Raw genomic sequence first — 81,694 nt, 5'->3', positions numbered from 1 at the left:
CAAGAGTTCCAAGAAAGCAATCGTGGCAACCGCGCGGAAGCTACTGGTATCGATTTACCACATGCTTGACCGGGAGGAAGTCTACGACCCACCGGGGGTGAGCGCCTGAGGAAGGGAACCTGAGGGACGCCGGTCCGGCGTCCCTCAGTGGCCGGGTGGAGCCAGCGTGAGCGACAGCTATCGCAGAGCTCGTACCGACCGCCTACCGGGTGTGGAGGTCTCAATCACCACGTCGTCTAGTGGTTTCTCGCCATTGAAGAACGAGAGAAGCGAGATCGTCCGAACAACTTTATCGCCAGCGGTGGTTAGTTGAGCCAGCAGAATTTCCATAGGTGAACTTAGAGGGTGTATTCATCAGATGGTCTCGTCTATTCATCCTGTCCCAAACCATTCGATTTCGCCCCTGAGAGGTCTTGGTGCCATTGGAGGCGAATTATTAATCGGTAGAGTTCGATCCGAAAAACAAACGATAGGTGATTGCACGTGCGCTTCAAAGTGTATAAACTATGGACACGTATTCCATTAGACCCTCACCCTTACCGAAATTGAGCGGACGGACACGGCTGTTGTGAAACTGATGATATGCTCCGAATTTTCTCGATGACACCATCAAGCCGCAGTAGTCCTATGTGAATCAGACAAATACTTCAATACAAACCCAAACATTTTCGGAGACAGTTTATACTGTTGACGGCCTCTAACACGGTATGAGCGAAGCGGAGAGCGAGGAGGGCAGCAAGATCACGCCGGAAGCGGCGTTCGCGGCCATCGGCAACGAGACTCGCCTCCGTATCCTCCACGAACTCTGGGACGCGGCCGAGGGACCGGTGCCGTTTACAGATCTCAGAAAACGCGTTGGGATGCGCGACAGTTCACAGTTCAACTATCACCTCGAACAGCTCATTGGACCCTTCGTCCGGAAAACCGAGGAGGGGTATCGCCTTCGGGTAGCGGGTGCAGAAATCATTTGGGCGGTCATGATGGAGACGTACGCCGCTCCAGTGCGTCTTGACCCGTTTGAGATCTCGGGAACGTGTGTCGTCTGTGGGTCGTCGCTTCGAGCTCGTTACGACGACGGAATGTTGTTCGTTGAGTGTTCGGCGTGCGGGCAAGCGCACGAGGGTGGTCTGTTCTCGGCTACCGGCCTCCTCGGCCGGACGAACGAAGAGATTGTCGCAGCGTTTCACTATCAGATCCGCAGGGTTCAGACTCTCTCAACAAAAGGTGTCTGCTGGGGGTGCGATGGAGCGGTAACTCCGGTTGTGATGAATGACCAAGAAGATGTACCAGAACGGGTACCCGACGACTATGGCACCACATTATATCAGTTCGGTGTTAAGTACGAGTGTGAGCACTGCACCCGATGGAGTAGCCATGCCATCGGATTGGTCCTCCTCTCTCACCCGACAGTCATTGGGTTCTATGACGAGCATGGAATCGATCTAATCAATACACCCTACTGGGAGTTCGCCTGGAGTGTCAGCGACGAGCGGACGACGCTCGTCTCCCAAGATCCGTGGTTGGCGCGTGTGACGATTCCGCTCGGCGACGAGGAGCTTCGGGCCACCATCGACGGCGAACTCACCATCACCGAGATCGAGCGGGTGGACGTCGAAGCCACCGCGGAAGCAGACGAGACAGCTTGAAAATTCTACCGAGAGAACGGGACCATCTCAGCTTGTCGTCGATGGCATCAATAGTTGTGGATGCATAGCAGGACAGTCAACGCAGATAAGTGAATTTCCGACACTATCGCGAATCATGAGTCGAGAAAATATCTCTATAACGTACATGATTTCGTACCTATGTATCCATAAGCAGGATTTATTAATGAACGAGACACCGGTAATCGGCTAGCAATATCTGTCGTGTGCAGCGACGGTGAGATTTAGATTTCGGTGGGAATTTATCCACAATATACAGGAGATACGTCCATCCACTCTCGGTACCTGTCCGAAACAGGATCGATAACAGTTGTCGATGAGCCCGCTCGGGTCACAGACACTGGTTCGGAATCGTCCCGGACGCGCCGCCACCGCTGTCGTACCGCACCTCGACCTCGGTGAGAACGAAATCAGTCTTCCCGAAGTTATCCTCGAACGTTCCTGTGAACGGTCCGATCAGCGCTTTCCCCTGCATCCCGGTGGTTGTATCGACGTAATGCACGACCAGATCGTACGACGTTCCAGCGTCAGGTGGAGACACCCGAACGTCGTTGCAGGTGAACTCAACTACCGACGTGGTGGCCGCGTTTTCGTCGCCAGCGGGAAATTCCTCCGCTAGCCCGGGACCGACGACCGCCCCCGAGAGCACCATCCCGATGAAGAGCGCCCCCACGATGGCGACCCGATGGATCCGGCGGAACCGTTTGCCACCGCAGTGAATGTTCGTGTGCCTTGCAGCCTTCTGGAGAAGGTGAAGTGATTTCATGGTTTGTCTCCATCCACAGAGAGGCGTACTCCGAGCATATATGTTAGCTGAAAAACATTAACGTAGATTTTCCTGCTTAAATTTCCTCCACTAACGTCGTTGTGGAGACGACCAGCACTTTTTACTTCTACCGACAGGGGCGGCTAGGCCGTCTCGTCGAACCCTGTAGCGGCTGTGGAACCTATCCGCCTCAGTGGATGACGAGTGGCTCAACTGCCCTCCGCCCTAACTCTCGTACCCGATACGTGCTGTGTAATCAGCACGACTTCAGAAACCTCCCCGGATGCTGTCAGTAGCGACGTGCAACACTCAGAGTGTGCATTCACCAATCCCCCAGGTCAGTTCTGTCAACAGGTGCCAGCACAGAGGAGGGATTCAACGATGGTGATCCAGGTCTACCGACGACGACTCCCGAGAGAGGTCGGTCGGTTCGACCCGTTCGGCGTTGTCCCGATAGTTTGCGAGTACTCCTTCGGCCCACGACCGAACGGCGTCGTTCGAACTCTCGATCACCCCGAGAGTTTCGAGCCGTCGATCACCAATAAAGACGGTCTCGTCGATGAGAATCAAGACACAGGGAATCTGGCCGTGATAACAGTAGACGTTAGCTCCCGCTTCAAGGTACGATTTCCACCGGGCCGCCCGCTCAGGATCCTGACGATAGATATCGAGTTCTTCCGGGGTGACGACGTTCTCCACGTCTAGTTGATCTTTGCCGAACTGTTCTATCATCTCTGTCTCCAGACCGACGGTTCCTGCGGTATTCGAGAGACAGGCAAACCTGTCGCCGTCCCGACTCAAATCAATAATTCGAGTATCCGCCGCGGCGACATCGTTCGGCTCGGGCTTCCAAACCACCGCATCCCTGAAATATCGAAGGTCGATCGTCAGTTCGTCGTTTGGGAGCCAATTCACAGCCTCCCCGAGGGTTTCGATGGCTTCCATCGCACCGACGTATCGGCTGGTTTCCTCGGCGATGCGTTCGCCCGTTTCTGTTAGGACGTACTCGCCATTGTTGTTTCTCTCGGCCCACCCTCGTTCCTCCAGTTCAGTGGTGATCCGTTCGAGCGTCGACCGCGAGGTCCCCGTCTGCTCCTCCACGTCGCGGGAGGTGTGCGATCCCGTCGTGAGCGTTTCGAGTATCTCGATTCGGTTCTGTGACCGGGCAAGGTACGCGATGTTTGCCATCGCGTCCGCGGATATCTCCCTTTCTGGTTCCACCATGCGAGGAAATATCGTGTGGTGTGCTATCAAGATTCGCACTCACCGTTCAGCACCACGCTGTGGGAAATTTCCCACGGAGTAAGGGAAAGTCACTCGCTCCCCAAATGGGCGGTGTGGATCCCCGAAACCGGTTGGGAGACGAGAAGGCGCAGCGACGGGAGGTCCATACACCAACAACCAACCCACAACGGAGTGAAACCATGTCCACAACACAACCGCTTGAGGAAACAACTATTCAAACGTTCAGCGATCAGATCCACGGTGAGGTCCTCCAACCGGACGACGAAGGGTACGACGAGGCGCGCACAATATGGAACGCGATGATCGACAAGGAACCAGCAGTTATCGCACGATGTACCGGCACTGCCGACGTGATGACTGCTGTCGATTTCGCCCGTGATCTTTCCCTGCGTCTCGCAGTCAAGGGCGGCGGACATAACGTCGCGGGCACGGCCCTGTGTGACGACGGCCTCGTGATCGACCTCTCGCCGATGGACAGCGTCCGCGTCGATCCCGATACACAGACGGCGCGGGTCCAGGCAGGCGCGACGATAGGGGACCTGGACCACGAAACCCAGGCGTTCGGCCTCGTCACGACGGGTGGCATCATGTCCGAAACCGGCATTGCGGGTCTCACCCTCGGAGGCGGACTCGGGTACCTCGCCCGGGAGTACGGACTCGCTCACGACAACCTCCGGTCAATAGATGTCGTCACCGCCGATGGCGAACTCGTCACCGCCAGCGCAGAGGAGAATCCGGAGCTGTTCTGGGGGCTTCGCGGGGGCGCCGGTAACTTCGGGGTCGTCACGTCGTTCGAATTTGAACTTCACGAGCTCGGCCCCGAGATACTCAACGTCCGCCTCATGTATCCGCCAGACCAGATTCCGGATACACTCCGGTTCTACGATGAGTTCATGCGTGAGGCACCGAACGAGGTGGGATGTTACGCGGCGATACTGGAAGGCAGTCCCGAGTACGGGCTTCCAGAGGAGTTACACGGTGTGACACTGCTGGCGTTCCGAGGGCTGTATGCGGGTGACGTCTCGGAGGGGAAGGAGGCGTTCCGGCCGCTCCGCGAGTTCGGTGATCCCATCACCGACATGACACAACCGATTCCGTACACCGACTACCAGCAACAGGCCGACGACCTCTACTGTGCGGGCCACCGGAACTACTGGAAGTCCAACTTCTACGACGGAATCTCCGATGGATTCATCGACACACTGATGGAGTACACGGAGTCCATCCCGTCGCCGTACTCAACTGTGTTCTTCGAGTGGATGGGGGGTGAGATTGCTGAACGTGCCGAAGACGCGACCGCCTTCCCGCACCGCGACAAGTCATTCGCCTTCACCGTCGCGCCGAAGTGGACCGACCCCGAGCGGGACGACGAACACATCCGCTGGGCACGTGAGTTCCATCAGTCGTTGGAACCGTACGCGGCTGACGGGGTCTACGTGAACTACCTCAGTGGGGACGAGTCCGAACGAGTTCCCGAAGCCTACGGGGAGCGGTACGAACGCCTCCACGCCCTCAAACGCGAGTGGGACCCCGACAATCTGTTCCAGACGAACCAGAACATCAAGCCCGCCGACTGAACGAGAGCTATTCGTAGGCCTTCAGTTAACTGGTTTCCAATCGGGATGCTGAATACGCGCCCTGTGCCTTGTTTAGACGCGGGAGAACACTAGTGTGAGGTCTTGACGGATTGCTCGATATTTCTGACAGCGGACTTTAGGACGAGCTCTCTGAACTGCCCAAACCACGTTCTAGCCCGCAACGTCTCACCAAACCGATGCTTCAACGCGAAGAAAATCGACACGACGAGTGACCGGCGGTGATAGGTTTCCTCGTCGTGCCGAGCGTTGTGCGCCATATCTAGTGGATAGAACTCGCGGTGTTTGATCACCGGACGAACGCCAGCGTCCCTGAGTTCGTGGCGCAGAGCGTCCCAGTCGTAGCCTTTGTCCGCGACGACTGTGTCGAGTCGCTGGAGATTTCTCGTTAGCACTTGCCTGCCGATCTGGGTGTCGTGTGGCTGTTTCATCGAGCAATGAACGTCGAGAATCGCCGTCGAATCGCAGTCAACGAGTGCCGTGGTTTTGATGTCGTCAAAGTTGTAGCCGACGCGAATCACGTAATGCCGACTGGCTTTGTGTCGCTGGAAGCCAGTCGCGTCGATTGCTTGGACTTCGCCGAACTCATGGAGAGAAGCGGACGACCGCAGCAGGACGCGCCAGATGCGCATCTCGAGGTCTTGTTTCCTCGTACACACGGTGGTGAAGTCGGGGAGCTCGTCCACCGTAAGTCCGAGTTTAGCTGTGATTCAAGGCATCTCGTGGAGGATATCGAGCAACCGCCGGTACGGTTGGTTGAGATACTCGCGAAGACAGTGAATCGCGACAATGACCCAGTCAGCGTAGCCACCGCGACCCTTCTGCAGCGGTGGCTGAGGCTCACCAGCGACAGCTTTTTGAGATAAATCGACGCAACTGTCGGTGAAGCGGGCGAGTTGAGTGGGCATACTCAACTCATTCCCGCTTCATTCACTCATAATTCTCGGCAACACCGCCTCTCGCTAGCGTTTAAACACGGCCCGCGCCCTGTATTCAGCACGCCCACAGAAACCTATCACAGATTGAGGGGTAAACGAGAGCGACAAACACAACCGAACTGGAGCGCACCGGAGAGCGTTTTTCTGCCCCCCAAGGGTGCGGGGCGTCACACACATCGCGTCCCAAGAACCACAATGCACCAACTCATCTACGCGCTCGTTGAAGCACCGAATAGAGACGATGCCCTCGCCAGCGGTAACGCAGCGTTCGACCGACTCGTCGGCGTCGGACCAGACACCGCCGCCGTCTTCGATTACTATGTGACGTTCGACGACGAGACAACGTCTGTCGCCGGAAAGGACCGATGGGGTGAATTACCCGTCGTGGCATCAGTCGACTCCGACGAGGGAGCAGAACTCCTCGAACGAGTGCGAACCGCCGTCGACGAGTTCAGCACTGAGGAACTCATGCGAGACAAGGAGCTTGCTCGACACGCCTGCTACAACCTCGAAGCCTACAGAGGGCCGTCGCTCTTCCTGTACGACGAGTACGGCGGGGCGATTCGCCATCGCGACCAGCTCGATCGGGTCCTCGAATCCGACGAACAGGTGTGGATCATCCCAGCCGACGTCCACTACTAAGTCGCAAATCGCCCGACGAAACGGTCACTATGGTCTTAACCAACAGAGCGCGGCCGTCGCCGTTTTTGTTGGTTAAGGAGATGACGACCTGGTGATGTTAGTCAGTATCGGTGGTGCTGAAGAGTTTATCTGCGACTCCCGGAACCATAGAATAGCGACCAGGAGGTATACCAGCCGATCCTCGACGACTATCACGGAGATGCCAAGCATAACCACCAGATTTCAACTGCCGGCTGGAGTTGTGTGTTCCCAGTCTCTGACGGAGGTACTATTTCATAGCCTGTTTGGAAATATCCAAATATAATTTAGTAGCTCCTGATTTGAGACAGAGATTAATGAGTGTTCTCGGGACAGACATCAGTGAACATGCCACAGGACATCATGATATCCTCCGATACTGAGGGTATCGAGACAGACAAGCTACAGGCTGCAGTCATCGGAACCGGAGCAATTTCCCAGCGATTACATATCCCAGCCTACCTCGACAGTGACTACGCGGACCTCGTCGCGGTCTGTGACGTCGAGGAGAAGAAAGCGACTGCAGTCGCAGACAGCTACGGTATTGAGTCCACCTACACAGACTATGAAGCGATGCTCGATTCGGGAGAAGTCGATGCAGTGAGTGTGTGTCTTCCAAATCATCTTCACAAAGACGTCGTCTGTGGAGCGTTGGAACGCGACATCCACGTTCTTTGTGAGAAACCGATATGCACCTCACTCAGCGAAGCGGATGCGATGATCGAGGCAGCGGATGCAAGTCAGGCACAGCTGATGATCGATCAGACAGAACGATTCAATCCTGTCTACGAGAAGACCAACGATCTCCTTGAGAAGGGTGTCGTCGGTGACGTGCTCTCGGTCAGAAGCCGATTCAGTCATCCCGGACCGGAGGGATGGTCGCCCCGTTCGGCGTGGTTTACAGATGCAGATGCATCCGGTGGTGGGGCACTCATCGATATCGGCATTCACAACGCGGATCTCATCAACTACCTCTTCGACGACGTCGCGTCACTGTCTGGTTACAGCGATACGCTCTCGATGGATACCGAAGTCGAGGATACCGCCGTTGCTGCGCTCCGGTTCAACGATGGAGCGCTCGGAACGTTCGAAACGGCATGGCGGACGGATCCCGAATCGATCGAGATGCAGATTGTCGGCGAAGAGGGCGTCATCTACGTCGACAAGGTCGAGCCCTCGATTCGACTCGAACTCGGTAACGACTGTGGAAGCGTCGACGTCCCAGTGCCCGAACAGTCGAAGCATGGCGGTCCCATTCAGCACTTTATCGAGTCTGCACGGTCGGGAAGCGAACCGACGGTCACCGGCCGTGATGGTAAACAAGCACTCGAAATCGTGTTGGCAGTCTATCAGTCGTCCGAGAGTAGCGAACGAGTTACGCTCCCACTCGAAACGGAGGCTCAAGAATGAAGCTTGCGTGTAGTTCCTACTCGTATCATGACGAACTCGAAGACGATATGACGCTCGAGGAGTTCTTCGAGATTTGCAGTACGGAACTCGAAATCGATGGTGTCGAACTGCTTGATGGCCACCTGCCTGGTGACGATATAGAGACCATCGACCACGTCGCGGATCTCCTCGATGAATACGATCTCGAGATTGCGTGTCTATCTGTCTTCTACAACGACTTTGCGAAGGCAAGCAACGACGAGCGGCAAGCAGACGTCGAGAAGGTAACAAAGTGGTTAGACCACGCTGATCGACTCGGTGCACCAGTTCTCCGCGGTTTCACCGGATTCCCCGGCCTCCACGACCGTGACCACGACGATCCGGAGGTCTGGAGTGATGTCGCCACATGTATGCAGGAGTGTGTTGACTACGGCCAGACGGTGGAGACGACGTTCGCAATCGAGAACCACAACCACGACGGTCTCATCCGCACGGCGGACGACATCTTCCGCGTTCGTGGGAGCGTCAACGGGGAACTCGGCCTCGTCCTCGACCTCTCAAATTACATCGATGGAGAGCCATCGGTGAACCGAACGCTCCACCTCGCCGATCACGTGCATGCAGCGTACGATGACCTGGCCGATGACGGCTCCGAACCGAACTACCCGTATTACAGCGAATCGCTCGCAGCGCTCCGAGACCTTGGATACGACGGGTTCGTCACGCTGGAGTACGAGGGCGATGAGAACGACTTCGAGGCTGTTCCGGCTGCCGTCGAGTATCTCAAATCCTGCCTATAGTGCGGTCAGATAGGTAATCAGGGCTCTGTTTTTCGCCCCGTCATCGAGGCTATAGTTCCGAATTCATTCGGTAGTCTATCAGGAGAGACATGTCAAGTCACCGCTCGTGCACCTTGGGAGTCTCCCTTTCGACGACGAGTAGTCGGATAGCGAGTTTACTCGAACCATATCGCCGCTGACCTGAGTCTGTACTCTGCAACTCGCGAGAGAGATTGATGTTCGAGATATCTTTGACAAACATATTTGGAAATCATCGAAGACAAGAGCGGGGTTTATCATTCACAATTGTTTGACTTCATGTGAGGACAACACATGACGGACATTGACAAACAGAGCAGGCGGCGGTTCATGCAGGCCACGACAGGGGTCAGTACGGCGGCACTGATCGGGCTGGCTGGCTGTACCGGTGGTAATGGGTCGGGCTCTGGCTCGACATCGTCGAGTTCGGGAGAACAGGGTAGTGGAAAAACCAAGTTTTGGTCTTCGCCGAACAAGAAGGAACTCGAATTCCACAAGAACGCGCGGAAATCGTTCATCGAAAACAACGACGTCTCGCTCGACGTCCGTCCAGTCCCAGAAGGCGATAGTTCGGAACAGGTAGTTCTCTCAGCACTTGCATCGGGGACTGAGCCAGCGGCGTTCGCAAACGTCTTCCCTGGATTTGCAGCGAAGCTTCAGGAGAACAACGCAGCAAAGAATCTCTACGACATTGACGGGGCAAAGAGTTTCCTGACCGAGCGCTGTGGTGAGACCATCCTGAAACGGTACGAAGCACCGGACGGCGGCTTATATCAAGCTCCGTGGAAAGCGAACCCTGTGCTCTTTCAGTACAACGATACCGTGTTCAAGGAGGCTGGGTTCAAGAACCCGGACGACTACCCTACGACGCTCTCCGGGGTACTTGATGCCGGCAAAAAAATTGTCGATCAGGGGGCAGCGAAGGTGCTGTGGGACCGGGCGCCACGGCCGACGTGGTACGAGCGGTGGTTCGACTTCCTGCCGCTGTACCTCGCGGCCTCCAAAGGCGAGGCGTCGATGTTCGAGCAGGGGTCCGAGAGTGTCAAACCGGCGTTCAATAACAAGACAGCAAAGACGGTCCTGCAGTTCTTCCAGGACATGTACAGTGCAAAGCTCGCCCCAACACAGGGCAGCGAGCAACCAAAGTTCCCGAACAATGAGGCAGCCATCAACACGGGCGGTCCATGGGTGATTCCGTACTTCACGGACGTGAATAAGGACCTCGAGATGTCGCACATGAATCCGCCAGTGCCTGATGGCGTGTCGCCCAACAGCCACACGTACGCAGACCCCAAGAACACCTCTATATTCGCGTCAGCGAAGAATGCGAAGGGGACATGGAACTTCGTTCAGTTCGAACAGCAGAAAGAGTGGGATACGAAATTCCTGGAGAAGACGCTCCAGTTGCCGCTTCGAAAAGGGCTCGTTGATGCTGCAAGCGGCTTCTTTGAAGAGAACCCCGGTATAAAGCCGTACGCGGAAGCACTCGAAACGTCACACCCACCTGCGTACACGCCGAACTACTCGAAGGTCATGAACATCTTTGGCGAAGAGTGCTTCGTACCGGTTGCCCTCGGGAACAAAGCGCCACAGAAAGGACTTGATGCCGCCGAGAAGGCAATCAAGCAAGAGCTCAACTGACCACTGGTAACTTTGGAAAATGGCTAACACAGTCAACGAATCGCGGGCAGCAGAACGGGAGGAGTCGTCGACCGGTGGACTCCGTCAGCGAATCGGTGGGCTTCCGGTCGTCAGTCAGGTGGTCGACCGCGTCGGCCAGCATGACGACAATCTCATGGGTTATGCCCTCATTGCCCCGTGGTTCCTCTGGGCATCTGTCTTTCTCATCTTCCCATTTCTGTTCGCGCTCTATCTGAGCTTCCACGAGTGGGCGATTATCAGTCCGACCAAGCCGTTCGTCGGGATTGAACACTACGTCAGTCTCTTCACTGGAGACCTCTTTTGGCAACTGCTCAAAAATACGCTGTACTTCTTCCTGGTGAACGTGCCGACCCAGATTGTTCTCGCACTCGGTGTTGCGGTTCTTCTGGATCGCATTATTCGCGGTCGTGCGCTCTATATGGCGGGGTACTTCGTCCCGTACGTCACGAGCGGCGTCGTCGTCGCTGTCGTCTTCAAGTGGCTCTACGCACCGGATGGATACCTCAATCAAGTCCTCGGTGTCGTTGGTACAGAGATCAACTTCCTCGGCAGTCAAACGTGGGCGATGCCAGCGATTGCGATGATGGTCTCCTGGAAATTCATCGGGTACTACGCAATCATTTTCTTGGCGAACCTCCAGTCGCTCCCCGAGAACATCTACGAGTCTGCGTCGCTCGACGGCGCGAGCGAGTGGCAACAGTTCCGGTACATTACGCTGCCACTTCTGAATCCGAGCATCCTCGTCGTCGTGATTCTCTCGACGATTACGGCGTTCCAGATTTTCACCGAACCGTTCATCATGACCAGCGGAGGTCCGAACGGAGCCACGAAGACGTTCGTCCTCGAGATCTACCGCAACGCGTTCTCGTACCTCGAGATGGGGTACGCGAGTGCCATGGGCGTGATACTTGCGGCGATGATCTTCGTCATCAGCTACGTTGAGCGCAACTACGTTGACCAGGAGGTGTCAGTCTAACATGAGCCTTGAATCTGAAGACACGGGCGTGTTCGCAAGTAGCCACCAACGATTGTCAGAGCTCTCTGGCATGCAGATACTCGCGTACGTCGTGTTGACGCTCGGGGTAGTGCTACCGGTGTTCCCGTTCGCGCTGATGGTGTCGATGTCGTTCAAGCCGACGAACGAAATCTACTCGTTGAACGTCATCCCGACGGACTTCACGCTCGCTCACTACCGGTTCCTGCTTGAGAACGTCCCGATCGCGAGGCAGTTCCTTAACAGCGTCATTGTCACCGGAGCAGTCGTCGTGTCGGTCGTCATTACGTCTTGTATCGTTGCGTACTCGCTGGCGAAACTGGACTGGTTCGGCCGTGACATCACGTACAACTTCATCCTCGCGACGATGATGATTCCCGGCGTCTTACTGCTCATCCCGCAGTTCGTTGTTATCGTCTGGCTCGGTTGGGTCAACAGCTACGAAGCGATGATTGCACCGTTTGCAATCAGTTCCTTTGGGATCTTCCTTTTGACACAGTTCTTCAAGCAGTTCCCGGATAGCCTCATCGACGCGGCACGGATGGACGGCTGTAACGAGTTGGATATCATCTTCCGAATCATCCTACCGAATTCAATGCCGGCCATCGCGACCGTCGCGATTTTCACGTTCATGAACCGGTGGAACCAGATGCTGTGGGACCTCATCGTCGTGAAAAATGAGAGCATGTATACCCTGCCAGTCAGCATCACGCTCTTCGCAAAGACTGGACTCTACGGGAACAGTATGGGACCACTGATGGCTGGTGCAACGTTACTTGCACTGCCAACCATTCTGTTGTTCCTCTTGCTCCGTCGGTACTTCATCAAAGGAGTCACGATGTCTGGACTCAAAGTGTAGCGCTTTTACACCTATTTCAGGAATTCCATCTCATCGAACATGGTCGTCGACTCTGACCGTAGCCGGCTCAACTTCATCGATCTCTCGAAGGAGGCTGTCGGAGCGGCATACTACTCGCTGCCACGGATTGCCTTGGTGAGTATCATCTGGTGTCTGCTGTCGGTAACAGTTGTACTTGCAGGCCCAGCGACAGCGGTTGTAGTTGCAACAGCTGCGTCTGCTCTCAACAGAGACCGGTTTCGATTCCATCAGCTCTGGCAACAGTTCAAACGATATTTCTGGCGGAGTCAACTCCCGGTAGTGCCGACGTTGGTGCTCGTTGATGCCGCTGGGTGGGCGTTAATTCAGTTTGAAACGACCGGTCGTTTCGTATTCGCACTCGCCGGGTTTCTCGCAATCGATGCGTTGCTTGTCGTCTCTGTCGTACTGCTGTACTACTATCCGCTACTCATCGACCACGACGAGAGTGCGCAAATGACTGCGCGTCGGTCAGTCGAATTCGCAGTGACGCACCTGAGGCCGACGTTCGCGCTGTGGCTCTTCTGCGTCTCACTCATCACACTACTCGGGTTCACCGTCGCCGGATTCGTTCTTGTCGGTCCTGGTCTCACGGCGACTGTTCTGACGTTGGGGACGCGCTATCTGAGTGGGCGACCACTACAGTAAGGTCGGGACTGGCTGCGGCTGATAGGGTTCTGTGGATAGAATAGTAGGTGATTCTCCTGCTTCGCCAATATGCTTACAACGAAAAGCGTTCAAATCTGACGGAAGTCGAGTGTGAGCTCGTCGACGGCCAGCGAGAGTTCCTTCTCGACGCCACCGTTGTCGCTGACGTTGAAGCGAGACGCGACGAGTCCCGCTTCTTCGAGTTGCTTCACGTGAGCCGAGATCGTCCCTTTCGTGAGCCCGATGATCTCGGTAAGTTCCTGAATTGTACGCGTCTCAGTCGCGAGTGTCTTGATTATTCTCCAGCGAGTTTCGGATCCAATTGCGCTGGTAACCTCAAGGATTTCTGATCTATCAAGCTCACGGGTACGTGAGGGCCGAACTTGAGAGCGCGCGTTTGGGACACGCCGAGTGAATTGTTGGTTGTTCATAAGTAGATGAGTTGGATGCGCTGTGTGAGTGCTAACTCACCCCATACTGGGCCAACGATGATTATGAAATTGTTGGTTGTGTTTGGTGACTTCCAAATATACATGGGTTCATCAAAATATGACGGACGAGAGCCGGTTCAACGCGAATAATTAATGGTTGTCGGCCGCTTCAAACGTGTATCATGTCGGGAGTAGGGGAAACAGATAGTTCGTGGTGGGAGTCAGAGCTGCTTCGAGCTATCACGTTGTATCCATGGGCGACGATGCAGCCAGAGAAGGAGATGAAACGGCTCGCGAACAATGGGGTCAACACCGTCTTTGTGATCACCAAAGAGAGCGATGGGCGTGTCTTCTACGACTCCGACGTCGCGCCGAACCAGGTTCCGAACCGCGATTTGCTCGGCGAACTCGTCGACGCAGCGGCGATCCACGATATTCGTCTCGTCCCGGTTCTCTTCGTCCTCTGTGACCAGTACCTCCTCGAACAACACCCAGGCACGGTTCAGATTGCCAAAGAAGGGACCGAGATTCGCTATCCCAATGTTTCTGCCGAGCACATGCACTGGGCGTGTCCGAACCACGAAGCTGTCCACAACCATCTGAACGCCATCGTTGACGAGATTCTCTCCTACGACGTGGACGGGCTCAAATTGACGCACTTTGAGTTCCAACCTATCGGAAATGGCAAGGCGAACTTCCTCTCGTGTTACTGCGACGCCTGTCAGACACGGTACCGCGAGAAGAATATTAGAGAGGATTCCAAAGAGTGGATTGCCAGTCGCTGCGAGACGACAGCAGGGTTCCTCGAAGAGTTGACGGAGCCAGTCCAAGATGACTCTGACTTCCTCGTCAACATCGAACTTGAAGCGTTCTCCGACCTCGAGACCGCAGTCGACGACAGCCGCGAAATCCTCGGCGTCGACCAGCGCGATCTCGCAGAACACGCCGACATCTTGACCCCACGAACGGCACACATTGACCTCGACGTTCATCCGCTGTGGATTCGTGAAGTCGTCCGCTCACTCATCGACCAGACGGATACTCTCGTCACCCCCTCTATCCGGACCGGGGAAGGCGAACGGCCATTGACCCGGCTCGACGACGACGAACTTGTCACTGCAATCCAGTTGGCGCTTCACGGTGGCGCACACGGTGTCTCATTATTCTCGGACGGAGCAAACATCGGCCGCATTACCTCCACCCAGTGGGAAACGGCAACGGAAGTTTTCGACGAACTCGCGACGTATGACCGTGAGTTCGGCCCAGCGAGCGACCACTAGCAGAGGGTATATTTTCGCACGAGTTAGTCAGCAGGCTGTACCATTGCGTCTGGGGTTTGGATTTTCCCAAAGATGTCTTGTCCGTGTCTGCTTCGAGGCGAACTATTTTGGGAGTTGTTCACAGACAACGCAACTAGTATGAGTACACTGCAGATAGATTCACTCGTCAAAACATTCACAGCAGCCGATAGCTCGAATGACATCGTTGCTGTCGATAATCTCGACATCACCGCCGAAGAAGGAGAGTTCCTGGTCCTGCTGGGGCCAAGTGGGTGTGGGAAGTCAACGACACTCCGCTGCATCGCTGGTCTCGAAACCCCCACGTCTGGATCGATCCGTCTCGGGAGCAGGGAGATCACTGATTTGACGCCACAAGACCGGGATATGGCGATGGTGTTTCAGGATTTCGCACTGTATCCCCACATGACCGCTGCTGAAAACATGAGCTTCGGGTTGAAGATGACGACTGATCTCTCGAAAGCAGAACGTGAAGAACGTGTCCAACACGCGGCCGAGATCATGGATATCGAAGAGATTCTCGATAATAAGCCGGGACAAGTCTCCGGCGGTCAGAAACAACGGATTGCACTCGGTCGCGCCATCGTCCGTGATCCCGATGTCTTCCTCATGGACGAACCACTGTCGAATTTGGACGCAAAACTCCGCGCCCAGATGCGAACGGAAATTCAACGACTCCATCGCCAAATCGACGTGACCACGATCTATGTGACACATGACCAGACGGAGGCGATGACGATGAGCGACCGTATCGTTGTGATGAACGATGGTGTCCTCCAACAGATCGGCACCCCTGATTACGTATACAAGCATCCCACAAACCAGTTCGTCGCCGGCTTCATCGGCGAGCCATCGATGAACTTCTTGCAGACGACCGTCTCTAGTGTCGATGGGACATACCGGCTTACCACCGATACCGACACGTCATTTTCGTATCCGCTTGAAGAGCAGGTTGTTGAGCGATGTGACCTTTCGGAAGGTGATTCAGTAACAATTGGAGTGCGTCCAGAATCGATTCGCGTCGTTCCCACCGACTCCGACCAGCCGGCCTACACACAGACTGCCGTCGTCGACGTTGTCGAACCGATGGGGAGCGACAATTTCCTGTATCTCCTCATTGGCGACACCTCATGGACTGCTCGAGTCGACGGCGATGTTGACCCTGACGACGGCGAGACGATTTCGTACGCGTTCGATCCAGCAGACCTCCACTTGTTCCTGCCTGATGGAACGACAGTCAAATCGTCTGGTGTCGACGACGACGCGTATCACAGCTCATCTGATGACCAAACCACTGAGCCCTCACAGCCGCTCAACACCGAGGCCTGACTATGCGGGCTGCAGCGCTTACCGGCACTGAGGTGATTACACTCATAGAACGAGAGCAACCATCATTAACGGCGGTGCTGGGAACACCATCTCAGACGGCGCATTTGCAGAGGTCGATGGAGTAGGTCTCAAACAGATTGTACGACCAGCATATATTCTCTGATGCAGTCAATTCATACGATTCAAGACTGAGTACTGAGGATAGAGAATCCGCAGTCTCCTACTGGGATGAGGCGAGGTCCGTAAGTTCGATCCACTCAGTTCCATTCGAGATCACGAGCTCTGGCTGCCCGTCACCATCCGGATCCCACGACTCACCATCTGCAAGTGCCGTTCGGCCGAGCTTGTGTTTCGGTGCGGATGACAACGGTTCATACTCGAAGAACGCTGCATCCCGGTAGGAACCTCCGTAGCGATCGCCCTCAAACGTCTGTTGGGTCGCAGACGGCCACTTCTTGCTTGACCCATCTACATAGAGCGTTCCGCCTGTATGCTCAACGATGGTCTCGATTGCACCGGCAACGAATGGGTTGTGGAAATATGTCCCTTGTTCAGCGGATGCTGGGAACCGTGGCCCATCATCGTCGACATCTTGGATGACTGCCGTTCCACGAACGTTTGCGAAGTACGCGTTTTGGAAGATGTTGTAAATCGCTCTCGAATCCGGGATATGAATCCCATTGTAGGTCGCTTCGATGTTGAGGTACCGGAAATGGTTCGCGAATGAATATTCCTTGAGTCTAAGTGCGACATCACCTTTTGACTCCCCGGAGCTGAAACTTCCTTCGATGCCCGAAAACTGGACCCGTCGCATCTCAACACCGACACCACCAGCGGAGTTGTGAACACCGTAGTGATAGGAGTTCAGCACGAAGTTGAGCTGACAGGCTCCCTGACCATCGGAGCGCGTGTTCGCAGTTGAAAAGCGTGACCAACAACTGTTGTATGCATCTCCGAGGTTCTCCGATCCCCAAATAAAGGTGAAGCCGGCACAGCTCCCCTCAAACCGCACCCCGACGAGTTCCGTGTAGAACATTGCTGTGCCCGTCGAATCATGAATCCGAATCCCGTCTCCGGTGTCGCTGCCGCAACGAATGCGTGAGGACTCAAGTCCATCGCCATAAATCGCCCAGTTGTTCCGAAGGTTGTCATAGTTGGCAAGATCAATTTCCCATGCTGTGGTCCCATCACCGTAGTAACCACTGGGATAGTAGATGACACCACCACCAACCTCGTTCAATCGCTGGAACGCTTCTTGCATGCCAGCGGTCCCGGAGGCAGATTGGAACGGATTATTTGCCGTGCCAACCCCGGTAACTGCCTCAAGATCCGGAACGTAGACGATCTGTTTTCTATGGTCGTGCGAGCGAGGTGCCCATGGTGGGTTCTCGTCTGACGCCTCGGCTGTCACAGTCTCTGACGTCTGCATCTGACTGGCGTTGTCTGAGAGCTGCCCAAGGCCGATAGCCCCCGCCGAAGCACGAAGGAACCCACGACGTGATCCCGTTACGTGATGATTGCCATTTGTCTCTTTAGTGCTGTGTGAGTCATCTTCTGACATGGATTTGAGAGAGTCGACAATGATTCAAAAGTTTTATTTTTGAATTTAGAAGAGGAGAAATATATTTGGGACTTATCAAAGAACAGGTGAAATCCAGGACTGTCAGCAGTCTAGACAGGACAAAATCGACAATTGATCGTTCCGTGAGAGTTCGGACAGCAGAGCCAGATACTCTTAACCGAACACAGAGGGTTCATGTTCATCATCTGGCCCTCATGTTGCTCTTCATTGGGTACTGGTATCAGACGAATCCGCCCTGAATCTTGTCCATCTTACACTGGACACAGAGGTCATCGGCAACGCACCCAACAGACTCGTGCGGACAGTCATAGACCTCAACATCCATCGACAGGCGTCGTTTCTCGCGGCGCCACTCTGTTTCCCAGTCCTCGATGTCCATCTCGCCGGACGTGAAGACGATCTCTCCCTCCCGGGTTTCGATTTTGACGACGTTGTCTGCCGATTGCTCGGCTTTGACGACGCTGATGGCCTCTTCGTACGACATACAATCAATCCGCCGTCGTTCGGCATCGTGCAGCACTAAGACGGTGATTCGCTTGTCGGTTGTTTCCGTGGGATCGAGTCCCCCAGTCATGACAGAGACGCAGCGGGACAGGTATAAAAATCCACGCTGGAGCACTGGGACCCGCCGCTGGGGTTTGTGGAACTCGGATACACCAAGGGCGTAGATCGCATCTTCGGAGGCGGCGACGTCGCCTCGGTCACCTACAACCTGTTTAGTCAACGTGCCGGCTGTGCTCGTGAAGCAGGAGATTTTGGACAGAGAGCATCCGGACTCGTCCGCTTCGACGCCGTCGAAGTAACGGACAACAATTCGACGTTGTCGACCCCCGCCTAAAGACGGGGATATGCGCTCGTAACTCTATCATGCAGAGATCCTGAAGCGCCGACGAAACTACACCAGCTGCTTTGCGGTTGCAATCTCGGTTAAATCCGAAATGACGCCGTTGATACGGTCATCTTCGCTAAGGATATCGAGCGTGGCTTCGAGGTCGGTTTTCAACTCGAAACGATAGTGAGAGCCACCCTGAATTCCGGTGTTGCGTGATTCCACGAGCAGAAATCCCTGCATCCCGAGACTTTGGAGGTGGTCGCGAACGCGACGTTCGACAAGCTGGTTCCCATCAAGCCGGTTGACAACTGTTTTGTATTTCTGGAACAGGCTCCGCGTTCGCGCCGGGGTTTCCTCGGCGACCTCGAGTGCCACGACCGACAGCAGCGCAAACTGATCTTGGGTTGTGAGACTCCGCATCCCTTCTTCGATGCGTTTTCGCTCAAGGATGTCGCGGGCTTCACGGACATGCTGTTCATCGATGACCTCGTCGTCACCGTTCAACGCCAGCTCACCGGCCTTGTACAAGAGCCGAATCGCTTGCCGGGCGCTCCCTTCGTCTTGGGCAGCAAACGCCGAACAGAGCGGGATGACGTCGTCATCAAGGACGCCGTCAACGAAGGCGCGGTCGGCACGCCGCTCGAGAATCGTCGTCAACTGATTCGCGTTGTAGGGGGCGAACTCAATCTCCGAGTCGTACAACGAGTCTTTGACCTTCGGCGAAAGGTTGTCGCGGAACTGGAGGTTGTTGCTGATGCCAATGACACTGACCCACTGGTCCTCGAGATGGCCGTTCTTCCGCGCACGTGGGAGTTCATACAACAGTTCGTCGTTGCTCCCGATGGCATCGATCTCGTCGATGACGATGATGACGGTCTCTGTGAGCTGACTAATCTCCTGGTACAAGAGATCGAACATCGACTGTTGGTCGATCCCACTTGGTCGTTTGCCCCCACCACGGATTGCTTTGATAAGATGCGCACAGAGTTGATAGCTCGTCGTCTGGTTGTTCGCGCTGATCTTGACAACGGTAAGGTCGAAGTCGTCGCTAGTGGCGGCGTACTCTTGCAGCAAGTCGAGTTCGTGGTCAATCGCGACGGTCTTGCCCTGGCCGGTCTTCCCGTAGAGAAAGAGGTTGTGCGCATTGACGCCCCTCGTTGCTGGGGCGAGAGCGTTCCGAATCTCTGTGAGTTCAACTTCACGCTCGGGCAGTTGCTCGGGTTGCCAGTCTTCTTGGAGGACCCGTTCGTCAGCGAAGATCTCGACGGCCCTGCTGTAGGGATTCTCGTCGAGGATCGCGTACGGGTTCCTCGATCCGGCGCCGTCATCAGACATGTTGCTTGAGCCGATAGTATGGATGGCAATAAAACCCCCGTGTCCGGAGTGTCCACTGTGTCCGCATACACGGTTCTTTATATACCTCCCCTCCCCCCACCGTGTCCGCATAATCCCCGACACGAATGACCCCCGGTTCATCTGGAACCGGAATGAGACCTTGAATAGGCGAAGTTTGAAGTAGGTGGCCATTCAAACAAATCCGTAATAGAAATAATCTATTGCCGTGAAGTAGAAATTCTAGTTGAGACGTTGTGTAGGTTGGGCTTCTAGGCGTGCTTGCGGCGATATTATGCGGACACGGTGGGGTGTGGTGGCCTACGCGTGTTGCCCCTTCGTTTTGACGAGCGATTATGCGGACATGGTGGGGTGGGAGTAGGGGGCCTCCCGTGCTTTATGCGTGAGATTATGCGGACATGGTGGGGTGGGGGGGCTGCGACCGACCCGCTTCTCGTAAGGACGATTATGCGGACATGGTGGGGTGTCTCTCGTCGCCGGCTGCTCGAGTCTGGCTCGACAGTGACTGCCCACAGTCGAAGTAACACTCGACCGTCCTGTTGGCCACCGTATCCAGTGACACGCAGACCTAGCGTACACGTATCGTGATTCTGCCGGGAAAACCTCATAACCTCCGTTAACCCGAGAGTTACAACCGCAACGTGGTGTGGGATTCATCCTCGATTCCCCGTTGATTTCCTACCGTCTCTCGGGATCGACACTCGTTGCTCATTCGTCGTCAGCCGGGCCGTGGTACTTCGATTTGATACTGTCTCCATCTCGCCTGCTGTTCAGGTAGCCACAGTTTCAAATGTCAGTACATGCTATTTGTGCTACCGCCCGTACCGCGTCAAGAGCAGAGTTTCCTCGATCGTCAGCGCCACTTACGTCTGTCTTGCAAATCCAAACTTAATATGAAGAATCGTTAACAACAAGAGCGAATATATACCAGAGTCAGAATTATTCAGTACAGCGACAATGACAGACGAAACCACTACCCCTGATGAGCCACGCGTCTCGAAGACTGACGAGGAGACCGTGCCAACAGTCACGCAGTTCAATCGCCACGATGTCCTTACTCATCCAGAGGGACGAGCAGGAGTAGTCGCACTCGACCGCTTCCACGTGTACATTGAGTCGCGTGACGATGGCACGGCGTTCGATGATGAATGGGTTTCAATCGGGTGGCTTCGGCAACTCGTCGCAACAGAGCATGTCGGTCACCGCCCGATGGAGGCACTGCAGTGAATCAGCTACCACCGACGCCACAAGAGCTCATCCTCAAGGCGGAATTTAACAGCGACATCGAAACCGCCGCGAGTCTCGTGCTTGAGGAGTGAGATGGATGGACGGGTGGTCGTTCACCACGTGTGGTTGCCGCCTGTGTCGTGTACTACGTGAATCAGGATACACGACGCCATATGCAGCAGGACATTGCAAACGAATTTGGCGTCTCGACCGCTGCAATGCGAGAGACATGGACACAAATCGAGGAGAGCGTCCCACGACACCAACTCAACGAGATTCGTCTTGATCCAGGAATGTGATTGAGTGAGCACCCAGAGAGGTTGAAGTGACCGCAGAGCGGTCTCAGGCAAAGCAAGATTCAGTTTCCAGACGAATCCCTGTGAAATTGAAGCCTCAATGATCTGCGGAACCGCGGACCCACGGAGTGGTTACCCAAACATCGTTGAAACGCGGTAGCGACGGTCGCGTAACACACTCATGGCCGACGACACGCCGAACGTGGAGTGCTGGCTGCTGAAGAAGCTCAAGCGGCGGCAAGCAGCCCCCCCTACCGATCATCCGAGAGATACACCGTCTCACATGTCGGCGAAATCTCAATGGCATCCGCGTCCTCAAACCCGTATGCGAGTTGCACTCCGCCAGCACTCCTGACGCCCTGCGCATCGCAGTTTGGCTGCGGCCACTCGAACGTCTCTGGCTTTTCGCCGTCGATTGTCACAGCGATCCGTGCTGGGGTGCCGACGAATGGCTCCGTGGCTTCTCTCGCTGTGTTGCTCTCAAGCCGGTAGAGGTGGTCGACGAGGATAGTGCCGTCTGCCGCCTCTACCTGGTAGTGGATGTTGTGCGTGCGATCCGAATAGTTGAACACCTCCACCTCGTGGGCGAGCTGTCGCGAACGGAGGGGATTCAGCGAACAGCCGGCGAGGATTGACAGACTACTAAGACTGACGACCGAGAGAAGGCGACGACGGGACCACACAGCGGGCATAACTACGATGCTTGGTGAACTGCACAAAGGTCTATCGACGAGGCTGCAAGCTAATTTCGAGGAGATACTTCCACTTACGCCTCTCGAGATAAAGTCAGAGAGAGACGGACCCAACAGCATCGAGGAGCTTGAGACACTGCTCGCGTAAGATGCACGGATGGCGACGACTACTCAGATGGTGAATCAAGGCTCGCCCTCATCTCGAGCGCCAACACGGCACTGGTACGGCTCGTGTTGACTTCACGACTGGTGTACGTCGTCTCGAAGTCGGAGTTCCGTTCGTTCCCGTCGCTTTTCGCACGGATCCACAGAAGTCATCGGACGCCCTATCTCGCCAGCGCCCACCTCAGTGGGGTCACGAGACCGCTCACGCTGCTGCGGGGTCTCGGACAGGTGGCCTGCTCGTCGTGTTCGTACTCCCAGCGCTCCTGAAACTACGAGTCAGCGCACTGCCCGCTCGCGGCGGGGTCACAGCCTCAACTGATGGGTAGACGGCTCTCGCCGGGCTGTGAGCCTCTCTCGGATTGCTGGGAGTCGACGTGCCCAGCTTCGTGTAGCAGCCCCGGTGATCGGCAGGACGAGTGTCGGGGGAACTGGGGAACGTACAGAAAAGATGTCGTTCTCATCGTTCGAGAACGGTCTCTTTGATTAACAATTTCGGAACGTGAACTAGAAGACGCGACCAACAATGTCCTTCACCACCCCTTCTCGGCTCCATCGCTGGCGAGTTGACCTCACGGGGATCAGGGAAACGTCGTGGCCCGTCATCGCCGCCGTTATCCTCCTCGCAGCCGGGTATCCGGTTTTAATCTGGTCTAACCGCGAGTTCGTACTCACTGTTACCCAACCAATCGTCAATGCGACTGGCGGCTTCGTGCAGGCGACGTTACTCGTGTACCTGCCGGTGTTGCTGGTCGTGATCGGCGGAGTGATGCTCTGGGCCGGTCGTCTCCGCACCCGTGACTTGAGCCTTCGCCGCGGCGATCTCCGGACAGGCGTGGTCGTGACGGTCGGCGTGTGGCTGCTCATGCAGGTTGTCGGCGTCGCGGTCCTGATCTGGACTGGATCGCCGGTCGAACTCAACGGAACCTGGGTGACAGGGGGTGCACTAGCGGCGATTGGTGCACTCGTTGCCCAACTGTTCGGCAACGCCCTCTACGAAGAAGTGGTCTTCCGATCGTTCCTTCTGAACCAACTCCGTCACAAACTCCAGCGGCAACTTACGACCGCCCCGCGGTGGCCGGTGCTCATCGCGCTCGTCGTCTCACAGGCGGTGTTCGCGCTCATACATGTGCCGAATCGGCTCGTTGGCGGGGGACTCACGCTCGGGCAACTCGGCCCGACGCTCCTCCTGCTGTTCGTCTGGGGGACACTGCTGGCGGTCGTCTACTACCGGACGGGGAACCTGTTCGTGGCGATTGGCATCCACGCGTTCATGAACACACCGACAATGCTCGTCGGGCCACCCGACGCCGGCATCCTCACGGCGATTGCACTCGGGATCTTGCTCGCGGCCCTCTGGCCACGACTCGAACGATTCACTGGTCGCACCCGCTCACCCGATGTCGACGACTCCCACCAGCAACCAAGCAGTTAAGGTCTGTAACCGAGCCGGCTTTTTGTAGGGTTCCGAGCAGTCTCCCAGGTTGCTGGCACCACCTATACCCAAGTCCGATACTGCGATTAATCGCTCCCGAAAGCATTCACAATACCATCGAACCCTCTACAGCCCTCGAAAAACGCTCTCCCCCGCATTCGACGCTCCGATGGCCATTCACAACCGGCTCAAATCCCCGAAAGGAAGCCCCGAAAACACCATTGTGAAATCCAAACGTTGTCCTGACCCTCGACCTTACCGCAGCGACGGCACACCCGACAATCCTGAAAGAAACACTTAGCAGGGATTGGACTAGACCACTCAGCTATGTCGAGCAGTGACACGCTCCGGAGACGGCTCACACAGCTGTTGTCGACAGACACCGTCGTCTATGAGTGCCGGCAGTGTGGGACGACATGCACGGCCACCGACTCGACCTGCCCAGTCTGTGATGCACCCGAGATCGTCACCTACCGCTTCTGACCGCTCGACGACGCCACGCGCTCCTACCCAACGGGCCGCCAACTGTATACCCATCTCGAAGACCCACCCCTCCCAGCCCGCACGTTCGGCCGCCTGCTCGCCTTGCTGGTCGAGCTCGAAACCATCGACATCTACGTCGAGCGCTCCAGCGCCAATCGCTACGATATTCGCGACTATGAGGCTGCACAACTCGAAACCCTCGAGACACTTCTCACAGCAGACAAGTCGTAACACAGACGCGCGGCTGCACGCTGGTGTCGGAAACGGCACCTGACTGTGAGGATTGCGGATGGGATTGGGGGATGGTGCCGCTTGAACGTGCGACCTCTTCTATCCGAACAACGGATGGGATCGCACGCACTGCTTTCGAGTCGCCCTATAACACAGCATCGATATTTCTACTCAGGTTACTATCTGCTAACACGTAATTTCCAGACAGACTGTCTGGACAGTCGCCACCGCTCGCAATGGGTGTCCACAGTCGTCGCTCACGCTGAGTGTCAGCTCTGTCGTCGACGAGCGGGAGTGGCGGTCACGACGCCAGTCACACGTGGGCATCGCCGTCCGTGTCACCGACATCCCCCGCAGCTGTTCCGAAGGCGGGACGACACGACTGTCCAAAGTGAGTATGAGTCTGTACAATCTGGATGTCGGTTTACACGCAGCTACAAAATTTATGCACATTCTGTTACGTAATGCAGTGCAGAAATACACAAGTGTACAGAAAATAATCTAGGTGGAGAGGTGATGGGAATGAACAAAATGTTTGGGTTGACGGGATTCCAGCGAGACCTCCTTGTGGTGGCGAGTGGCCTCGAGAAACCATCGGGACAGGAAATCAAAGACCAGATCCAAGAGACAATCGAAACCGAAGTAAAACACGGGCGGCTGTACCCGAATCTCGATACCCTCGTCGAGCGTGGCCTCCTCGAGAAAGGCCAGCATGACCGCCGGACCAACTACTACCAGGTCACCGAAAAGGGGTCGTTGACCATCCAAGAACAGCTGGAGTGGATGCAATCGCAATCCAAGGCACTGCCAGCCTAACTCACCAGTTGAGAAGGTGCTCACAGGGAATCACAACCGAATCCGGACAGGAGTTCAACGTTCTTGCTCGATGATAGCACAGCAGTCCTACCGACTATCCAAACAATGCATAAATCCTGCACTGGATTCATATTTGAATTGCGTTTATTAGTCAATCGATAACCCTATTGCACAGTGACGGCTGTGTGTTCACGCCCATGTAGCTTACATGGGTAACACCGGAATGCCACACCCGACGGGTGTGCCTCTGTTGAGGCACCCTCTATTCGGGACCCGTGCTGGCCGCCCTGGACTTCGCGACTGCCGCGACGTTCGGTGAGGTTGGCACCGTGGCTTCCGTTTGAGTCGAGTCATGAGATCCGTCTGATGGTCTCCTCCTGCCCTCACGTCGCCGTCTGAGTCATTGAGACGCTGTCACGTGTCGGAGTTGAGTTTAAACTGGTTCGGATACGAACCAGTGTATACTAACGGGGAGAGTGTGTAGAAGCAAGTACAATCCATCAGTCAATCCCTGACCCGGAGTTGAACGATGGGTTGTGGCATTCCGGTTGACGACGCTCATTCCGAGCGTTCGTCAGCTTTTCCGGACTGAAGTAACACTCGCTGGCAGTGACAGCGTGCACTCATTTCTCGCTACGTTCCGTCCACCACGTTCAGCAGTCGCTGTGACGGTCACAAAGACGACGACCGTCGCTCTTCCTGCGTCATCATCACTTGCCTCGTACTAACGCTGCACCCCGCACAGCGAATCACGCACTCGGTATGTTGGATCAACGACGACGCTCAAATGCGCTCGCGAACACCCCCACGCGGACGCTTACTCCTCGGACGGACAGAGCATGTGTGGCGTGCGGCGATAGGCGGGCATACTGAGATACGCTTGGATGCGCTCGCGGTCGTCGTCTGTGATACCTTCTGTTGCACGCGTGTTGTCGGTAGTTTCCATCCTCATCTTCCCCACTATCTCTCATCAGCAAACCAGATAATAAATCATTTTAGATTTTTCTAGATATATTACTGTCTTGTTATCCGATACGACATAATTACGTTATCAACATAGCCAGGTGGATGAATGTTAACTAGACCCGCGGTCGAAGCTCATGGCTGTCGCAACGTACGTTCTTCTGACTCCCGAAATAGCAACTGAAGAGGGAAGGGAAGGTGCCTCTGACATACGACTCCATGCAGTGTGGATGTCGCAAACAGGGGTTTCAGCCACTCATACAACACTATTTCGACATATTTGTTGAGTTGCTTGTCTGTATTGGATGTGCAGTTTCGTGAGTGGTAGCAACGTCAGACAATCACGCGCGTGAGGTGCAGGGGATGTCCACATCGAGGCTACGAACACGGTCTCGTCGGAGGGTTTATTTCTTCGACACAGTCACTCCCACTAAGATGACGTTTGGGAACATTGTCTACCTCGAGAAACACGGCCCGGTCCCAGTCGCCGAACTGCCCCACGAGATTACGACACCCCAGCGGGCTGCAGGACTCAGTTGTCTCACCCTGTATGCCGGCCGGGGACCAGCCGAGCGAGTGGGCGGTCGCCTCTCACCTATCGCGTATCTCGACGCCGAACACGAGCCTGTGGCAGTCGTCCGCGCCCTGCTTGATGCGAACCCCAAACTCACAGAACACAAGTCTCGCCGTGGCCTCCGACGAGTGCTCGGAAACCAAGGCCAGCAATGGGGCGAGGCTGCTACCAGTGTCCTCGATGAGTACTATGAATCAACAGCCCATCACCCTGATCACCAGGAGGCCGCCGAGACACGCAGTTGTCCCTTCTGTGGGGAGGAGGTGACGAGGGGTGGGCTCCCCGATCATCTCACTGGCTGTCCAGATACGTAGGCAGCATGTACAGAAAGTCGCACGACGCAGCGTCTCACATCCGAGCGTGGGCGAGACACTTCGAGACACTCAGCACTCGAAGTAGGCCACTACGTCTATTTAGAGCGGGATGATTCAGTAGACCAGTTGCGCAGCGAGACAGAACCCATGCCACCAGACGAACTCCAGTCTCACGTTGAGGCCCTTCGAGAATGTGCGCCCCGACGGATTCGGCTCCTCGAGGACTATTACCCCGAATTCAAAACAGCGCTCGGTAGGACGACGCGGTCCTATCCGACGAGCAGTCAACTCTACACAGAACTCGAAGATCCATCCATCTCCGCACACACGTTTGGACGGGTACTTCCCCTGCTGGTCGAGTGTGCCATTATCAACACCAACACTGAACGAAGTAATTCCAACCGCTACGATCTCCGTGAGTACGACCCACAGCAACTCGAGGCATTGGGAGATGTCCTTACGAAAACTCGCGAGTAGCCCTATGGAGTATTTCTCTCACCAACCATCCTGAAACCTCATTTATTATTCTCTATTTTTATGCATGAATAGAATAAGGTAATGAGTGGCGTCGCAAGACGCGCACTGTCACTAATCGGGAGAATCGTCTGGTGTGCGTATCTCAGGCACCCAACGACCGGCGCTTTGCTCGCCGGTCGTCGTTCTCTTAACAGCCTTTGGAGTTTACGAGGGTCCTACCGAAATAGGCGGCTGCTCATCGAGGATGCTCAAGCCTTACAGATAGATCTCGCAACCGTTCGAAAACTGAGAGCCACGCAGAGTATCTGTTCAACGACGACTACGAACGGACAGGTGCGACGCTCCACGAACGTGACGACGGGCTCTACCTCCACATCCGAACAAAGGCGGATGTGGACGCCCCCGACCACTCCGAGAACGGAACGGTTCTCGGTGTCGACCTCGGGGTTGAGAACATCGCTGTCGCCTCGACAGGGGTGTTCTGGTCTGCCAACGAACTCACCCATTGGCGAACAGAGTATGTCGAACGACGTCAGTCGCTTCAGGAGTGTGGGACGCGGTGGGCACACGAAAACGTCCAGTCGGTTGGCGAGACAGAGACAGGTCGGTTCACGCAGGAGCTACACCACATTGCAAACGAGATTATCGAGGAGGCCGTCGAGAACGACTGCTCGCACATCGCGTTCGAGAATCTGACCCATATTCGAGAGCGAATGCCGAACGCTCGGAAGTTCCACGAGTGGGCGTTCCGACGCCTGTTCGAGAACGTGGAATACAAGGCCGAAGAACGCGGTATCTCGGTCGAGCAGGTGAATCCTGCGTACACCTCACAGCGGTGTTCGACGTGCGGGTTCACCCACGACGGGAATCGCCGTCTCGAATCGTTCGCGTGCCAGCAATGCGGGTACGAGAATCACGCAGACTACAACGCTTCGAAGAACATCGGTTTGAAACTCCTTCGCAACCAAACTGGAGGCGAGAGAGGCGCACCTGTAGGCGTGCGCTTGAACAGCGGGATGCTGAACACGAACGGAGTCACATCCGTGCCTGATTTGGCTTGAGTGGGAGTCCACGCTGAATGCCACGGCCTTCAGGCCGTGGTAGCTTACTCTTCCTCACGGGGCTTCCGCTTCCGGGTCCGGACTGACGTTCCGATTCGAACGGAACAGGTTGTCCGGGTCGTACTCGGTCTTGATCTGCACAAGGCGGTCGAAGTTATCACCGTACATCCCCCGAACGCGATCATCGCCTTCGTCGGCGGTCTGGAAGTTGACGTAATTGCCGCCAGTCGAGAACAGACGGAACTGCGTCCACGCGTCGCGGACCCACTGCTGGAATTCCTCCGCGTTGGGGTCGTCGGGCTCCCACTGGGCAATCACGCCGTACGCAAAGCGGGCGTCGCGGTTGCCGACGGCTCCGTCATCCTGGTCGAACTCGTTGAGGGCCCCACCGATGTGCAGAAAGCCTATCTGCGCCCCCGGGATGGGGCACTCTGCGGCTAAATTCCGCATGGTCGACAGGAGGTCGGCGCTCAACTCGGCGGCGAACTCGGTCTTCCAGTAGTAGTGCATACCCTTCGGCTCGGTCGCATCGAGATAGGACTGCACTTGGGTGTACGGCTGTTCTTGGAGTAGGTCCACGACGGGATCGTCCAGTGCTCGGATTGGGGCCAGTACCTCCCTGGTGTCGTTACGGTCACCACTGTAGCAGACGGCCATGGCGCAGATCCGCTTACCGTGCGCCTCCTCGGGCACAAACGGGGCCGGAGGAGCCCGGAGAAGATGCAGGAATACCGTCAGCTCCCGAGGCACCTTGGCGGTGAGCTCCCGATAGACCTCGAGTATCTCGTCAGCCCGCTCTGCGGGCCAAGCGATGAGACCCCCGTAGACGGTTGGGCCGACCTCGTGCAGACGGTAGGTAAACGACGTGACGACGCCAAGATTGGAGCCAGCGCCGCGAATCGCCCAGAAGAGGTCCTCGTTCTCCTCGCGGCTGACTCGCCTGACCGCGCCGTCCGCGGTGACGATTTCGACTTCGACCAGGTTGTCGACTGTCCATCCGAACCGACGGGTCAGGTAGCCCAACCCCCCGCCGAGCGTGAGGCCGGCAATGCCGGTTTCGGAGATAAAACCCAGCGGCGTGGCGAGGCCGTGGAGTTGGGTTTCCCGGTCGACGTCGCCCAGAAGACAGCCGGCCTGGGCCGTTACGGTCCGCTCCTCGGGATCGACAAGGACCCCGCGGAGCCGGGACATATCGATAGTGAGACCGCGGTCGACCAGCGCGGTCCCGGCGATGTTGTGACCGCCGCCCTTTACCGAGAGCGAAAGGTCGTGCTCGCGGGCGAAGTCGATTGCAGTTACGACATCAGCCGTACCCGTAGGCTGCACGACGAGTGCCGGCGTCTTCTCAATCATTCCGTTCCAGAGTCGCACGGCCTCCTCAAAGCCGTCGTCCTCGGGGGAGAGCAATGGTCCGCGAAGACGCCGTTGAAACGCCTCAACGGTCTCCTGGGGCATCGTAGTCGGTGGGCCGTCGCGTATGGCGATGGTTGTCTGGGTCATGATTCCTCGAGTATCTGCTACGCACCCGGAGAACGTGTAACTATCTCGTGAAACGTTTCATTGCGTGAAAGGTGAGCTCAGCTCTACGGGCGAACCGAGCAGGAGTTTGCCCCGTGAGAGTATCCGTGTTCGGTTGAGGCCGTGAGTGACGAATTGCCGGGTGTTGAGGTATGAGTAACGGTCACAGAACGACTGAACTCAGCTGTTCACGCAGACCGGGACTCGGGTGCGTATATGCTTCCTATCGGTGAATTACGAAACTCCGTGTCGGCATCATCCTCGGGTTCAAACTCCGAGGTCCTCACCTAGTTTATCTGTAGAAACGGCCGATGGGAGAGACTCGCCCCGGGGCCGCTCCCATCGGGAGTGGCATTCCGGTACGGCCTTCCCAATGGCCGCTTGTCATAAAATGTTACCACACAACATATCTTTCCTGGTTTCTCGTTGCCTTCAGTGACTGATGAGAGCGATCTCGAGTACTACCTCGGAGTAAAGGAGCGAAGATTCTCTTCCGTACCAATCCGGTGAGGGCTCTTTTCCTACATGCACATTCGTTTTCGATCCATCCACCGACGTTGGGGCTGCCCGTCGCCGCAATCGCGTATCAAGATCTTCTCTCTGATGCGGTATTCGCTTCTCTACCGTTCGTAGTCGGCGGTTTGCCAGTGACAAAACACCCCAATTTATATTATTTTTATAAGATCAAAAATAATATGTATTAGAATAGTCCAGTTACCAGAAACAATGAATACTACCCGTGTTGTTCTTCTGATCGTCTGCCTCGTCGTGAGTAGTACTGTTCCAGTTGGAGCCACAGCAGCGACCCAGCAAGGTGAAGCGTATGCCGGTACACACATCGAATTCGAAACAGCTAGCAGTGCGATTGTTGATTACTCGGTGAACGGAGAGACCATCCTTCAATCAGTAAAGGTGCAATCACAGAGCAATGCACAGAGCCAGGGAGATGTTCGTGCTGGCGTGGGATTATCAGCACTCACGGAACTCTCAGGGGCGGAACTGTCACTCAACTCTCAGACAGAAGTCAGTGCGACGGTAACGGCCGAGAGTGGCGCGACAATGCAGGCCCACGACAACTCCCGAGGGATCCTCGTCGTCCGCTCAGGCGACAATTCACAGTACGTTACCGTTAACGTCTCTCGGTCCTCTCAAGCTGAAAGCGAGAACGATCAGCGTGTAGTCGTCACCACTGAGGACGGCACCAAAGTGACGTTCATTGTTGTCGGTGACGGCGAGGTTACCGTAAACGAGCAGGGGAATGTCTCCGCAAATCACGGGAGTGATGGAACGCTCGTCTTCCGATCGTATCCCGAGGGGCGCGACGACAACGACCAGAAACAGGAACAGCTGATCTCCGAAGGGAAAGCCGCTGGCCGACTGGAGTGGACGCACCGATGCTGTCTACGTCCTTGAGTGTACGAACAGCCCCGGGGCAGATCACGCTGCCCGAGCACAACTCGGTCTTCAGCACTCGGTAACGTGGCCGCGAGAAGCGAGCACCGCAGAGCGGCGACTCTACGTCGGTATCTCGAACCAGGTTGCCATCAGCATCTGGCAGCACGTCGCCGGCGTCGGCGCAGACTTCTGTGCGATCTTCCCACCAGCTCGGATTCTGGATCTCTCTTTCTACGATCGTCCCTATGAGGCTCGGCATGCAGCGGAAATAACCGTTGAGATGGTACGCGAGCGGTTCCCTGAAGACTACGTGGCCCACCCTGAACGGCGGCACTAAAGAATAGTGATTACTGTACTGCGGTGGCGACAAACCAATCGACGATTCGTCCCTCGGCCCGATGGAGGATGTTGCTTGCCGTGGCTTTCGAGATCTCCATCGACTCCGCGACATCCGTCAGTGTCGCCCGCCGTGGCGTCTCGTAGTACCCCTGTTCGACGGCTGCAAGGAACACCTGCTGTTGACGGTCGGTCAGAAGGACTCCGCGTCGCTGTCGCCGATGCGTCGGACATTCACCTACACCCACCGATGCCAGCCGTCGTAGCAAGCAGTCGACCGCATACTCCCGACGCACGGTCCTTCGCGGCCTCGAGTGCGGGACTGTCGTTTGATGAGTACGTCACTGAGCACGTCCAAAATGAATCCTCTGCCACAAGTCTTAATCACAGACAATACAGTAGATCATTATGACTGTAGCTGGGAGCACAAACACGCTCCTCTCGTATATTCCGTTGATGAAACCGGGGAGTACAAAACGTAATCTACTCCTTGGCTGCGTCTACCTGCTCTTCTTTCCTCTCACTCTCTTCCTAGCTCCGATTTATATCCTCATTGGCGTTGCGAACAACTACCGAGGGATGGCGGACGCTATCTCTGCATCACGGCTGCAGAATCTCCCTGGTGTGTCTGGTGACGGGGTTTCGTCAGCGGGGCCGATGTTCGCCTACTCTGGGATTGCAGCGTTCGCCGTTTTCATGGCGCTGCTGGTAGTGGTTGGAGGCGCACTCGGACCAGTTAGTTCTACCAGCGGAAGTGAGGGAACCACAACCGATAGTTCTCCGGCAGCAGATGCAGCGTCATCCGCTGCTAACGGACAGGGATCTTCAGCGTCCGTGAGTCGGGAAACTGTCGCCACACAAACACCGACTCCGATTGCCACATCAAGAGACTCATCGGATCAGGGCTCTTCTCAGAGCGCAGGTGCTTCAGAAAAATCAACACCAACTGGGAGTTCAACATCGATTCAGACAGCAACGGCGGCGGCAACACCAACACAAACCGCAACATCGACTCCCACAGCAACGGCGGCAGCAACCCCAACCGCGACGCCCACGCCGACACCCATGCCGACGCCAACTGCGTCGCCAACTCAGAGTGGGCCGGCGACGGGCACCGAGTGGACGGTAACGGTGACCCGTGTCATCGACGGCGACACGATGGAGGTTCGGTTCCCGAACGGGGAGACCGACACCGTTCGGCTCCTCGGTGTCGACACCCCCGAGACGACCCTCGGTCGAGTCTCACCCGACGAATTTGAGGGCATCCCGGACACGACTGCTGGGCGCGACCACCTCTACAACTGGGGCCAGAAGGCAACGCAGTTCGCCGACGCCGAACTCGAAGGGACGGTGGTCCGCATCACGGTCGATGCGCAGGCTGACCGTCGTGGGTACTACGGACGACTGCTCGTCTACATCTACGTCGATAGTGAGAACTTCAACAAGCGTCTGCTCACCGATGGCTACGCTCGGATGTACGACAGTTCGTTCTCCCAGCGCAGTGCGTTCCGGTCGGCTGAGAGCACCGCCCAACGGACTTCGACAGGGCTGTGGGACTTCGAGGATCCATCGACCCCGACGGACACCCCTGCAGGCGAGGAAAGCGACAGTTCGAGCAGTGACATCCCCCCACTCCCGGCAGACGGTGACTACGACTGTTCGCACTTCGACACACAGAATCAAGCGCAACAGGTACTAGACGGGTCCTCAGGTGACCCGCACCGTCTCGATGGGGATGGCGATGGTGTTGCCTGCGAATCGCTTCCATAGCAGTTGAGCTCTCGACGTGTCCTTCTCTGAGACTGCCAGTCCGAGCGACGTGACTACGTAATCCGAACGTCGTCCTGAACGGCATACAGATACCCTTTCGAGAGCAATCGGTCCACCAACTGGACCGCCTCGTCAGCCTCGAAGCCGGTCTCAGCTACCGCTGTATTTGCGGCCTCACGTTGACAGCCCGCATTCATCTCATCGACAACCCCTCGAAGTCGCTCGAATGCAGCCTGCTCACGCGGCGTCAGTGGTGTCTGGGAATGACGCATTACGAAGAAAATGGGCAAGATAGCACATGAAACCTTGGACGACGGCTGTCAGACATCGGAACCAACCGATCCGTTCGCGCCGGATGCTACTTCAAGCGTCCATCGAGGCAGCCGGGTCATCGGCCGCTGAGTCGTACATCGTGGTGTCGTACTCGAGCGTGGTTGGGGCCCTGCCGGTCATGGCCTGCCAGATGCCGGCGGCATGTTTGATATAGCCATCAATGGCGTCTTCAGTGAGTCCAAGTCCATCAAATTTGATTTCGAGTGGTCGGTCTAGTCCGATTGCAACACTCCCTGTGTCGGTTGGTGTGACTGCATACTCAACGTATAGCGTTCCGGTTGCTGTGGTTTCGAGAACAGTGATCGGGTACGAGCCGGGGAAGTGAGTGCAGTAGGAATCGTATCTCGGCATTTGAGCGTCCGTTGGCTGTGTCTGTACACGTACTGCAGTCGGTGCGGCACGCTCAAGTGTCGACAGCATGTTCGTTCGGATGGTTGTTTGGTCCATAGACAGCCAGTCCGAGTGTTTCTAGCACTCGGGCGTTTCAACACGCCCCTGAGGGACTGGTTTGTCTCTACCAGTTGTTACGGACCAACAGGTGATAAGCGTTCTCCCTGTTGTTACGCAACAATAGGCTTACGACGTCGCAGTTCGTACGCGACTGTATGAGCAAAAAGCGAGACCGAAACGACCGGGGGCAGTATACCGAGACGATACCCCTCGAAGACGTTCTCGCCATGATGCGGCAGAGCAGCGACCCAGTGGTCACTGCAAAGGAGGTCGGCGAGCATCTCGGGTGTTCATCTGAGGCGGCCCGCCAGAAGCTGACGCGACTGACCGAAGAAGGACGCGTCGAACGCCGGAAGGTCGGTGCCGGGGCTGTCGTGTGGTGGCTTGCGGATCGGGAGACGATTACTACGGACATCAATTCGGATGACCCGTTTTTCACCCGACAGACCTACACAGCGGGAGAGCCGTCAGATACGTCCGAGCGCGTCGACGAAATCCTCTACGGGAAGTCAGCTGAATGACCTCGACGCCGTCACCACTGTTTATCGACACCGGGGCGTTCTATGCGGCCTTCGTCGAAGACGACGCGAAACACACTGCCGCGGATGCTGTCTTCCAGGGCATCCAATCCAACGACGGTACGTAGGGCCCACTGTTCACGAGTCGGTATGTTCTCGCTGAGTTGGCGACGCTTATTCTGTTCGTGTTGGCCACACAGCCGCTGTGAACGCGCCGAGTAAGCACGTCCAGTCACGTTGCCCAGAGAGTTCGACAGATGGACGCGTGCCGCGCGGAAACCACGCGGCACGCGGTTCAACTTGCACGGATTTCTTGGTTTGATCGATACAAACTATCGTGGCGTCCATCTCTCGTCGCTTTTTTTTGAGTTCGTCGTGAAACTCGACTCGGGTCAGGGCGTTTGCCGTCCGATTTTGCGCTGCAGGACTTTCGCTCAGGGAGACAGAAGGGGTTCTTTGTCTCCGCGGCGTAGAATATCCGTTTTAAGTAATTTTTAGTCGACCTCGTCTCATCGGTGACGATAGCGTCACCCACCGTCTGTGCGATGTTACCGACCGTCGTCTCGCGGGGCGCACTCACTACGACCTTGCGCGCAATTCGTCCCCGTTCGGTGTCGACCAGGCGAGAGCACTGGAGATGTCGAACGTGACGGACCACAACGACATCGACGCGTTCGGACTGGAGCAGTCGGACTTCTGTCCGTAGTGGAGTACCTCGGCGTAGGAACAGGTCTTCAAAGGACTTCTGAGCGAGGGACCTCAGGCGTGTAGAGATGGCGACGACACCGCGCCTTACCGAAATGCGTCTTCTCTCCCAGTCTCCAACCGTTCACGACGCTTCTGGAACTCTTCTTCGTCGATCTCGCCTCGTGCGTAACGACGTTGGAGGGTTTCCATCGCGGAATTATCACTCCGGGAAGGAGCGTCACCTCGACCCAGTGCCCAGTAGAGGAGTCCGCCGACCAGCCCCAGCATTCCGAGTCCCCCGCCGACGAACGGCAGCCCACCGAACCATCCACCGTTCCGGCCGTTCATCATTCCAGGACCAGAACCCATCCCGGTCCCCCTCATTCCGCCACCTGAGCTCCCGTCACCTCCGGTGCTGGACCCATACGCTATCGCCCCCTGTTCGACGATCGCTTCGCTCTCGGGCACGTCACCGTCCGGAATCGGACTCCCTTCGGCTGGACCGCCAGGGCTGCCGACGACGATGCGACCGACCATCCCGACCGACTTGTGCGGAATGCAATAGTAGTCGTACGTGCCCGGTTCCTCGAACGTGTACTCGAACTCTCCCGACGAGATGGTCCCACTATCGAATGCGCCGGCGTCGGATGGAATCCGGTTCTCGTAGGCCGTTGCCGAGTGTGCACCGGCTGCTATCTCGAAGCGGACGGTCGTGCCGGGTTCGACGTGGAGCCCGATCGGGTCGAAGTAGTTGTTGCCCATCTTCACGACGGGCGTCTCCTGTGCGCTGGCTGGCTGAGAGAGGCCTGTGCTGGCGACTGCGCCGGCACCGAGCACTCCCAGGAACTGACGTCGACTATAGTTCGTCATATGAGTTGAATCGGTCGCTGGTTCGTTATCCACGCACGACATCAACGAGGCGCTGGGCGAATCCAGATGACTGCTGGGTCGCGCTCTCGATAGCTGACTCCAAGTCGTTCCGGTCGACGATGCCAATGAATTCGGCGGTCTGTTCACCGTTCGCGTAGACGAGTGTCGTCGGCGTCTTCCGGACGCCGTATTCCTCGGCCGTTTCCAGGTGTTTCTGGATGTCGACCTCCTGGAAATCCACGTTCGGATACTTGTCCTCGAGGCCGTCGTTTTTCTCCCGTTGTGTTGCGCATGCTCCGCACGTCTCTTGGGTGAAGAGGATGACTTCGGTCACATAGTATTCTACGATATTGGGACTTAAGCACATTACTATTCAGTATCGCAAGCTGAGAGACCTCCATCTCTTCGATTCGAAGGCGCGCTCACACAGTGGTGATCGGGAGTAGCATCACGAATTCGATCACGTAGGCGTGGGAATACGCACCTTGGTGCGTACTCGTTGGCTCACTCCGACCGTTCGAGTCTCTCGCGGCGGGATTCAAACTCTTCGTCAGTGAGGTCTCCACGAGCGTATGCCGTGCGGAGTTCCTCCATCGCGGGATTTCGAGATGTCTGCGTTTCGCTCATGCGCCGGAAGACGAGGTAGCCACCGCCGAGGAGGATGAGGAGGAAGATGATCGGGACGAGCATCCCGATGAACGGCCACCACCCGCCAGTACCACCATACTGACCCACCATCCCGCCGTAACCCATCATCCCGCCGAATCCCATCCCCATTGTGAGCAACGGAAGCAAGATGATCGCTCCGAGGATCAGGAGAACGATGGTCGTGGTGTCAAGCTGGTTCGATGAAGACATCGAGATCAGGCCTCCGACTTGGATCCTAGTTCGTCGGTAACGGCCGAGAGAACACGCTCGAAACGCTCGTTGACCTCAGTCGCTATCGAGTCGAGCGCATCGTTGTCCGCGATGCCGACCAATTGCTTTGGATCAACGGCACTCACAACGATATCGCCGTCATTGGTTTCGTAGACGATGACGTTACACGGGAGGAGTGCGCCGAGTTCGATTTCTTCGGTCAGTCCCTCGTATGCCAGCGGGGGATTACACGCACCGAGAATGCGGTACTGGCGGAATTCTTCGCCGAGTTTTTCCTTGAGCGTCGCCTGGATGTCGATGTCACAGAGGACGCCGAATCCTTCGTCTTCGAGCGCTGCGATTGTCGTGTCGACGACGTCGTCGAAATCGCCAGTGACTGAAGTCTGTATTGTGTATTCCATGAGATATTATGCCCCGTCCACGGGGTTAACGGTTGGGTGCCGCAACGGCGGGCGTTGGGAGTGTGATGTATCGGCTGGAACAGCAACTGTTCCAGTCATTCGGTGCGTTCGAGCTGTTTTCGCCGTCGATTGAATTCGTCATCCGAGAGCTCACCGCGGGCGTAGCGCTCGCGGAGAACCGACAGCGATTGCTCGTCGTTCCCGCCGGGTCCTCGGTTGAGGAGTGCATAGACGATGTAGAGCGGGACGGCGATGAGGAGCCCCATCCAGAGGAGTCCCCAGAGCCCCATCGCTCCGCCGAAGAGCCCCCAGCCGCTCCCGCCCATCATGCCGCCGCCGTAGCTCCCACTACCGTGGGCAGCAGCCGTTCCAGTCGCCGCGACCAACAGCGGGACGGCGAGCATCGCAAGTCGACGAGCAGTGCGTCCGATGTGAGTGGTGAGTTGCGTCATTATCTTGAGTTGGTGAATCGCGGTATTCAGTTGGAGCGATCGAAACGGTCAGGGCCGTCAGCAGTGGCCCTGCCCGTACATCCCGCCGTGGTACTCGTCGTCAGCCCCGTCGTGGTATTCCTCGTCAGCCATGTCCTGGGCCATCTTGTCGACGGTCACACCCATGTGCGACTCCATCCACTCGACGCTACCAGGGCCCATGTGTTCGGTCATCTGTGCCTCCATCCAAGTGGCCCATTCATCTGCGGTGGCATTGTCCGTGGGCGCGTCGTCTGCGGTCGTTTCGTTGCCGTGTGCGCTGACCACGGGGGCGGCGAACGCGAGTCCGACGATCGCGAGCGCCACGAGCAGCCAGCGGCCGAGTGTGAAGTTGGTCATTGTCTTTCTCCTCGGTTAGTCGTAGGACTGCTCGGGAGTTATCGACGTGGGTGTGAATCCGCATAGGAAAACGTTCGAGAACGTGTATAGGTCACTCTAAACGTTTTCCAGGAATAGAATCGTTCATCCAGCTCGAATTCGCCGGGTTGGCACTCAACCCATCTCTCAGACAGGACCACGACCAGACGAACGGCAGTGTGAACGGGCTGAAACCGGGTCTTCAACCGGGTCACTCGACGTATCTCACGACACGCGCCATCCCTGCATCGAGATGGTACAGGTTGTGACAGTGGAACAACCACCGGCCGGGGTTGTCGGCGTGGAAGTTGATCGTCACCTGCCCTCTATGCCCGGGCACGATGACTGTGTCTTTGATTGCATCGCCGACTTGGAAGAAGTGGCCATAAAGGTGCATCGGATGGGCTCTGATTGGTCATCCGAATCCGAACGTGTTCGTCGGGCCGGACCTGGAGCGGGTCTGCGTCCGGGTAGGCCTGCCCGTCTATCGTTCACGTGTATGATTGGCCCCTGCCGCGTGAGAGCGTCAGATCGAACGTTCGATCCGGCTCTCCACTCACCCCATCGAGCGAGGAGATCGCCTGCAAATCCCCGTACTGCAGCCGGTTACTGGCCGACGACGGGCGCTATGGGCTCCCTCCGCTAGTTGACTCGTACTCGACGATGGCTGTAGCTGGTGGTTCGTTTCCATCGAGTGCATCCGCTTGAACGGCCCACGTGCCCGGGTTCGTCGCCTCAATCACGGCGTCGTAGCGCTCACCGGCTTCGAAGACGAACGAGTCCACGTCGACGGGTTCGACAGGTCGACCATCGGCGTGGGTCACCGTCATTTCGTCGCCTGCGATCCGGACACCGAAGACTGTCGCGCTGCCGGCGTTCACGAACCGGAGGCGCACTCGCTCTCCTTCTGCCACTTCGAACCTCGGTAGATCCTCTGGAAGCCGACCGTTGATCAGGAGACCCTCGAAGAAGGGCGCACGCACCGATTCGACTGTCTCCGCTGCGTCGGCGTCCGGTTCCGGCGTGTGCTCGCCGTTCTCGGTCAGGCAGTAGAGGTGATGGCGGAACTGCAGTTCTCCGTCCTGGACGCGGAGGTCCACGCGGCCGAGCGCCTCGCCCATGCCGGACTCGACGACGACGGTTTCGGTCTCCTTGACGACGATAGGGTCGTAGGTGTATTCGTGAGTGTGCGCGCTGAACATCACGTCCACGCTCGCACAGTCCTTGGCCGCTTGGACCATCCACGGCAGGCCGATCTCGGTGACCGCGACCACGACATCCGCGCCGTCCTCGCGGGCGGCCTGCGCGGACTCTTCGAGGAGTGCGGGGTGCTTGCTGAAGCGGTACTTCCCCTCGTAGAACGAAGGAGCCATCCGGTCGACGTAGACGTTCGTCATCCCGACGACGCCCACAGAGAGGCTACCGACCTCGAGGATCCGGTACGCGTCGTACAGCCGCTCGTCAGTCTCCCAGTCGTAGAGGTTGTTCGCGAGGACCATAGCGTCGAGGTCATTCATGAGTTCCACGAAGTTGCCGTCCTCGGCGGCCTCGTTCGAGTAATCCCAGTTCCCGGGGACATAGACGTCGGGCGCAACGTGCTTGTTGATGGGCTTGAGCATCGCCCGCCCGTCGGTGTAAGTGGTCACGGCGGAGCCATGAAACGTATCACCGCTCATCAACGTACAGACCTCGTAGTCTTCGCGAAGTTCGCCGAGTTTGGCTGCGAGCAGGGGAATCCCGCCACCGCGCTCAATGACGCGGTCGTCGTCTCCGAACTTGAAGTTCGGCTTCCACGTTGGGTTGTCGTAATATACCTGGTAGCGTGGCGTGAGCTGTCCGCAGAGGTCGCTGACGTGCGCGAAGACGACGTCTGGGTCACCTGTGCTGTCGCGCGCAGGTCACCGTCTAGGGATTGCCACTCGCCGACGGATGTCTCGTCCTAGTTCATCGTGACGCGACTGTAGACACGACCGTTGACTGTTCATAAGTTGTGGTTGAAATTCGAAAGACCGAACAAGACCACGTATGGGTTCGCTATCGGCTACATATTCGATTGAAATCCGAGACCGGTCGAGTTCGGTTTGGAAAACAGTCTCGTAGTGCGTTCTAGTGGCAGGTGCGAAGGATGAGTGAGACACTGGCCTTACGCTTCTTAGGGAGAACTTGCCTAAGAGAGAAGGCCGTAGTATTGGCCGAGCAGAGATGTACGCGCTTGTTCGAACGTCGAGGTGGTCTCGATGACAGCTAACTGGGTAACGACGGGGCTGTCTGCGGTCGTCATCCTCGTTGCGTCCGTTATTCACGGGATCGCCGGGTTCGGCTTCGCGCAGGTGTCGATGGGGCTGATGCCGCTGTTCCGGTCGCCTTCGAGTGCCTCGATCATTTTCACCGCGACAGCAGTCGTGAGCAACGCCCGCGTCTGGTGGAGCGTCCGGGACGCGTTCGACTGGCGCAAGTGGATCGTTCCAGTCGGCGGACTCGTCGTCGGGATGCCGCTTGGAATCTACGTGTTCAGCCAGTTCAACAAGGCACAGATGCGCGTCGCTATCGGGGCGGTTCTCGTGCTCGCGGTCATCATCGTCGGCGCGACCCAGCAACTCGACGTCGTCACTGACTGGATCGAGGACAAGGATTACAGACCGGGGAAGATCGTCGGCGCGACGGCCGGTCTCCTTGCGGGGATTTTCGGCGGTGCCGTCGCCGTCCCCGGCCCGCCGATGATCGTTTACGGCGCGTTTATGTCCGCCAGCGGATTCTGGAGCGGTGAAGAGATGAAAGCGACGTTCACCGCCTTCTTCGGCACGCTCATGCTGTATCGTCTCGGGAGCCTCACGTACACGGGGGCCGTGACGACGCCGCTGATGATCGAGGCCGCAATAGCCGTTCCGATGGTGTTCCTCGGTGCGTGGGTCGGCGTCTACATCTTCGACCACATACCCGAGCGTATCTTCCAGTGGGTCGTGCTGGCGCTGCTGACCGTGAACGCGTTCGTTCTCCTGTTTACAGCAGTTCCGGAACTCTAACCGCGTCAAACCATCGCCAGTTCGGAGAGGGGGTTCCGGTACCTCCTGACTGTACTGCACTGGTTATAATCGTCAAAAATCAGCATCACACCGATCGCCGATTCGAGTGCTATTCAGACGGCCATCAGGCGCTCATCATGTTCCGACAGCTCTCGGCGCATTCCCGGAGGACCTCGGCGCAGACCTGGCAGTGGTCGGCGTCATGGCGCTCGCACTCCTCGGCACACTCTTCACAGGCACCAGCGCAGGCCTCGGCGAGCTGAGGGCTGTAGTTTGAATCGCGAGCCATGAAGCGGGCGTGCAGCGAGGCGATATCGGCGATGTCAGGCAGAGCCGGGCGCATTCTTCCATCTCCTCGTCACCGAGGCATTCGTCGGCACACCACTCACAGACCTCGGCTGCCTCGTTACAGATCTCGATGCCTCGCGCTGCTCGTCGCTCAGGTGGTCGATCTTGGAGACCGTTTTTGCAAGGGACATGGCACCTCATCGTACGATGCCCTTCGAATTCACCATCCTGCTTGCTCTTGCGGGGTCAGCCTACGTTCAATGTCGGCCATAGGCGTCGACGAGGGCAGGTACACCGAGCGGGAATGCGAGGATCCCGAACGTCGCGAGCGCGTGTTTCGCGTACGACGACTCTCGATAGGCGAGGTACGTAGCACCCGCCCCGAGGGCTGCCACCGCGTATGCGAGGTTGCTCCAGAGCGGGTCGTATGTCGAGCAGTAGCCCCAGCAGACGAGCGTGTATGAGGGGGCGTTCCACGTCGGCGGCTGGAGCTTGGGCCAGAAGAACCGGCAGTAGGTAGTGAATACGAGCATCACCGTCATAGGCAAGGCTGCGAGCCACGTACTCGGCCGAAGCGAGAGTCGGGGTCCGTATCGGTGGTAGGCGCCTATCAGCACGAGGGGGAGCGTGAAGACCACCAGCCACAGGCCGACGGTGTAAGAGACCGGCCAGTGTTCGATTCGGGGTTGCGTGTAGGCAATTCTGAGCGACTCGGGGAGTGTTGCCCACGGAAAGGACGGATCGGGGATCGGATTCGTGAGAAAGGATACGCCCATGAGAAAGACGCCGGTGATCAGCGCGTACACACCAACCGTCGTCACTTGCGCGACCAGCGAGGGTAACGGCTGGTGGCGGGAATCATCACCGCCACTATCGTTGAGCGGGTCAGGGTGGTGGGTATCCGCTCCCATAGGATGAGTTACGATAGTATGGTTGATTGCATTTGCTCTTTCAAATCAGAAGCCAGCGTCTTCGAAAGGTGTGGTTTCACGAGCTGACCTTCGGGACAGTAAGTGGGAATGACCTGAACCGAGAATTATCGAGCGAGTCGGCTCCTGAGAGTCGCCAGTAATCCGGGCTGATCCCTCGCCTTCTGTTCCGTGTCTCGGGTGTCCGGTTCTTCGGTCCCTCTTCATCCGCTTCGAGCCTCGCCGCTTCGTAGTCCGCTATCATGTGGGGGACGTGGCGATTACACATGGGTGTATACGACGCCCAACTACAAAACTGGTCGACAGGCGCTAGCAAATGCTAGCTCTGACTCTGCCGCAGGTCGTCACTCGGGTAAATACGATATGTCCGCCCCTGACGCTCGCGGTATAACAGTCCACGTTTCTCGAGGGCACTGACCGTCTGACTGACCTTGCTCTTCGAGAAGTCTGAGCGATCCCGTAATTCGATCTGCGTAATGCCGGGCGAGGAGATGACTGGTTCGAGGACACGACGTTCGTCATCCGGCAAGAGGTCTAACACGCGAGCCTGTGGCTGAGACTCTGGATTGATGGCCCCATCTGGTCGTGTGGCCTCCTCCGATGAGTCGGCGCTCTCGGGGCCGGTCGGACTCGCCATCTCATTTTGCGAGTGGACGTTAACGTCTGTATTGGTGAGATCGTCCCGAACCACGAGATACCCCCCACCGATGACAGCCGAGGCGAGAAAGGTCCCGAGGACGTACCAGAGCGGATTCGTTCCGTGAACCGCGCCCATCGATGTGCCCATCATCGATCCCATTTGCTCGAAGGCTTGCTGTTGCTGGTATGCTTGCCAGCTGAGCGTACCGCCGACGATGAGCACGGCAGCGACCAAGCCACCGACTACTGCATCGGCTCTCCGTCGATTCATTCATCCCACCTCGATCGGCCGGTATATCCGTTCATACCCGAGAATTGGCGAGGCATCGGTGTACCAGTTGTGATTAACCGAGACAAGACTCGGGGTTGTTTGGCCGCGATCCTTGGCATCAAGCCGTGGCATTCAGTGATGTTCATGACTCTGGGAAGCCCCCGTCTCTGAGACCTGTGGGTGTTGATGTACGAATTCGGATGGGTGCTTCTCGAACGATCGCTTGCACCGCATCGAACAGAAGTAGTACGTCTCGCCACCGTGAGTGAGACTCGGCCCGCTATTGTCGGTCCGCATCCCACAGACGGGATCACGGTACTGGCCAGGGGCACCCAATCCTCGGCGATAGACGTAGAGGAGGAAGCCAGAGAGCGCAAACGCGACGATGTTGAGGTAAAACGTGTAGTTAAGTTCGAAGTACGTCTGTTCGGAGGCTGTCTCCCCGCCAGCGAGATTCGGGACGATGCCGAGAGCGCTGAACAGTTCCTCCATGAGAAAGCCTGTGAACGCCATCGTCACGAAGAAGATACCGAGGATGTACAGCATCACCTTCCAGCCGTAGTACTTCCGGTAGACGTTCAGGACGGGGATGGTGATGAGATCGGCGTAGACGAACGCGATGACGCCGGCGAAGCTGATGCCGCCGCCCCAGAGCGCAACCGCAAAGGGAACGTTCCCCATGCTCCCGACGAAGCTGATGACGGCGATCGCTACACCCATGATGGCGTTTTCTGCGCTCACTAACAATCCATCGCCCTGGAGGAAGAGCGTGTTCCAGACCCACTGCGGGACGAAGACGATGACGAACCCCGAAATGAGAAAGCCTGCTATGATGTCCGTCCAGATCATCGACCACTCCTTGCGATACTGATTCCCGACTTTGTACCACCCGCCCCACGAGAGGAGTTCGTCGTGCCAACCGCCGCTACTTGCGGCTTCCTGCTGGTAGGTTTCCATGCAACCTTCTGAACAGAACTTCAGTGTCTCGCCCCCGTCAGTCACCAGCGAGTATTCGTCTTTGCCTTCCATCCCGCAGGTCGGGTCCTCGGTGATCCCTTGGTCGTGATCGCGTTGATTCAGTTCCTCCCGTACTTGCTCGAAGAGGTTCTCTGGGAGAGTCAGATGAACGAGGACCGCCATCACGGCGATGAGAATGACGCCGCCAAGGAGTTCTGCAACCAGAAATTCCCACCCAAGGAGGATGAGGATCATCAGCCCGAGTTCGACGATGAGGTTCGTCGAGGCGAACATGAACGCGAAGAAGTTCACCGTGTGCGCTCCCTTCTTGAACAGCCCCTTCCCAATGGCGACCGCGCCGAAGCTACAACCACTACTTGCCGCGCCGAATACGGTTGCTTTCGTGAGGCCACTCAGATTCCCCTCTCCGAGTACGTTGGCCATCCGCTCTTTCGAGACGTAAACCTGAACGAGACTCGTGATGACGAGCCCCATAATGATCGCCCACGCCGCCGTCCAGAGAAACCCGACGCCGATCCGCAACGACTCGAGGATTCCGTCGATGAGGGCGGCTTGCATATCTAGACTATCGCAGCCAGCTGTTTTGTTATTTATTCTTAAGAAACTGGGGCCGTGGGCGGAGTAAATCTTGCATTCAAAGGTGATTCATGCTATCAGATGTGGTCAACCGTTCGAGGACTGCGTTCACGCTCATCAGTTTTTTTGCGTGTCACTGATTCCATCGCTGGTTGCTCCTTGGTCTTCCAACGGACTGGTCACACAGATATGGGGGTTGTACCGCTGTTTCCCCACGATATTCTTGCCCCGTGTTACCAAGGAATCGCTCCCTTTCGAGTTGTAAGAGAAACCCGATTGAAGGAGTAGAGCGTATCTCTAGTCATGAGCATTACTACCACAAACCAAGACGCGTACGAAATGGACTCCACGACCAACGTGATGCAGCTCGATTCGTTGGCACTGGCGGGCGCAGCAGCAGTCGTCTCTGCGATCGTGATGCTCCTACTCGGTGTGTTCGGAGCGATCAGCGTCTACGAAGGCGCAGTTGAAGCGATGGAGCAGTGGCACCTGTTCTTCGAACCGACCGTCGTCGGGACTGTGGCGGGCATGGTCGAGGCAGCGGTGATCAGCTTCGTCTTGATGTACGCCTTCGCGTGGCTGTACAACGCCTTCACATCATAATCTGGGAGTCAATCCATTTATCAACCGAATTATGTACACCGACATTTCATTCCAACCGATAGAAGTGACCGTCCACATCGTCACCCCGTCCATGGGGGAGACGATTCAAGGGCCACGTCACCGTAGGACAAGGTATGAACGAACCGTCTCCATTTGACGCAATTCGCGAATTCGAGTTCGACGGCACCTCCTACAAGATAGCCGACCTCACTGTCCTCGAAGACGAGGGGCTCTGCGAACTCGATCGGCTCCCCGTCAGTATACGCGTGCTCCTCGAGTCCGTTCTCCGCAACGTCGACGGGGAGACGATAACCGCCGAGGACGTTCGCAATGCTACGTCGTGGGAACCCGACGTCCCAGACGTCGAACTCCCATTCACGCCCTCTCGAGTCGTTCTGCAGGACCTCACCGGTGTCCCTGCCGTGGTCGACCTCGCAGCACTCCGGTCAGCGGTCGATCGCAAGGGGACGGATCCAACCGTCGTCGAGCCGGAGGTCCCGTGCGACCTCGTGATCGACCACAGCGTGCAGGTCGACTACTTCGGCTCCGAGGATGCCTACGAGCGCAACGTCGAATTGGAGTACGAGCGCAACGGCGAGCGGTACCGCTCCCTCAAGTGGGCCCAACAGGCGTTCGACGACTTCCGTGTCGTCCCGCCGGGGACTGGTATCGTCCACCAAGTGAACCTCGAGTACCTCGGTCAGGTTGTCCACGCCCGCGAGCAGAATGGGGAAAACTGGCTACTCCCGGATACGCTCGTCGGCACGGACAGTCACACGCCGATGATCGGCGGTATTGGCGTCGTCGGATGGGGCGTCGGCGGCATCGAAGCTGAAGCCGCGATGCTCGGCCAGCCGATCACGATGAAACTCCCCGAAGTGGTCGGCGTCCGTCTCACCGGTGAACTTCCCGAGGGGGCGACCGCAACCGACCTCGTCCTTCACGTTACTGAACAGCTTCGGGAGGTCGGCGTCGTCGATCGGTTCGTTGAATTCTTCGGCCCCGGTGTGTCGAATCTCACCGTTCCAGACAGGGCGACCATCGCGAACATGGCGCCCGAACAGGGCTCGACCATCAGTATGTTCCCCGTCGACGACGCGACGCTCGATTACCTCGAACTCACGGGCCGCGACGAGAAACATATCGAACTCGTCCGCGAATATCTCGACGCACAGGGACTGTTCGGTGAACAGAATCCCGAATACACCGAGACGGTCGAACTCGACCTCTCGACGATCACTCCCAGCCTCGCCGGGCCGAAACGCCCCCAGGATCGCGTTCCGATGGGCGACATGAAGACGCACTTCCGAGGACTGATCCACGGCGAATTCGAGGACGAACTCGACGATATCGACGAAGATGCAATCACACGATGGATCAGCGAGAGCAGCGGTTCCGACGACGACCGACCCGACCCCGATCTTCCGGAACCGGACGTCGGCGATCTCACCGACAGAGTCGAAGTCGACGTGAACGGCGAGTCGACCGAGATCGGGCACGGCAGTGTCGTCGTCAGCGCCATCACCAGTTGTACGAACACGTCGAATCCGTCGGTGATGCTCGCGGCGGGGCTGCTCGCCCGCAACGCAGTCGAGCGCGGTCTCGATGTCCCGGCGTACGTCAAAACGAGTCTTGCACCGGGCAGTCGGGTCGTCACCGAATACCTCGAAGCCTCGGGACTCCTCCCCTATCTGGAGGACCTCGGCTACAACGTCGTCGGCTACGGCTGTACGACCTGCATCGGGAACGCTGGGCCGCTTCCCGAACCGATCGAACGCGCGATCGACGCCGAGGATCTCTGGACGACGAGCGTCCTCTCCGGCAACCGGAACTTCGAGGCACGCATCCACCCGAAGATCCGGGCGAACTACCTCGCCAGTCCGCCGCTCGTGGTCGCCTACGGACTCGCCGGGCGCATGGATATCGATCTCGAACACGATCCACTCGGCACTGACGACGACGGCAACCCGGTCTACCTCTCTGACATCTGGCCCGGCGCCGACGAGATTCACGCGGCAGTCCACGACAGTGTCGATTCCTCGATGTTCAGAGAGAAGTACGCCGAAGTGTTCGAAGGTGACGAGCGCTGGGAGGCGCTCGACGCGCCAACCGGTGACGTCTACGAGTGGGACGACTCCTCGACGTACATTCGTGAACCGCCGTTCTTCAGGGATTTCCCGCTGGAGAAGCCCGGCGTCGCAGATATCGAAGACGCTCGCACGCTGATGCTGCTCGGTGATACGGTCACGACCGATCACATCAGCCCGGCCGGACCATTCAGCCGTGAGCAGCCGGCCGGTGAGTGGCTCGTCGACCACGGCGTCGAACCCCACGAGTTCAACACCTACGGCGCCCGGCGCGGGAACCACGAGGTGATGATGCGCGGCACCTTCGCCAACGTCCGCATCGAGAACGAGATGCTCGACGACGTCGAAGGCGGCTACACGATCCATCACCCAACCGACGACCAGACAACGGTCTTCGAAGCCAGCCGTCGCTATCGCGAGAACGACACGCCGCTGGTCGTGTTTGCGGGTGAAGAACTCGGAACAGGATCGAGTCGTGACTGGGCGGCAAAGGGAACGGATCTGTTGGGTGTCCGTGCGACGATCGCCGAGAGCTACGAGCGCATCTTCCGTGACAACCTCGTGGGTATGGGTGTCTTGCCGCTCCAGTTTGTCGACGGCGCCTCGTGGGAGTCGCTCGGCCTCGACGGCTCGGAACGGGTCGCGATTCACGGACTCGACGACGGTCTGGACGTGAACGACGATCTCACCGTCGTCGCAGAACGTGCCGATGGCTCATCCGTCGAATTCCCGGTCACGGCACAGGTTGGGACGCCTGCAGCCGTTCGATACGTCGAAAATGGCGGCATCCTCCATCTGGTGCTCCGTCGATTACTCAGCGAAGACTAGCCGCCTCTCTCCAGAGAGTCGCCATTTTCCGAGCACTACGAAGAATGCTGCTGGTGAGTGAACCTCAGCCACCCCTGCAGAAGGGTCGCGGTGGCTACGCTGACTGGGTTATTGTCGCAATTCACTGACTTCGTGAGTATCTCGACCAACCGTACCGGCGGTTGCTCGATATCCTCCACGAGATGCCTCGAATCACAGCTAAACTCGGGCTTGCGGTGGATGAACCCCCCGACTTCACCACCGTGTGCACAAGGAAGCAAGACCTCGAAATGCGCATCCGGCACGTCCTGCTGCGGTCGTCTGCTTCTCTCCACGAGTTCGGCGAAGTCCAAGCAATCGACGCGACTGGCTTCCAGCGACACAAAGCCCGTCGGCATTACGTGATTCGCGTCGGCTACAACTTTGACGACATCAAAACCACGGCACTCGTTGACTGTGATTCGACGGCGATTCTCGACGTTCATTGCTTGATGAAGCAGCCGCACGACACTCAGATCGGCAGGCAAGTGCTAACGAGAAATCTGCAGCGACTCGACACAGTCGTCGCGGACAAAGGCTACGACTGGGACGCTCTACGCTACGAACTCAGGGACGCTGGCGTTCGTCCGGTGATCAAACACCGCAAGTTCTGTCCAATAGATATGGCGTACAACGCTCGGCACGATGAGGAAACCTATCACCGCCGATCACTCGTCAAGTCGATTTTCTTTGTGTTGAAGCATCGGTTTGGTTAGACGTTACGGGCTAGAACGTGGTTTGGGGCAGTTCAGAGAGCTCGTCCTAAAGTCCGCCGTCAGAAACATCGAGCAAGCCGTCAAGACCTCACGCTAGTGTTCTCCCGCGTCTAAACAAGGCACAGCGCGCATATTGACCAAATCGATATTGTGATTTGATATGTGATTCTTAATATCGGAGTTAGGCCGGATTACGAGCGACGACTTTTGAACCACCGAGTCACGCGTGACGCAATCCCGAGATCCCGTTTCGCCATGATGACGGTACTTCGAGCTCGCCGGCCAACCTCTTCAGGGATGGCCCCGAACACGACCTGCTGGAGGAGTCCCTCCCGGGACGCCCCGATGATCGTGAGGTCGTGATCGGTTGATTCCTCGACGATGGCATCAGCGATATCTGTACCGTCGATGATCTCGGTCGTCGCCTCGATACTCTCTAGTTCCGCGACGGTCGAATCGAGAATCGATTGCGCATCGTCGTCACGGTCTGATTCAGTAGACCGGACGTATATTACCTTGATGTGAGCATCGTTGCGCCTGGCAACGGCACGGGCAATCTCCGCCGCGAATTCGGCGTGCGGACCGCCAGCAGTCGGCACGAGGATCGAGTCCACGCTCCCGATGGACTCGCTGTCGGCGGCGGGGCCGACACGCTCAACCAGTAGCTCGCAGCGGGCCTTGGTTACCACCTCGTCAACGTTGCTCCCCAGGATGAAATCACGACGGCGGGGACGACTCCGCCAGCCCATCAGCACGAGGTCTATGTCGTCCTGTTCGATCGTATTGAGGATTGCCTGGGATACGTCGTGCCCGATACGTATTTTACCACTCACTGGGACGCCCGGGCGCTCTTCGTCCGCAAAGTCGATTGCCTGGTCGATCACAGTCCGTTCCTCATCGACGAACTGGCGACCCTCGGAAAGTGGCGTCTGTTGCGGAACTGTGGCGACGCTTACCACTTCTATCTCGGCGTCTCGCTCTTCGGCGAGATCCAGTGCTGTCCGCATCAACTGTTCGACGGTCGCCGGATTCGCCACCGGAACGAGAATCCGTTGGTCGCGTTTCCGCCGTTCTTCGGCGGGCGCTTGCTCGGTTGTGACGGTGGGCGTTTCCTCTTCGATCTTTTCCTCCTCCTTCCGCTGGGAGTATCCGGAGTAGAGAAGGAGACCCAGCCCCATCCAGATGGCGGTCGTCACGAGCGCGATGAACCCGTGCGAGTCTGGTCCCACCCCGATTTCCATGCCCAGCGCCGAGAGGAGGAACGGCGTCAACATGAACTGGAGGACGATCCCAATGAGCGGGGGCCACGGCATATACGGGACTTCGTACGTGCGTGGCAGGTCGGGGTGGGTCTTGCGCATCTTGATGACGGTCCAGTTGACCTGCACGAACAGCAGGATAAACATGATGTCCGCTGACGCCGCAACCGATTCGATGGGCAGTACGACCGCCATCAGCGCGATGAGCAATGCCGAGAGGAAAATCGCCCAGTGGGGCGTTCGCTTCTCGGAATGGACCTCACTGAAGAGTTCGGGGAGGGCCCTGTCGCGCCCCATTGCAAACGAAACGCGTGACGAGGAGTAGACGGTCGCGTTCAGCGCACTCATCGTCGCCGTCAGTCCAGCGACCAGGAGTAACGGGACGCCGTACGGAACGAACTGGCCGGCCGCCTCGATGATGCTAAGTTCACCCAGATTACCGAGCAATTGCCACGTGGGCGCACCGGCCGGGATGCCCGCTCGTTCGGCCAATTCGGGGATTGTCTCAATCCCACCGATCGCGGCGAAGGCGACGAGAACGTAGATCGGCACGACGATAGCCAGTGAGTAGAAGACCGCCTTCGGGACGTTCTCACCCGGATCGACGACCTCTTCGCCGGACTGGACGATGATCTCGTAGCCCTCGAAGGCGATGTACGTAAAGCCCATCGCTCCGATGATACCGACGATACCGCTCGGTGCAAACCGGGGGCTGTCGAGAAATTTCGCGGGCCAGTTGGGGGTCTGAATCGTCGCCAGAATGCCGAACGCGACGAAGACGCCGAGGATGGCGACCTTGATGAACGTCACGATGACGCCGGCCTTCCCAGTCTCCTCGGCTCCGCGATAGTTGATGTACGCGAAGAGAGAAATCATGAGGACTGCAAGGATTTTATCCAGAAGTCCACGACCGACGAACCCCAAGAGCTGGAATCCTTCTGCGAGGACACCACCGTAGACCAGAAACTCGGTGAAGAACACGCCGAACGTCACCGCGTACAGGGAACAGGCGACCGCGTGCGCGAACCAGGACATCCAGCCCGCGTAGAAGCCATTCGGATCGACGAGCGCTTCTTTCACCCAAAGGTACCCACCCCCCGCTTCAGGAAACGCTGCACCGAGTTCGGCATAGGAAACAGCTGTGAACAGCGCAACGAAGCCGTTGAGAGCAAACGCGAGAATCAGTGCGGGTCCTGCGAGCCCCGCAGCGAAGCCCGTGAGGGCGAAGACACCGGCACCGATCATCGCTCCGACGCCGATGAACGTGATGTCGAAGAGACTCATGTCCCGCGAGAGTTCCGTCTCAACGTCGCCGGATTCCTCCTGAGTAGCATCACCCTCCGTCTCTTGGGTCACACGATCCGGAGACTCATCGTCCATATCGAATCCAATCAGACGTGGTATAATAAAATCGAGCGAGTTGGAGGTTATTCATTCCGACTCCTCATCTGCGACTGGCCCGAGGAACTCCCAGTGAATGTTGTCTGTTCCATCAGGTCTGGGTTCATGTTGAATCCGATAGAGGCCCTCTCGTGAACCCCCATCATTCGTTTTTTCGGTGACCTCAACGAGAACGTGTTCTGGAGAGGACTCGGTTATTTCATAGTCCACAACACCGTCACGTGCTTTCAGCTCTTCGTTCACGGCCCTCTTCAAATCGAAATCATTCCCGTTACCGCCGGCTGGGGAGGGAGTCATACTGACCAACTTCTCCGAATGGGATCGAATCCCGGACCCTCAAGCGGACTGTTGTATGTCGTCACACACAATTCAACCCATTAACTTGCTCATTGTAGAATGCCTGGAACGAACATTGGGGGTCATGCTGCATCCACCCTCTAAGTGTTGCACACCGCTACTGACAGTGACTGGAGAGGTTTCTGAGGGCGTGCTGAATTGAGGGCGCGGGCCGTGTTTAGACGCTATCGAGAGGCGGTATTGCCGAGGATTATGAGTGAATGAAGCGGGAATGAGTTGAGTATGCCCACCCAACTCGCCCGCTTCACCGACAATTGCGTCGATTTATCTCAAAAAGCTGTCGTTGGTGAGCCTCAGCCACCGCTAGAACTCGCCGAGCTGATCGACGGGGAGGTGCCAGTCGCATCGGCGTAGGGGTCCTTGGGATGATTCGTCGGAACAGTCGGTTACTCCGAGTCCGACCATTCAGGGAGTGATGGCCGTCCATCCTGCCACCGAATCGTCTCCAAAGCGGACGGTAATTGCTGGAGTCGTTTGTCGAGTGCCGCAAGTGGATGCGCATCGAGAGACGCCGCAGCATGCCTCTCAACAGCGGTGTCCTCGTAGTTGAGTTGAATGTGACAAGGACCCAATTCAGGATGGTCAGCGTCTTGGTGGAACCCGAGCATGAGGTTCCGCGTCGGTTCGATCCAATTGATTCGGTAGTACTCGTAGTCGACACCGATTGGATACCAGAATCGAATCTCTAATCGTGCATTTTCGACGTCATAGGATTGATTCAGGAACGATTCTGTGTCGATGTCTGCGAAGACATACCGTGGACGGCGGCTAGACGGGTGATAGCGTACGTTCTCACAGCCAGCTTGTTTCGATAGCCGACTGTGAATTTCTCGAAGCAGAGTACGTTGCGTATATCGGTCGCGATTCGCAAGGAAGATCATCGTGGGAGAGAAGAGGGTTAGCTTGTGACGCGGTCTGCTGCGTCGGTCATTTGTTTGCGAGTGGTTTCAACATCCGAATACAGTTCGAGAGCGTGCTTGATGAGTTGACGGTCTTCTTCGTTCGCACGCCAGAACGCGATGATCTCGCGTCGCTCACGAATTTCAGCACTGGAGACCTCGCCATCTGCAAGCGACTGTTCGAGTTCTTCCCACGTCTCTACGTCGTAGGTATCCTGCCATCCTTCAATCTCTTCAGCAATGGCCGCCAACTCACTCTGGAGTTCCTCGCGGGCGTTCTCCTCGATGAGGGTGCGGATTTCATCAAAGAGCAACCGGGTGTAGTCTGGCTGATACAGCGTGGTGTCACCAGCCTTGATACGGCGTAGTCGACCTTGCTCAACGAGGTCGTTCAGCTCGTTGTTAGTGGTACTCCACGCTGCCTCTGCTTGTTCACTGATCCAATTGGTCGAACGAGGCTCACTGAGCGTTTCGGCGACAGATCGAATCCGCTCACGTGCACTCATTGTCTCTGTCCACGACGCAACACCTTCTCGTGGAGACTCGGTCATCTTAGTCACCTCTTGTACTAGCGTTCGTATTTGATTCCCATATATCTTTGTGTCTTCTCGAATAATCAAGAGCAAAAAGTCGGGGTCGTCTCGATATTGAAGTACGATGCCGGATGAAATCGAGACAAGCCGATAACTGACCACTACGCCGACTACGAAGCACTTCGTCCCGTGGGTGAAGCGAGCCAGACGCCGACGCACGCCTCGCACCACAACACGTTCACCCCCACTGCATGACGACTCAGAAACCCACATATGGCGTCGTCGCTCACCACCCGGCTCGAAGCGCTCGAAGCACGCTCGCCCCAGCATTACAGTACCCTCCAACGGCACCTGCCTCTCCTCCAGACAGCGCTTGACGACGCCACCCGTCCCTACCCAACGGGTCGGCAACTGTACGCCCATCTCGAGGATCCACCCCTCCCAGCCCGCACGTTTGGCCGCCTGCTCGCACTCCTCGTCGAGCTCGAAATTATCGACATCTACGCCGAGCGGTCGAGCGCCAATCGCTACGATATTCGTGCATACGACACGGCTGACCTCGAGGAGCTCGAGGTACTGCTCGCGTAAGCACCCGCAGCGAGACCGATGACGTTCAGCCGGGTGTCCACGATCGTCGCCACAGTTGGGGTATCGGGTCGGCCGCCCCCAGTGGGGTGTCACCTAAGACGCCAGACCGGCGGTGTGACGGGAGTGTCGAACACATGATGGTACCAATGAGAAGGCAGGCCCTTCGAGTCTTGTATCAGTCTTCAGACCATCCTGAGAGGAGAGATATGTCCGAGGAATCGTTGTTCGCGCCAACGAATGGTGACGGTGCTCAGGAGAATCGAGTGTTACGACAAAGCGCGCTTCTTCACCGTCACCGGCGATCGAGTGACTGGAACACCAACAGCGGTGTCGCAGAGACAAGACGCCTTGGAAGCGATTCACCGTGAGTACATCGCCGAGGAGACACCCACGCAAGCGACGGACACCCCTACGGGTGTCACACAGCGAGATAAGACCACATCTAGCACGTCCCTCGACGACGAGACACTCGTTGAGAAAGCGAGCAACGCTTCGAACGGGGCGAAGTTCGACCGGCTGTGGAACGGGTCGACGAGCGGCTACGATAGTAACTCGGAAGCGGACATGGCGCTGTGTTGTCTGCTGGCGTTCTGGAGCGGCGGTGACGCGGCGCAGATGGACCAGCTGTTCCGCCAGTCGGGGCTCATCCGTGAGAAGTGGGACGAAGTGCACTACGCCGACGGATCGACGTACGGCGAGAAGACCATCGAGCGTGCCATCGAACAGACGTCGGAGTTCTACGAGCCACGGTCGACAGATCACTCAGAGACAGACACACCCACCACCGATGGCGACGACGCCGACGAGACGCGAAGTCGAGCATACCTCGTGGAGAAGAATCGCTTGCTGCGAGAGCGTGTGAACACCCTCGAGGCAACGCTCGACAAGCGAGACGAGCGCATCGACGAACTCGAGGCAGAAGTAGCACGGCTCACTGGCTCCGATACAGCGCAGACCGGAACGTCTGACGCCGTCGACGACGACGGCTGCCCGGACGATGAGGGCGACGCAGAGTCAGAGACGTCGTCGCTGTGGGGACGAACGAAGCAACTGTTTAGGGAGTAATCGGAGTGTCCGGGATACTATTCCTCGAAGTAAGAACTATATCGTTGGCGACGCAAGAACAGGTATGTCCAACAGCGAGTCTCCAGGCGGTCCACCACCGTTTGATGACGCGTTTCGTGGTGACGACGTCGAGCAGCGCATCTATGGGACGATCCTCCAGACTCGCGAACCGACGACGGCGAGCGCGATCGCCAAGCGAGCTGAGTGTGACCCGAAAACTGCCCGCAAGTATCTCGGCTGGTTCACTGATTTGGGTATCGTCACACGTCACGAGGGTCATCCCGCCACCTACGAGCGCAACAATGCGTACTTCGAGTGGCGCCGCATCAACCAGCTCGCGTCTGAGCACTCCGTTGAGGATCTCCAGCAGCGCGTCCAAGAACTGACCGCGCGGATCAGCGGGTATGAAGAGCGGTACGATGCGTCGACGCCCGCCGCTGTCGACGCCGTTGCCGTGACGGACGCGAGTGACGACCAGACAATCGACGAGGTGTATAGTGACCTCGGCGAGTGGGCGACGGCACGCGAAGAACGCCAGCGCTACGAGCGGGCTCGGCAGCAACGTGCTGACACCGACGGCGAACAGGTGTCTGGGTAGGATGGTCCCGCCAGCAGGTGATGGGGCGAGCCCCGCGCCTATCGATCATCCCATTCTCGAATTCCTCCAGACACGACTCCAAGCGACAGGGCAGGTTGCACAGGCAACACTCACGGATACAAGTGGACATCTCGAACTCAATGTCACACTCGCCCCATCGTACTATCCTGAAGTCGTTGACGAGGCAACACTGAACGTTCGCTGGTACACGAACGATGATTTCAAAATCCACTACCGAGAGGTGCACTCAGAGTCTACCTGGGAATGTCGGTGGGACCGCCACCCGAACTCTCACAACACCCGAGACCATTTCCACCCGCCACCAGCTGCCCCGACGCCGGGCGACGACGCCTCATGGCCGACCGACCATCGCGACATGCTTCAGCTCGCTCTCGACGAGGCCAAACAGCGGATTACGACGCTATGGGGCACATAGACAGGAGACACGATGAGTGAGAAAACAGCGGCTTGTGGGAGCAAGCGATGGAAGCCGAAAGTGACGCATCCGAAGTACAAGCGCAGCTCGCGGAACTCAACCACGAACTGCAGTGGGATCGCGAAACCTTGCGTGAAGACAGTTTGTCCGACTGAACACGGTGAGCATCGGAAGCGGACAGGTACACCAAGACACCGCCCAGGCTAAACTTCTGTCCCAGGCGTGAACTCGGTCAACTCCTCGATTCGGCGTTCAAGTGCCTCGACTTCCTCGCGTAACTGCTCGGCTTCCGGATCGTCACTTGCAGTGAGTCAATCTTTCAGCCCTTGGAGTCGCGTTTGCTTGTGTTCGTCGTCGACGTCGGCTTTCCGGACGTACGCACGTTCTTCGATATCGTACACTGCCGACTCCGAACGGTCGGTCACATCGAGTGCCTCATCAACTTTCCCGCGGTCGACACCCAAAACCTGTTCGTGAGGAACGCCGGCGTCGTCGAGGACACGCAGCACGTCCTCGTCGTCCTTGAGAGTGCGATTACGTCGCGTCGTCCGCTGGACGGACCCGTACTGACCGTGGACAGGTTGGTCATGGTGGAGTCGGTCAAGTAGGAGTTCCCGGACCGACTGACGGAGGTCACCAGCGTTGCGTTGGACATCCGAACACAGCGTGTAGAGATTGATGAGCACCGGCGTCTCACACTCGGCGAGTGCCGTTGAGTCGTGTCGTTCGAGCGCATCGATGAGAAGCAGCATATCCGCATAGACGTCGAGGTCGGGTTCGACGCGTTTCTCGTCGGGTGCAGTGGGCGTGCTTTCCACGAGCTGTGAACTCGTCGGATCGTCGGTTTCAGTAATTGTCCCCGATCGCTCGTCGCACTCGTAGCGAGGGTGAAGACTCAACACTGCCGCATAGGGTTCAGCATCGGGTGGGAGACGGCTCAGGTCGAACGTGCCACCGACCTCCTCGATCCGCTCGGCAAGCGTTGTAAACTGCTCGCGCTGCAGCGGCTGTGAGTCGCCAGAGTCGACGCGACACGGTGTGCTTGGCTGTCGGTAATGTGGAATCGCTTCTTCGTGAGCGGCGTCACGAGTGTCGCCTCATCGGGAAGTGCGTCGCACTCCTCGAGCAACGTGTGCCAACTCCCAATGAATGGCATACGCGACACTTGCCGCCAGTCAATAAAACGTCTCGGCTCGCTTTCGACGACGAGGGAGATTCTGATACTCTGGGAACGTTGCCCCATGCTGGAATCGGTCAACCGCGACGTCTCATGCTTGCCCGAGAGCTTAGGAAACAGTAGAGTCTGTCGTCGGTGTTGCAGATCGGTGTTAACCAACGTAAGTTGGTCTTTTCAGCTGGAATGCGACATCGAGGGCTGCTACCGGATCGTCTGGGTTCGTCGGGAGGGGAGTCTGTCGTGGGTGTCTCGTTGTGGCCTGAAAAGACCAAAGTTGCACAATTCCGGAAATGTTGGTTAACAGGACGGCGGCTGCTCAACATCTCAGTTTCGATAGCTTTTGTGAGGACGCCTCACCCAGTGAGTCGAAGCCCATCCGTCGCTTCGTAGAGATACCCTTTCAGCAACAGCTGCTCAAGGAGATCTTCCGCCTCTGGCCGCTCGAAGCCACCGGCAGTGAGGAGATTGAGCGCTGTGTCGTGTGTAATCGTTGCATCGTCATCGACACCCTGCATGATGAGTCCAAGTGCAGCTTCTTGTGATGGCGTTAGTGGGGTCGACGAGTTCTGCATTATCTCAGGGTCTGTCAGCGACCACCGAGACTGTTGGGGTTGTGTCGACACCCGCCTTCGAAGCAATATCTCAGGTCAACGGAAGGTTCCTAATAGCGATGGCTGCGGTTCTCGAATCGCCACGAGTTGGGTCTTGTACGAAGGTGCTGGTCAAGGTCGAACGCTCGCAGGTAGCGCATTGAGTGCTCTCTCGACCGTCACTCTACGTCGTCGTGCGTGAGAAGCGATCGGTCTGTTTCGGGGGCGGGCAGATCGTAGGTGATGACTTCGAGGAGGTTGCCGTCCGGATCAAGGAAGTAGAACCCCTCGAACTCGTCCCAGTCGTAGGGGCCCTGCTTCGGGAACTGCCCGTCGAGATCCGCGACGAGTTGCTCGTAGCGCCCCCGGTCGGTCCTGAACGCACGATGGGCCTTGTCGAGTGGATGAGAGAGCCCTCGTTCATCCCAGTTCTCCGCACGGCCGGTCTCCACGAGCGTAACCACGGTGTTGCCAGCCTCGAACATGGCGTGTTGCCCCTGAAAGTCCTCGGGGGGCCGCAGGAGGTCGAAGTCGAGTGTCTCCCGATAAAAGGTGACGCAGGTAACAAGGTTGTCAACGTCGAGGTTGATGTGGTCAACTGCGTCCATGATTCTCAGTCGGTAGACTCGATGGCACTGGCCTCGGAAGCTGTTCCCCATTCCGGTTCGCCCCGCGGCGGCACAAAGATACCTACGCCGACGCACGGTTCGCCGCCGCGGTTCTCGGCGCCGTGGATCTCCCCGCCCGGGAACGCATAGGAGTCACCGGGTTCCAGTCGCAGCTCCGTTCCGTCGGTCAGGGCGACCATCGTCCCGTCGATAACGAAACCGATCTGGTCGTGCTCGTGACTGTGAGTTGGAAGCGTCGCCCCTGGCTCAACGCGCCAGTACTTCATCGACGCGCGCTCAGTGACCGCGAGATCGGCCAAGTACACTCCCGAGTCCACCTCCGTCAGATCGAGTTGTTCCTTGCTAACGTGATACATAGTGATGTCATGTGTCTCACACTACCTAATAAAATTTCTCCCGAATATTTTATAACGATGCTACCGCACGTTCGTGTGCAATGACACCAATGAACAAGCTTCGTTTGTTCCACCTTCCGTTCTCGTTCATGCTCCCCCAGCGAGTAGCGAGCGATCGGGGGTACTTCGCTGAGGAGGGAATCGACGTGGAACTGGTCGAGCGCAACCGCCGAGAGGTCGACAGGAAGTACATCCCGTCGGAGGAAACGTTGACCGGCGACTACGGCGTCGACCTTTATCCCATCTGTAAGTGGGAGAGCATCAAGCGGACCTGGGAAATGCGAGACGGTCACGTCGTCGCGAAAGGGACGTTCGCAGACCAGCCATATGCGGTGTTCACGAATCGCAACGATGTCGCCGACCCGACCGATCTCGCAGGACTGCCGGTTGGCGTCAACCGCCGGACCGGACAGGAGTACACCGCGCGCCGCGCACTGGAAGAGCACGTCACGCCCGAGGAAGTCACGCTCGAACACCACGGGATGCCGACCGAACGACTGCAGGCGCTCCGCGACAGCGAGGTGGCGGCCGTGAGCCTGCTCGAACCGCACAGCACCCTTGCCGAGCATCTCGGATTCGAGCGCGTTCTGGAGTTCGAGAACCATATGGGTATCGTCGGGGCGGATACCCTCGACTCTACAACCCTCAATGCGTTTCGACGAGGATATCGTCAGGCAGTCGAGGATATTAACGCCGAACCGGAGGCGTTCCGCGAGCAGTATCTCTCGATGCTCGAAGCCGAGGAGTCGGTCGCCCCTGAGCTCTTCGAGGACGTGGATATCGAAGCCCTCCGTGAGGACATTATGGTCCCAGAGTACGACGTTCCGGAGTTGGCCGACGCAGACGAACTTGCAGACCACCTCGACTGGATGAAGCGTCGTGAACTTATCGCCGAGGACGCTGACATCGACCGTATCGTGGGGGAACTATGAACGTCGATTCCCAGCAGGCAGCCTTCGATGACCATCACGACGACCCTGGCGATCTGCCGGTCATGCGGGCGCGCTTCGAGCACAACGGGAGTCCCCGGTACATGCTCTATACGATCAAACGCCACGGATTCGACCGGGATCACGGCTTTCACCTCGATGTCGAACTCGTCTCGGACGAGCTGGAGGGCGGTGTCGAGACTGTCGAGGCCCGTCTCCAAGATGGCGAGGCGGACCTCATCGACATCGACTACATCTCGACAGCCCGTGAGCGCGCTGAGGGCGCATCCATCGTCGCATTTCACCCCTATGGCCGGACCGTCGGCGGCCTCGTCACCCCGGAGGAGACGGACATCGAGGGCCTCACCGACCTCCATGATTATCGCATCGGGGTCGTGCGACGGGTGGACAAGAACTGGATCCTCGTCCGCGCGGCCTGCCGGGAGTTCCACGGCTTCGATCCGGAGGAGACGGCGACCTCCGTCGAGGCGGGCTCGAAGGTGGCGCTCACCCGGATGCTTCAGGACGGCGAGGTTGATGCAATCCTCCAGTTCTGGCCAATCATACCCGAGATCACCGAAACCGGGCCTTTCCGCGAAGTGTTCCCAGTAGCGGACCTCGTCCAGCGTCTCTCGGGTACCGACCGGAAACTGCCCGTCTCGACGTTCCTCACGAGTGAGACGTTCCTCGACGAGCGCACGGAGACAGTCCGGCGGTTCGCGAACGCCTACCGAGACGCGGTCAACCTGCTGGTCGAGGACGACGATCTCTGGGAGGAGCTCGGACAGCGGTTGATGACCTACGACGATCCAAACGTCGTCACCGCTATCCGCGACGGCTGGCGGGACATGGTGGTTCGCGATTGGGACCACGAGACGGTGGAGGGGATGGAGCAGCTGTTCGATCACCTGCTGAAGGTGGCCGGCCCCCGAACACTTGGCGTCGACCAGATCCCCGAGGGTACCTTCCGACCGGAGGTAACGATCCGATGACCTCAGTTTCCTTCCAGCTGAACTGGGAGCCCAACGGATTCCAGGCGCCGTACTTCCTTGCGCGCGAGCGAGGACTCTACGAAGAGGAATCTCTCGATGTCCAGTTCGTTGAGGGACACGGGTCGCCATACGCGGCCGAGCAGGCCGCTCGCGGACGGGTTGACGTTGCGCTCGCGGGGGCGAGTGCAGTCCTCGCCACACAGAGCGAGGGGTTTGACCCGCTGGCGGTCGCCGCGGTTACGAAGCAGACGCCGGCTGCGATCTACACCCTCCGCGACGTGTTTGGCGAACCGCTGGAATCGCCTGACCAACTCGTCGGTCGAACGGTCGCCCCCTCGGCGACGAAGACCCGCATCCTCGCCGATCAGCTCCTTCGCGACGCGGGCGTTCGCGAGGAAGTTGACCTTCTAGACGTCGACCCGAACACCCACCATCGCGTCCAGCACCAACTGCTCGACGGCGAGGTGGACGCCGCGGTCGGGGTCGTCACTAATGGGCTTGAACTCGAATGCGAACACGACCGTACCGCGGACGAACTCCCGATCGGGGAGAAACTCGGCGTCTACGGGATGATGCTCGTCACGAACCCCAAGTACGCCGACACGAACCCCGAAACGCTCCGGGCGTTCCTCCGGGCCACCGCCCGGGGATGGATCGCCGCGACGAACGACCCCGACGCGGCCATTGAGGCGCTCATCGAACGAAACGCGACGCTCGAACGACGGCGGGAGATCGAGACCAAGAAGTTTCGCGTCGCAGCGGACTCTCTCCAGCGAGGCGACCCTCTGCGAAGCACTGGATGGGGAAGACACGATGGCAACCGCTGGCGGCGTCTCGGCGAGCTGCTTTCCGAGACCGACCTCCTCGAGGGCGAAATTGACCCCAAAAGCGTGTGGACCAACGACTTCCTCGACGAGGAGTCAGTAGCGATTCGCAACTACACTGACCATATCGGCTCTACTGAGTAAGCATGGCACAACTTCTCGACGAGACGTACGGCTGTTACATCGACGGGGAGTTCCGCGAATCGTCCGAGGAGTTCGCGGTGCACGACCCATCGAATAACGAACAGGTAGCCACCGTCGCCGAGGGCGGATCGGGCGGTATCGACGAGGCACTCACCGCAGCGTCGGACGCACAACCGGCGTGGGCGGCCGTCGACCCAGGTGAACGGGGCCAACGGCTTCGCGACGCTGCCGAGGCAATCCGTGAAAACGAGGAAACGCTCGTCCGCATGGAGACGACCGAGACGGGGCGTCCGCTTAGCCAGTCGCGGTTCCTCGTCGAGAACGCGGCGGAGTACTTCGACTACTACGGCGGCCTGACCGACAAGATTGAGGGAGAGACGATCCCTCTCGGCGAGGGATATCTCGACTACACGTGCCGTGAGCCACTTGGAATCACCGGTCAAATCCTCCCCTGGAACGCACCGTCGCTGCTCGCTCTTCGGGGTATCGCGCCGGCGCTCGCTTGTGGCAACGCCGTCGTCGCGAAACCGGCGCCCGAGGCCCCGCTGACGGTGCTGGAACTAACGCGGATCGTGACCGAAGCGGGGCTCCCGGACGGCGTCTGGAACACCGTTCCCGGCGACGGGCCAAACACGGGAGCTGCACTGACGGAGGCAGACCGCGTGGACAAAGTCGTGTTCACTGGGTCCGTCGAGACGGCCAAACGCGTTATGCAAGTCGCGGCGGAGACGCTTACGCCAGTCAGTCTGGAGGCCGGGGGAAAGAGTCCGAGCCTCGTCTTCCCGGACGCCGACCTCGGGACGGCGGTTGAACAGACACTTAGGGTCTTTCAGAACGCCGGACAGGTGTGCTTCGCGACGACGCGTGTGTTCGTCCACGAGGACTGCTACACCGAGTTCGCCGAGCGCGTCGCCGCAGCCACCCGCGACCTGACAGTCGGGCCGGGGAGAGAGAAATCTGACGTCGGCCCGCTCATCACACCTGCGGCGCGCGATGCCGTCGCCGAATACGTCGAGAGCGCAGTTGCGAACGGCGCCCAATTGCGTGCGGGTGGCGACGTACCGCGGGAAGAGGGGAACTTCTATGCGCCGACAGTTGTCGACGACGTCGACGACGACGCGCCGATCTCGTGCGACGAAGTATTCGGTCCGGTCGTGACACTGCACAAATTCGGCAATGAAGCGGAGGTCGTTCGGCGTGCGAACGACACCCGATACGGTCTCTACGCGACGGTCTGGACCGAGAACCTCTCACGAGCCCATCGGATTGCGGGCGAGCTCGCGGCAGGGACCGTCACGGTTAACGAGTTCCCCGTGACGGCACCACAGGCGCCGTTCGGTGGCTACAAGGAGTCCGGGGTAGGGCGTGAAAAAGGCATGCAGGCTATCGACGAGTACACGCAACTCAAGAACGTCATCATCTCGTTCGACTGATCCGGCGTATCGTCGCCGGTCGGGGCTCTCGACCGGGCCACGGTCAGTACCGTGTTCCCCGTTGCCGATAATCGATTGTAACGGGGCTCGTTATTGACGAACAACGGATCGACCACGGCCCCGAATGGCGTTCGTTCGAAGACGACAGCAACCGCGAACGGACGGGTGCTCCACTCACAGTGGGCCGTCACGACCGAGGATTGTCGACCGAAATCAGGCGCAGAACCGATGGGAAGGGACGCACGCTCTCTGGGTCGAAACGGTGTCAGCTTGCCCGGATACAGCGTGAACACAGTCGTGGCCGGTTTCAGTCCAAAGCCGAACAGAACCTCGCACACGGCTTGGGTGAGGTCCGAAGAGTCACGAGCGCTCTCGGACTTGCTGACTCGGTTCAAGAGCAAGCGTGTCAGCTCTTCCGGAGTGCCCAACGCGAGGACCTCTTGTTGGGTCGGTCAATCGAAGCGATAGCTGCCGCCAGCGTCTACAGGGTCTGTCGGTGTCACGGACGGCCACTCGCACGTGATGACCTCGTCGACGTTGCTCGCGTCGACCACTCGAGTGTCACGAACGCGTACAAAACACTCAACAGAGAGTTGGGACTCCCGACACAGCCCGTCGCCCCACAAACGCTGATTCCGAAACTCGCCTCGGAACTCGGTGTCGATATACGGGTTCGTCGGCGAGCGCAGAGACTAGCCGAGCGTGCGCATGAGACGTCCATTGCGAACGGCTATCAGCCGTCCGGGGTCGCCGCAGCCTGTCTTATCTCGCCAGCGTGAACACGGAGAGTCGGTGACACAGGCACAGGTTGCAGCGGCCGCTGGAACGACGCCGACGACACTTCGAGCGCGACGTGCAGAACTAACCGAGCTGATCGACGGGGAGGTGCCAGTCGCATCGGCGTAGAATAGAGCGCTCAGAAAGCTGGTTTTTCGCGCTCCAGAATGGCTGGAGGCGAAACACAATGAGCAACGAAGCAACTGAATCGACAGAATCGACCGGCCTGACACCGGAGCAGCGTCTCGAAGCACCAACCACCCACCTCGTCGACGCAGGCATTGCGACTATTCACGACATGGCGACGCTTCGAGCCTGTGTCGTCTACGAGAACGTGAATCAACAACGCGTTCGGATCCTCCGTCGACTCGAAAAACGTGCAGAGGAGATTCGGACACAGAAGGAGTGAATTCGAGAGTAGTTCGAAAATGCCTGTACACAAGGTTGAACAATCCGCAGTCAACGCTGAGACAGTATTTTAATCGTTGGTCCGTGGCCAAACGACCTAACATCGTGGTATCCGTCTCTCTGTATATGACAGCCGAAACTGACGACGTTCGCGTATGGCTCGTTGAGCGGGGGTATAACAACCGAGATCTCATCATCCTCAAGTACGCAACCCCGGACGGGAAACGGCTCTTTCGGCGAGAGCTCGCCGCACAGGCAGTCGACATGGATACGGTGACTGCTGCAAAGGACGTCCCACCCGCCGATCTCGAGCCCGTCGACGAAGAGGACATCCAAGAACGATACGAAGCAGAAGTCGCACGAATGACCACCGAGCACGATCCGGATGACTCGGTTTGAGTCGGGGAAATAGCGTTTCCGTGTGAGTAGGAAACACTACGATATGAGCTTGCCCGAGATTCGACACTCAAAAACAATCAATAATGCACCTAATTAACAATACTGTTGGGTGTTTTTTGTGTAGTATTTCGCCATTCGTCCACGGATAGATCAGCAGTTAGTGTTCAAATTAGGTGCGGGAAATACGAACAGAAGTAGATATGGATCTAAGGCCTTCTCTTAGAGATCGAGACTTACCGCGTCAGTTTGCGGCGCAGTTGTTGGGCCCGAGCTCAAGTTCTTCGGCGTTCCCACTAGGCTGTTCTTCGCCCCAGTTGATCTGTTTAATCTCGTTGTAATTGGCAGGTTCGTCAGAGAGGCTCTCGACAATGGTCTCGACGAACGCGTCTTCGTCACCCTCTTCGACATAGCTTAGGAGTTCGTTGGTTGTCTCGTCTAGGAGCTCGTCGAGTTCGGTCGCCAGTGGACGGACCTCCTCGTCGTTGAAGTGGCCCGGGAGTACGACCGTGTCGTCGGGAAGGTCGGTGAGTCGGTCGAGGCTCTCGAAGAGTCGACTCGCGGCCGTACGGATGGCGTCTTCCGAGCCGTCTTCGAGATCGGGGCGACCGACACTGCGGAGGAAGAGCGTATCCCCTGAGAGCAGTACGTCGCCGTACTCGTAGGACACGCTCCCCGGTGTGTGGCCGGGAGTGTGGTGAACGTCGAGGTCACGGTCACCGACGGAAATCGTCTCGCTGTCTGCCATCTCGGTGACGAACTCGAGGGCACCTGCATCCTCCTCGTGCAGATAGTACGGGACGTCGAGCTCACCGGCGAGTTTGCGAGCACCCGAGATGTGGTCGGCGTGTGCGTGGGTGTCTGCGATACCGACGATCTCGAGGTCCCGTTCGTCGGCCGCGTTCAGATACCGATCCATGTACTGGCTCGGGTCAACGACGACCGCCTCGTCGTCGTCGTGGACGAGATAGGAGATACATCCCGTCCCAGGGCGGACGATTTGGACGACACCATCGGCCGCTTCGATCTCGTAGGTCTGATGGACACGGCCCCAGCCGTCCATCCCATTGTCGATGGAGGCCGCATCGAAGCCGTGGTCACGGAGGAAACTCGCAGCACGTGTCGAGGTGATCCCAGCGACACAGACGACGACGATCTCTTCGTCTTCCGGTAAGTCTTCGAGCTGCTCCTCTAACGTCGAGAAGTCGTGATCGAGGAGTTCGTCGTAGATCGGGAGGTTCGTACTGCCCTGAATATGCCACTCCTCGTAGTCTCCTTCGTTCCGGACGTCGAGGATAAATGGATCCTCGTCGTTCTTGTGGACGCTTCGAGCGACCGCCGACGGGTCGACATCAGTATTGCCCATTCCACTCAACACTACTCGCTTGAGACCATTAAGTTGTGTGGCCAGACTTCAGAATCGACAGTATCGAAAGTAGAAGTTGCCAAGGACTCGATCAGAGCTCGACGTACGTCTCTCGGGCTTGTTCCCCACCGATCGCGTAGACGGTCCATGGTCCCTGTTTCGTCCCACCCATCCCAGGCGTTCCGGCTGGCATCCCTGGAAGTGCGACGCCATCGATCGACGGGGTCTCTGTGAGGAGCCTCCCGATTACCTGTACCGGGACATGTCCTTCGACGACGTAGTCCTCCAAGACGAGCGTGTGACAGCTACGCAGGTCTTCGGGGACGCCGTACTTTTCTTTGACACGAACGATGTCCTCGGGGACTGTCTCAGCTAGCTCCCCGTCGATATTGTCACGCAAGTACGACGCGTACTGCTTACAGCATCCGCACCCAGGTGCGTTGTACTGCTGAGCATTCGCGATTGCCGCGTTCTCTTCGAGATCCCAGCTACGCGTATTGGACGACCCGAGGCAACCTGCAACGCCGAACACTCCAGCAGTTGCCAACGTACGGACAGCAGTTCGCCGTGTAAATGGCATCGACTGCACAATCCTGGCGAGAGATTAAAACACCTGTTACTTGTTGGAGCTTGTTAGGGGAAGTCTCTTTGTTCTTGACCTTTCTCTTCGAAGCTCGCTTTATAAGCGTCGTACTTTGTTTTCTGGTACTGCTTTTCAGGGTTCAGGCGCGTGGTTCGAGGGTTTTCTGAGCGATGTTCCGCTTGTTTTGTGAATACTCAGCTTCAATCCTCCGCTTGACTCTCGCTCCAACCCGCAGAATATACACTCGTGTTACACCACTACTGATGTAATCCAATAGCCGCAACGTTTGAAGCCTGCTCGAGAAAGTGAGTAAGTAGGCTTCGATTATCGAGAGAACACTGATCATCCAGCGGCGTCGTACATCTTCGAAGGCGACATCGCACATCCTTCACCGCACTTCGCTTCGAGAATGGTTAGTCACCTGATGCACTCTGTGACCCCATCTTCGCAGGGTTGCTCATGCCTTCTTTCACACCGAAGTGGACGAGCGCGACGTTGACTGGCCATGCGACGAGGAAGCCGATAGACAGCGAGAACGCAAGTGCAGACCAGAACAGTAGATCACCCATGTGTGCCTCGGCAGCAAGCAAGAGGTCGGTTCCAATGGCGAAGATCTCCATTATCGTGATTGAGGGCGTCTCACTCAGGAGTGCGTCCCATGTCGCTTCTTTAAAACTTACCCCATCCTGCATGAGTGGACCGATTGTCAACGCGTAGCCGAAGAGGTACGCGAACCCGAAGGTAATCGCCGCGACCCACCCGACAGTGAGCGCAAGGATACCCTGGGCGAGCGTAATACCGACGACTTCACCGGCGCCACAACCGGAGTAGCAGTGTGCAGTCGACCGAAAACCACGTCGCCATAGCGAGTCGTGGGAGATCTGCGTCCGGCCCGAGTACCAGTAGATCGCCAATCCGAACGGACCGGAGTACAGGACGACGAGCGTCCAGACCCCCTGCATCAGCGATGCGATCGCTTGGTTGTTCTTCCGGAGATCCCACCAGAGAACGCTGACCGAGACGAGGACGAGTACGACCCAGATTCCGACCACGGTCGGACTCGAGAGGATCGGCCTGATGACTTCTCGTGCCGGGGCGAACGCGTGTTCGATCTGTTTGGCGATGCCGGACAGCCAGCCACCGGACGCTAACGGGACTGCTGCCTCGGTTGCAAGCGACTGCTGGACAGGCATACTCGTCTTCGCCTACGGATGGCTCTTTTACGTGAGTTGTGGCCGATTGCAAAGGACGCGTATAGTTCACCAAGAGAGGTGTCGCGTTGTGGCACAGATCTGAGGATAGTGACAATGAGTACCTACCGAAGGAATTCGGTTGGGTGAGGGGACTTACAGACCATTCAGCAGTCGATTCGACTTCGTCTTGATACTGTTCTGTCTGCTGTATCCGTTGATACAGATCGCCCGGAGACTCGAGTTCCGAGAGAGTAATAGCTGATTGATAGAGATGACCACGGTGATGAGTGTCAGATTCCCTCCGATTAGCGAGCTAAAGAGGAAGTTCATCGGATTCGATAGCTGCGGTGAGAGAACCCCCAATAAACGATAAGAGCATTAGCACTGAAAATATCGACAAGAGGAATATTCTAACAGTCGTCAGTCTGTTCCCCGCGAGAAGAAACCAGCGAAAGAACGCCTCTCGCGAGCGAGTCCGTTGAGCCGTGTCCGATGAACGGTTCATCCTGCTGTCCATACTCGACAGGCTAATCGCGGGCCTCACAGGATGCTTGTGTCGAATAGTGGGACGAAAGTCCAAAAATACATCCGCTGTCAACTACTATCTCGAAATGATGACCCTTAGTAGCGAAAGACTAGCGACCTCCCCCGAGATGAATCCGTGCGTCACGATTCTCGACGGAGAGACCGGTTCTGATGAACGAACTAATACGTCTTGTTCGGTGGAAGAGTGTGGCAACAATATGACTTACTCGGCCACCACAACTCAACGAGTCCGCCATTCGGTGTCGACAGCTCCATCGAACCACTTCGGAACTTCGGTTCGATAATGAAGCCGAGTTTGACTCGACGGCAGGCGTTAGCCACCGGTGCGATTGGACTCGCTTCGATATCTGGATGTATTGGACTTCCGACGGTCGGTGATTCCAGTGGCTCAAGTCGTCCTGATAGTACTCCATTGCCTCCTGATTCGGCAGATAAGACGCAGACGATACGCGCGACAGCAGGTGAGTACAGCCCAACTGGGGAGTCACTACAGACGTGGCTGTACAACAGCCAAGTCCCCGGACCCGAGATTCGTGTCTCCGAGGGGTCACGCCTCCGCGTGGACGTAACGAATGATCTTCCCGACAGTGTAGAGACGACTGTCCACTGGCATGGTGTCCCAGTCCGAAATCCCGCTGATGGCGTCCCGGGCATCACACAAGACCCGATTACCACTGGTGAGACCTTCTCGTACGTCTTCGACGCGACACCGCCAGGAACGTACTTCTATCACAGCCACGTCGGGCTCCAACTCGAACGACAGCTACTCGGTCCTCTTGTCATCGAAGAAGAATCACCACACGTCGACTACGACCGTGACGTAATCGTGTTCTTCAACGACTATCTAACCACTGCTCCGAAACCCGAATCCGAGTGGCGCAACAGCGGCAGAGGTGGCTCTGGCGGCGGCATGGGCGGTATGGGTGGGGGGATGATGTCGACGTGGCGGCCCCCGTATGCCGGCCATCTAGTGAACGGACAGGGTCCGAATTCGCCTCCAGAGTTCACCGTTTCCGAGGGCGAACAGGTTCGATTCCGGTTCATCAACGCGAGTGGTGCGACGACGTACCGCGTCGGGATCGGTGGGCACACGATGCGTGTCTCACACGCCGACGGTCGACCAGTCGATCCCGTCGAAGTCGACTCTTTCGTCTTCGGGGCTGGCGAGCGATACGATGCAATCGTTACGGCAGATGAACCCGGAACGTGGGCCATCCACGGTATCCCTGTCGACGGAAACGAAGCACCAGCCCGTGCTGTCCTGCAGTACGACGGGACGGAGGCGAAGACGCCATCCGAGCCGACGTTCGACGGCCGTCGACTACAGTATGGTAACTTACAGGCGCGTGAATCGCTTGAGGCGTTCAGCGGCAGCCCCGACAAACGGTTCAACTTGACGCTGTCTACAGGATCCGAGGCCGGCTCGTGGGTCATCAACGGCCAACAGTTCCCTGACGCGGACTCGCTTCAGATTCAGGAGGGCGACCACGTCCGAGTGCAACTCAATAATCGGAGTGCGATGCTCCACCCGATGCACTTACACGGCCACTTCTTCCGCGTTGGAGACGCCCTGAAAGACACCGTCACCGTCCCCTCGCACATGGGCACTGTCACCTTCGACTTCGTCGCCGACAATCCCGGTGACTGGCTGTTCCACTGCCACAACGCCTACCATCTTGAGGGAGGGATGGCGCGCGTCTTCGAGTATCGTTGACATCCTCCCGCGGCTAAAGACGCGGGAATCCCGAGCGTTGGGATATTAAGGTTCGCAACCTGCCTGATCTCTCGGTGCGAAACGTCCCGAGGTTTGATTGAACAGGTAGGCTACTGGCCGTGCCAAACGACCGTTACTCATATCCCCGGTTGGGGGATTCTGAGTTATCTTTCTGCGAATGTTCACCGCACCATTCACGTCAGCGTTCATCGTCACACCGCACAACTCACAGACGTACAAGCCACGCTCCACACGATTCGCGTCTCGCTTCCGACCACAGCACGAACACGTCTTCGATGTGTCTCGCTCACTCTTGCGGTCAACAAGAATGCCGTCTTCCTGAGCCTTGTATTCGAGCAACGTGGTGAAACGGTCAAACTCCCACCCGTGGAGTTTCTTGTTTCCACCCCGACCCCAGTTCCGGGACTCGCCGTCCTCGTCCTCACGAATCCTGCTCAAGTCACCGATGGCGATACGACCAACCTCGTGGTCGATACACTGCTCAACGATGTGCTTGGCGAGTGCGTGCAGGAAGTGGTCTTTCCGACGAGACAACTTCTGTCGGGCACGAAGCACACGGCGCGACGGCCCGTTCTCTCCCTCGGTGTCGTACTCGTCACGGGTGAAGTAGTGCTTGTCTTGCTTGAGGGCGTTCCCCGGATACAACTGGGTGTCACCGTCGTCGTAAGCGATGGCGAGGTAGTTCTTGATACCGAGGTCGATACCTGCAGTGTTGTCGCCGGGCGCGTCCTCGACGGGAATCTCGACTTCGCAGACGAGGTGGAGTTGCCAGCGGTCGCCGTTCCAGACGGCTCGCACCTGCTGGATGTTCTCCACGGTAACGTCAGGTCGTGTCTCATACTCTGCGAGGATGAAGTCCGAGCGGTGGTTCTTCAGGTTGAATCCCTTGCTCAGACGGAGTTGGTTGTGCTTGGAATCGTGTTTGATGCCGTTCTGCTTCCACGTCACGGTGGAGCGTGGAATATCCAGCCATGGCATCGAACGTGGTTAATACAGGAGTTGTCGGATTCATCCGGCGGCTAAAGCCGCAGGTATTCTCCTTGATTCTGTATAACTGGAATAAATGGCAGCGCTTTGACTTCCACCTTACGCGGACATCATGCTGCGACAGGATTCGGCACAGTCGCGGAGGACGTCAGCACACGTCTGGCAGTGGTCGGCATCGTGCTGGTCGCACTCTTCGGCACACTCTTCGCAGGCACCGGCACAGACCTCGGCCAGTTCAGTGCTGTAGTTCGAGTTACGTGCCATGAAGCGTGCGTGGAGCGAGGCGACGTCTGCGACGTCTCGGCACAGGCGGATGCACTCGTCCATGCCCTCTTCGCCGATACACTCGTCGGCGCAGTACTCACACGCCTGTGCGGCCTGCAGGCAGTTCTCAATGCAGTCGCGCTGTTCGTCGTCGAGATGCTCGAGTTCGGAAACCGTGTCTGTCAGTGACATCGCATCTAAACCAACGGGCGGCTCCTTTTCCCCACTTGTGGCTTACAGCGTTCTGTCTCTCGCTTTCTCACTGAACGAATCCGCCCTGAAGGTCGCCATCAGTTAATGTTGTTCAGAGCCGATTCACGAAAGCTGCCATAACCGGTCTGGGGGAACGACAGAGTATACCCCCACTCGTGGGAACATTGGGCGACACCAATCTGTGGATTCTTCAGTTTCGGGTGGAAGATTCACAGCAGACCTACGGAACCAGCAGTGAGCAAGTAAACCTCACCACCAGCAGTCTCTAATCGAATTAGCTGATTACGAGAGCGAGACATCATTCGACGGTTCACGTCGACCTCGACCGCTCGATGCTAATCGAAGCGAATGCGACCCTACTCAAGAGATAAATTTGGGGGGAGTTGAGCGGTTCGCCTCCGTCAGAGTCACAAAGAGCGGCCTAGCTTGATACTACATCAACACGTAGAGTACTAGAACCCCGTTTGAGGTATAGCGAGAGTACCCCGAGACACCGATAACAACTCACGAGCCAACGATGCCAATTGACCCTGTTTGTGGTATGGAAATTCCGATGGATGAAGCTGAAGCGACGATCGAGCACGAAAACGAGACGTACTTCTTCTGTTCGACAGACTGTCAGTCACTGTTCACGGACGCACCACAGAGCTATATTGAGACACCGCACCCGCATCTGGTTGAGTCGGGTGGGATAGTCACATCTCGTCTCTCGTACGGTCGGGCGAAAGGAGAGTTTGACCTCTCGATTGAAAATCCTCGGTCCCTCGGTGAGGGGGACACCGTTCGCTTTTCGAAGACGATTACCGAGGACGATGTTCGGAAATTCGCTGAAGCGACGAGTGATACGAACGCCGTCCATCTTAACGACGCATTCGCCGAGAAGACGCGGTTCGGCCACCGTATCGTCCATGGGACGCTTGTCTCGGGGCTCGTCAGCGCTGCCCTTGCGTGTTTCCCCGGGCTCACGATCTATGTCTCGCAGCATCTCGAGTTCCGGCGTCCAGTCAGTAGCGGTGAGTCGCTGACGGCAGAGTGTAAAATCGTCGATGAACTCGAACACGATCGATATCAACTCACGACTCGCATTGAGAACGAAAACAGTGAACTGGTTCTCGATGGGACAGCAACGGTTTTGATTGATCCGCTACCCGAACGGCCAGAGTCACGATGACTCATACACCATTCACCGTCGCACTAAACATACAACGTCAGGTGCTGGAGCAGGCGACTGACACGCTCCAGAAAACGTCACTGCTTCCAGAGCGACTCGAGACTCTCGCATCTGTCGACGTAGGCTGTTGATTCGTCTGCCAACTGAGCGCACCGCCGACGAGGAGGACAGTTGTGATGAAAGGCCCGACAGCCGTGTCGGTACGACGTCGATTCATCTATCCCACCTCAATCTGGCGTGTTGATTGGTCATGTGGTTTCGTTGGTGAGACGACAGTGTACCAGTTTTGATTCCCGATGCATAACTCGACCCGAGACAGATACTCGATTGGATATCGGAATCCGGCAGTTAGCCTGCAACCACTACGCTGACCACGTTCACCGAGTCTGGTGGCACGGTCAGTGCAAGTCGCGTCGTCGAAACAGGAAGCCTCGCACTCAAGGAGTCTGCGTCAGCAGATGAGTAGGGTGGAGTAGTTCACTTACAGATATCTAGATAATGATAATTGCGCCGTCGAGTTGCATATACGGATGTCCATAGCCACACTCGGTGAGACAACTGAGCGTGTAATCATCACGCTGTCTTGCACCAACTTGTCGAACAACGGGGGCTGTTGCAGTATGAGAAAGCACAACGGGGTGAAGCATCATTCCACCACCCATCTGCATCTGTCCGGAGGGCATGATCGCAAGGCTGTGGTCGGGGAACCGCTCGTTTGCTTCCTCCAACAGTTCGTGAAAGTCACCATCAGAGGGGGGCGGGATTCGTTCCTTGTTACGCTCTTCAAGCGCTTCGTGATCAGGAATTGCCTCACGAATCGAGGAAGGAAGCGCTTGCACGGCTTGGCCCGAGAGGGTATTGAACGAGATGAGACGGAGGACAGCACCACGTTGCAAGACGACCTGTTCTTGCTCTTCACCGTTTTCATCGACGATGAGATAGCCCCAGTGGTACGCTCCGACGTAAACTGTCTTGTCGACGTCGTCGCCACTCGCAGGGGAAGTCCTAGAGGTACATCCTGCGAGACTCGTTATCCCGGCGCCGAGTGCCGTGAGGACGTCACGTCGGTGTACTGTCGGAGTCATCGGTGTGGTCACGGTGATTCGTCGCGGCTGAGTTTCGCACGGCGTTTCTCGAACTCTTCTTCAGATAGATCACCACGAGCGTACGCAATTCGGAGTTCTTCGAGTGCCGAGTCGGCAGTCAGAGACGTTCCAACGCGGCCAATGATGCCGCGATAGAAGAGATAGCCGATACCGACGAGCACAACGAGCCAAACGAGCATCATCCCAACGCCCCATAATGGTGAGAGGCCACCTGCCATTCCACCACCCCACCACCAACCCATCATCCCCATCATCGGCATCGCGAAGACCATCATCAACAGCGGGAACAAGACGATTACGGCGAGGACTATCAGGATGATACGCAGTAAGCCGTCCGACGTACGTTCGGTGGACATAGTGAGCCAAGTAACTTTATGACAGGTGTACATATAAATGCGATCACCAAGCCCCATATCCGTCGGCGTTGTTCATTCTGATGGACAAGAACACAACGCTATGCTTTGAGCGAACCAATATTTATGAATGCCACACCCAGGAATCGGCTTGCATGCCGTATTCGGAGAGATTTCTGCCGTTCTCTTTCTCTGGACGTTCGTCGAAGTGTATCGAGGCGTCGATCAAACGAATGTCGTCCGTGTGAGGCGTATCTCCCTCGTAGCACTGATTTCGCTCGCGTTGGCGTGGATCATTGGCGGCAATTACTATCTCACAGGCTATCAGCAAATCAAGGAACTCATCGTCGAGGGACCACAACCATGGAGTCATCTCGTCTTCATGGAGGCTAAAGAACACATCTTTCTCTTCTTGCCCGTCCTCGCTATTCTCCAGACGATAGCGCTACGAGCACACGACGAGATATCCGGGGACGCTCGATATGCTATACTCGTGATTACAGGCCTGTTGATTCTCGTCGCATTCCTCATGGCCGGAATGGGATATCTAATAACGAGTGGGTTCCGAGCAGCAACTGAACCAGCACTACTTCTTGGAGGTGGTCTCTGATGCCCACGAACTCACTGTTTCGGTACTACGTCGCGACGGTTGCTTCGATATGGTTCGTCACCGCCGTTACACTCGCGGCGGAGCTGTTCCCACCGTTCAAAGCCTTCATCGCAACTGTGTTCTTGCATCACTGGCTCGGCAAGAGTGTTCTGACACTCGTCGTGTTCGGCCTTGTCGTTGTAGCCACACCACAGCGTCGATGCGACGAGCAGCGGTGGGCAAACTACGTGCTCTTGAGTGTCATTGCAGGGGGTTTCCTTATTTTCGGGTACTTTTCATTTCACTATCTCACGACGTGAACAGCTTCGGGTCAAGTATTGAGAGACCGAGGGTCGGTCATCATCACGAAGGGCGCACTGCGGCACAAAACCTTTGTTTCGAAGTGCTTCCGAACTCGATATCCGAAATCGGTGTGCGACTCTCTACGATATTCGACAGAAGCCAGAGACATGCCAAGCACTTTCGATACTGAAGAGAAACCACGTTGAATCATCCTCGCGTATCTCTACACAGGAGCACAACTACCACCGAACAAAGTGCGTACGAGCTTGGAACCACTACCGAAACGATGCGTCTCGACCCACTGGCGCTTGCAGGTGCCGCCGCAGTTATCTCTGCAGCTGTGGTGCTCCTGTTGGGTCCCTCGACCTCTCGAACGAACGTGAGCAACGGACGCTCTCGCGGAAGCAACACGGGTTGAACAACTACGAGAAGCAACGGCGTCGAGTCGCGGAGTGTCACGCCGACCTCCGACGGAAGCGCCGCGACTTCTTGCACAATCTCTCGGCGTACTACGCTCGGGAGTACGACCTCGTGGCCGTTGAAGACTTGAACGTGAAGGGGATGATGGAATCGCCGTCGAACAGCCGCAACACAGCGTTGGCGGCGTGGAGGACGTTCCTCTCGTTACTTGAATACAAGTGCGAACGCGAAGGAACGCACTTCGTGGCGGTAAACCCGGTAGGGACGACCAAAGAGTGCGCGGCGTGCGGTGTCTCGACTGACAAACCGCTGTGGATACGTGAACACTCGTGCCCGTCGTGTAGCTTCACGGTAGATCGAGACTGGAACGCGGCGTGGATCATTCTTTCTCGCGGTATCAAGCAGTTAGGAGCGGGACGTTCCGAATCAACGTCCCCAGAAATCAAAGATTTCTGGTGTGCGAACGAATCGCGTCGCGATTCGTTAACGCCTGTGGAGACTGCGCTCCCTACGGGGACCACCTCGGTCCCTGCAAAGCGCGTCATCGAAGCAGGAAGCCCCATCACCAGAAGTCAGAGACTGCTGGTTAGCAGTCAGAACTCTTCGAGTTCTGACGACACCCTCAAGTGCGAGCCGAAAGGCGAGCGGTAGGGTGGGGTAGTTCACGCGTCTTTACATACGTCGCCGGGACCATGTTCCACAGTACGTTCGTGTTCATCACCTTTGGCGTACAGGCTGCCGACAGAGCTCCACCTGCAGCGAATCAGGCGTTACAGACGATGCTTACTCAATTCGTGCTCGTCTTCGAGCCGTTGGGGATGCTTCTCGTGGGTGTAATGGCCGTCGTCCTCGGGCTGATTTTTGTCGCAATTGCGTTCAGAGAGACCCACTACCCTCGTTGGTTCGCAGTCGCGAATCCATTCGTCATCCAAGCGGTGACCGGTGCTATCGCTTTCGCCGCTCCGGATACTCCTTGTCGTTACCGCATACAATTTCTCGCTACTGGTGTTCTACGGGATCTCAACGGTGTTACTGTGGAATCAGCAGCCACTCCGCCACTCGAACCCTCGAAACAAGACGATGTGACGGTATCGATTCTTCCCCTCATATCTCCTCGGTGAATCTTCACCGACGCGTGACCAACTTGCAATCAGAGAATAATCGGCGTCAATTCTTTCGAATCGAACCAGATACGGTGAAAGTCTTACAGGTCTTATTCTATTGCACAGAGGTAATTTCCATGTACGTCACGGACAAAGCGGAGATCGTCATCGATGCTCCTCCCGAGAAGGTTTGGGAGTATATGACCGACCCTGTCCACTGGACGGCGTCGAATCCCGAAGAACACTACGGACTCGAATACGACACGCCCGACAACCGCCCCCGTGAGGGGGCGACGTTCCACCAAGCCGAAGAGGTCGCCGGGATGTTCGCCGACCTGCACGGTCGCTTCCCCTACATCGACCACCCGAACGTGGCAGTCTGGACGGGAACCGCGTACTATCCGCTCTTTCGTGGACTCGTCACCGTTCGAATCCCGGAGGGCGGTACCATTCGACTCGACGAGACAGACGACGGCACTCGGATGTCACACACGGTCTGGATGGACTTCCCGAACAACCGCCGTGGACGTGCCCTGAAGCGGTTGTTCACGACCGTTCTTGACGGAAGGGCAAAGCTCTACGACCACACCAACAAGGAGCTGGTCTTCTTCAAGGAACGCATCGAGTCAGCTGGCCATGAACCGCCCAAATCGACGGAGGAGCGTGCGTAGTAACATCGGTCTCGAATTGAATCATGTACACCGATATTCTCATCCCAACCGATGGAAGCGACCACGTCGAACACGCAATCCAGTACGGTCTGAGTCTTGCTCGACGATACGATGCGACTGTTCACGCACTCCACGTCGTTGATAGTTCGCCGATCGAACGAAAACTCGAACTGACTGCTATCGAAACTGACCTGGCAACACTACCGGACACGTGGTACGATGCCGGCGATACCGCCACCCAGCAGATTGCAACTCAAGCCTCAGAATACGGCTTGGACGCGGTAACGGAGGTTCGCTGTGGCATCCCAGCGCGGGAGATCGCGTTCTACATTGCTGATGCTGGAATCGACCTCGTCTGTATGGGAACGCGAGGACATTCTGGACTCAACCGATTCCTGCTGGGGAGCGTCACGGTCAGAGTCGTCCGCACTGTTGACGTCCCTGTCCTCTGCGTCAAAACGAAGCCCACCGAGAAGCTGTCGGAATCCGAACTCTGTGAAGACTTCGAGAATATCCTCGTTCCGACCAACGGGAGCAAACAAGCACAGAACGCTGTCAGTTACGCTCTTGATTTAGCCCAGGTGTATGATGCGACACTCCATGCAATCTACGTCGTCGACGATAGACGCGCGTACGCCTCTCGTCCGGGCTGGACGTGGGACGAACTGAAACAGACCCTGGAGCAACACGGAGAGACTGTCCTGAAACCAGTTCAATCTCAAGCCACTACCGATGAAGTTGCAGTTGTCACGAAGATTCCGCACGGCGTTCCCCATCAGGCGATACTGGACTATTGCGATCAGCACGCGATCGACCTCGTCGTCATGGGTACACACGGTCGGTCGGGTCTTTCACGCCAGCTGATCGGGAGCGTGTCCGAACGAGTTCTCCGGAGCGCAAAGATTCCGATCCTGACAATTCGAGGAGAATAGCGAATATGTCACGACCCCTGCACGGGAGTACGGTTAAGAAACTCCTCACTATAGCATAAACAATGCCCACCTCCGGCCCATTCGATGTAATTCGCCAATTTGAATTCGACGGAACGTCCTACAAGATGGCAGATCTCACGGTCCTTGAAGAAGAGGGGCTGTACGAATAGACCAGTTACCGGTAAGCATCCACGTCCTTCTCGAGTCCGTCCTCTGAAACGTCGACGGCAACACAATCACGGCTGAGGACGTACGCAACGCCGCGTCGTGGGAGCCTGACGTTCCGGACTCGAACTCCTGTTCACACCCTCACGAGTCGTCCTACAGGACCTCACCGGTGTCCCCGCAGTGGTCGACCTCGCCGCCCTCCGCTCGACGGTCGACCGAAAGGGGAAGGGATCCGGCTATCGTCAAGCCGGAAGTCCCGTGTGACCTCGTGATTGACCACAGCGTGCAGGTGGATTTCTTCGGGTCCGAAGATGCCTACGAGCGTAACGTCGTAGAGTATGAACGAAATGGCGAACAGTATCTTCGGCGAGCTGGTTGACGTTCGGTGGTCATCCCTCTTGCAGTCGGAGCAGTTGGACCCGTGTCGTGGCCCCAACGAACTCGCCAGATGGTGCCATAGCACGCCGTCTATCGGGCGTGTATCCTCCTCCCCAACCTGTAAACGCATTCGTCTGGGCGAGTCGTCGGGGAGCCGCGTTCTCAGGTGGGCGTCAATGCAGCCGAGGTCAGGCGACTCAGCCCCGCGAGAGGCGATTGAGCAGTACCCACGTCAAGACGAAACTCACCACGACGACCGACGTATCCCGGATCACGTGGACGAGGATACTGTTCGGTTCGACGAGGATGTGGCTCCGGTGGAGCACGACGACGCTCAACACTGAGATAGAGACGGTGACCGCGAGCAGAATACGCGGTACCGTCGCACGTGAACCAGGAGTGAACCAGTCGTCGCTGTCGGAGGCGACCATACCATCGACGTCACTAGGTGCGTCCCGTGGGGGCTGCGTGCCTGCACTATGTTCGTTCCCCGTCACGACGAACCACCCGACTGCGAGTCCACCGACGAACGACGGGACCCAGAACGCGCTCGCTCGATAGAGGAGGGCGGCTGCCCCAGCGACAGGTGCGCCGACCGCCGTTGTCGAGACCAAGAGCGTCCCAAGCAGAGCCTCGGCGCTCCCGAACCCTCCGGGGGTCGGTGCGATGCCGGAGAGCTTCGCGAGTGGGATGACGAGAAGTACGACAGCCATTGGGGCGTCGAATCCGAGTACCGCGAGTGCGACCCAGAGTGTCGACGCCACTGCGAGGTGCCCGGCGATTCCCAGACTGAACACGACGGCGAGCCGTCCCGGATCCGACGCCAGCCGGTCGATGGCGGCGACAAACCGATGGCCCCGTCGTTCGAGTGCCTCCCGGCTAGGGGGCGTTGCGCCGGGGACGACGCGAGCCCCGATATGGACGAGCGGCGTGAGGACTGCGGCGGCCAGTTCGACGAGTCCGTCTCTGTACCACCACGCCACCACAAGGCTAAGCGCGAGCAGTACCGACAGGACGGTAACGAACACGGTGACGGTTCGCAGGTTCCCACTGACGGCAACGCGTGACTCTAGGTAACCCACACCGATCAGACCCAGGAACACCGCTGCGACCCTATTAAGGGCGTTCACACTCCCAATCGCAGCGATCCCGGTCTCGAAGTCAACCTCGACGGCCCGTTTGAACAGCACCGCCGCCAGCGGGTCACCACCGGCCTGTCCGAAGGGTGTCACCCCGTTCAGGAACCCCGCGGCAGAGAACAGCAGGAGCGACTCTGAGAATCTAACCGAGATTTTGAGGCGGTCAAAGACGAGATGCAGTCCGGCACCCCACACGAATAACGGGACGCCGCTGACTACCAGCAATGAGAGAAGCCGTCGAGGAGGAACCGTCCACAGCACCCGTCGGACGTCCTCGAAGCCAACGAGACTGAAGTAGCCGAACAATACGAGGGCGCCCAGTATCAGCCCCCCGACTGAGCGTAGCACACGGCGTCTATCGAGACAGACTTGGAACGGGGTCATGGGAACTGGGGGACGACCACGGTTCGACAAGACGAGCCGCGTTACCGACGGAACACTCCGAGCAGCCTATAGTCGTGATCCGGGGTGTACCGACGGAACAGTAGGCTGTTCGACAGCACCGACACACTGGAGAACGCCATGGCACCCGCCGCTAGCACTGGCTGGAGCAACCCAAGGGATGCCAGCGGAATCATCGCCGTATTGTAGCCGAGCGCCCAGACGAGGTTCTGCTTGATCTTCTGGAGTGTCGCGTCCGAGATGCGGATCGCCTTCACGACGTCGAGCGGATCATCGCGCATCAGCGTCACGTCGGCGGCTTCGATGGCGACGTCTGTACCTGATCCGATGGCAGTCCCGACGTATGCGACCGCGAGGGCGGGGGCGTCATTGACGCCGTCACCGACCATCATTGCTTTCCGGCCTTCGTCCTGGATAGATTCCACAGCGTCCGACTTGTCCTCGGGCAGGACCTCCGCACGGACATTCT

At 57.5% G+C, this 81,694-nt stretch carries 74 protein-coding genes and 15 pseudogenes; 48 read left to right on the top strand and 41 right to left on the bottom strand.

Going from position 1 to position 81,694, the window contains the following annotated elements; genetic code table 11:
• A pseudogene (locus tag BSG17_RS26345) lies at positions 1-109 on the top strand (IS110 family transposase); the annotation flags it as partial.
• A 598-nt stretch (positions 110-707) separates the two neighbouring features.
• Complete coding sequence (locus BSG17_RS20260) at positions 708-1,646, top strand: ArsR/SmtB family transcription factor (RefSeq protein ID WP_089827219.1); 939 nt, start codon at positions 708-710, stop codon at positions 1,644-1,646.
• A gap of 349 nt (positions 1,647-1,995) precedes the next feature.
• On the opposite strand, the gene BSG17_RS20255 is transcribed toward BSG17_RS20260, so the two are convergent.
• The gene (locus tag BSG17_RS20255; RefSeq protein ID WP_089827218.1) at positions 1,996-2,430 is read right to left on the bottom strand and encodes a hypothetical protein; all 435 of its coding nucleotides are present in this window, start codon (positions 2,428-2,430) and stop codon (positions 1,996-1,998) included.
• A 375-nt stretch (positions 2,431-2,805) separates the two neighbouring features.
• The gene (locus tag BSG17_RS20250) at positions 2,806-3,684 is read right to left on the bottom strand and encodes a helix-turn-helix transcriptional regulator (protein ID WP_139246731.1); all 879 of its coding nucleotides are present in this window, start codon (positions 3,682-3,684) and stop codon (positions 2,806-2,808) included.
• 170 nt (positions 3,685-3,854) lie between these two features.
• On the opposite strand from BSG17_RS20250, the gene BSG17_RS20245 reads away from it, so the two are divergent.
• A complete protein-coding gene (locus tag BSG17_RS20245; RefSeq protein WP_089827216.1) occupies positions 3,855-5,252 on the top strand; it encodes an FAD-binding oxidoreductase in 1,398 nt (465 codons plus the stop codon).
• Positions 5,253-5,341: 89 nt separating this feature from the next.
• On the opposite strand, the pseudogene BSG17_RS20240 reads toward BSG17_RS20245, so the two are convergent.
• Positions 5,342-6,178, bottom strand: a pseudogene (locus BSG17_RS20240) (IS5 family transposase).
• A gap of 225 nt (positions 6,179-6,403) precedes the next feature.
• Here BSG17_RS20240 and BSG17_RS20235 point away from each other — a divergent pair.
• From BSG17_RS20235 to BSG17_RS20205, 7 genes are all read left to right on the top strand, one after another.
• Entirely contained in the window at positions 6,404-6,850 is a 447-nt protein-coding gene (locus BSG17_RS20235; RefSeq protein WP_089827215.1) for a DUF7995 family protein, read from the top strand.
• Positions 6,851-7,216: 366 nt separating this feature from the next.
• Entirely contained in the window at positions 7,217-8,278 is a 1,062-nt protein-coding gene (locus BSG17_RS20230; RefSeq protein WP_089827214.1) for a Gfo/Idh/MocA family protein, read from the top strand.
• Entirely contained in the window at positions 8,275-9,057 is a 783-nt protein-coding gene (locus tag BSG17_RS20225) for a sugar phosphate isomerase/epimerase family protein (RefSeq protein WP_089827213.1), read from the top strand. Before BSG17_RS20230 ends, BSG17_RS20225 begins: the two co-directional genes overlap by 4 nt.
• A 312-nt stretch (positions 9,058-9,369) precedes the next feature.
• Positions 9,370-10,716, top strand: a complete 1,347-nt coding sequence (locus BSG17_RS20220) for a type 2 periplasmic-binding domain-containing protein (protein WP_089827212.1) — start codon at positions 9,370-9,372, stop codon at positions 10,714-10,716.
• A gap of 19 nt (positions 10,717-10,735) precedes the next feature.
• A complete protein-coding gene (locus BSG17_RS20215; protein WP_089827211.1) occupies positions 10,736-11,713 on the top strand; it encodes a carbohydrate ABC transporter permease in 978 nt (325 codons plus the stop codon).
• 1 nt (position 11,714) lies between these two features.
• The gene (locus BSG17_RS20210; RefSeq protein WP_089827210.1) at positions 11,715-12,590 is read left to right on the top strand and encodes a carbohydrate ABC transporter permease; all 876 of its coding nucleotides are present in this window, start codon (positions 11,715-11,717) and stop codon (positions 12,588-12,590) included.
• Positions 12,591-12,629: 39 nt separating this feature from the next.
• Entirely contained in the window at positions 12,630-13,256 is a 627-nt protein-coding gene (locus BSG17_RS20205; protein WP_089827209.1) for a DUF624 domain-containing protein, read from the top strand.
• Between the two features lie 89 nt (positions 13,257-13,345).
• Here BSG17_RS20205 and BSG17_RS28370 read toward each other — a convergent pair whose 3' ends face one another.
• On the bottom strand, positions 13,346-13,687 hold the full coding sequence (locus BSG17_RS28370) for an ArsR/SmtB family transcription factor (RefSeq protein ID WP_089827208.1): 342 nt from the start codon (positions 13,685-13,687) through the stop codon (positions 13,346-13,348).
• Between the two features lie 263 nt (positions 13,688-13,950).
• Between BSG17_RS28370 and BSG17_RS20195 the strand changes: the two genes are divergently transcribed.
• The gene (locus BSG17_RS20195) at positions 13,951-14,967 is read left to right on the top strand and encodes a family 10 glycosylhydrolase (protein ID WP_170864889.1); all 1,017 of its coding nucleotides are present in this window, start codon (positions 13,951-13,953) and stop codon (positions 14,965-14,967) included.
• Between the two features lie 138 nt (positions 14,968-15,105).
• The gene (locus BSG17_RS20190) at positions 15,106-16,314 is read left to right on the top strand and encodes an ABC transporter ATP-binding protein (protein ID WP_089827206.1); all 1,209 of its coding nucleotides are present in this window, start codon (positions 15,106-15,108) and stop codon (positions 16,312-16,314) included.
• A 220-nt stretch (positions 16,315-16,534) separates the two neighbouring features.
• Here BSG17_RS20190 and BSG17_RS20185 read toward each other — a convergent pair whose 3' ends face one another.
• The 3 genes from BSG17_RS20185 to BSG17_RS20175 form a co-directional block, all read right to left on the bottom strand.
• On the bottom strand, positions 16,535-17,875 hold the full coding sequence (locus BSG17_RS20185) for a hypothetical protein (RefSeq protein WP_139246730.1): 1,341 nt from the start codon (positions 17,873-17,875) through the stop codon (positions 16,535-16,537).
• Between the two features lie 241 nt (positions 17,876-18,116).
• Positions 18,117-18,470, bottom strand: coding sequence for a hypothetical protein (locus tag BSG17_RS20180; RefSeq protein WP_089827230.1), 354 nt, complete (start codon positions 18,468-18,470; stop codon positions 18,117-18,119).
• A 321-nt stretch (positions 18,471-18,791) separates the two neighbouring features.
• The gene (locus BSG17_RS20175) at positions 18,792-20,063 is read right to left on the bottom strand and encodes a Cdc6/Cdc18 family protein (protein ID WP_089827229.1); all 1,272 of its coding nucleotides are present in this window, start codon (positions 20,061-20,063) and stop codon (positions 18,792-18,794) included.
• 975 nt (positions 20,064-21,038) lie between these two features.
• Between BSG17_RS20175 and BSG17_RS20170 the strand changes: the two genes are divergently transcribed.
• Entirely contained in the window at positions 21,039-21,308 is a 270-nt protein-coding gene (locus tag BSG17_RS20170) for a hypothetical protein (RefSeq protein WP_089827204.1), read from the top strand.
• 547 nt (positions 21,309-21,855) lie between these two features.
• Here the strand turns inward: BSG17_RS20170 and BSG17_RS20165 are convergent.
• Positions 21,856-22,296, bottom strand: a complete 441-nt coding sequence (locus BSG17_RS20165) for a hypothetical protein (protein ID WP_139246729.1) — start codon at positions 22,294-22,296, stop codon at positions 21,856-21,858.
• A gap of 688 nt (positions 22,297-22,984) precedes the next feature.
• Here BSG17_RS20165 and BSG17_RS20155 point away from each other — a divergent pair.
• The 3 genes from BSG17_RS20155 to BSG17_RS20145 all read left to right on the top strand — a co-directional run bounded on the left by BSG17_RS20155 (position 22,985) and on the right by BSG17_RS20145 (position 25,423).
• A complete protein-coding gene (locus BSG17_RS20155) occupies positions 22,985-23,893 on the top strand; it encodes a CPBP family intramembrane glutamic endopeptidase (RefSeq protein WP_089827201.1) in 909 nt (302 codons plus the stop codon).
• A gap of 327 nt (positions 23,894-24,220) precedes the next feature.
• The gene (locus tag BSG17_RS27230) at positions 24,221-24,376 is read left to right on the top strand and encodes a hypothetical protein (protein WP_170864888.1); all 156 of its coding nucleotides are present in this window, start codon (positions 24,221-24,223) and stop codon (positions 24,374-24,376) included.
• 762 nt (positions 24,377-25,138) lie between these two features.
• Positions 25,139-25,423 carry a PadR family transcriptional regulator gene (locus BSG17_RS20145; protein WP_089827228.1) on the top strand — a complete coding sequence of 95 codons (285 nt, stop codon included), beginning with the start codon at positions 25,139-25,141 and terminating at the stop codon, positions 25,421-25,423.
• Between the two features lie 817 nt (positions 25,424-26,240).
• Here BSG17_RS20145 and BSG17_RS28365 read toward each other — a convergent pair.
• Positions 26,241-26,369 carry a hypothetical protein gene (locus tag BSG17_RS28365; protein WP_280141203.1) on the bottom strand — a complete coding sequence of 43 codons (129 nt, stop codon included), beginning with the start codon at positions 26,367-26,369 and terminating at the stop codon, positions 26,241-26,243.
• A gap of 452 nt (positions 26,370-26,821) precedes the next feature.
• Here BSG17_RS28365 and BSG17_RS20140 point away from each other — a divergent pair, with 452 nt between their 5' ends.
• Positions 26,822-27,274 (top strand): hypothetical protein, encoded by a 453-nt coding sequence (locus BSG17_RS20140; RefSeq protein ID WP_244531635.1) that lies wholly within the window; start codon positions 26,822-26,824, stop codon positions 27,272-27,274.
• Positions 27,275-28,044: 770 nt separating this feature from the next.
• Positions 28,045-28,812, top strand: a pseudogene (locus tag BSG17_RS20130) (RNA-guided endonuclease InsQ/TnpB family protein); the annotation flags it as partial.
• A gap of 54 nt (positions 28,813-28,866) precedes the next feature.
• Here BSG17_RS20130 and BSG17_RS20125 read toward each other — a convergent pair.
• Positions 28,867-30,312, bottom strand: a complete 1,446-nt coding sequence (locus tag BSG17_RS20125) for an FAD-binding oxidoreductase (RefSeq protein ID WP_089827199.1) — start codon at positions 30,310-30,312, stop codon at positions 28,867-28,869.
• Positions 30,313-31,056: 744 nt separating this feature from the next.
• Between BSG17_RS20125 and BSG17_RS26340 the strand changes: the two genes are divergently transcribed.
• Positions 31,057-31,743, top strand: coding sequence for a hypothetical protein (locus BSG17_RS26340; RefSeq protein ID WP_139246728.1), 687 nt, complete (start codon positions 31,057-31,059; stop codon positions 31,741-31,743).
• A gap of 329 nt (positions 31,744-32,072) precedes the next feature.
• Here BSG17_RS26340 and BSG17_RS20115 read toward each other — a convergent pair whose 3' ends face one another.
• Positions 32,073-32,309 carry a helix-turn-helix domain-containing protein gene (locus BSG17_RS20115; protein WP_211609245.1) on the bottom strand — a complete coding sequence of 79 codons (237 nt, stop codon included), beginning with the start codon at positions 32,307-32,309 and terminating at the stop codon, positions 32,073-32,075.
• Between the two features lie 883 nt (positions 32,310-33,192).
• On the opposite strand from BSG17_RS20115, the gene BSG17_RS20105 reads away from it, so the two are divergent.
• A complete protein-coding gene (locus BSG17_RS20105) occupies positions 33,193-33,831 on the top strand; it encodes a thermonuclease family protein (protein WP_244531634.1) in 639 nt (212 codons plus the stop codon).
• A 53-nt stretch (positions 33,832-33,884) separates the two neighbouring features.
• Here BSG17_RS20105 and BSG17_RS26335 read toward each other — a convergent pair whose 3' ends face one another.
• On the bottom strand, positions 33,885-34,103 hold the full coding sequence (locus BSG17_RS26335) for a hypothetical protein (protein WP_139246727.1): 219 nt from the start codon (positions 34,101-34,103) through the stop codon (positions 33,885-33,887).
• Positions 34,104-34,194: 91 nt separating this feature from the next.
• Positions 34,195-34,611 carry a hypothetical protein gene (locus BSG17_RS20100; protein WP_139246726.1) on the bottom strand — a complete coding sequence of 139 codons (417 nt, stop codon included), beginning with the start codon at positions 34,609-34,611 and terminating at the stop codon, positions 34,195-34,197.
• Between the two features lie 158 nt (positions 34,612-34,769).
• On the opposite strand from BSG17_RS20100, the gene BSG17_RS20095 reads away from it, so the two are divergent.
• Complete coding sequence (locus BSG17_RS20095; RefSeq protein ID WP_089827193.1) at positions 34,770-35,135, top strand: FaeA/PapI family transcriptional regulator; 366 nt, start codon at positions 34,770-34,772, stop codon at positions 35,133-35,135.
• Positions 35,132-35,260: a hypothetical protein gene (locus BSG17_RS28360; protein WP_280141202.1), complete on the top strand. Its 129-nt coding sequence runs from the start codon at positions 35,132-35,134 to the stop codon at positions 35,258-35,260. Before BSG17_RS20095 ends, BSG17_RS28360 begins: the two co-directional genes overlap by 4 nt.
• A 76-nt stretch (positions 35,261-35,336) precedes the next feature.
• On the opposite strand, the pseudogene BSG17_RS26330 reads toward BSG17_RS28360, so the two are convergent.
• A pseudogene (locus BSG17_RS26330) lies at positions 35,337-35,513 on the bottom strand (transposase); the annotation flags it as partial.
• Position 35,514: 1 nt separating this feature from the next.
• Here BSG17_RS26330 and BSG17_RS28970 point away from each other — a divergent pair.
• Positions 35,515-35,616: pseudogene (locus tag BSG17_RS28970) on the top strand (IS6 family transposase); the annotation flags it as partial.
• A gap of 308 nt (positions 35,617-35,924) precedes the next feature.
• Here the strand turns inward: BSG17_RS28970 and BSG17_RS20090 are convergent.
• The 7 genes and pseudogenes from BSG17_RS20090 to BSG17_RS28725 all read right to left on the bottom strand — a co-directional run bounded on the left by BSG17_RS20090 (position 35,925) and on the right by BSG17_RS28725 (position 40,714).
• Entirely contained in the window at positions 35,925-36,689 is a 765-nt protein-coding gene (locus BSG17_RS20090) for a plastocyanin/azurin family copper-binding protein (RefSeq protein WP_089827192.1), read from the bottom strand.
• A 25-nt stretch (positions 36,690-36,714) separates the two neighbouring features.
• Complete coding sequence (locus BSG17_RS20085; protein WP_089827191.1) at positions 36,715-37,023, bottom strand: thioredoxin family protein; 309 nt, start codon at positions 37,021-37,023, stop codon at positions 36,715-36,717.
• A gap of 170 nt (positions 37,024-37,193) precedes the next feature.
• The gene (locus tag BSG17_RS20080; protein ID WP_089827190.1) at positions 37,194-37,547 is read right to left on the bottom strand and encodes an SHOCT domain-containing protein; all 354 of its coding nucleotides are present in this window, start codon (positions 37,545-37,547) and stop codon (positions 37,194-37,196) included.
• A gap of 5 nt (positions 37,548-37,552) precedes the next feature.
• Positions 37,553-37,969: a DUF302 domain-containing protein gene (locus tag BSG17_RS20075; RefSeq protein WP_089827189.1), complete on the bottom strand. Its 417-nt coding sequence runs from the start codon at positions 37,967-37,969 to the stop codon at positions 37,553-37,555.
• 95 nt (positions 37,970-38,064) lie between these two features.
• Entirely contained in the window at positions 38,065-38,421 is a 357-nt protein-coding gene (locus BSG17_RS20070) for an SHOCT domain-containing protein (protein WP_089827188.1), read from the bottom strand.
• A 57-nt stretch (positions 38,422-38,478) separates the two neighbouring features.
• A complete protein-coding gene (locus BSG17_RS20065) occupies positions 38,479-38,799 on the bottom strand; it encodes a hypothetical protein (protein ID WP_089827187.1) in 321 nt (106 codons plus the stop codon).
• 229 nt (positions 38,800-39,028) lie between these two features.
• Positions 39,029-40,714 (bottom strand): annotated as a pseudogene (locus BSG17_RS28725) (multicopper oxidase domain-containing protein).
• 340 nt (positions 40,715-41,054) lie between these two features.
• Between BSG17_RS28725 and BSG17_RS20050 the strand changes: the two are divergent.
• Positions 41,055-41,840, top strand: coding sequence for a sulfite exporter TauE/SafE family protein (locus BSG17_RS20050; RefSeq protein WP_089827226.1), 786 nt, complete (start codon positions 41,055-41,057; stop codon positions 41,838-41,840).
• 124 nt (positions 41,841-41,964) lie between these two features.
• On the opposite strand, the pseudogene BSG17_RS28535 reads toward BSG17_RS20050, so the two are convergent.
• From BSG17_RS28535 to BSG17_RS20030, 4 genes and pseudogenes are all read right to left on the bottom strand, one after another.
• A pseudogene (locus BSG17_RS28535) lies at positions 41,965-42,319 on the bottom strand (four-helix bundle copper-binding protein).
• A 66-nt stretch (positions 42,320-42,385) separates the two neighbouring features.
• The gene (locus BSG17_RS20040; protein ID WP_244531632.1) at positions 42,386-43,039 is read right to left on the bottom strand and encodes a hypothetical protein; all 654 of its coding nucleotides are present in this window, start codon (positions 43,037-43,039) and stop codon (positions 42,386-42,388) included.
• Positions 43,040-43,376: 337 nt separating this feature from the next.
• The gene (locus BSG17_RS20035; protein WP_089827185.1) at positions 43,377-43,967 is read right to left on the bottom strand and encodes a helix-turn-helix transcriptional regulator; all 591 of its coding nucleotides are present in this window, start codon (positions 43,965-43,967) and stop codon (positions 43,377-43,379) included.
• 132 nt (positions 43,968-44,099) lie between these two features.
• Positions 44,100-45,503: a permease gene (locus BSG17_RS20030; protein WP_089827184.1), complete on the bottom strand. Its 1,404-nt coding sequence runs from the start codon at positions 45,501-45,503 to the stop codon at positions 44,100-44,102.
• Between the two features lie 357 nt (positions 45,504-45,860).
• Between BSG17_RS20030 and BSG17_RS20025 the strand changes: the two genes are divergently transcribed.
• The 3 genes and pseudogenes from BSG17_RS20025 to BSG17_RS20015 all read left to right on the top strand — a co-directional run bounded on the left by BSG17_RS20025 (position 45,861) and on the right by BSG17_RS20015 (position 49,870).
• Entirely contained in the window at positions 45,861-46,124 is a 264-nt protein-coding gene (locus BSG17_RS20025) for a hypothetical protein (protein WP_244531631.1), read from the top strand.
• A 134-nt stretch (positions 46,125-46,258) separates the two neighbouring features.
• A complete protein-coding gene (gene acnA, locus BSG17_RS20020) occupies positions 46,259-49,039 on the top strand; it encodes an aconitate hydratase AcnA (protein WP_089827183.1) in 2,781 nt (926 codons plus the stop codon).
• A 44-nt stretch (positions 49,040-49,083) separates the two neighbouring features.
• Positions 49,084-49,870, top strand: a pseudogene (locus tag BSG17_RS20015) (IS5 family transposase).
• 94 nt (positions 49,871-49,964) lie between these two features.
• Here the strand turns inward: BSG17_RS20015 and BSG17_RS20010 are convergent.
• Positions 49,965-52,412 carry an amino acid permease gene (locus BSG17_RS20010; protein ID WP_394327977.1) on the bottom strand — a complete coding sequence of 816 codons (2,448 nt, stop codon included), beginning with the start codon at positions 52,410-52,412 and terminating at the stop codon, positions 49,965-49,967.
• Between the two features lie 51 nt (positions 52,413-52,463).
• Entirely contained in the window at positions 52,464-52,730 is a 267-nt protein-coding gene (locus BSG17_RS26320; protein ID WP_139246725.1) for a hypothetical protein, read from the bottom strand.
• 282 nt (positions 52,731-53,012) lie between these two features.
• On the opposite strand from BSG17_RS26320, the pseudogene BSG17_RS26315 reads away from it, so the two are divergent.
• Positions 53,013-53,099 (top strand): annotated as a pseudogene (locus BSG17_RS26315) (IS5/IS1182 family transposase); the annotation flags it as partial.
• A gap of 589 nt (positions 53,100-53,688) precedes the next feature.
• On the opposite strand, the gene BSG17_RS20000 reads toward BSG17_RS26315, so the two are convergent.
• Positions 53,689-54,240 (bottom strand): DUF7342 family protein, encoded by a 552-nt coding sequence (locus BSG17_RS20000; protein ID WP_089827222.1) that lies wholly within the window; start codon positions 54,238-54,240, stop codon positions 53,689-53,691.
• Positions 54,241-54,495: 255 nt separating this feature from the next.
• Between BSG17_RS20000 and BSG17_RS19995 the strand changes: the two genes are divergently transcribed.
• The 4 genes and pseudogenes from BSG17_RS19995 (at position 54,496) to BSG17_RS28720 (ending at position 56,909) form a co-directional block, all read left to right on the top strand.
• Entirely contained in the window at positions 54,496-54,810 is a 315-nt protein-coding gene (locus BSG17_RS19995; protein ID WP_089827181.1) for a hypothetical protein, read from the top strand.
• A 255-nt stretch (positions 54,811-55,065) separates the two neighbouring features.
• Positions 55,066-55,875, top strand: a pseudogene (locus tag BSG17_RS19990) (phage NrS-1 polymerase family protein); the annotation flags it as partial.
• Positions 55,876-55,939: 64 nt separating this feature from the next.
• A complete protein-coding gene (locus BSG17_RS19985; protein WP_089827180.1) occupies positions 55,940-56,473 on the top strand; it encodes a DUF7342 family protein in 534 nt (177 codons plus the stop codon).
• 1 nt (position 56,474) lies between these two features.
• On the top strand, positions 56,475-56,909 hold the full coding sequence (locus tag BSG17_RS28720) for a toxin-antitoxin system TumE family protein (protein ID WP_089827179.1): 435 nt from the start codon (positions 56,475-56,477) through the stop codon (positions 56,907-56,909).
• 203 nt (positions 56,910-57,112) lie between these two features.
• On the opposite strand, the pseudogene BSG17_RS19975 reads toward BSG17_RS28720, so the two are convergent.
• The 4 genes and pseudogenes from BSG17_RS19975 to BSG17_RS19960 form a co-directional block, all read right to left on the bottom strand.
• Positions 57,113-58,065: pseudogene (locus tag BSG17_RS19975) on the bottom strand (hypothetical protein).
• A 374-nt stretch (positions 58,066-58,439) separates the two neighbouring features.
• Entirely contained in the window at positions 58,440-58,601 is a 162-nt protein-coding gene (locus BSG17_RS19970) for a hypothetical protein (protein WP_244531628.1), read from the bottom strand.
• A gap of 254 nt (positions 58,602-58,855) precedes the next feature.
• Positions 58,856-59,284 (bottom strand): VOC family protein, encoded by a 429-nt coding sequence (locus tag BSG17_RS19965; RefSeq protein WP_089827177.1) that lies wholly within the window; start codon positions 59,282-59,284, stop codon positions 58,856-58,858.
• A gap of 5 nt (positions 59,285-59,289) precedes the next feature.
• Positions 59,290-59,661 carry a cupin domain-containing protein gene (locus BSG17_RS19960; RefSeq protein ID WP_089827176.1) on the bottom strand — a complete coding sequence of 124 codons (372 nt, stop codon included), beginning with the start codon at positions 59,659-59,661 and terminating at the stop codon, positions 59,290-59,292.
• An 80-nt stretch (positions 59,662-59,741) separates the two neighbouring features.
• Here BSG17_RS19960 and BSG17_RS19955 point away from each other — a divergent pair, with 80 nt between their 5' ends.
• From BSG17_RS19955 to BSG17_RS19925, 7 genes and pseudogenes are all read left to right on the top strand, one after another.
• The gene (locus tag BSG17_RS19955; RefSeq protein WP_089827175.1) at positions 59,742-60,632 is read left to right on the top strand and encodes an ABC transporter substrate-binding protein; all 891 of its coding nucleotides are present in this window, start codon (positions 59,742-59,744) and stop codon (positions 60,630-60,632) included.
• Positions 60,629-61,621, top strand: coding sequence for an ABC transporter substrate-binding protein (locus BSG17_RS19950; protein WP_089827174.1), 993 nt, complete (start codon positions 60,629-60,631; stop codon positions 61,619-61,621). The genes BSG17_RS19955 and BSG17_RS19950 overlap by 4 nt, the downstream gene beginning before the upstream one ends.
• Positions 61,618-62,589, top strand: coding sequence for an ABC transporter substrate-binding protein (locus BSG17_RS19945; RefSeq protein ID WP_089827173.1), 972 nt, complete (start codon positions 61,618-61,620; stop codon positions 62,587-62,589). The genes BSG17_RS19950 and BSG17_RS19945 overlap by 4 nt, the downstream gene beginning before the upstream one ends.
• 2 nt (positions 62,590-62,591) lie before the next feature.
• Positions 62,592-64,022, top strand: coding sequence for an aldehyde dehydrogenase family protein (locus BSG17_RS19940; protein ID WP_089827172.1), 1,431 nt, complete (start codon positions 62,592-62,594; stop codon positions 64,020-64,022).
• A gap of 83 nt (positions 64,023-64,105) precedes the next feature.
• Positions 64,106-64,928: pseudogene (locus tag BSG17_RS19935) on the top strand (transcription initiation factor IIB); the annotation flags it as partial.
• Between the two features lie 58 nt (positions 64,929-64,986).
• The gene (locus BSG17_RS19930; RefSeq protein WP_089827171.1) at positions 64,987-65,208 is read left to right on the top strand and encodes a DUF8129 domain-containing protein; all 222 of its coding nucleotides are present in this window, start codon (positions 64,987-64,989) and stop codon (positions 65,206-65,208) included.
• Positions 65,209-65,333: 125 nt separating this feature from the next.
• Positions 65,334-65,606: a DUF7967 family protein gene (locus BSG17_RS19925; protein ID WP_089827170.1), complete on the top strand. Its 273-nt coding sequence runs from the start codon at positions 65,334-65,336 to the stop codon at positions 65,604-65,606.
• Between the two features lie 241 nt (positions 65,607-65,847).
• On the opposite strand, the gene BSG17_RS19920 is transcribed toward BSG17_RS19925, so the two are convergent.
• The 3 genes from BSG17_RS19920 to BSG17_RS19910 all read right to left on the bottom strand — a co-directional run bounded on the left by BSG17_RS19920 (position 65,848) and on the right by BSG17_RS19910 (position 68,745).
• Positions 65,848-66,969 carry an MBL fold metallo-hydrolase gene (locus tag BSG17_RS19920; RefSeq protein WP_089827169.1) on the bottom strand — a complete coding sequence of 374 codons (1,122 nt, stop codon included), beginning with the start codon at positions 66,967-66,969 and terminating at the stop codon, positions 65,848-65,850.
• Between the two features lie 91 nt (positions 66,970-67,060).
• Positions 67,061-67,369 (bottom strand): DUF411 domain-containing protein, encoded by a 309-nt coding sequence (locus BSG17_RS27985; protein WP_244531627.1) that lies wholly within the window; start codon positions 67,367-67,369, stop codon positions 67,061-67,063.
• A 596-nt stretch (positions 67,370-67,965) separates the two neighbouring features.
• Positions 67,966-68,745 carry a DUF4396 domain-containing protein gene (locus BSG17_RS19910; RefSeq protein ID WP_089827167.1) on the bottom strand — a complete coding sequence of 260 codons (780 nt, stop codon included), beginning with the start codon at positions 68,743-68,745 and terminating at the stop codon, positions 67,966-67,968.
• 829 nt (positions 68,746-69,574) lie between these two features.
• Here BSG17_RS19910 and BSG17_RS19905 point away from each other — a divergent pair.
• The gene (locus BSG17_RS19905) at positions 69,575-71,005 is read left to right on the top strand and encodes a multicopper oxidase family protein (protein WP_089827166.1); all 1,431 of its coding nucleotides are present in this window, start codon (positions 69,575-69,577) and stop codon (positions 71,003-71,005) included.
• A gap of 45 nt (positions 71,006-71,050) precedes the next feature.
• Here the strand turns inward: BSG17_RS19905 and BSG17_RS19900 are convergent.
• Positions 71,051-71,986, bottom strand: a pseudogene (locus BSG17_RS19900) (RNA-guided endonuclease InsQ/TnpB family protein); the annotation flags it as partial.
• 126 nt (positions 71,987-72,112) lie between these two features.
• On the bottom strand, positions 72,113-72,469 hold the full coding sequence (locus BSG17_RS19895; RefSeq protein ID WP_089827165.1) for a four-helix bundle copper-binding protein: 357 nt from the start codon (positions 72,467-72,469) through the stop codon (positions 72,113-72,115).
• A 538-nt stretch (positions 72,470-73,007) separates the two neighbouring features.
• On the opposite strand from BSG17_RS19895, the gene BSG17_RS19890 reads away from it, so the two are divergent.
• A complete protein-coding gene (locus BSG17_RS19890; protein ID WP_280141201.1) occupies positions 73,008-73,661 on the top strand; it encodes a MaoC/PaaZ C-terminal domain-containing protein in 654 nt (217 codons plus the stop codon).
• A 491-nt stretch (positions 73,662-74,152) separates the two neighbouring features.
• On the opposite strand, the gene BSG17_RS19885 is transcribed toward BSG17_RS19890, so the two are convergent.
• Both BSG17_RS19885 and BSG17_RS19880 read right to left on the bottom strand, forming a co-directional pair.
• Entirely contained in the window at positions 74,153-74,758 is a 606-nt protein-coding gene (locus BSG17_RS19885) for a hypothetical protein (protein ID WP_139246724.1), read from the bottom strand.
• Positions 74,755-75,123, bottom strand: coding sequence for an SHOCT domain-containing protein (locus BSG17_RS19880; RefSeq protein ID WP_089827220.1), 369 nt, complete (start codon positions 75,121-75,123; stop codon positions 74,755-74,757). Before BSG17_RS19880 ends, BSG17_RS19885 begins: the two co-directional genes overlap by 4 nt.
• Before the next feature lie 127 nt (positions 75,124-75,250).
• Here BSG17_RS19880 and BSG17_RS19875 point away from each other — a divergent pair, with 127 nt between their 5' ends.
• From BSG17_RS19875 to BSG17_RS19845, 7 genes and pseudogenes are all read left to right on the top strand, one after another.
• Complete coding sequence (locus tag BSG17_RS19875) at positions 75,251-75,730, top strand: hypothetical protein (protein WP_089827163.1); 480 nt, start codon at positions 75,251-75,253, stop codon at positions 75,728-75,730.
• Positions 75,730-76,029 (top strand): hypothetical protein, encoded by a 300-nt coding sequence (locus BSG17_RS19870; protein WP_089827162.1) that lies wholly within the window; start codon positions 75,730-75,732, stop codon positions 76,027-76,029. The genes BSG17_RS19875 and BSG17_RS19870 overlap by 1 nt, the downstream gene beginning before the upstream one ends.
• Positions 76,030-76,354: 325 nt before the next feature.
• Positions 76,355-77,083 (top strand): annotated as a pseudogene (locus tag BSG17_RS19865) (RNA-guided endonuclease InsQ/TnpB family protein); the annotation flags it as partial.
• Positions 77,059-77,553, top strand: a complete 495-nt coding sequence (locus BSG17_RS19860) for a DUF6796 family protein (protein ID WP_342028355.1) — start codon at positions 77,059-77,061, stop codon at positions 77,551-77,553. The pseudogene BSG17_RS19865 and the gene BSG17_RS19860, both read left to right, overlap by 25 nt.
• 119 nt (positions 77,554-77,672) lie before the next feature.
• Complete coding sequence (locus tag BSG17_RS19855; RefSeq protein WP_089827160.1) at positions 77,673-78,206, top strand: SRPBCC family protein; 534 nt, start codon at positions 77,673-77,675, stop codon at positions 78,204-78,206.
• 23 nt (positions 78,207-78,229) lie between these two features.
• Complete coding sequence (locus BSG17_RS19850; protein ID WP_089827159.1) at positions 78,230-79,138, top strand: universal stress protein; 909 nt, start codon at positions 78,230-78,232, stop codon at positions 79,136-79,138.
• Between the two features lie 62 nt (positions 79,139-79,200).
• Positions 79,201-79,667, top strand: a pseudogene (locus tag BSG17_RS19845) (aconitase family protein); the annotation flags it as partial.
• Positions 79,668-79,881: 214 nt separating this feature from the next.
• On the opposite strand, the gene BSG17_RS19840 reads toward BSG17_RS19845, so the two are convergent.
• Complete coding sequence (locus BSG17_RS19840; protein WP_170864887.1) at positions 79,882-81,171, bottom strand: lysylphosphatidylglycerol synthase transmembrane domain-containing protein; 1,290 nt, start codon at positions 81,169-81,171, stop codon at positions 79,882-79,884.
• A gap of 77 nt (positions 81,172-81,248) precedes the next feature.
• A partial coding sequence (locus BSG17_RS19835) for an HAD-IC family P-type ATPase (protein WP_139246723.1) occupies positions 81,249-81,694 on the bottom strand: 446 nt, incomplete at its 5' end.

The sequence above is a fragment of the Halogranum amylolyticum genome, assembly GCF_900110465.1.
In the GTDB taxonomy this organism is placed as follows: Archaea; Halobacteriota; Halobacteria; order Halobacteriales; family Haloferacaceae; genus Halogranum; species Halogranum amylolyticum.
The sequence above is the reverse complement of the archived record's forward strand: the minus strand, read 5'-3'. Positions and strand labels throughout refer to the sequence as shown.

Coding starts and splice junctions, on each gene's coding strand:
- BSG17_RS20260 (WP_089827219.1), top strand. CDS start 708: ATGAGCGAAGCGGAGAGCGAGGAGGGCAGCAAGATCACGCCGGAAGCG.
- BSG17_RS20255 (WP_089827218.1), bottom strand. CDS start 2,430: ATGAAATCACTTCACCTTCTCCAGAAGGCTGCAAGGCACACGAACATT.
- BSG17_RS20245 (WP_089827216.1), top strand. CDS start 3,855: ATGTCCACAACACAACCGCTTGAGGAAACAACTATTCAAACGTTCAGC.
- BSG17_RS20235 (WP_089827215.1), top strand. CDS start 6,404: ATGCACCAACTCATCTACGCGCTCGTTGAAGCACCGAATAGAGACGAT.
- BSG17_RS20230 (WP_089827214.1), top strand. CDS start 7,217: ATGCCACAGGACATCATGATATCCTCCGATACTGAGGGTATCGAGACA.
- BSG17_RS20225 (WP_089827213.1), top strand. CDS start 8,275: ATGAAGCTTGCGTGTAGTTCCTACTCGTATCATGACGAACTCGAAGAC.
- BSG17_RS20220 (WP_089827212.1), top strand. CDS start 9,370: ATGACGGACATTGACAAACAGAGCAGGCGGCGGTTCATGCAGGCCACG.
- BSG17_RS20215 (WP_089827211.1), top strand. CDS start 10,736: ATGGCTAACACAGTCAACGAATCGCGGGCAGCAGAACGGGAGGAGTCG.
- BSG17_RS20210 (WP_089827210.1), top strand. CDS start 11,715: ATGAGCCTTGAATCTGAAGACACGGGCGTGTTCGCAAGTAGCCACCAA.
- BSG17_RS20205 (WP_089827209.1), top strand. CDS start 12,630: ATGGTCGTCGACTCTGACCGTAGCCGGCTCAACTTCATCGATCTCTCG.
- BSG17_RS28370 (WP_089827208.1), bottom strand. CDS start 13,687: ATGAACAACCAACAATTCACTCGGCGTGTCCCAAACGCGCGCTCTCAA.
- BSG17_RS20195 (WP_170864889.1), top strand. CDS start 13,951: ATGCAGCCAGAGAAGGAGATGAAACGGCTCGCGAACAATGGGGTCAAC.
- BSG17_RS20190 (WP_089827206.1), top strand. CDS start 15,106: ATGAGTACACTGCAGATAGATTCACTCGTCAAAACATTCACAGCAGCC.
- BSG17_RS20185 (WP_139246730.1), bottom strand. CDS start 17,875: ATGTCAGAAGATGACTCACACAGCACTAAAGAGACAAATGGCAATCAT.
- BSG17_RS20180 (WP_089827230.1), bottom strand. CDS start 18,470: ATGACTGGGGGACTCGATCCCACGGAAACAACCGACAAGCGAATCACC.
- BSG17_RS20175 (WP_089827229.1), bottom strand. CDS start 20,063: ATGTCTGATGACGGCGCCGGATCGAGGAACCCGTACGCGATCCTCGAC.
- BSG17_RS20170 (WP_089827204.1), top strand. CDS start 21,039: ATGACAGACGAAACCACTACCCCTGATGAGCCACGCGTCTCGAAGACT.
- BSG17_RS20165 (WP_139246729.1), bottom strand. CDS start 22,296: ATGCCCGCTGTGTGGTCCCGTCGTCGCCTTCTCTCGGTCGTCAGTCTT.
- BSG17_RS20155 (WP_089827201.1), top strand. CDS start 22,985: ATGTCCTTCACCACCCCTTCTCGGCTCCATCGCTGGCGAGTTGACCTC.
- BSG17_RS27230 (WP_170864888.1), top strand. CDS start 24,221: ATGTCGAGCAGTGACACGCTCCGGAGACGGCTCACACAGCTGTTGTCG.
- BSG17_RS20145 (WP_089827228.1), top strand. CDS start 25,139: ATGTTTGGGTTGACGGGATTCCAGCGAGACCTCCTTGTGGTGGCGAGT.
- BSG17_RS28365 (WP_280141203.1), bottom strand. CDS start 26,369: ATGGAAACTACCGACAACACGCGTGCAACAGAAGGTATCACAGACGAC.
- BSG17_RS20140 (WP_244531635.1), top strand. CDS start 26,822: ATGACGTTTGGGAACATTGTCTACCTCGAGAAACACGGCCCGGTCCCA.
- BSG17_RS20125 (WP_089827199.1), bottom strand. CDS start 30,312: ATGACCCAGACAACCATCGCCATACGCGACGGCCCACCGACTACGATG.
- BSG17_RS26340 (WP_139246728.1), top strand. CDS start 31,057: ATGAATACTACCCGTGTTGTTCTTCTGATCGTCTGCCTCGTCGTGAGT.
- BSG17_RS26335 (WP_139246727.1), bottom strand. CDS start 34,103: ATGCGTCATTCCCAGACACCACTGACGCCGCGTGAGCAGGCTGCATTC.
- BSG17_RS20100 (WP_139246726.1), bottom strand. CDS start 34,611: ATGGACCAAACAACCATCCGAACGAACATGCTGTCGACACTTGAGCGT.
- BSG17_RS20095 (WP_089827193.1), top strand. CDS start 34,770: ATGAGCAAAAAGCGAGACCGAAACGACCGGGGGCAGTATACCGAGACG.
- BSG17_RS28360 (WP_280141202.1), top strand. CDS start 35,132: ATGACCTCGACGCCGTCACCACTGTTTATCGACACCGGGGCGTTCTAT.
- BSG17_RS20090 (WP_089827192.1), bottom strand. CDS start 36,689: ATGACGAACTATAGTCGACGTCAGTTCCTGGGAGTGCTCGGTGCCGGC.
- BSG17_RS20080 (WP_089827190.1), bottom strand. CDS start 37,547: ATGTCTTCATCGAACCAGCTTGACACCACGACCATCGTTCTCCTGATC.
- BSG17_RS20075 (WP_089827189.1), bottom strand. CDS start 37,969: ATGGAATACACAATACAGACTTCAGTCACTGGCGATTTCGACGACGTC.
- BSG17_RS20070 (WP_089827188.1), bottom strand. CDS start 38,421: ATGACGCAACTCACCACTCACATCGGACGCACTGCTCGTCGACTTGCG.
- BSG17_RS20065 (WP_089827187.1), bottom strand. CDS start 38,799: ATGACCAACTTCACACTCGGCCGCTGGCTGCTCGTGGCGCTCGCGATC.
- BSG17_RS20050 (WP_089827226.1), top strand. CDS start 41,055: ATGACAGCTAACTGGGTAACGACGGGGCTGTCTGCGGTCGTCATCCTC.
- BSG17_RS20040 (WP_244531632.1), bottom strand. CDS start 43,039: ATGGGAGCGGATACCCACCACCCTGACCCGCTCAACGATAGTGGCGGT.
- BSG17_RS20035 (WP_089827185.1), bottom strand. CDS start 43,967: ATGAATCGACGGAGAGCCGATGCAGTAGTCGGTGGCTTGGTCGCTGCC.
- BSG17_RS20030 (WP_089827184.1), bottom strand. CDS start 45,503: ATGCAAGCCGCCCTCATCGACGGAATCCTCGAGTCGTTGCGGATCGGC.
- BSG17_RS20025 (WP_244531631.1), top strand. CDS start 45,861: ATGGACTCCACGACCAACGTGATGCAGCTCGATTCGTTGGCACTGGCG.
- acnA (WP_089827183.1), top strand. CDS start 46,259: ATGAACGAACCGTCTCCATTTGACGCAATTCGCGAATTCGAGTTCGAC.
- BSG17_RS20010 (WP_394327977.1), bottom strand. CDS start 52,412: ATGGACGATGAGTCTCCGGATCGTGTGACCCAAGAGACGGAGGGTGAT.
- BSG17_RS26320 (WP_139246725.1), bottom strand. CDS start 52,730: ATGACTCCCTCCCCAGCCGGCGGTAACGGGAATGATTTCGATTTGAAG.
- BSG17_RS20000 (WP_089827222.1), bottom strand. CDS start 54,240: ATGACCGAGTCTCCACGAGAAGGTGTTGCGTCGTGGACAGAGACAATG.
- BSG17_RS19995 (WP_089827181.1), top strand. CDS start 54,496: ATGGCGTCGTCGCTCACCACCCGGCTCGAAGCGCTCGAAGCACGCTCG.
- BSG17_RS19985 (WP_089827180.1), top strand. CDS start 55,940: ATGTCCAACAGCGAGTCTCCAGGCGGTCCACCACCGTTTGATGACGCG.
- BSG17_RS28720 (WP_089827179.1), top strand. CDS start 56,475: ATGGTCCCGCCAGCAGGTGATGGGGCGAGCCCCGCGCCTATCGATCAT.
- BSG17_RS19970 (WP_244531628.1), bottom strand. CDS start 58,601: ATGCAGGGTGTCGATGACGATGCAACGATTACACACGACACAGCGCTC.
- BSG17_RS19965 (WP_089827177.1), bottom strand. CDS start 59,284: ATGGACGCAGTTGACCACATCAACCTCGACGTTGACAACCTTGTTACC.
- BSG17_RS19960 (WP_089827176.1), bottom strand. CDS start 59,661: ATGTATCACGTTAGCAAGGAACAACTCGATCTGACGGAGGTGGACTCG.
- BSG17_RS19955 (WP_089827175.1), top strand. CDS start 59,742: ATGACACCAATGAACAAGCTTCGTTTGTTCCACCTTCCGTTCTCGTTC.
- BSG17_RS19950 (WP_089827174.1), top strand. CDS start 60,629: ATGAACGTCGATTCCCAGCAGGCAGCCTTCGATGACCATCACGACGAC.
- BSG17_RS19945 (WP_089827173.1), top strand. CDS start 61,618: ATGACCTCAGTTTCCTTCCAGCTGAACTGGGAGCCCAACGGATTCCAG.
- BSG17_RS19940 (WP_089827172.1), top strand. CDS start 62,592: ATGGCACAACTTCTCGACGAGACGTACGGCTGTTACATCGACGGGGAG.
- BSG17_RS19930 (WP_089827171.1), top strand. CDS start 64,987: ATGAGCAACGAAGCAACTGAATCGACAGAATCGACCGGCCTGACACCG.
- BSG17_RS19925 (WP_089827170.1), top strand. CDS start 65,334: ATGACAGCCGAAACTGACGACGTTCGCGTATGGCTCGTTGAGCGGGGG.
- BSG17_RS19920 (WP_089827169.1), bottom strand. CDS start 66,969: ATGGGCAATACTGATGTCGACCCGTCGGCGGTCGCTCGAAGCGTCCAC.
- BSG17_RS19910 (WP_089827167.1), bottom strand. CDS start 68,745: ATGCCTGTCCAGCAGTCGCTTGCAACCGAGGCAGCAGTCCCGTTAGCG.
- BSG17_RS19905 (WP_089827166.1), top strand. CDS start 69,575: ATGAAGCCGAGTTTGACTCGACGGCAGGCGTTAGCCACCGGTGCGATT.
- BSG17_RS19895 (WP_089827165.1), bottom strand. CDS start 72,469: ATGTCACTGACAGACACGGTTTCCGAACTCGAGCATCTCGACGACGAA.
- BSG17_RS19890 (WP_280141201.1), top strand. CDS start 73,008: ATGCCAATTGACCCTGTTTGTGGTATGGAAATTCCGATGGATGAAGCT.
- BSG17_RS19880 (WP_089827220.1), bottom strand. CDS start 75,123: ATGTCCACCGAACGTACGTCGGACGGCTTACTGCGTATCATCCTGATA.
- BSG17_RS19875 (WP_089827163.1), top strand. CDS start 75,251: ATGCCACACCCAGGAATCGGCTTGCATGCCGTATTCGGAGAGATTTCT.
- BSG17_RS19870 (WP_089827162.1), top strand. CDS start 75,730: ATGCCCACGAACTCACTGTTTCGGTACTACGTCGCGACGGTTGCTTCG.
- BSG17_RS19855 (WP_089827160.1), top strand. CDS start 77,673: ATGTACGTCACGGACAAAGCGGAGATCGTCATCGATGCTCCTCCCGAG.
- BSG17_RS19850 (WP_089827159.1), top strand. CDS start 78,230: ATGTACACCGATATTCTCATCCCAACCGATGGAAGCGACCACGTCGAA.